This is a genomic window from Dysgonomonas sp. BGC7 (assembly GCF_001261735.1).
GTDB lineage: Bacteria > Bacteroidota > Bacteroidia > Bacteroidales > Dysgonomonadaceae > Dysgonomonas.
This window is the reverse complement of record NZ_CVRP01000020.1, coordinates 1-115,343: the sequence shown is the minus strand read 5'-3', so window position 1 is coordinate 115,343 and position 115,343 is coordinate 1. Positions and strand designations below refer to the sequence as shown.

The following is a 115,343-nucleotide window of genomic DNA, read 5'->3' as shown; positions in this document are numbered from 1 at the left end:
TCTTAAAGATTCTATGGACTATTTAGACAAACGTAGAGCAATGCAGATTCCTCAGGAAATTATCAATGCTGGTTGTCCTGCTAATCCTCGATAAAATAGTGTAACTAAAACTAATGAAAGAATAATATGAAAAAAATATTTATATTTTTACCTATATTACTATTAGCTCTATCCTTTTCTTCTTGTGGAGACGATTTGGATACAAGTTATAGTATTTTTGACGACTCAATCATTAAAGAAAAGAACGAATTTGATATATGGTTGGATAGATATTACGTAAAGCCTTACAATATAAAAGTAATATATAATTATGTTGATATTCAATCTAATTATGATTATGATCTTATACCTGCCGATTTCGAAAAATCGAAGGCTTTAACGATTGCTGCGCGATATTTGTGGATCGAACCTTATGAGGAGCATGTCGGTTCTGCATTTTTTCGTCAATATGCTCCTAGAGTTTTACACTATGTTGGTAATCCCGGTTGGAAAAGTAACGGTTCTGTAGTATTGGGTGAAGCCGAAGGAGGGTTGCGGATTTCATTCTTTAATGTAAATGCGATTACAATAGGAGACCCTACAACTCTTATGCGCTATATTAAAACAATGCACCATGAATATGCTCACATATTTCAACAAAAGAAGATTACCGACCCGGCATTTGACCAGTTGACTCCAGAAATGTATGTAAGTGATAACTGGACAAGTTCGTCGGAAATTACAGCATGGAGAGGAGGATGTATATCTACATACGCAACTAGTTCTCCAACCGAAGATTTTGTCGAAGTATATTCTATATTTGTAGTAAATACTCCGGAATGGTGGGAAAATATGTTGATAAAGGCCTCTACTGATGCGAGTGGTAATGCTGTAGAAGGCGCAAATCTAATAAAGAAAAAATTTGATATTGTATATAATTATTATAAAGAAAGTTGGGGTATAGATCTTTACAAGATGAGAGAAATTGTAGGTCGACGGAAAAAAGAAATAGAAAAAATCGATTTGAATACACTTTATAAATAATTAAATATTATGAGAGATTTTAAATATTATATATTACTTTTTGCTGGAGTACTATTCATGCAGTCATGCTTGCACGAAGAGGAAGATATTTTTGGCAAATCTGCTGCAGAAAGATTAAATGAAGCACAAAAGCTCTATGAAAACATTCTGACTAAGCCATCAAATGGATGGGTACTTGAATATATAGCAGGAGATACAGATGCAACACGTAGGGGTGCTTTCAATTTCCTTTTAAAATTTGAGAATGGTACTGTAACAGCTGCTGTTGACCAGAATGCACTGGATGACATAGACCCTTCAATGAATACTCATAAGAAAATAACCTCACTCTATAAATTAGAGCAGGATATGAGCATTACATTATCTTTTGATACTTATAATTTATTCCTTCATTACTATCATGAACAACATGGTAGTTATACAACATACAAAGGAGATTTTGAATTTACCATTATGGAGGCTTATGATGATTTGATAATCCTCAGAGGCAAAAAATATGGTAATATAATGGAAATGCATCGTTTACCGGATAACGTTACATGGGACGACTATCTTGATCAAATAAATAACATTTACAATCAAGTCAGCGAATATCCAGAATTTTCTATTCATCAATCTAACAACCAGTTATCCAGCGGATCGATACTCGAAACCAGACAATTTTCATTCTCATATGAAGGAAAGTCTTATTTAAAAAATATAGTTTATACTCCAACTGGAATGAAGCTTATACAGCCTCTAACTATCAACGGAAAAGAAGCTCAAAACTTTATTTGGAATAGTGTAAATAGCTCATTTACATGTACCGATAATGGAGCTACAGATATTGTAATTCAGATGACTATTCCTGCTGGACATGTAAGATATAGTGAATATCTGGGTACATACCTGTTTAAATATAAAGATACAGCTGGAACTGAATACAGCCGAACGGTCAATATTATTCAAAAGGTAAGGGGCAAATCTTATATTGTTGAAAATTTTGCCTATAATGTATCCGATGCTGTAGTTGTTATGCAGTATGACAAATCCAGGGGGATGCTCTGTATAGGTGCACACACAGTAAAGCCTGTAGGAATCGATGATAATTATAACTTGTACCCGATGGTTGACACAGGAAACTTCTATGCTAGCTTAGGAGAAGCTTATGGACGGTTTATGGGGAAATTAACTTCATCCAATTTAATACAACTTTCAAGAGATCCTGAAGGAAGCCTTTCTACAACTACTGTTGGCTTTAGAGTTATTCGCCGGGTTATAAGTAATGGAGTGACAAGCAACTATGATACCGGGATTCAAAATCGCTATATGGTAATGTCATTTCAAAAACAGTAATAAATCTGTTTTTACAATAACTGAATAAATACAATAGGCTATTATGAAAAAAATATTAAATATAATACTATTTATCTCTCTAGGAATCTTCCTTTCTTCGTGTGAAAAAGATACTGGTGTAGATGTTCCAGACGGAAAATTAAAAGTAATAGAGTCAAATATTCTTTTTGAGCAAGAAGGAGGAACCGGCTTTATTAAAATTGAATCTGAAGAAAACATATCTGCAACAACAGAACAAGAGTGGATAACTATTAGCGTATCAGGTAAAACTGTAAATGTATCTGTAGGAGCCAATAAGAATATTGGAGGTCGTAATGGAATTATCACCATCAAAGCAGGAAATGAAAAAGTTGATATGTCAGTAATACAATTATCATCTGTTTTCTATTTGGAAAACGTTGATGATTATTCTCTTAAATTTCCATTTGTAGGTTTAACAAAAGAGATACCATATAAAAGTTCTCTTCCTATTGTTCTTACAGCTCAGGACACATGGGTAAAAGCCATCGTTAGTAATAATGGAACTATTGATATTACTGTGGATCCTAGTGCAGGAATAGTGAGGTCATCAAAAGTTACTTTTGCAGTTACTTTTGCAGATGGATCTGAGAGTAAAAAAGAGATTATTATAAAGCAGGAAGCATCGTATCTTGATATATTAGGAGAATGGAATTTTGAATATACAAATCCAAGTCTTACTGGTCGACAAACAGACATCGTCACCATAACTGAAAAAACGACTGATGCATCTGTATTGTTAGAAGATCTTCCTGCCAACTCTACTAAAACAGTGAAAGGGAATGTACTTCTCTCTTATAATACTTCCAATAACAACCTTCTTGTTAATATGGGACAGCTTGTAGCTACAATAGATCCTTATTATATATATCTATGTGCAAGAACCTCCGGAGGAAGTCTAAGTTATACAAATACGATTCAGATGCTAGGAGAATTTTCAAACAATAATGGCACTCTGACATATACATTTAAAGATAATGGAACATGGAGTGGTCAGGTTGTCGGAGGTTGGGGACTTTATGGTTATACTACTAGCCCTCCTTCAGGAAGCCAGGTTACATATATTAGATATATGGATATAGTAATGACTAAAAGACAATAACTCATACTATGTGATATAGTTATTTAGTAAATGCAACACTACTTAAAAAATACCCTCACTAATGTGAGGGTATTTTTGCAAATTAAAGAATATTGTTTTACTAAAATTTAGAATAAATATAGAAAGTTTAGTTACATAATCAAGCATGCTACCAGTTTACTGAGATGTACTTTTCTGCTATATTTAGTGACCATTCTTCTCCTTCAATATTTTCATTAGTTTGTCTTAAACTTCAATAAGGATCTCTTTCTGTCTGAGCTTTTCCCCAATAAGGTTCCGGATCTCTGGCAATAATTTTTCCGCGTTGATAATTTACATCATATATTTTGACAAGTTCATTATTATTCGAAACCTGAATCATCATATAATCAGACCATTGTTCAGTTTGTTTATTATACACAGAAAATGTTCCGATATCACCTACCGTCTTTTGCTCAAAAGGCAATACATCTCGAATAATAACTTCATCATTATTTGATTTCTCGATTAGGACAAGCCATAAATCCTGTGTTTTTGTATTTTCCCATCTTTCAATAAAAAATTTACCTTCCCCATAACCTAATTGATTTCCACACCAAAACCCAAGCCTATCTTGCAATGCCCGCTGAGCTTTATAACCAGCCATCTTTTGTCCAATCAGCTCTTTTATTATTAAATTATCATTATTATTGGGATCTTCATTTGGGTTGGAAGAGCCTGTTTTTTTGTTCAAATAATCTGCTTTTACATAAGCTATATTCCCTTTAAAATCAATTTTTGCAAAATTATTTTCAATAGAATAAACATAAACATCTTGATTTCCTTTCAATTGACCTATCACCCTCGCTTTTGAATTTGGTTGCTCACGTACATTCAAGACTGTACTCACATTACAATAATAATTAGGTTCATATAAAACTGAGTTTAAATCTATAGTTCTATCTTTAATAATGTTTATTGGATTCAAAAAAGTAATGAACAGGACAATTGCTAGAGTAAGTAACAATGTATAAATATTATAAAAGACATATCTGATAACAAAAAAGAATATTCGCAAAGTAAACATTAGCATAAACATGCCGATGGCAGCAGCATAGTAAACAACTACCCCCCCAATAATAGCAGTTAACAACGCACTCCAAAAACTAGAACTAATCCAGAGTATTATCACCCCTATTGCCAGTCCAATCCAAACTAAAAAATAGAAAATGACAGAAATATTATTAGCAAATGCCTTTTGATTTTCATCTACCCAAGTACCAATATCAGCTATAGATTCATTTATTCTTCCCCAACTATTACGATTACGATTTCTATTTTGTCTCGATTCAAAGCTATATATAGGTTGCGCTTGAAAATTTTTATTCATTAGTTTACCATACTTCTCAAGCTCGTCAGGAAATATCATACTCCCCATAGTGTCAATCTTTACTATTATCAAACAATCCAATAAAAAAACAAACACCTATAAATACTAATGTTCCCACTCCTGCTGCTTTCAGGTTAACCCAGAAGTTACTAAACAGACCAATAAAACAAGTAATTAAATAGTAAAAATAACCTAACCCTGCAATTGCATATAATACATCGGATAAATTCTCCTCGCCTTTTAGCCAATCTTTTATTTGCAATATTATTGTAAACAATACAAACCCTCCAACGAAAAGCTTGACACTATTTACAAATGAAAAAAAGCAACCAATAATACATCCAATCGTTAAAAATATAATTGCAAAACCAATTATAGTATCATAAATATCACTATCCTCATCCTCCTTATTTAGTCCTGTCACTGATTTAATAAGCTTTTCGCCAGGAAAATGCATCTGTCCCATATTATCTTTGTATATGATGTAAAACATTCTGTAACCATGTTGTAGCAGAAGCTGTAACTCCCATACTGGCCATAGATATTGCTTGAGCAAATCCTTCTATCGACACAACAGCAAAAGAGTGTCTTCCACTGCTACAAGTCAAACTCATATCTAAAAGATGGGCTTTGTTTCCACAACGTCCACTACAATGAACCCATGCTCTCTCATCCAAAGTGAGTATCCCATTACAATCGGGACTGCCATGTCTCCAATATTCTTTTGAACAGTTGTATCTATGTTGTAAACATAGTGGACAGGCCATATAAATATCAATTCTCATTTATTATACTTTCCTATTAATTCGTTTTCTTTATATATTGATATTATCTGCCCGATAGGCATATTTTTATATTTTTCAAAATTTAAAAGTTCCTGATTATAGTCATTTTTAAGACTATTTCTAACTATATCTATCGATGTGTCAAAGTCTAATTGTTTTTCATACCCCTTATATTGTAATAGAGAATCCGGAACCTCTGTAATATCTTCACAAGTCAAAAATGAGATAATTTTTAAATGTTTATTCAATTTATTAATCTCATTTAATATTTTGTATGCAAATAAGTTTTTCTTCTCTACTTTTTCCAGATTGCTAAGTACTAAGACAGAAGGAGCGGTTTGTTTGCTTTTTGTCATTGTTTCATCTATACGTTGATATGCTTCAGACATAGAAAACGAGGATAGTGATATAAGGTCTATTTCTAATATTTCATATCCAAACTTTTGAGCAAATGCATGAATAAATGTATGTTTCCCTGAACCTTTTTTCCCTTTTAATAGAATATTTGAGAATGAAGGACGCTGTTTGAGAGAAGAATCGGTTAATACTATATTTAACTTAGTATTAATTTCTTCCAATTCTTTCTTTTGTTCATCAAGAGCTATTAATTGTGCCCAATCAACATCATTTTTTCGGATATCAGTTCCACGCAGTGATGTTGGAACAATCGATCTCATTGCAGTATAGAAATCGTCATCAAGCAGCTTTATGTCATCAACTTGCCTTAATATATTTATTTTCCCCGTTTGAGAGCTAAATTCTATATTATTTCTAATCCTATGCATAACAGCTTCTCTATATAGAAGAGAAATATCTGCTCCCGAAAAGCCATTAGTCAATTCACTCAACATGTACAATGTGTTCTCATTGACTGACTTATCGAGAAGATCCTCTTTCTCTAGTTTTATGTATTTAGACAGAATATCTTGTCTTGCTGATAAATTAGGTAAGGGAACTTCAAACTCTAAGTCGAAGCGTCCGGGTCTACGCAAAGCGGGATCTATAGCATTTAACCGATTTGTTGCACCAATAACAAATATCTTATTTGTACTTTTCATCCCATCCATTAAGTTGAGAAGAGTGGCAACTATCGACACTTGAAATTCGGCACTGGAATCACTTCTCTTCGATGCTATAGAATCTATCTCATCAATAAATATTACACAATTTCCCTTTGTTTCAGCCTCTTCAAACTTCTCTCTCAGCCTCTGTTCTCCAACCCCCACATACTTAGACATTAACTCGGGTCCTTCTATTGTGATAAAAGCAGAGCCCATAGAATGAGCTACAGCTCTAGCTACCATTGTTTTTCCATTGCCGGGAGGCCCATACATAAGCATTCCTTTAGGAGGTTTGACACCAAACTTTTCCAGATATTCAGGATGATTGATTGGAATTTGTATTATTTCGCGCAAACGATTAATTACATTTGACAATCCTCCTATCTGTGAAAAATCGATAACCTTCTGTTGTTCGGCAGGCAGTCCATTAAATATTACTTTTGTGTTACTATCAAGCCGATACAACTCGAAACGATTGTCTGATTTAGGATAAATAGCATCAATCTCTCCTATAGTAACCTTTTTGGTTCCGGGTTTTATAAAAACCATTTGCGAATCGAAAGAGACACGATTCTGAGTTACAAAATAATTCTTTGCATTATTTGCTTCATCTTCCGACCAGTTTTCAACTAATTGAGGGTTGAGATCAATTATAATCGACTCAGCAAATCTTAGTTCACCAAGATTTTCGACAAGAGAAACTTCTACTTTTGTCGATTTACCTATCAACCATGATTTATGTATAAGGTCTTTAGGTATCCAAATATGATTATCGCCCAACTCTACACGACTATTGATTATCGCAAGCTTGGCATACATAGTGAATTTACAAAGGATATCCTTACATTCAACCTTGACGAACTGAGGTTCATTCGTTTCGGTTATACCATCATACAACTTATCTTTGTCATTTTGCGTTATCCAAATATTCATATCTGCACGGGGGAAACCAATGGTATTATCTGGGCTGAATACTTTTAAATTTAATTCCATAAAGTCATGATTTATTCAATTGTCAAATTCATATTCTTTAGAAAAGTAGATAGCCATGCTATTCCTGTATATGTTACCATCTGACCTGCTGTTGATACAGCTTGGACTAATATCGGATCTGCTTTCTCCAGTTTATTTATTTCTACATCAGAATGGACCGTACAACTATATATCCATTTCGTAACATGAGCTGATTCTTGACATTTTTCACAAACAAAATAAGCATTATCACCAATATAAATACTACCGTCACATCCACATCCGTTATTAACCTCTGAATGAAGCCAATAATCTTGTGCCACCATATATCCTCTGTCAGAACAAACAGGACAACTTATATACAACTTGAAATAAGTTGTACCGTCTATTTTTAACGAATCAACATTCATAACTCATACTACCTTTTCCATATTTCTAAGAAAATTTTGCAACCATTGAATACCTGTTGCCGAAACCATTTGCCCTGCAGTAGCAACAGCCTGAGCTAATGCAACATCACTTGCTTCCAGAAATTCATATTCTGCTCCGCTTGAGTGATTTGGACAACCATATTTCCACTTCATAACATGGCTTGTTGCACTGCACTTTTCACAATAATAGAATGCATTTTCTCCCATATATATATCACCATTACAACCTCTGTCATGGTGAGACCAATAAGATTGAGGAGTCATGTTCCCCCTATCCATACAAACCGGACAGCTTATAAATAATTCGAAATAGGATACTCTATTTTTCTCTAACTTTTTCAATGCCATAATAATATATTTTTATTGTTTATTTTTTTTCTTCGAAGAAAGTATCTATAGCTTCATTTGATATTTCAGGGCATTGTTCTGCAAGTTCGGGAAGGTAGTTAGAGATAGTCAAAACCAATAGTTTCACAGGAATAGCCTCTTCATATACATTACAAAACGTCAGATATAACCGCTTATAACCATCTATTGAGTCACCACGCTTGTGAGATGTCAAAACAACATCCTCTCCAGACTCTTCAAAAGCTTTATTTGCTTCTTTAGTATTATGATCGGCAAGAACAAACGCCTTAAATCCCTCTATTACAGCCAATTCTTTTTCTTCGTCAGAATAATCTTCCAACCCTTTTATTTTTCCGACATATTTTTCAACAGCCTCCATAATATCAGCTACAGAAGTAATCTGCCGACTAAGAGACACAACTATTGGCAAAAAGAAATTTTCAACTTCATTAGGCTCTACTTGTTCACCTCTTCCCCCATACCATTCTAATAAATCATTCAAGAAATATCTTACTGTTTTTTCAAACATTTCTTTATCATCAAATTTTGTTTGAAAGTATAAGGCTGAACATTGAAGCTGCACCTCTCCAAAAAGCAATTCTCTATTAGGAGGGTTTTTCTCGTCATCGTGTAGGTCACGATCGGTTTTTATTGCAGTCTGTTCTATAATATCTTTTGCCTCTTGATTTTTCTCAATCTCAAGAAACATTTCCAGCCTCTCCAATGCAATAATTGTTCGATGAAAGACATCGTCTAAACCTTTCATCCTAACCTGAATTGTTGTTTGAATATGTGTTCCCATATTTGTAATACTTTAATAATTAATTATTTTTTTTCTGCATGTAATTCATTTTCATCCGAAGATCTTGGAGAAGCATTTAAGTACACAGTTTGTAAAGAAGACAAATAATTTATAAGCTCCTTCTTATCAACCAACTGACCAATCATCGATACAGCAAAAGAATATGACAAATCCTCAAAATTATCTTCGACAGGGTCACTCTTTACTTTCATTACATATTGAGATTCATCAACAATCCAATCTGTAATAAGAGCCTTGATTGCTTTTTTCTCACACTCTATAGTCCAATCATTAGTATCTAAAGTAAGAATGGAATCCTCTTCTCCGACATATCTCCAAGATCTTCCTTTTTTCTCAACAGAAGAAGCTAAATTATTTAGTTCTTTTGGACTAATAAATTCAAGCACAATTTCACCATTCATCCGAATTTTAGGCGTTTCATTTTCCATAGTAAATCTGACTAATTTTATTATTTTTATAATATTTAGCTTAAAAGAGTATTTAACACATATATACTTCTACAGAAAAAAGACTTTAGAGCTCTTTTTAATACTTCAGCAAGCACTTTATGTATTTCTGTCGATGTTTTTCGTGATTTTTATGTTAATTTCAGTTCTTCAAAGGTCAATAATAGAAAAACATAAAAACACCCTATATATAGGGTGTTTTTAGAAAAGTTTGTAATTTATTTTTGTCGAAGAACTATTATCTAAGCTTTATGATGGAAATTAAGAATCTTCTTATTACCGATGATCATGCTTTCATTATTGATGGCATAATTACAGGATTAAAAGAAAAGTTTATGATAGGAAACATTGCGGTTTGCTATTCTCCGCAAGAAGCTATTGATAAAGTAGAGAATCAAAAATATGACCTCTACATTTTAGACCTGGGTTTCCGTACCGAAGCCAATATTGATGTAAGACAAATAGACTATATCAGAAAAATAAGTAAGATGGATCCGAAGGCAAAGATCATTGTATTTACGATGAGAGAAGATTTTGCTATGGTCAGTCTCCTTAAAAAGCTGAAACATGTAAAAGGTATTGTATTAAAAGGACCGGAAAAGAAATACTTACAAGAAGCTGTAAAAGCAGTCTTGGAAGGAAACAATTACCTCTGCCCCAGATTTAAGGTCTTGCATAAAAGAAGTGAGGATTACAGGTCTAAAATAAAATTTAAGAACGGACTACCCACCGAAATGGAAATAACCATTCTCCGTATGGTGGCTATGGGTATGACTTCCGAAAGCATTGCAAATAAGTTGGGTTATAAAACATCTACCATAATATCATATCGTCGAGACCTAAAGGAAAAGCTAAATGTAGATACATCGAACGACATGATTGTTTTAGGACTAATACTCAATTATATTAACATCGACGATCTGGCTCTGGATTTATTGAGTAGAATAGACTAATGGTAACTGTTGTACCCTTACCTATAACCGACTCTATTTCTAAGTTTGCATTCAAGTCTGTACATCTATCTTTTATCGTACGAAGGCCAATCCCTTTACTATTTTGTTGTACATTAAATCCCTTACCATCATCTATAATCAAAATAATAAGTTTTTCTTCTTTATCTAGTGACAACCTTATCTCTGCGGTCGTTGCTTCGGCATGTTTACGTATATTACCCAAAACTTCTTGTATAATGTAATAGATTTCTTTCATTTGGCTATCCGACATTTCTTCTATAACAGAAGGAATATCTGAATCTGTAATATTTACAAAAAAGCGAGTAGGCATTGTACTATTCAATATATCCACATGATCTTCGAGCATACCTATCAAAGACATGTATTTAAACTCTGGCGGCATTAACTGATGAGAAATCTCTCTAATATGACTATAAGTATCTTTCAGCATCAAACTTACCTGTTCCTTCCTTTCTATATTCTCATGCAACATCATAATAGAGATAATATCACTAGCAACAGAATCATGCAGCTCTTTAGCCAATGCTTTTCGTTCAGACTCTCTTCCTTCCAAGTATTTTCGCAGCATATTCTGTTCAGTATTGCTAAGCAGGATTTTATACTCAGTATCTTTTTGCTCTACTCTTGCTTTCAGAACTACCGCCTCCTTTTCTTCTTTAATTCGCTTTATTCTATTATAAAGAAATGCAATAAAAAGTAAGACTATAAGCAAGCCGGCTATAGAGATCATTAGTGTAGTTTGAAATTTAGTCTTTTGCTTCTCCTCGTTCAACCGACTTATCACTAATTCTTTTTCGGCTGTTTCATATCGAGCGTAAAAATCATTGATTGTATTATTATGTTCTTCTTTATATAAAGAATCTCTTTTTTCATAAGCTAATTTTTTATAGAACAAGGCTGATTGTAGATTTTTAGGACCTAACTCATAAGACTCGGAAAGTGCATTATAAAAAATATAAGACTCAGACATTTGATTCTTAGTCGGATTATTCTGAAATTCTTTCACATAACTTTCCAATAAAGGTATTGCCTCATTATACCGACCTTTCTTATAAAGCCATGTACCTTTGTTACTATAAAATCGGACAGCAGGGAAATTCTTATTCTGAGCCAATATATCTTCTGCTTTTTGTAGATAAAATTCACAGGAATCCGATTGATTAGTATGTTCGAAAGCATTTGCAAGATAGAGGCTTACAAGATAGTTTTGATATTTACTTTCCTTGAAATAAGGAAGAGACATTCTCAACGTATCTAAGCCCTCATTATATTTATTATTCTTAAGCAAATAAAGGCCTACCGAACTTAACACTTGCCCAACTATAGGTTTCTCCAAATTATACTTTTCAGCAAAAACCAAAGCTTTTCGTCCAAGCTCCAGCGCTTTGTTAAATTTACCCCAATCATAATACAGATTCGAGATATTTAACCAAACCGTACAGAGCTTCCTTTTGTCATCTGTTAATTCATAAAGGAGTAAACTTCTTTCGTAATGCTCTAATGCTTTCTGATAATCACCTTCTCTTTTATAGATAACACCGAGTTGATTATTACCTTCAATTAATACGATTGTATCTTTAGCTATTTCTGCTGCAGAAATAGCCTGCACTATATAGTTCTTTGTTGGGGCAAGCTCCCCTTTATACAGATATGCAAATGCCATATTGATAAGAGTAACTGCTGCTTGACCTTCTTTCATCTTTTCTTTATGAATAAGGTCGAGTGCTCCTTTAAAAGCAATAATAGCTTCATCATATTTCCCTATAGTATTATATGCATAACCTATATTATTAATAGCCTCGAGTTGCAAATCAAATTCTCCGGCAGCTTCATAATACAGTGAAGCTTTTTTGTTAACTTGTACGAACTTATCCCATTCTAACTGATGCTCGTAGCTTGCAGCAAGTGTCATCAAAGCATGACCGGTCTCTTTATTATTTTTCTCTTTAACAGCTAAGTCATATGCTTTTTCGGCACAAGAATGACAAGCATCTATATCTGACTTCTCAAAATAATACGTAGCTAATGCATTCCAACTTACCGCATTATTCTTCTCTGTAGCATTTTTCTTTAACACTTCAAGACTTTGAGAAAAAATAAGAATCGGAGAAACACAAAAAAAGAGAATACTAATTATTGATTTCATGCTTTTCAAAACAGATTAAAGCTTAATAATAAGACAATTGAATAATATTTTGCATTAAAATACTTTCTGATTTTAATACTCTGATAGCATTTAACAAATATATTGATTAAAATGGTTCTTTTATACTCTTTTGGCAAAAACATTACAATTTGTACTGGTATGTATATTCTTATTTATACCAATCAATAGTACATTTTTGTTTTTAAAAAACTATTTAGACGCTTTCTGTAAAACATAATTTTAACTAAAACCTGACAAACTTGTACAAGTTTTCTTTAAATTTTTCAGATTTGTCTTCTTTTATTTTCCTCTCCACCATCAGTCTATTCATCTATATATAGATAAACTTTTGTTACTCTTACAGTGAATCTTTCTCTCGCATAAGTCAAAGTTTCAATTACTGATCTATATGATTTATAAAATTATTTGACAACATATAAAAAGCAAGATACCTACCGAGAAGAAATAACAAGACCAAAACCTCCAGTCTCGATAAAAATATCTATATTTGCCGATAGAAGAATAACACTTTGGTTGAAGCATATAGGCATGCTTTAAGTCCACATCAAAAAAACTTTAAGTCGCTAATAACAGGTGGCTTATTTTGTTTTATAGGCTTATATCTACCAAAATATTCTTCTGAACAAATTAAAATGAATGAAATTTGACAAATCATACACCGTTGCACTAATCGTAGCCATCGCATTCTTTATGCAAGGACTTGATACTACTGCGGTAAATACTGCTATACCGGCAATGGCTCGCTCTTTTGGTACAGACGTAATACACCTGAGTGCGGGAGTCACATCTTACCTGATAGCATTAGCCATATTCATACCTGTAAGCGGGTGGATTGCTGACAGATACGGAACAAAGAAAGTATTTTGTACATCTATAATTTTATTTGTTTTTGCATCGGCTCTTTGCGGCACATCTCAAACATTGAATCAGTTTGTAGCCTTTCGTATATTTCAGGGGATGGCCGGAGCTATGATGACACCCGTAGGCAGACTGGCTGCACTAAAGGCAACTCCAAAAGAAAAACTAGTAACTACAATAGCATATATCACATGGCCTGCACTTGTAGCCCCCATACTCGGCCCTTTGGTAGGAGGTTATTTGACAACATACTGGTCGTGGCATTGGATATTTTATCTTAATATACCTATTAGCATTATCTGTGTCATACTTGCATGGAAGCACATCTCTGACGATGAAAAAGGAGATGAGCTCAAGCGTAGATTCGATGCTGTAGGCTTTGTGCTCAGCGGACTTGCACTGGCAGGATTCATGTTTGGAGTAGAGTTGCTAAGTAGAAAAGAAGTTCCATATTACGTATCTCTGATTATTGTATTAATCAGTCTAGGCTTGCTAGCTTTCAATGTACGCTATTCGAAACATATTTCGAATCCACTGATCGACTACTCTGTGATGAAGATACCAACTTATAAAGTCACTATTTTTACAGGATCCCTATCCCGAATGGTTATAGGGGTAGCCCCTTATTTGGTACCGCTAATGTTTCAGGAAGGGTTTGGCTTAACTCCTTTCGAGTCGGGAAGTCTATTTTTAGCAACTATGGCAGGTAATTTGGCTATGAAACCTGCTACTATATGGGTAATGAGACACTACAATTTCCGCACAGTACTTATTGCTAACGGTTTTCTAGTAGCCTTGTTTTCTTTTCTGACTGCATTGTTATTACCTACTACACCTGTTATACTAATTATAGTGGTTATGTTTCTTTCAGGAATGTTCCGATCTATGCAGTTCAGCGCCATTACGACTTTAGCCTTCGCCGATATACCCAAGGCTCAAATGACAACAGCCAATACCCTGTACAGTACTGTTCAACAAATGTCGACAGGTATGGGTATTGCCATGGGCGCTGTTTTCCTTCGCTTTTCAAGCATGATAAACGAAACAACAGGCCGATATACTGTTGCCGATTTTCGTTTGTCCTTCATTTTCGTCGCCTTACTTGGGCTTATTTCTTTATATGGCTTTACAAAGCTAACTCCCGATGCAGGCGATGTTGTCAGGGTTAAGAAAAGAGACAGAAATGAAAAATAAAATGCCCGAAACAAAATATTGCGGGCATTATTTTACAAATAAACCTTAAGGGCTTTATTCTTTAGATGCAACCTCGACTTCCCCACTTACTATATCGGCTATATATGGCTGCAAGGTACTATACTTCACACTTTCATCAAACAACATAGCATAAGTATAACGGCTTCCGTCTTTTTCCATTACAGGCTTATAACTTCCTTTTATCTCCCCCTTTAAAGAAGGAATATATTCTAACTTGATTGTCGATTCAACATTTCCTTTATCGTTGGTTACATAATATATATATTTTACGAAAGGTTTACCGGCGGGCTCTTCGTAGCGTTCATAACCTACTATTTCCTTATCTTCTATAGTAAAATTACCGATACAAAATTTGTCCGACAAAGGAGTATTTTTTAGCAGTTCTTTTTTATAAGCATCCTGTAGCTTAGCTCTTGAGGCATCCGAGTGGCTAAAATCGCCAACAGAATTACAGCATTCTACAATTTTTTCGTGTGAATAATAATCATCAGGAAAATATTCGACCAATTCGCTATAAGCAGAATGAGCCTTCATGTAATTTTCTGAATCGTATTCCAATTTTGCTATATTGTAGAGTACAGTAACATACAGTTCCTTATCTTTTACTATTCTGGATTTTGCCACATAAAATGTATCGAGTGCATTCTTTATATTATTCATATTAGCATGTGTAGCACCAATCATGTAATAGGCCTTCTCACATGCTTTTTTCTGCTTTACAGCTTTTCGAAAATTTTCTAAAGCATCATTATAATTCTCTTGTGTAAAATATATATCTCCAAGAGCTGTATAAAATTCAGAATTAGCAGGAGATAATTCTATTGCCTTCTTCAGGTTATCCAATGCTTTCGTATTATCTTCGGATATATTATACACAAATGCTTTTGCATAATACGCCCGGCTAGATTTAGAGTCCTTCTTCATCGCCAAATCCGCATAGTAAAGAGCTTTTTCATAATCTCCCAGATGTGAATAAGCCAATGAAACATAAGACAGTTCTTCGGCAGATAAGTTTCGCTGCTGAGGAAGGTACTTATCCAGTATTTCCTGATATAATTCAGTCTGATACATTTCTCCGATTTCATCAGTAGGCTTTACAACCTGATTAAGCGCAGAGATGCCCTGAGCCGGATATAAATTGACAGTATTGCAAAAGGCCAATACCATCAGCAAGTAAAAATATTTCTTCATAGTCGCATTTAGTTTTGTGTTATATATTTTCGTCTCTTATCTTATTAAAACCACCTTTGCTTCCTCATCCACAAATAAGTACACAATGCTATCAGTCCAAGAATAACCCATGATACAAAATACCCATACTCCCATTCTATTTCGGGCATAAACTTGAAATTCATACCCCACACTCCTACCATAAAAGTAAGAGGAATGAATATGGTGGACACAATAGTAAGCCTTTTTATTATCTCATTCATCCGCAGATTATTATTGTTATAGTATAAATCCAACAGTGAGGATAAAGACTCATGAAATGAAGACAAGTTACCGAGAGTTGTACGCATACGGTCGTCAAAATCATTGAAGTACACAACATTGCCTTCTTTTATCAGATTATTCGTATTATGCAAAAGATTCACATACTCTTCACGTAAAGATATAACAGAACGCTTAATATGCATATAATCGACTCTGCATGAATGAAGAAACTGAAGCATATCGACAGTTCCATTACCCTCTATCAATTGATCTTCTATTTCGGACAGTCTTTCTTCTAAGCCCATAACCATACCGACATTAGAATAATTGACTGCATTCAGCAAAATGTATAGTAGAAAATCAGCACCTTGCCTTCTTATAGGAGCATTATTTTCTTCTATCTCTGTTTTTATTTCATCAAAAACAGGATAGGTTGCCTCCTGAAAACTTACAACAAAATTATCTCCTAAAATAAAAGCAACCTGCATATCATCAAGTCCGGTTTTGCTCTCGTCCGAATAAAAAGACGATAAAAGGATAAAGGTTACTTTTTCGTATGCAACAACCTTAACGACCTGCTGATCCGACAACATATCTTTTACGTCGAATGTGTGCAGCCCCAATTCTTGACAGATGTGGCTCACCAAAGCGACATCCGATATCCCCGTAATCTTAAACCAATTGATCCTCGTATTATCTATACTATCGCGTAACGAAAGAGATTTCAGTGAAATATTCTTTATATCCAGCCTCATGGAGTCATACTGAATCAACTCCACCGACATGGGAATATCCTTATCTCCCAAATAAGAAGCTTTTACAGATAGATAATTGTGTGGAGGAATTTTTCGTCTCAATTTCCTTTGTGTCTTTTTATTCATTATGCTCAAAATTAGCATTCAGATTCTAAATATCAAAAATAAGAATAAAATACTATATTTGTACCCTCAACTATGTTATTTATAATCCCGGATCTATCTAAAGAATAAGAACCAAACTTGTATATGAAAGAAGTATTAGAAATACTAAAGAAAAAGAAACTACAATTTTTTTTCCTGTTTTACATCCTGCTGTTGGTTCCGATATTAAGTCCTATAGCTGAGAATTTAAGTTTCATTGATAAAATTGCCGTTTTCATCGTTTGCGGACTTTTATTTGCTTCCATATGGATCTTATCCCTCTTTATTAGTTCCAAATCTGAAAAAATTATTTATTCCGTTTTACTTACTTTATCTATTATTCCGGGCTCTATATATCTAGCATACCTACTCTTTGCACATGTATTGCTCGAGCAAAACAGTGTGACCAGCCTATTTGAGACCAATCCCGAAGAAAGCAGGGAATTTGTGGCTCATTACTTAAGCGTATGGGTAATAGCCGGAGTACTTATATATGCCGCTATTCCTATTGTTATGATTTGTTCTATGAAATCATTTAAACGCCTTAAGATAAAAAATCATAGAGCATTATTTATATTAAGTATTGCAATTATACTTTCCATTGTAAGCTTCAACAGGCTATCACGATCGGTATATTTCATCAATATATATAAAACGTTCATATCTTATAAAATACGCACTACCCACGAAAAAAGTGCTATAAGAGAACGTCAGCAGATAGATTACACAGTCAACAGCCAGCAGGATTCTGTTCCCAGAACTATCGTAGTAGTGATAGGAGAATCGCTGAACAAACACCACATGGGACTATATGGCTATCAGAGACAAACAACTCCTCTCTTGTCGACGTACAAAGACAGCATAACAGTCTATAAAGATGTAGTATCACCTCAGGTGCATACGATTCCGGTAATGAGATCTCTTTTATCTATGTTGGAACGGGAACATTCCGATTATTTTACGGAGAAGCCATCCCTGTACGAGCTTTTCAACAGAGCCGGATACGAAACTTATCTCATTAGCAATCAAGAGTTCAGCGAAGAATGCAAATCGAGTTATGATATTTTATTGACTTTGGCCAAAAAGAAATATAATGTAGCTGTCTACAAACAGCATGACGATATAGTTCTACCGGTATTAGATAAGATATTAGCTGAAAACAATAAAGAAAACAGGCTGATACTCATACATCTTATCGGCAACCATATGGCATACGAATTCAGATACCCGAAAGAGTATATAAAATTTAGTCATAAAAAAGACAATCTGGTATCCAGTAAACCTTTTAGAGATGAGAAAGCAAAGAAGACAATCGACAAATACGACAATTCGGTATTATATAACGACTATGTAATAAACAATATTATTTTGTCTTTAAAGAAGCTTAAAGGACAAGATGCTGCAATGATATACTTCTCAGATCATGCAGAGGAACTATATGACTATCGCGAATTTGCCGGGCATGCCTATGAAAAAGCATCTCCTACTATGTGCGAAATACCATTTATGGTCTGGCTCTCGCCATCGTATCTAAATAAGCGCTCCGATCTTATTTTTGATGAAGAACGTCCCTACTCTACTCAGGACTTCATATATTCGCTTTCCGATCTGGCAGGAATAAATTACATAGATTACAACGATTCAAGAAGCCTGTTCTCTAAACAATTCACACCAAAAGAGCGATTTGTAGGAGATAAAAAATACTTAGATATATTAGAAAAATTCGAATAAAAAAATTGCAGTCTTAATCAGACTGCAATTTTCTATATTAAGATTTTATCAGTTAATATTATCTATCCTGTTTGAGTCTTTCGGCCATTGCACGACCAAGAGAGATACATGCATCATATGCATTGAGCCCCATGGCCTGTTTCATTTCTACAGGATCCCCCACAACTTCGAATTTTGTATCTACAGCAAACTGAGCCAATCGCTTAACAGCTGCTCCTGCCCAAGTGAACGAACCGAAATAACTGAAGTAACGATGCTTCATATCCCGTCCCTCAACTTTCGACAACAAATATTCTACCTCAGGAAAAAGCTTATTATTATAGGTAGGCGAACCTATCATCAAGCCTTTATATTTGAATATATCACGTATTATATAAGAATGAGACCTCTTAGATACATTATGTAATATGACTTCTTTTATTCCTTGCTGAGCAAGTTCATAAGCTACGGTCTCAGCCATTTGCTCTGTATTTCCATACATACTGCCATAAGCAATAACTACACCCTCATCCCCTTCGTAGCGGCTAAGCTTATCATAGATACCGATAACTTTCTTTATCTGATCGGGCATAGTCCATACCGGACCATGGGTAGAACAAATATAATTTATCTCCAATGCTCCTAGTTTCTCAAGGGCTTTTTGTACCGGAGACCCAAATTTACCCACGACGTTAGAATAATAACGTATCATCTCATCATAGTAACGCTCAGGATGTAACTGGGCATCAGTTATACCTCCATCAAGTGTTCCAAATGTACCGAAAGCATCTCCCGAAAATATGATTTTGTGAGTAGTGTCGTAAGTCATCATTGTCTCAGGCCAGTGCACCATTGGAGTAAGGTAAAAAACAAGTTTATGCTTACCCAGCGAAAGTTCTTCACCGTCATCTATAATTTTCACTCCGTCTTTGATACCGTAAAAACCCTGCACCATGTCGGCAGTACGTTTATTGCCTATAATTTCCACATTAGGAAAGCGGCTTCTCAATAGACCTAATGAACCGGAATGATCAGGTTCCATATGGTTGATTATGAGATAATCCAATGGTCTACCCTCCAAAGCTATTTCCAGTTTGTGGAAAAAGACATCGGAATAACAAACATCTACTGTATCGAACAGAGCTGTTTTATCATCTTTGATAAGATAAGAATTGTAAGATACGCCTTTGGGTAAAGGCCACAGATTTTCAAAAAGATGCTTTGTACGGTCGTTTACTCCGATATAATATACATCTTCTTTTATTGGAATTGGTCTTAACATATTATTTTTAATTGTTTCACTTATTCTTTACTTTTTCCATATCCGGCGTCGGATCCTTTTTTCTCAAAGCATTCCATACCAAATATATTCCCCAGATAACGAAAGGTAAACTCAACAACTGCCCCATATTCATACCTATAGTAGCAATCATATTCAACTCGAAGGGTTCTTGTATATTTTTTATATATTCGATACAGAACCTTGATAAGAATATACCAATCAGAGATACTCCCAGTATAAGCCCTGTTTTATTTTTTGCACTTGTTTTATAGAACAGGAACAAGCCTAGAATAAAGATAAATAAATAGATAGCAGCTTCATATATTTGTGTCGGGTGGCAAGGTAATTCTCCTGCTCCTCCCTGCGAAATAGCTTCGTGCCAATGGCGATCTCTTATAAAATTAAATCCCCAAGGTAAGTCGGTAGGGCCTCCATATATTTCCGAATTCATAAGATTACCTAAACGGATCGATGTTGCCCCTATTGCAACCCCGACAATCAGCCTGTCTAATGATTTTATCGAAGTTTCGTGAGTAGTATAAACCATCGAGATACAAACACCTATACATAGCCCCATAAAAGCTAATTCTCCGAATGTAAGGGAAGATATCCCACCCATAATAAGACCGCCAATATAGTATGCAATACCACCTAATGCAAATCCGGCAACGGCTGATATAATAAGGTGTTTCCAGTTTATTTTCTTATTTGTTATCTTCAACGAATACAAACAAATACCAATAACCATACCAATAGCCCCTCCGTGGCTGGCAAGGCCTCCTTCCCAGACCTTCAATATTTCGATAGGGTTTGAGAGATAATAGTCTTGTGCATAGAAAAGGCAATGCCCCAATCTGGCACCGATAATAAGTCCAACCAATACATACAGAAATAAAGTATCGAACCATTTTTCGGGAAGTTTTTCGTACTTATACATTTTCTGTACCACCAAAGAGGTACAAAGAACCCCGGCTGCCCATAGTATTCCGTACCAACGGATTCCTCTACCAAACAGGGAAAAGGCTTCAGGATCTACATCCCAGGTTATAAATGAAAGCATATATTTCTTTTTTCTGTTTAAATTATTACATGTAGTCAGACTTCGGACTACAAATATATAAAAATAACTTAGCAAGTAGATACTGCATTCTTTATTAAGATATATTAAAACCATGTATACAAAAGATATTAAAATATCTTTAAAAAGAAACACCTCCTATATATTTGACGTTAATAATAAAAAGATACGGCAATCTCAATACGAAAAAGTATCACTTTGCTAAAACAACCTTGCTTTATGTTAATAAACATCCTAAGGCTGAATGTTTCTTTTAACATTTTTACTATCTTTAAAAACGAAATAGAAGCAGGATAACAGCAATAGTGATTATCCTGCTTTGTATAAACAGTATAACTATCAGGAATGATATGGAGTATAATAAAACAAACACTTACTTAAAGTTTGATAAGAGCCGTATGGTAAACCTCGAATATTCGCTAAAGCGTGAAATATTGAGAACAAACCGCAGAGGAGCTTATCACTGCACTACTCTTGTAGAATGCAACACTCGCAAACAGCATGGGTTACTGGTCATGCCTGTGCCAAAATTAGACAATTCTAATCACGTACTCTTATCATCCTTTGATGAAACAGTTATCCAACATGGAGCCGAATTTAATCTGGGAATTCACAAATATGATGACAACAACTACAGCCCGATGGGGCATAAGTATATAAGGGAATTCAACTGCGAATCTTTGCCTCAGACCATATACAGAGTGGGAGGTGTAGTTTTGTCCAAAGAGAAGATGTTTTCACTAAAAGGCAACTCTATCTTTATACGATACACCCTATTAGATGCACATTCTCCGACAACTATGCGTTTTAAACCTTTTCTTGCATTCAGAGAAGTAAATCAGCTCACCGAAGAAAACTCTGTAGCAGATCATGGATATAAAGAAGTTGAAAATGGTATCAGTATGTGTATGTATAGTGGATATCCGGAACTATTTATGCAATTTAGCAAAAAAGTTGATTTCGTTTTCACTCCCAACTGGTACAAAGGGCTAGAATATGAAGAAGATCAAAGAGCAGGTTTACCATACAAAGAAGATCAATATGTTCCCGGCTATTTTGAACTACCTATAAGCAAAGGCGAATCTATTATATTTTCAGCCAGCGATGTAGAGAGAACCGAACCGGATAAATTACTCGAGTTGTTTGAAGAGGGAATAGCAGAAAGGACTCCACGTTCTTCATTCTACAACTGCCTCAAAAATTCGGGACATCAGTTTTATTTTCGCCCTACAGCAGATGAACTATATATACTGAACGGATACCCATACGGAAAGGTTACTTCCCGCGAACAATTTATGTCCCTCCCAGGTCTTACCTTAGGTATCGACCGATCCGATGCTTTCGAACAGGTTGTAGATACAGCAAGTCCTACCATCGAGAATTTTATGAAAGGACTCCCCTTGTCAGGCTTTCTGAAAGATATTGATAATGCAGATGTTCTCTTATGGCTTACAAAGGCATTAAAGAAATATGCAGACTACGATAGTACACGTTTCTATACTAAATATACAAATCTCGTAAGCAGAATAGTAGCCTTCATTATCGAAGGCAAACATCCTAAGCTTATTCCATTAACCAATGGGCTATTAAGTGTAAACAGTCATTATGGATATCCCAGCTGGATGCACAATGACGAATGTCCTAACGAAGTAAAAGCTCCCAGAACAGGATGTCTGGTAGAAATAAATGCCTTTTGGTACAACACCTTAATGTTTAACAGAGACATCGCAAGACATACGGGAGACTCTCTCTTGGAGGAACAGATGGAATCTTTAGCCGAAAAAGTAAAAGTATCGTTTCTCGATGTCTTTCTTAATGATGGAGGGTACTTGTATGATTATGCCGTGGGCAATTTTGTAGACTGGAGCGTAAGACCCAATATGCTGTTGGCTATAGCAAGCGACTACCCCCTGTTAGACAAACGTCAGAGCAAATCCGTTATAGATATCATTACGAAAGAGTTGCTTACACCAAAAGGAATACGCACACTGAGCCCCAAAAGTATAGGTTTCAGACCACGTAACGAGGGAAGCATTAACGATAGAGTATACAGCTCATACAACGGCTCTGCATGGCCATGGCTATTGTCCCCATATCTGGAGGCTTATATGAAAATATTCCAACGGAGTGGATATTCTTTTCTCGACAGATTGCTTATAGGTATAGAAGAAGAGATGTCTAACGATTGTATAGGATCTCTGTCGGCAGTATATGATGGCAGTATCCCGTATTCCGGACATGGACCTATATCATATGCTATAAATGTAGCAGGCACTATTTGTGCTTTAAATTTACAAAAGTCGATTGCTGACGAGTATTAGTCGCACTGAGCAATCACTTGTATTTATGTATTTATATAGAGATAAACAGATGAGAATAACAGATATTTCTCTTTTTATTAATGCTTAAAAAACAATAATATATGAAGGCATTAATGTTTGGATGGGAGTTTCCTCCACATATTCTGGGAGGACTAGGCACAGCCAGCTATGGTCTGACAAGAGGTATGGCCACACAACCCGATATGGACATAACTTTTGTTATACCAAAACCGTGGGGTGACGAAGATCAAAGCTTCCTTAAAATAATAGGAGCATGCAATACGCCTGTGGTATGGAAAGACGTAAACTGGGACTATGTGAGTGAAAGGCTCTCTAAATATATGGATCCTCAGGAGTATTACAACATGAGAGATCATATCTATGCAGATTTCAGACATCTATATACAAATGATTTAGGATGTATCGAATTTTCAGGAAAATACCCCGACAACCTGCTCGAAGAGATAAATAACTATTCGATTGTGGCAGGAGTGATAGCTCGTACACACGATTATGACATCATCCACTCTCACGACTGGCTGACATATCCGGCAGGCATACATGCAAAAAACATACTGGGTAAGCCATTGGTAATACATGTTCATGCAACCGACTTTGACCGTAGTCGGGGAAATGTAAACCCGCAAGTATATCAGATGGAAAAGAACGGAATGGACTATGCAGATCATATTATATGTGTCAGTAACCTTACCCGACAAACTGTAATAGAAAAATACCATCAGGATCCGGCAAAAGTAACAACAGTACACAATGCTGTAGAACCTCTAAGCCCTGAAATAGTAGCTATAAATCCCGAAAAAGGGACAAAAGACAAAGTAGTTACATTCCTTGGCAGAATAACAATGCAAAAAGGCCCTGAATATTTCGTTGAAGCTGCTGCCAGAGTCCTCGAAAGAGCAAATCACATACGCTTTGTGATGGCCGGGAGTGGTGACATGATGGAAAAAATGATCAATCTGGCTGCCAGCAAAGGCATTTCTGACCGATTCCACTTTACAGGCTTTCTCAAAGGTAAGCAAGTTTATGAAATGCTTAAACGAAGCGATGTATATGTTATGCCATCAGTTTCCGAACCATTTGGAATATCTCCATTGGAGGCAATGCAATGTAATATACCAACAATTATATCGAAGCAATCGGGCTGTGCCGAAATACTAAGCAAAGCTATCAAAACCGATTACTGGGACGTGGAAGCAATGGCCGATGCTATTTATTCCATTTGTACTTACGATGCCATGTCTGAGTTTCTCAGCAAAGAGGGAAAAGCAGAAGTGGACAATATAAAATGGGAGTACGCAGGACAAAAGGTAAGAGATATATACAATAGTTTGAGTAAATAATACAACCGATTATAATTATGAAAAATATTTGCTTTTATTTCCAGATACACCAGCCTCATAGGCTGAAACGATACAGATTCTTCAATATAGGAAGCGACCATTACTATTATGATGATTTTGCAAACGAAGATTTTATTCAACGTGTTGCAGAGGTATCATTCATTCCAGCCAACAGACTGATGCTGGAGATGATAAAAGAACACAAAGGAAAGTTTAAAATTGCTTTTTCTATTTCAGGTGCAGCACTTGACCAAATGGAAATATATGCACCGGAAGTAATAGACGGCTTTAGAGAATTGGCCGATACGGGATGTGTAGAATTTCTGTCTGAAACTCAGGGACATTCGCTAGCTTCTCTTATAGATCCCGAAGAGTTTAAGAATCAGGTAAAAACACACGATGATAAAATAGAGTCTCTATTCGGTCTAAAACCAAAAGTATTCAGAAATACCGAATTAATATTTTCTGACGACATAGCAAACATGGTGCATGAAATGGGATTTATCGGAATATTGGCACCCGGAGCTAAAAGAACGTTGGGGTGGAAAAGCCCAAACTACATATATCAGTCTGCTGCACAACCAAAACTAAAAATGCTGATGCGGAACCCAAAATTCAGTGACGACATAGCAACCCGCTTTTCTAACTACGACTGGAGTGATTATCCTTTAACAGCAGACAAATTCATCAGTTGGATAGCAGCTACTCCAAAAGAAGAGCAGGTCATAAATCTATTTATGAACTATGAAGCCTTAGGTAATTTCCAGAAAAAAAGCTCGGGAATTTTCGACTTCATAAAAGCACTGCCCCGTTTTGCAGCAGAAAAGAATATTGGCTTTGCAACTCCGACCGAGATATTGGAAACATTGAAACCAATAGACATGATTTCGTCTATGCATCCCATATCATGGGTCGGGGAAGAAAGAGATGTGTCAGCATGGCTGGGCAACACATTACAGCAAGAAGCATTCAATAAATTATATGAAATAGCCGACAGGGTAAGACTGAGCCAATCGAGACGCCTTATTCAAGACTGGGTTTATCTTCAGTCCAGCGACCACTTCTACTACATGGGAACTAAAAACGAGTTGCCATTTAGCCCATATGCATCGCCATACGAAGCATTCATTACTTATATGAATGTTTTAAGCGACTTTAAAGAAAGAGTTTACTCAGAGTTTCCAAGTTCAATCGACACAGAAGAGCTTAATTCTCTGTTGACAACAATACACAATCAGGCCGACGAGATAGAACGATTAGAGAATACAATACAAGGGCTGGAAGATAAAAAGGCTAAACCGGCATCTGCACCTAAAAAAGCTAGCCAAGCAGAAAAAAAGGCAGAAGGTAAACAGACTGTAACCAAGCCTAAAATAGAACATACTAAAGCTAAAGCGACAAGCTCACGAGGAACAAAAGGCAAAACAAGATAGAAAAGAAAAAAGAGGCTTCCGCCTCTTTTTTAATATTCTTGTACTGCCAAATAATTATAATCGCTAACTATCTTTCGTAAAAACACCTTATCGGGTCCATCATAACTATATCCGGTTATAATTTTTATCTTATCGGATAATCGTTGAATAAAATATTCATTTTCACTCATACGACGATCTTCCATTATAGAAACCACTGTTTGAATATCACGATCCGACAATCTGTCCAACACATCGGCATAAGTAACTTTATAATCATCGTGAAAGTCGAGATCAGCTACTGATAATTGTCTGTTTCGGGCATTCAGTTTTAGATCCACAACCGTGGTTCCGGCTAATAAATCCCCCAGTCGTTGATTTTTCTTTGTTACAGCAACCATTATCACACCGAGAAAACCATAAGTAAGAGAAAAGTCTACTAAACGAAACAACCACCTCATTAGATATGATCCGGTCGACGGCGCTGTACCATCTATATTAACTACTCTTATTTTCATCACCATTTTTCCTAGGCTCTGACCATTATTGAACGTCTCGAAAAGAAAATCATAAAAAAGGACGGGACCGAAAAATAGTATCCATACACAGATAGCCAATACTTGTCCACCTTCGACAGCACCATATCCTATAGGCGCAATGTAAGAGAACAACCATATCCAGCCAAAAAACCACAGAATAATAATTATATAGTCGATAAGATAAGCCAATATTCGCTGCCCTAGCCCTGCGGTTTCGTAGTCAATAGTTACATTTTGAGTAGTTTGAACTTCAATTATCATAGTTTTAAATAAGAATGACTGACAAATTTAATTTTTTTGAATGATTATAAGACTATTTTTTCATTCTTTTTACCTAAAGAGCTATATTTGTGGAAATAATAAAAATACAAACTATATCAATTAATGAGAGAAGCCGCATTTATTAAGGAAAACAGGGAGAAGTGGCAACAAATAGATAACCAAACCCAAGCTACCCATATTCCGGCTGAAACATTAGCGGACAATTTCATTGAACTTACCGACGACCTGTCTTATGCCCGCACCTTCTATCCCAAATCTCAGACTGTAAGATATTTGAATCAGCTGACAGGACGCTATTTCATCAATATATATAAATACAGGAAGAAAGAGAAAGGGCGTTTTTTCCGTTTTTGGAGAGAAGAATTACCCCTTATTATGTATCGTTATCGGAAATACATGCTCTATTCTTTCTTGTTCATGTTTGCAGGAGTATTGTTAGGTATTTTTTCTCAACAGCAGGAATCTGCTTTTGCCAACCAGATTTTAGGCTCGGGCTATGTAAACCAAACAATGGAAAATATAGAGAAAGGAGACCCTATGGCTGTGTACAAAATGGAGACAAAAGAATTTATGTTTTTCGGCATAGCAACAAATAATATAAAAGTAGCTTTTCTGGCTTTCATACTAGGCATAACCTGCTCTATAGGGACAGTATATGTATTGTTTTCGAATGGTATAATGCTCGGCGTTTTTCAGTATTTCTTTTACACTAAAGGGCTGTTATTTACTTCGGCAATATCCATATGGCTACACGGAACTCTCGAAATATCTGCCATTGTAATAGCAGGAGGGGCAGGCATGATGCTGGGCAACAGCCTTTTATTCCCCGGCACGTATAAGAGAACATACTCTTTGTTCAAAACAGGGAAAGATGCTCTAAAAGTCGTTGTGGGGTTGATCCCGGTATTTATCGTTGCCGCATTTATAGAAAGTTATCTTACCCGACTGACAGAAATGCCGATATATTTCAATTTGGCTATAATAGGCTTATCAGCATTATTTATTATATGGTATTTTTTTTATTACCCTTATTTAGTACACAAAAAAACAAATGGAAACACAACAGAAAATTAAACTAATAGCAGACAGAGACTTTGGGGGCAACTTCGATCTATCCATTAAGTTCATAAAGCAAAACTATACATCCGTATTAAAAGGGCTTGTCTATCTTATACCATTATTAATGATTGCGGCATTTTTTGTACCGAACTTGTTCGATATATACTATGATTTAGGAAGAGGCATCAATAATAGTAATAATGGAAGCTTCAGCCAAGATAACCCTTTCGAGGGTATAAGCATATTGGGTATAATTGGTGCGTATATATTATTACTTATTGTCATGTTTCTGATAATCGTTTATACAATATCGTATATGGCATTGTATCAGAAATCCGAAAATGGCACTGTTACTGTATCAGAAGTCTGGTCAAAAACATTTAAAGTAGCATTACCTCTATTGCTTGGATCTCTTTTGTTTGGGATAGCATTCTGTATTGGTTATATATTCTGCATCATACCAGGGCTGATTGTAGCTGTATATCTGGGATTCTACATATATGTATACATTAATGAGGACTTAAGTATCATTGATAGTTTTCAGCGAAGCTTTGCCTTAGTACAAAATAACTTTTGGGTGACGCTAGGTTTCGGTATGGCATTCTCCATGTTGATAGGCATGGTCAGTGTTATATTTATCTTACCTATGTATGCCGGAATGATAGCCAGTATGTTGCAAGTGGAATTTTTCGCTAACGATATAGTCTTTTATATATGTATAACTATCGTGTTTTGTATATACATACTACTCTATCCTGCATTATACATGGCTATGGGTACGCTATATTACAGTCACAGAGCAAAACTTGACGGCCCTGATATAGAATCGGAAATAGAAAATATTGGAAATTATAATTATGAGCAAGAAAGCTCCTATGAAAAATAAATATTGACAAATAAACATAAAAAAACAGATGGAAGAGCAAAAGAGAATAAATCTCGTTACGGAGAGGGATTTTAGTGAAAATTTCGATTTAGCACTCACTTTTATTAAGCAAAATTACGGTGCTATACTAAAACCTATATGTATATTTATTCCGATTTTCCTTATTGCAATATACCTAATACCTAATACACAAAACGTTTCCATGAGCAGTATGGCTGCTTATGACAACCCTATCGACATGTACAAAAGTCTCTTCCCAATAGGAGCCATTATTGCGTATTTCATCACCGGGATATCCATGTATCTTACAATACTATATACCATAACATATATGGCCACATATGCAAAATCTACAGATGGTATTGTCAAGAGTTCCGATATTTGGAATAGAGTAAAAAAGGTAATGATTCCTCTGTTTTTAGGCTCCATATTATTTAGCCTATTAGTGGGAATAGGCACCATATTCTGTATTATTCCGGGAATTATAATATATGTATATCTAGGATTCTATATGTATACATATATAAATGAAGACTTGGGTATTATTGACTCTTTCCAACGAAGCTTCAATCTGGTAAAAAATAATTGGTGGGTAACTTTCGGATTTGGTCTTATATTCGGTATTCTTTTCTTTATTGTAAGTATGATATTTTCAATACCAAGCTACATAGCAATTTTGGGGCCAACGCTAGATATAGAATTTCTAAAAAGCGACATCTACATGTATGTAGCTACCCTTATCAGCAGCTTGGGCTCATTTCTTCTCTATCCGTTATTATACATGGCAATGGGAATATTGTATTACAGTCATGTAGCAAAACTTGATGGTACAGACATGGATTCGGAGATAGAAAACATAGGAACTTATGAGAATGGAGATGACAAGCCTCGTTATTAAATAAAAGAGTAACAGATTGAAATCAGAGAAACTATATAAAATATTAGTAGGGAGTATTATGGTAATACTCTTAACTTTCGTAACTACTCCTCTATTCGGGCATAGTGATACTATATCAACTCTCTCTGAGAGCAGTGCCATCCAACTATCGGTACCACAAACTCCTGTAATTTTTAGAGTTCCCGAAAAGGAAAAGATACTAGAATACCAAAAAGACAGCAAATTCAGTTATCAAAGAGTAGAGAGAAGTCCATCCCTTTGGAATAAATTTAAATATTGGTTCTTCGATTTATTCAATGATATAGCTTCGGCTGTAATTAAGTCCGGCTTTCCGGGCATTGCGGTAGTTATAATATTTGTAATAATCATATGTCTAATTGTGCTGAAACTGTTAGGTGTGGACTATAAGACAATCTTCAGAAAGAAAAAAATAGATACACCCGAAATAGATATATACACAGAGAATGTACATGCTATGGATTTTGAAACATTGATAGCAAATGCTATGAAGAACAAAGATTACCGCTTGGCTGTACGATTCCTTTATCTTAAAAACCTGAAGCAACTATCCGACAAAGAGATTATAGACTGGAAAGCAAACAAAACAAACTATAGCTACCAGCACGAAATAAACAACATCTCCCTACGCTCTAAGTTTTTGGAAGCTACTCTTATATTTGACTATATATGGTATGGAGAATTTACCCTGGACGACAATAAGTTTTCGGAGGTATATACCCGAATGAATGAATTTAATCAAATGATAGGTAATGAAAGATAAGAAGATGATGGCATTAATAGCATTGATCGTCCTCTTACTTTTAGGATTATCATATGCTAAAACCCAATCGCCCGAAGCTGTCGATTGGACACCTAGTTTCATTAATACAAAAACGTCGCCATATGGTACATATATAACATATCATTTGTTGGATGATATTTTCGACAAGAAAAATATACGCACCACACGTGTACCGATATACAATAATCTGAAAGATGATTTGGCAAAGTATATTTCTTATCCCGAAGAAGGCTATACTTACGATGACAGCCTCTACGAGTCGGAAGATTATGATGATGAATACGAAGAATCTATAGTTTCCGATACAATCGAAATGCCCGACAGCGATACAATAGTACATATGCCATCCGTAAACCCAACCGATTGGTATCACCAGATAGAAAACATACAAGACACTACTTCTTATATTTTCATCAATACATCCTTCGTCCTCGAAAAGCTGGACTTAGAATATATGTTGGATTTTGTAGGCTTAGGTAATAACATATTCATCTCTGCCGAAAGATTCGACAACAAGCTGATGGACACATTGCGGATAAGTATGGATAGGAATTATTTCTCTTCCGATTCCATCTTTACACTCAACGATTTTGCAAAAAAAGAATATCGTTTTGGAAGTATCAACAATCAGACTAAACTGAACACCGACAGTTGCTTATTCCCTGTGAGGACATTAGCAACAAACAATAAAAACGACACTGTATTTGTAGAAGTAACATACGGAAAAGGGCATATATATTTGCATACTCTTCCTACAGCTTTTGCAAATATAAATATGTTGCAAACAAACAAATATGATTTTGGATTCCGTTCATTATCCTATCTGCCCGAAAACAGCCTTATAATATGGGACGAGTACCAAAAACAAGGAGCAATAGGAGAAGGTAGCGATTTTAGAATGATGTTGACCAATCCTCCTCTACGAATTGCACTATATATTATACTTGGTGGATTATTGTTATTCATGCTGTTCAGATCGAAGAGAACACAACGCGTAATACCCGTAATAAATCCGCCGATAAATTCATCTCTCGAGTTTCTCGATACCATAAGCAACTTATATCACAGACATAAAGACTTTAACACTATCGTAGAAAAACGACATGCGTACTTTCTCGATTTCATCAGAAAAAACTATTATCTGCAAACAGAAAATATAGATAAGGATTTCATCAATATTTTAAGTGCAAAAACTAACATAGAAAAAGAGAAACTGATACAAATATTCGAATTATATAAAGATATGGCTTCCCTTGCTTACATACCGGAAAACAGTTTTCTGAAATATAACAGCCTGCTGGAAGAATTTTACAGAAGTGTGAAAACAAATAAAACATAATATATTATGTCAGAATTAGAATTCCAATCGAGAATAGATTTCTCCGAATTGAGCCAAAGTGTTCAAAACATAAAAGAAGAAATAGGCCGTGTAATAGTAGGGCAACATCAGATGATAGAACAAATGATAGTTGCTATACTTGCTAACGGTCACGTACTGGTAGAAGGTGTTCCCGGTGTGGCTAAAACCTTATCGGCAAAATTACTGGCTAAAACTATAGATGTAGGCTTTAGCCGCATACAGTTTACTCCAGACCTTATGCCTTCCGACGTATTAGGGACGAGCGTATTTATGCCCGGAACAGGCAAGTTCGATTTCAAGAAAGGCCCTATATTCTCCAATATAGTTCTTATAGATGAAATAAACCGTTCGCCGGCAAAAACTCAGGCTGCACTATTTGAAGTAATGGAAGAGCGTCAGGTAACCAACGATGGCACTACCTATAAGATGAGTTATCCTTTTTTGGTAATGGCAACCCAGAACCCTATCGAACAGGAAGGTACATATCGTCTACCGGAGGCACAGCTAGACCGTTTCCTTTTCAAAATAGTTGTAGATTACCCAAGTATTACTGAAGAAATATCAATTCTGGAAAGACAACATAAAGGAGAACTTTCAGCCGAAGTAGGAATAAAACCAATACTTACAGCCGAAAGATTAAATGATTTGCGCCGTGCTGTAGAAAAAGTACAGGTAGAGCAACATTTACTCGAATATATAGCTCAAATTGTAGCAGCTACACGTCAGAGCCCTTGGATTACACTAGGAGCTTCACCACGCGCTTCATTGGCTATATTGAATGCCTCTAAAGCTCTTGCCGCTATAAGAGGGCGAGACTTTATCACTCCTGATGATATAAAAGAAATAGCTGTACCTGTGCTACGTCATAGGGTTTTATTAACACCGGAAAAAGAAATGGACGGTACATCTACCGACACAATTATATGCCAGCTAATAGACAAAGCGGAAGTTCCCCGATAATGCGGTTTTTTAGAAGCTTATATCTTACAAACCGTTTTTTCATCGCACTTATTTTATGTGTGCTGGGGTTCTTCGCATCCTTTATCTTCGAAGAATTTTTCTTCATAATGCAAGTTATATTCGGAGTGATTGTAGCATCTTTCCTCTTGGATATTCTCACTGCATACCGACAAAAGAAAGGTATCGTTGCCTCCCGAACATGCCCCGACAGGCTATCTAACGGAGATATAAATACAATTTCCATTTCTATTACAAACCGATATCCATACAACGTTAGAATAAGGGTAATAGAAGAAGTTCCTTTTCAGTTTCAGAAACGGGATCTTAATTTCGATATGAATCTGTCTATAAATAGCACAGAGGTTATTTACTACGACTTGCGCCCAACCGAAAGAGGACAATATCAATTTGGTGCATTAAATATCTATGCTTCGGGTATTTTTGGCTTTATCAGCCGTAGATATATTTTCGACACCAACAAAGATGTTGCTGTATATCCGTCTTTCATCGAGATGCACAAGTATGAACTACTCGCGGCATCGCACCGTCTGACTGACTATGGCATAAAAAAAATAAGAAGAATCGGACATGCCACAGAATTTGACCAGATAAAGCATTATACCGCAGGCGACGATCCGCGCACCATTAACTATAAAGCTACTGCACGTATGAACCAACTGATGGTGAACACCTATCAGGAAGAAAAATCGCAACCTGTGTATTGTCTGATAGATAAGGGACGCACAATGAAAATGCCTTTCAAAGAAATGACCTTGTTGGACTATGCGATCAATTCCTCTCTTATGGTTTGCAGTACAGCCTTAAACAAAGGAGATAAGGCTGGGCTTATAACTTTTTCGAAAAACATAGACGAAATATTGCCTGCTGATAAGCAACGACGTCAGCGAAATAAAATATTGGAAACATTATACGCTCAGAAAACAGACTTCAAAGAGTCTGACTACGAACGGCTATATGTCACAGTAAGACGGAAAATAACTCAACGAAGTCTTGTTATCTTATATACTAATTTCGAGACAGTGAACGGAATGAGAAGGCAGCTAAGGTATCTGAGCCATTTGGCAAAAGATCATCTTGTACTCGTTGCTTTCTTCCTCAACTCTGAATTTAACGAAGTGCTGGACTCTACTCCCACAAATCTTGACGAAACTTTCAGAAAAGGAATAGCCGAGAAATTATCGAACGACAAATTTCTGATTGTGAAAGAACTGAACAGATACGGCATTCATACTATATTATCGAAACCCGAGAACCTCACTATCAATTCTATAAATAAATATCTGGAATTTAAGGCAAGAGGTTTGATATAATGAATTACTCTTTTTATTTAAGATTATGAGAACAAAGCAACGAGATCATATTTCATCAAACAAAGAGACTTTGAAAAATAAAGAGCCCATTGAGAATTCTCTAAACAAGGCATCTATTTCGAACAACAAGAGATCAAAATTTCTTTTTCACAAGAGAAAATGGTTCGAGGTTTCCATATCGGCTATAATAGGATTTTGCATGCCAATTTCATATGAAGGGATAAAAACTATAAGGACAGACAAGCTAGCTCAAGAAGCCATTCAAAAATTAGATAACAAATATAATATAGAAGGTAAAAAAGGGATTAATGACTACCCTGCACTATTAAAAAACATCGAAGACAACCCTAAATACAAATCTGAATATAACTTCTTCTATGGTTATTACCTATTGCAAAGTGACTTTTATCAAAGGAGTAACGAATTAGGAGCAGACTTTTATTTTAGGGCAATATCTCCAACCTCCAAATACTATAACACATCTCTAACTCTAAGATATAATCATCTGATTGACTTGAAGAGTGAAGCACGCATCACAGAACGTAGATTCTATGCGTTACTGGAACAGATACTTATCGAATTTGAAGCAAATAACAGTTTCAGTCATAATTATTTTTACCTTTATATAGAAAGACTCATAGGAGATCCTAACAGTACAATATTAGACTTCTATGATACATACTTGCGTTTTCAACAAGAAATTAAAGTTCCTTTCAACCCGTTATATAAACGTGTTCCTAAAATAAAAGTCAAAGATAGAGATATGCAAACATTTGTCAAAGAAAATTATGCATACCTTCTCCAAGAACGGGCAATACAATATTTATTTATGCTAAATATACTAGCAGGATCTCCTAGGAATGAAGAAGAATTGAAAATACAAATAGATATGTGCCCCTATTTAGTCTTCGAAAACGAAGATGATATGAATAATCATATACAAACAGTAGAATTAGGATTAAATGCTTTCATTGGCAAGAATACGGGCGAAACTATTCTTAAGAATCTAAATGGTTTGATTAAAGAAAAATACAATCTAAAACCAGCTATTACGCTAAAAGAATATAGACCGGCGAATAACTATGTAATGAAAGTAGAGGCTATAATTCCAGTTGATGACGCCGACGAAGATAACAAACCCGTTACTCAAAAGAAATGAATCGCTTACAACTTTTATATACGCCATATACATCTATCCATTCAGCTATATATCTTTTTAACACTTATAGGCCAAAGAGTTTAATATCTCAAAGAAACCGCTTCGAAATAAAAGACTTATCTTTGAACCTGTAAATAAAAAAGTATGATGAATTGGCAAAAATTACTTTCGGCTAAACGCTTTGGAATGGAAGAATATCATGATGAAAAACACCATGACCGTTCCGATTTTCAAAGAGACTATGACCGTCTCATATTCTCCTCTCCTTTTCGCCGTCTGCAAAACAAGACACAGGTATTCCCCCTTCCGGGAAGTATATTTGTACATAATAGACTCACTCACAGCATAGAAGTATCTAGTGTCGGCCGCTCATTAGGAGTAATAATAAGCAGAGAGTTGCGAAAAAGATATTCTGAATCCTCTGCCGATTTTGAAGATATAAGTTCCATTGTAGCGGCAGGATGCCTAGCTCATGATTTAGGGAATCCTCCTTTCGGGCACTCGGGAGAGACTGCTATCAGCAGCTTTTTCTCAGAAGGTAAAGGAAAGTATCTGGAACAAAAGGTGAAGGAAGAAGGCGGACGCTGGGAAGACCTTATCAACTTTGAGGGAAATGCCAATTCTATACGGCTATTAATACACCAATTCAACGGCAGGCGCAAAGGAGGCTTTGCAATGACTTATTCTATGCTGGCTTCCATAGCTAAATACCCATACTCCTCCACTGCACCTAATCAGAAGGGGAAATTCGGATTTTTCCAATCGGAGGAAGATGATTTTAGGCGAATAGCAAACGAGTTGGGAATGCTTTGTGTTAGCGAGAATCCTCTCCAGTTCGTCCGACATCCTCTGGTATATCTTGTAGAAGCGGCCGATGACATCTGCTACAAAATAATGGACATAGAAGATGCTCACAAGCTAGGCTTATTGTCTACCGAGCAAACGATCAGTCTGTTTATGAACTTCTTTGATGAAGAAAGACAGCAGAAAATGAAAAGGACGATGGACAGAGTCAGCGACACAAATGAACAAATCGCATACTTGAGATCTAGTGTCATTGGACTGTTAGTGGATGAATGTTCGAGGGTCTTCTTAGATAACGAAGAAACTATTATGCTTGGCCAATTCGAGGGTGCACTAATAAAACATGTATCTCCCCTCCCCAACCAGGCAAATAAAGATGCTACTAAAATAAGTATTTCTAAAATATATAAAACTAAGGATGTCGTAGATATAGAGCTTGCAGGCCATCGAATCATTGGTTTTCTACTCGAAACATTTATTACAGCCGTAACAGAACACCCGACAACAAAATATTCAGAGCTTATTATTAGCCGGATACCTGAGCAGTTTGAAATACATGTAGACAGTACTTATAAGAGAATACTTGCAGTCCTTGATTTTGTTTCTGGAATGACCGATGTATATGCTCTCGACCTATACCGTAAAATAACAGGGATGAGCCTGCCTACCGTATAAAGGAATAGAGAAAAGTAAAAGGCATTAAACGAAGGAAGAAATGCACTTCTTTCATTTAAAGAAATTTTCACTCCATGCAAAAAACGTAAAATCCAGAAAGAGACTGTTCCTATGAACCTTTTTTTACCAAGAATGTTAAATTATTTATAAATTAGTTCTTATATTTTATAAATGATTACTTCTATTTTGTATTTTTAAAAAGTGTATATACTTTTGCAATATAGTTGCATAAACAATTAAATAACGGTATAAAATTAGTACTTTAATAATATGATAAGAAAAAGCATTGCAGCATTCTTTTTATTAACCTTTACATGCAGTACAATAGCTACAGCCCAACAGCATTTAAGCCTTGAACAGTGTCGACAGTTAGCAATAGAGAATAATAAGGCTCTCAAAATAGCTTCTGAGCAAGAACGAATGGCATATTACGATAAAAAGGAAGCATTAACAAAATTCTTCCCCGAAATACAGTTTATGGGAGGATATATGCGCAATCAGAAAAATCTACATCTGATATCCTCTTCCACAATAGCGGCTATTCCATCATCCATTCCACTCCCAATACCTATAGAAGGAATTACATCCATACCATTGGATAAGCTAAAAGATGGACTCACTGACTTGGGAACTGTAGATATCAAAAATGTATGGGCAGGAGGCTTTAATCTTACCCAACCAATATTTATGGGAGGAAAAATAGTTGCGTATAATGATCTGCGAGGCTATGCTCAGGAATTAGCTGCAACGATGAAAGAGACTAAAATGGCTGATGTGATTGTCGAGGTGGACAATGCCTATTGGCAAGTAGTTTCCATTTCTAATAAACAAAAACTAGCTCAAGGTTATGTCGATCTTATGAAAAAAATGGATTCCGATATATCTGCTATGGAACAAGAGGGCGTTGTAACAAAAGCAGACAGGCTCTCAGTGAATGTAAAATTGAACGAAGCAGAAATGACATTGACCAAAGCAGACAATGGACTAAGCCTTGCAAAAATGCTATTATCCCAAATTTGTGGTTTGGAGATCAGCAATGCCATTACTTTGAAAGATGAAAACATAGATGAAATAGCAACCCCGACAGAAAGCGAAACTTTACCTAATATTGACGAAGCGTTAGCTAATAGATCAGAGATCAGGAGTCTTGAGCTAGCTAGCAAAATATACGCAAAGAAAGAAAAAATTGCATTAGCAGACTTTATGCCAAATGTAGCACTTACTGCTAATTACATATGGACAAACCCTAATTTATTCGACGGATTCGAAAAGAAATTCGGAGGCATGTGGAATGTCGGTGTTGTAGTAAAAGTTCCGCTCAACTTTGCTTCAAATTCGGCAAAACTAAATTCAGCAAAAGCTGAAACGAAAATCAAACAATATGAACTGGCCGATGCAAAGGAAAAAATCACACTTCAGATAAATCAATCAGCATATAAGCTCGATGAAGCCAATAAAAAATATCTATCGACTCGCAAAAATGTTGAAAAAGCAGACGAAAACTTGCGTTATGCAAACGTCGGTTTTGAGGAAGGAGTTATTGCCGCTTCCGATGTAATGGCTGCACATACAGCATGGCTGGCTGCACATTCCGATTTTATTGATGCCCAGATAGACATCGTATTGTCAAAAATATATTTAAACAAAGCCTTGGGCCGCAAATTATAATACTAAAAATAATAAATACATCATAGAACGTATGGACACAGAAAATAAAAGATCAGGATCGAAGCTTATACCAATCCTAGCCTTTTCCACAGTTATTATCGCAGTCGGACTTTATGGTTTTTTCTTCCTCAATCAGGAAGATAATATAATACAAGGAGAGGCTGATGTTACCGAAGTACGTATATCAAGTAAAGTACCGGGGCGCATTGCAAAGTATCTTGTAGATGAAGGCAGCTTCGTCAAACAGGGAGACACTTTGGCTATTCTCAGCATTCCCGATGTAGAGGCTAAACTGGCACAGGCCAGCGCAGCAGAACAAGGTGCTGCTGCACAAAACAAAAAAGCTATAAAAGGAGCAAGAACAGAGCAAATTCAGGGAGCTTTCGAAATGTGGCAGAAAGCAAAAGTAGGAGTAGATATAGCTCAAAAATCATTTACCCGTGTGCAGAATCTTTTCGATAAAGGAGTTGTTACAGCACAGAAACGAGATGAGGTAGAAGCTCAGCTAAATGCAGCAATAGCAACCGAAAAAGCAGCTAAATCTCAATACAACATGGCTGTAAATGGGGCTGAACGAGAAGACAAAGAGGCAGCATTAGCCCTACTGGACAGAGCCAAAGGAGCTGTTGCTGAAGTAGAATCTTATATCGCTGAAAGCTATCTTATATCGCCTATAGATGGAAAAGTTTCTGAAAAATTTCCAAATGTAGGAGAGTTGGTCGGATCAGGAGCACCAATAATGAATATTGCAACCTTAGATGACAAATGGGGATCTTTTAATATCAGAGAAGACCGTCTGAAAGACTATAAAGATATAGGTAAAACGTTGAATGTATATGTTCCAGCATTGGACAAGGACGTAGAAATGGTGGTGTATTATGTAAAAGATCTTGGCTCATATGCAGCATGGAAAGCCACTAAGACAACAGGACAATACGATAGAAAGACCTTTGAAGTGAGAGCTCGCTTTAAAGATCCGAAAGAAGACGTATTACCGGGTATGTCTCTTATAATAAAAAAATAATCGGTTTTTAATAACCTAACTTGAACGTTTAAATGAATTCCGACACAGGGATAATAGCAATATTTAAGAGAGAATGGGGACGAATAGCCAAATCTAAAATTTGTATTTGGGGTATATTTGCCGCTCCGCTGCTGTCTTTAGTTATCTTAATGTGGATGATGAGTAGTGGGCTACCATCTCGCATCCCTATCGCCGTGGTCGATTTGGACAATACGACTACTACGCGGTCTTTGATCAGGCAATTGGATGCATTCGAAAAAACGAATATACAATACAAAAGTTTGTCTTTCAACGAGGCGCGTCATCAGATGGAACGGATGCAGGTATATGCAGTTCTTACCATTCCGAAAGATTTCACAAAGGACGCTATATCCGGAAATCGTCCGAAACTTATTTACTATACAAATAACGCATTTCTTATATCAGGTTCTTTACTATTTCAGGATCTAAAAACAATATCTACACTGGCATCCGCTGCTGTAGGTCTGCAAACAGCAGAAGCCAAGGGATTCACAGAAAATCAGATAATGCCCATTTTGCAACCAATTACAATAGACGCTCATCCTCTTGGTAATCCGTGGCTCAACTATTCTGTTTACCTCAACAATGTAATATTACCCGGCATCTTACAATTAGTAATTCTAATGTTTACAGTATCTAGTTTTGGAGCCGAAGTAAAATCTCATACAGGAAGGCATCTTTTAGAGATGGGCAATGGCTCAATTCTGAAAGTTATGCTAGGAAAGTTGTTGCCATACACTATTATCTACACGTCGATAGCTCTATTGTTTATGTCTGTATTATATTTTTATAACAGATTTCCATTGCATAATGGCTTCTTACCCATGTTCTTCAACTATTTCTGCCTCATATTGGCGGCTCAGGGACTTGGAGTTATATTGTTAGGTATATTCCGAAATTACAGACTATCTCTTAGTATCGGCAGCCTTATAGGTATGGTATCTTTTTCTATCACAGGATTCTCTTTCTCAGCTCTGGCTATGGATGGCAGTCTTAATGCCTTAAGCAACCTGTTTCCACTCAGGCATTTCTTTCTTATCTATGTAGATCAGGCTCTGAATGGTATCGCTGTGGGATATTCTATGTATCAGTTCGCTGCCCTACTTTGTTTTGTGTTGGTTGCATTCTTTTTCTTTGGCTCGATAAAGAAAATGCTGAAAGCTGATATTTATGAAATGTAGAGTTTAACAATCACTTTATGAAGAAATTGCTACTAGATATATATTATGTATGGATAAATGAGCTAAAGCTCGTTTTTAAGGATGGGGCTGTTGTTCTGCTCTTCTTTATTGTGCCTTTGGCTTATCCCGTATTATATAGCTTTATATACAATAACGAGACAGTACACAATGTGAAAGCAATTGTGGTAGATGATTCCAATTCTGCCTTGTCTCGTGAATTTAGGCGCAAAGTAGATGGTTCGGCCGATGTTAAGATTGTAGGATGTGCTACAGATATGGCAGAAGCAAAAGAAGCATTGAAAAGAAAAGAAGCTTATGGAATAATATATATACCTCGCGACTTTAGTGAAAGAATCAATACTCAACAACAAACACAGGTTAGTGTATATTCGGACATGAGCAGCCTATTATTTTACAAAGCTCTACTATTGAGTGCCACAGAGGTTTCTTTAGACATGGGTGCCGATATTCGTGTGGCCGAAACCGGAGGAGGCAGCCAGGAACAGGATGCCACTACACGACAAACTGTCGAAAACCAGTGGGTGACAATGTACAATACACAAAATGGATTTGCCAGTTTCCTTGTACCTGCTATTCTAATACTGATTATACAGCAGACCCTTATACTCGGTATAGCTACTATAGTAGGAACTCATAACGATAAAAAACGATTTACGGTAGCATCTCACACTGCTCAGGGAAAAAATGTAGGAGCATTAAAGCTTACTATAGGAAAAGCTTTTTGCTATGCTTCATTATACATGATAATATCCGTATGGGTTCTTCGGGTAGTGCCTTATTTATTCAAGTTTCCACAAATAGGAGACCCACTCACTATTGCGGCTTTTCTTATGCCGTTTCTGTTGGCTTCTACTTTTTTTGCAATGACAATATCCTATTTTTGTTCTCAACGTGAATTCGGTATGTTATTATTTGTTTTCACTAGCGTCCTGTTTATCTTTATATCAGGTATCTCATGGCCATGGACAGCCATTCCGGCTCCTATACAATCAATAGCTTATATTATACCATCTACTCCCGGAATACATGGCTTTATCAAAATAAATACAATGGGGGCTACCCTACCCGACGTTTGGTTCGAATATATCGCTCTATGGATACAAGCCGGAGTATATTGTATCACTGCGGTATGGATGTACAGATGGTGGATACAGAATTACGATCCGGAATATAAAGGAATGATGAGAAACTGAATAGCTACTTATACATATACTTAAATGAGAGATTATCTATATTATTATTTTAGATTATCTCTCATTTAGTTTTCGAAGTGACAGGTTTCTAGTCATTGCTATCTAAAAAGCCACCCTTCTTCAATAATTCGATTGCTCTTTGGTAATTTTCTGACATTACTTGCAAACGCACAGCATCTATTCCCCCCATAGCAATAGTCAGATATTCTCCACTTATTACACATTCTATGCCATTATCAATCAGATAAGATTTCGCTATTGCCAGATCGGCTTCGAAATTGGCTGTTTTCACTGTTTTAAGCTCATCCATAATATCACGCTTTATATTTATTTTCAAGTAAATATATAAAAAAATAATCAATCTATTAAACAGCCAACCAAACTTAGCATAAATTATTTTATAAAATAATTTTGTTTATAATATAAACTACTTTATATTTGCAAAACGATCATGATTTAAGAGTGTAGAATAATTAATAAACTAATAACAAAACCGATTATGAAAAAGCTTATTACAATTTTATTTTTACTAGCCACAATACTATTCAATCTTAAGGCTCAGAATACAGTATCAATAGATATAGCAGGAATTGAAAACAAGGCAGGAAAACTGTATGTTGCATTATTTGATTCCAAATCTACTTTTTTAAGCAACAAAGCAACAGGCAAAATAGTAGATACCACCGGAGAGACAACAAATGTATCTTTCGAAAATATTACTGCAGGAGATTATGCTGTCGCTATATTTTTTGATGAAAATAATAATGGAAAACTCGATTTAGGAGAATACGGTATACCTACCGAAAAATATGGATTCAGTAATAATGTAGACCCTGCAATCATACGACGGGTTCCTGTCTTTGATGAATGTAAATTTCCTGTAGCCGATAATACAAAAGTGACTATAAAATTAGTTTCTGCAAACAACAAGGAAAAAGGCAAAAACTAGCATTCCTGTATCTCATAAAACTTTATCTATGAACAGAATACTTCTGACAAAAGAGTAGAAAAATGACAAATAAAAAAAACGAATAAAAAGAGTACAACTTTGTCAGGTTTTAGTTAAAATTAATCTTAAAAACAGATAAAATATAGTTATGAAAAAAATATTTTTAGTTTTGCTTTTAATAATTCTATGCATGCCTTCTTCTATAAAAGCTCAATTTAATAAAGATCAAGTTGGTACCAGCTCTTGCTTTAGGAATAACGGACATATAAAAGAATTTACGATTGTGGATGAACAAGTCTCTCGATCTGATAGAAAAACAGTTTATAATTACAATTCGGAAAGACTTCTACAGAATAAAATTCTTTATCGCACAAATGAGTATTCAGAATGGATTGGCATCCAAAAGTATGAATATGAATACAATAATGGGAAATTAACAAATATAGTCTACACCAAATGGAATGAAAAAACATCAGCATGGTCGACTAAAGCCGAACATTTGGTTCATATATATGATATAGATGGGGATTTACTAGCTATAAAACATATACATATAGATAACAACTTCAATTTTATAACAGAAAAATAAACTTCATCATACACCTTTACTTAAATAACACTATTTTTGTTCGGTCTCTGCTGTAATACAGAGACCGGATTAACTCAAATCCGAAAAACAAGTTATTATGGAAAAGAATTTTACTGAGCAAGATAGTCTCAGATTGATTAATGAAATGATCAGTCAGGCAAGAAACAATGTACAAAAAGGATCTGCCGATTCTATGATACTATGGGGCTATGCAACAGCTATAGTGGCTATTGCCAATTTTGTTCTTCTATACACATTGGAGAAACCATATTATTCGTTCAACATATGGTGGGCAATGGTATTGGTAGGTATTGTTTCTAGAATAATGAATAATAGAAATGACAAGAGCTCGATAGTAAAAACTCACATAGACAAAATCATAAGCAGTGTATGGGACGGTTTTGCTATTTCAGTTATAATTTTTTTGATTATTGTTTTCACTTCATGCTTTCTCACACATTCCTATACGCAAACATGGATCATTACTCCGGTTATACTAGCTATACTCGGACTAGCGCAATATGTAACAGCAACAGCTTGCCGTCACAAACTATTTTACTATGCAGCGATCATTTTTTGGTGCGGAGCTTTAGTTTGTCTGGCTTCATTCTTTATATTTCCTCAGGCTGGTACTCAATTTATAATATTGGCAATCTGTATGATTCTCGGGCTGGCAATACCTGGGCATGTACTCAATCGTAAAGCAAAAGAAAATGTTTAAAGACTTAGACCCTCTATTACATTCGCAGTTGCGGTTGGCAATAATTTCTATATTATTATCAGTCGAGGAGGCCGATTTTGTTTTTATCCGAGAAAAGACAGGGGCTACAGCAGGTAACTTGAGTGTACAGATTGAAAAGTTAAACGAGGCTCAATATATCGAAGTCAATAAGTTTATAGACGGCAAAAGGCCTAAAACAGTTTGCAAAATAACGAAAAAAGGAATTAATGCTTTCGACAAATATGTAAAAGACCTTCAGACTTATATAAAAAAGTAAAAGCAATACAGAACAACGCATACAAAAGGTTTCAGGTCTATCCTCAACCTACTTAACTTTTCTATTTTTACATTTTACATAAAACCTTTTTTACCGATTATATGTTCTATTATTAACAGATGGATGTCTATATCCTGTAAATATAAACGATAAAACAAAACAATTATGGGTATTATTTGGTCTATTATAATTGGTATAGCAGCAGGTTTTATTGCTGGCAAAATAATGAAAGGTAGTGGGTTTGGTCTTATATTAAACCTCATAGTCGGAGTTATTGGTGGAGTATTAGGAGGATGGATATTCTCTTTGCTCGGATTAAGCATCAATAGCATAATAGGAAATTTAGTTATGTCGACAATCGGAGCAGTCGTTTTGTTATGGATAATATCATTATTTAGAAAAAAGGAATAAACACAACTTAAAATAGTATAGATTATGAAAAAGGTTTTAATTGGAGCTGCCGTAGGACTTGCAGCGGGCTATGTTTTGTATAGACTATATCAGGATGGCAAATTGGATGGCATATGCGATAGTGCAAATAAATTTGCCACTAAAGCAAAAAGAGATCTCAAAAATGCAGTAGATGTAAGTAAAAATCAAGTAGAATATCTGAAAGAAAGAGCAGAATACGGTGTCAACAAGGCCAAAGAAAAATTGGATGAGATATCGGAAACTCAAGTGAAATAAATTTTCCTTCCAAAGTGTAATGAAAATTATTCATTACACTTTGTTTTTATAGCTTAATGTCAATAAAAAAACTGAGAAGTAATAAGATATTGAGAAGGGTCACTATAGAGGCAATCCCATAAAGCAACAGCTTGGTTGACACAGCATTTGCATACTTGCCCATGACCTCTTTGGAGGATGTTAGCTTTACTTGTAGAAAAACTGTAACCGGCAATTGAATACTAAGGATAGCCTGCGATATGATGAGTCCTTTGAAAGGATCTCCAATCATGAATATAATCAAAAGGGCAACACCTAAAGAGATGAGTACCCCCATGCGGGAGTGTATATCTTTAATGTTATAGGGTTCATTATACATTCCTGCAAAAATAGATCCGGCAGCAATACCCGAAGTCATAGAAGAAGAAATACCTGCAAACAACAAGGCTACAGCAAAAATAATAACTGCATTACCCCCGAGTAATGGCTCGAGTAATGAATGGGCTTGTTGCAAATCATCCACAACTATGCCTTGCTTAAAGAACGTAGAAGCAGCAAGAAGAATCATGGCGCTATTTATAGCCCAACCAATCAACATAGAAAGAAAGGTATCGAAGAACTCATATTTCAACTGTTTCTCCATTACCTCTTCATCCTCCAGATTCCACTGCCGACTTTGTATAACCTCAGAATGTAAAAACAAGTTGTGTGGCATTACAACCGCACCCAGCACACTCATTATTATAAGCATACTTCCTTCCGGTACAGATGGAACAACCCATGCCCGGGCAGCTTCACCCCATTCTATATCTACAAGAAACAATTCATATATAAAAGACAACCCTATCAGAGAAACAAAGGCTATAATGTATCGTTCAATTTTTCTGTACGAATTAGAAAACATCATAATAAATACAAACACAGTAACCAATATAGCTCCAATTTTTATCGGGATATCAAATAGCATTTGTAAAGCTATAGCTCCTCCAAGGATCTCAGCCAAAGACGTTGAAATAGAGGCTCCTATTGCCGACCATAGTATTACACGGGAACTCCTGTTCGAAAGATATTTATTAGCTGCTTCGGAAAGGCATAATCCTGTAACAATTCCCAGATGCGCCACATTGTGTTGCAATATTATAAGCATAACTGTAGACAAGGTAACAACCCACAACAATGCATATCCAAACTCAGATCCGGCAGCAAAGTTAGAAGCCCAGTTTCCCGGGTCTATAAATCCGACTGTTACCAATAAGCCGGGTCCAATATACTTGAGTAGTTCCAATGCTCCCGACTTTTGTTTTGGGTTTACAGTATTGTACTCTGTCTTAATTTTCTTAAATAGCTTCTTCATTAATCGCTGGCTTATTTCCTCTTATTATTTCTTACCGATGATGCGTATATACCGAAAACAGAGAGTATCAGACATATAATAAATGTTATACGCATACTTATTATCAATTCTGCATGGATAGCAGGCGAAAGTTGCACGTTACCTATCATAATAGATATTGCCATTATTGCTATCCCCATACTAAAAGCCTGACCGGTAAGCCTCATTGTTCCCATTGTAGCAGAAGCCAATCCATAATGCTTTTTCTCGACAGAGCTCATTATAATATTAGTATTTGGCGATGAAAAAATACCGAATCCCAGTCCTAAAAGAAACAAAATACCTCCAAGAAAGTAATAACTGGTAGTTTCTGATATAAAGCATAGTCCGACTAAACCTAAAGCTATAATACTCATACCCAAAGTAGCCAACAATGTAGGCGAGACCTTATCTGACAACCTCCCCGACTTAAGAGAGACTATAGCTTGCACAATCGACTGAATTATCAAAATAAGTCCTGCATCACGTGGCGACAAACCTCTCACATATTGCAGGTATAAGCTTAACATAAAAGAGATGGCAAAGGTTGCTGAATAATTTATAAGAGCAGAAAGAGATGATAAACGAAACACCCTGTTCTCGAGAAATACGAGGATATTAAATACAGGAAACTCTTGCTTCTTCTCATAGAAAGTAAAGAACAAAAGAACAACAACACCTATCCCGATTGATATTATCCCTAAAATATGGGGTAGTTCTGAGAAGCCAAAGATCAAAGCCGAAAGTCCAATAGCAAAAAGTATAGAGCCCCAAAGATCAAATTTACTTTCAACGTCTTCTTTCCAGTCCTCTTTTATCAAAAAACATCCACCAACAGCAACAGTAAGGCTTAGCGCAGCCGAAACGAAGAAAATACTATGCCAGTCAAAATACTGAGTAAGTATTCCTCCAAGAAAAGGCCCTGCAGCCAATGCAAAATATACAGTAGCAGCAATTGTCCCTAAAGCCATCCCTCTCTTTTCGGGTGCAACAGAAGATGTTAATATTGCCGTACTTGTACTAAACATCATAGCACTCCCTATTCCTGAGAGGAAACGGTAAACGATCAGGCTTGCACCCGAAGTTGCAAGGCCACTTAAAACAGAAAATATAGTGAGAATTATTACCCCCAAAATAAACACTTTTCGCCGCCCTATCATATCTGCAATCCGGGCACAAGGTATTTGCAGTATAGCCGTAGACAACATATACGAAGTAGGTATCCATCCCGATGTAACAGCATCTAAAGATAAATCTTCATTTATATAAGGCAATGCCAGATTAAGAGCCGAGCCCATAAATGGAACAAGAGATGCTCCAAGACATATAATAAACAATAAGGCAGTAGTGCTGGTCTGTTGTCCTGTTTGTGTCATTATATGCCTGTCAATTTATTTAGCAAATTTGTTATCATTCGATTACATTCTGGTATATTATGGGTATTTGCTCTGATAAATTCTCTGGATTGAGCAGACTTTCCCTCGATAATATTTTCCTGACTATTATCCAAAATATCTGTACAACTCTTTTCTGTTACTTCAAGATGGAACTGTAAACCAACTACTGTTTCTTTATAGAGAAAAGCCTGATTGGCACATATTTCGCTCGATGCTAATAAATTTGCTCCATGCGGTAAGTCGAAAGTATCCCCATGCCATTGGAATACTATTGGCGATATATCCTTGCTTCCAAATAAACTTTGGGCTGCTTTATTAGCAAAAGAAATGGGCAACCAGCCTATCTCTTTCTCTTTATGAGGGTATACGCTTGCACCCAGTACATTTGCTATAATTTGAGAACCAAGGCAAATTCCAACTACTATCTTTCCAAGTGCAATTGCTTCCTGTACAAACTTTTTTTCCCTTTTCAGCCATGGATATACATCCTCCTCATAAGCACCCATCGGACCTCCCATAACTATAAGCATCTCAAAATCGGAGACAAGAGGGAGCTGCATACCTTCTTCATATATATTAGAGACAGAGAATGTGTATCCTTTATCTTTAGCCCATTTCTCTATATATCCTGCTCCTTCATATGGTACATGCTGAATACAATGTACTGAGTATACTTTTTCCATAGTCACATTCTTTTTGAACATTAAAAGTACAAAATGTTTGAACTCATAGGTATTAAAGCCCATTTTAATTTCAACTCTCTCTCAAAAAGTTTGGAATAGCACAATACTAAAATGTATCTTTGTCCTTGCTCATTTCTACATAAAGCCTATTTATGACCGAACAAAATATTCTATTTGCATTTATTCTGACTGCTATTGCCGGGTTGTCGACAGGTATAGGTAGCCTTATAGCCTTATTGGCCAAGCATACAAATACAAACTTCTTATGTGCATCTCTCGGATTCTCGGCCGGTATTATGTTATATGTCTCTTTTATGGAGATGATGCCGCAAGGCAAAGAAGAGCTGATACTGGTATATGGTGACAAATTGGGAACATTATATCTTATTCTAGCCTTTTTTGCAGGAATAGCAATTATAAACCTTATTGACTTCGCAATCCCTAAATCGTTAAATCCGCACGAGATACAAGGGGTAGAGGATATGGACAAAAAACGTTCATTGAAACGAACTGGTCTGGTTGTTGCTCTTTCTATAGCTATTCATAATTTCCCCGAGGGCATAGCCACATTCACCTCTGCTCTGGGATCTTTAGATGTTGCCATTCCGATTACAATTGCCATAGCTATTCACAATATACCGGAAGGCATAGCCGTTGCAGTGCCTATATATCATGCAACAGGAAGTAGAAAAAAAGCTTTTTGGCTATCGTTTGCATCAGGGTTGGCCGAACCATTTGGAGCACTTATAGCCTATCTGTTTCTTATGCAATTCTGGACTCCGGCTATGAATGGGCTTATCCTTGCTGCGGTCTCCGGAATTATGGTGTTTATATCTTTAGACGAACTTCTGCCTAGTGCCGAAAAATATGGGAAGCATCACTTATCAATAATGGGACTTGTTGCCGGCATGCTAGTCATGGCATTTAGTCTATATCTCTTTGTATAGACAAATATTCTGTTTAATTTCTCTTTTTAGAATAAGGATAAAGACCCCATTGTACAAAAAGCAAATATCACGGTAATTTGCTTAAGATAACCTTAATTTATACGGAATAAACTTTTATATTTGTGACTATTATACAAACACAAATTAAATAATAGGCACAAAATATACAAATATGAAGAAAGCACTCCTTTTCCTTAGTTTTTTCACCCTCTCGTGTCTCTTTATACTCAACTCGTGTAAGAGATCCGGATCACGGGATATAAATCCTGAATTTGCCAAATATATAGCGGCATTTACTTATGGACAAATTACCTCTTCCTCCGAAATTCAGATAGAATTGACACAAGACATTCCAACTGTCGAGCTTAATAAAGAAGTAGAAGAAGATCTTTTCAAGTTTTCTCCTTCTATAAAGGGGAAAGCGTACTGGACAAGTTCGCGAAGCATAAAGTTCGTACCTGAACCCGGAGAACTGAAACGAGGAAAAGAATATGAAGCAGTTTTCAAACTCAATAAGGTTCTGAAAGTAGATAGCGAATTTAAAGAATTCAACTTCAGCTTTCATGTCCCCGATCAAAATTTCAGTGTCAACTTGATGCCTTATTCGCCGATAAAGGATAATGACTTGTTGTGGAATGCCGTACAAGGAACAATTCTGTTGGCAGACGATGCTGCAATCGACGACGTAAAGAAAATGTTTACATTGTCAGGGCCCGGACATGCCAAAGAGGCAAAGATAAAAGTTACACCAACCGAAGCTAAAGGGCGTTTCAATTTACTTATCGACAGTCTGTATCGTGAACAATCTGATCTGGAATATACACTACGGATAAACGGCACCCCAATAGGTTCGAAAAAAGATGAAGAGATAAAAATCCACATACCCAAAATACAAGAGTTTTCTGTTATAGATGTTACTGCAGAATATACGCCCCAAGAGTGTATAAAAGTAACCTTCAGTGATCCGTTGTCTCTCAATCAGAATGTACAAGGCCTTATTCGTCCCGGAGAAATAGAAAACTTCTCATTCGATATTCAAAAGAATGTATTAAAGATATATTTAGATAAAACAACAAAGGGATCGAGTATAAACCTTAAGATATTTAAAGAACTTAAAAGTGCTGGAAACCGAACTTTAGCAGAAGACTATGAGGCAGCTATCAGTATTCAGAAATTTGATCCGGAAATAAAACTTGTAAATTCAGGAAATATACTACCGAACTCTGAAAATCTTATCATACCATTTCAGGCCGTAAATCTCTGGGCTGTGGATGTTAAGGTAATAAAGATTTTCGAGAACAATATACTAGGTTATCTACAGGCAAATGATTTTGGAGAAAACAACGAATTGAAACGCTTCGGACGTCTGATCCTGAAAAAGCGTCTTCGATTAGATACTGATCCTACCCTAAAAATGGATGAGTGGAACAATTTTTCTCTTGACTTATCCAAAATGATAAAGCAAGATCCGGGTGCAGTATATCGTATACAGTTTACAATAAAAAAAGAATATTCTCTTTATCCTTGCGATGGTATTATCCCTCAAATTCCGGAAGAATCTAAACTTGAAAGATTCAATGAAATAAGTGAAGAAGAAGAGGCACAATGGGATAGTCCCGGCTATTATTATTCCGAAGAATACAATTGGGACGAGTATGATTGGGACGAGCGAGACAACCCTTGCAATGCGACATTCTACATGAATAAAACATCCTCTTGTGTTGTACTCGCTTCGAATATAGGAATGACCACAAAACTAGGCAGCGAGAAGAAAATAACAGTTGCCCTGACCGACATATTAACCACTAACCCTATATCCGGCGCACCTGTAGATGTATATAACTACCAGATGCAACGAATAGGTAACGGAACCACAGATGGAGATGGTTTTGCAGAAATAGAGTACAAGGGAGGAGTTCCTTTTGTTGTTATTGCTTCACGAGACAAAGAGAAAGGTTATTTGAAAGTAACTTCTAATCTTTCGTTATCATTAAGCAACTTCGATGTAAGCGGAAAAGAAATACAAAAAGGACTTAAAGGTTATATATACGGCGAGCGTGGCGTGTGGCGTCCGGGAGATTCTATCTTTGCAACATTTATACTCGACGACAAGAATAAAACATTGCCTAAAGACCATCCTGTTTCTCTCGAATTGTACACTCCACGAGGACAAATGGCACAACGCCATGTATCCACATCAGGTAAAGATGGCTTTTACGCTTTTCGCATGGCTACCGATCCTAATGCCATTACAGGAAACTGGCAAGCAAGAGTAAAAGTAGGAGGCGTGACTTTCTATAAGACAATGAAAATAGAGACTGTAAAACCAAATAGATTAAAAATAAGACTTGATGTAGGAGATATGGTCGATGCCAGCTCCGGTGTTTTCTCAGGCTCACTCTCGTCTCAATGGCTTCATGGCGCTCCGGCAGCTAATCTGGCAGCCAAAGTGGAGATGACATTAAACAGAGCATCTACTCCATTCAAAGGGTATGAGAAATATTCATTCAACAATCCGGCATCAAATTTCTCTTCCGATACATATACCGTTTTCGATAGTAAGCTCGACGCAACAGGAAATGCTCAAGTAAGAACTAACCTTCCGCAGGCGGCAAGTGCTCCAGGAATGTTAAAAGCTAATTTCGTTTCACGTGTATTCGAGACGGGAGGTGACGCAAGTATCTACTCCCAAACTGCAATTTACTCTCCATTTTCAGTATATGTAGGAGTAAAATCTCCAGCAGAGAGTGACTATGGTTGGCTCGAAACAGACAAAGACAACATGCTCGATATAGTGACTCTTAATCAAAAGGGACAACCGATCAACCGAAGCAACCTACATGTAAAAATCTATAAAATAGAATGGTCTTGGTGGTGGAACTCAAATAACAACCTGTCATCTTATGTCAACAACACCTCTACTAAAGTAATTCTTGACGAAACAATATCTACGACAAACGGAGGTAAAGGTAAAGTAAAATTCCGTGTCGATTATCCTGAGTGGGGACGCTATTTGGTTATGATAGAAGACAATCAGGGAGGACATATTACGGGTAAAGTGCTATATGTAGATTGGCCTTCGTGGCGGGGAAGATCTGAGAAACAAGACCCGAATGGATTGACTATGTTATCGTTTACTACCGACAAACAGTCTTACAATGTAGGAGAAAAAGTAACGGTAACTATCCCTAAAAGTTCGGCAGGACGTGCACTACTCAGTATAGAAGACGGATCGAGAATCATATCGAAAGAGTGGGTGAAAACAAGTGCTAAAGAAGATACAAAATACACCTTTACCGTAACAGAAGAAATGGCTCCGAATTTCTATATCTTCGCCAATCTTCTCCAACCGCATGCACAGACAGATAACGATTTGCCTATCCGCTTGTATGGTGTATTAAATATAAACGTAGAAAACAAAGAGACTCTGCTCACCCCTGTTGTTTCCATGCCGGATGAGCTGCGCCCCGAGAAAGAGTTCTCCGTTTTCGTTTCGGAAAAGAATAAGAAAGATATGACCTATACACTGGCTATTGTAGATGAAGGATTACTTGACCTCACATCATTCAAAACACCAAACGCATGGTCTGATTTTTACTCTCGTCAAGCTCTAGGAGTACGTACTTGGGATATGTTCGATATGGTAGTAGGCACACAGACCGGAAAACTCGGACCTCTGTTAAGTATAGGGGGAGACGAAGCTTTGAAACCTGGAAATAATACAATGAGCAGGTTTAAGCCTGTAGTGAAATATTATGGTCCATACACACTTGGCGGAGGAAAAACCGATACACACAAGATAACCCTTCCTTCTTATTTTGGATCGGTCAGAGTAATGGTTGTAGCAGGAAATACTAAAGGAGCTTATGGTAGTACCGAAAAAACTGTCCCTGTACGCAATCCTTTGATGGTATTGTCTACTCTGCCTCGAGTAGCAGGACCGGACGAAGAGATCCTTCTTCCTGTAAATATCTTTGCTATGGACAAAAAGGTGAAGAATGTGACAGTAAATGTTCAGTCCGGATCTCTTTTCCAATTTACAGACGGAACATCTAAGTCTGTCTCATTTACCGAAACGGGAGATAAGATGCTATATTTTAAGGTAAAAGTAGCGAAGAAAACAGGTTTCGAAAAAGTAGTAATAAAAGCAACAGGAGGTGGAGAAACAGCCACAGAAACAATCAATATAGAGGTTCGTAATCCAAACACACCTATACTGATGACTTCTCAGTCACTTGTTGCAGCAAACGACACAGCCAACCTTGCTCTAGCTTTCGAAGCAGCAAAAGATGGAGATTGGGCAAAACTGGAAATATCTCGTATGCCGGGAATAGACTTAAGTAAAAACTTGTCATATCTGCGCGATTACCCACACGGATGTTCTGAGCAGGTTACATCCAAAGCGTTCCCGTTATTGTATGTACAGGCATTCAGAGCATATACAAATGCTGAAAAAGAGATTCTGGATCGTAATATAAAAGAAGCTATAAACATTATCTCATCACGTCAGTTGGGCGATGGAGGGATCATTTATTGGCCGGGAGATCGTTATCCGAACGAATGGGTAAGCAGTTATGCAGGACATTTCCTTGTAGAGGCACAACGTTCTGGAAGAGATGTTCCTTCATCCGTAATAAATAAATGGAAGCAGTTCCAGAAGAAAGCTGCTCAGACATGGGATAAGCGAGACATCTATAATACTTACTACAGCTACTCAATGAGTGACCTTCAACAAGCCTACCGACTATATACGTTAGCCTTGGCTGGCGAGCCGGAATTAGGTGCTATGAACCGCTTAAAAGAAATGGCAGGACTATCCGTACAGGCTCGTTGGAGACTGGCAGCGGCTTACGTACTGGCAGGAAAGAAAGATGCAGCAAATCAATTGATAAGCAATATCAGTGACCAAGTAAGTAAATATTCATTCAATAATAATACTTACGGTAGCTCTACTCGCGACATGGCGATGGTTATGGAAACATATCTGTTGTTAGGCAAAACAGAGAAGGCTTTAACCCTTTCTTACAAAGTAGCCGAGACCCTCAGTGGCAGCTATATTACAACACAAACGGCTGCTTATGGGCTGATAGCCATGTCTAAACTTGCCGAAAAAATGGGCAAAGGCATTCTATCTTATGAGTGGTCTCTAAACGGGGTAAAACAGCCGGCAGGAAACTCAGGAAACGTATTCCAGGAAATAGCAATAAAACCGCAGGAAAAGATTAATATCTCTGTTAAGAATAAAGGACAAGGACAATTATTTGTTCGTCTGATAGGACATACTCAGCCATTAGTAGACAACACTCCTGCTAAAAATAGCGGAGTCAACCTCTATGTAAAATACGTGGATGATAGTGGTAAAGAAATAGATGTGACCTCGTTGAAGCAAGGTACAGAATTTTATGCAAGTGTGATTGTACAGAATATATCTGGGCAATATCTCACCGATATGAACCTTAATCAAATATTCGCTTCTGGTTGGGAAATATTCAACAATCGTCTGTTTAATGAATCGGCATCATCCTCGGGTAGTTCTTATAATTATCAGGATATAAGAGATGATAGAGTATATACCTATTTCAACATCGGATCGGGATATTCCATGTCATTCAAGGTAAGATTGCAGGCAGCATATTGCGGTCGGTTCTATCTTCCTGCCATTCTGTGTGAAGCTATGTACAATCCCGAAGAACATAGTCGTACACAAGGCCATTGGGTAGAAGTACGACAATAAGGAAGGAGTAAATCATAGACCAATAAGAAATAGAATAGGGTATTTTCCAAATAAATACCCTATTTTTGCATTAGGTTATTCTACTATATGAGAAAGATACTGTGTACATTCGCCAACTATCCACTATCTAAAGGATTTGAGCGCTACAGAAAAGAAGCCGAAGCGTTTAATGTGTTCGATGACATTTATATGTATGATGAAAACATGTTAGACAAGAGGTTCAGAACAAAATTCGGGCGCTTTCTCTATCCATACTCACGAGGCTATGGCTACTGGGGGTGGAAACCATTTATCATAAAGCAGACTTTAGATAAGATGGAAGAAGGAGATATTCTCTTGTATACAGACCTTGGGTGTACATTCAATCAGGAAGGGAAAAAGAGACTCATCGAATACTTCAATATAGTAAACCAGTCCGAATCAGGGATACTATGTGCCAGAACACAAGATGAAGAGCATGCGGTAAGAAAAGAACTAGCCTTCTTTGAATATCAATATACTAAAGGGGATATTCTCGATTATTTCTCGGTAAGAGATAACATCGATTTTACCCAAACCAGACAGTTTGAAGCAGGGATCGTCTTCTACCGCAAAGGTCCCAAAGTAGAAGCATTTCTCAAAGAGTGGATTGAGGCAGTATATAACCATTTCGACTTTATAACAGACAAACCTTCCAGATCAGCCAATATACCAGGCTTTATAGATAACCGTCACGATCAAAGCGTATTCTCTATCTTAGCCAAGAAGTACAGAATAGCAGAATTTTCTCGTAATGAACTATGTCCCAACGAATTTGACAATCTCGACTGGGGTATTATGAAAGAATATCCTATCTGGGCTAAGAGAGAAGTCTATTACAAGAGCATGTGGCACTATCAGCATCGGTTCAGTCTAAGGAAATACTATAACATACTATGGGGAATCAAGTACTCCTTCAAGAGGATCTTACACCCACGCACCTATCATATATGAAAAGAGAAGTTTGCACATTTGGCAGTTACTACCTTACAGAAGGCTTTCCTCGTTTTAAGGCGATGGCAGAAGGGATGAATATATTCGATGAAATACATACCGTCTGCGAAAAAGATCTGGATAAAGATTTCTACAAGCGCTGGGGACGCTATTTGATCCCATACTCCCGAGGCTTTGGATATTGGTGCTGGAAACCTTATTTCATCCTGAAGTTATTAGAGAAGATGAATGAAGGCGATGTTTTACTCTACTCAGACATAGGTTGCTATTTCAATCCGCAAGGTAGAGAACGCCTTCTTGAATACTACGAAATGGTGGAGAATACGCCAACCGATATTCTAGGTGTAAAAAGCCAGACAGAATCATACAATGGCATGCCAGAAACACTCTATTACGAGTATGAGTGGACTAAAGGAGACGTGTTTGACTACTACGGTGTTTATGACAATAAAGATTATACACATACCCCTCAGTTCGAGTCTACAATTATCTTCTTTAAGAAGAGTCCGCTTGTGATGCAATTTGTCAAAGATTGGTATCAGGCATATTTGGACGATTATAGTCTGGCAACCGACTCCCCCTCACGCATCGCTAATCTTCCCGGCTTTGTAGAAAACAGACATGACCAAAGTATCTACTCTATATTGGGCAAAAAATACGGAATAGCGGAGATATCGACAAACGAGATATTTCAGCGTGATTGGTCACTGTTAGATAAATACCCGATTCAGGCACGCAGAGACAAGTTCTATCCAAGCAATCTCCATTATAAGCACCGTTTTCGTTTAAGAAAACTATATAAAAAGATTTGGGCTGTCAAATACTGGTTCAAAGATCTGATATAATAATATGTTATATTTATTAATTCGAGATTCTATATTTACCTCTATTACATAACAATAGGTGAACAATCAAACACAGCATAGCCAGAGTACCACCTGCAACGACTACACCATCCCAGCCAAACTTGCCCCAAGCCTGCCCTGCAATAAAAGTTCCAAGAGATCCTCCAACAAAATAAGATACCATATAAACAGTATTCAACCTATTCGAAGCTTCGGGATGAGATGAAAAGACAATAGTCTGATTCGTGACATGCATCCCTTGTAGCCCCATATCAAGGAATATTATCCCAATAATTAATCCGATATAGCTGCTACCCCATATACCAAAGAAAGGCCAAGCAGCTATAAGAAGCAGACACGCTATAGCTATTATTTTATTTCTATCTATTTTACCGGACACATACCCAGCCAAAGATGCAGCAAGAGCACCGACAATACCCACAATACCCAATAATCCAGCCACATCGCTTCCCTGAAAATAAGGGGCTTGTTCTAACCGGAAAGTTAATGTAGTCCAAAAAATAGAGAATGATCCAAATCCTAATGCACCACGTAACGAAGCTAACCTCAGGCTAGGCAACTCTTTTGTATATTTGAGAATAGAACTCATAAGCTGCCCATATGTCCCTTTAAATGTTGGCTGCATATTAGGTAATAGCCAAGCTATTAAAACGCCAAGTACAACCATCATAGCTGCGGCTATATAAAAAACTTCACGCCAACCCAAATACTCTCCCAGAAGCCCGCTAAAAACACGGGAAGCAAGTATTCCGACCAACAAACCACTCATAACTATGCCGACATTCTTTCCTTTTTCTTCCGGGGCAGATAACTGTGCTGCTATAGGTACAAATATCTGAGGAACAACTGAGGTTAGTCCTATAAAAAAACTAGCAACTATCATGACAGTAAGAGATTGGCTCATTGCCGACACCAATAAAGAAACTATAATAAAAACAAAGTCGATGAGAATTATCTTTTTCCGCTTAAACATGTCACCTAAGGGAATAATCAACAGAAGCCCTGCTGCATATCCTATCTGTGTAAACATGGCTACTTTGCTGGTAGCAGCCTCCGACTCTCCAAACTCCTTAGCTATCATACCCAGTAAAGGTTGATTGTAGTAGTTATTGGCAACTACAAGTCCGGCACCTATAGCCATCAACCAAAGAGTAGTCTTGGTTAAATATTGTGTATTTGATTCTTCTTTTAGTTGCATCTAATTATAATATAATAGGGAATTACCTCCTTTTAGTTTTCTATTTAAAATGAAATTTTAACTAAAACCTGACAAACTTGTATATATTCTTCTCTGTTTTTTGTAATTGTTGTTGTTTAACTCTCTTGGCTTTGCCTAGGCCTCTCTTTCGGAGAGGTTGAAGGGGCTTCTTACATTGATAAAGTTTTTGAACTCTATTAACAAGGAAACCTTGTTTAGAAAACTAATTTCAGGAGGAGAGAAAAAAACACTTATAAACTCCTTAATGCCTTTTTTACGATGTAGGCTGTCTCTTTTGTTTCACTTTCTTTACTCCATTTGTCACACAGATCTTTTACAAAAACAGGTTGGGTTTTACTCGCATCGTTCAACCAGTTTGCGACACTATCCCGCACATATTTCTCCTTATCCGACTTTAGTGGTTCTAAAATAGTGAGACCTTTTGCCGGATTGTTTTTTAGCTCATCAATATGTTTACACCACACTCCTCTCGGACGTGTAGCTTCACTTGCAAAACGCCTGACATTGGTATCTGCATCGCTTGTCCATGTAGACAAGATAGAAATTGATTCGTCCAGATTTGTTGTAATATCTGCTCTGACAGCCATCCAAGCTATTTCTCTAACACCAAAATTATCATCAGCAGCAAAAGGTTTTATTGCTTTTAGCCTATCAGGAATAGCCATATTTTCTATTCCTACAACATAGGAAGCCCAACACCGTACACTATCAGATGTATGCTTACTTAACCGATCAAACAAATCGGACTTAGAGTGAACTCCTAATCGGAATAGCGCTTCTGCTACAGCAGGAATATTCTTCATTGCTGTCGATTGTTTCAATTCGTTTATATCATCAAGACAAGCTTTTTGATATTCCTGTGGAAGGACATTCCTTATAAGAGCCTTATGATCTGTAGCTAACCATTCTGTAAGATTTACAGATGCAATCAGACCTTTGTCTAATAAGCTTTTCACTTCATCGCTTACTAAACTTAGTTTGGTTACTCCTTTTCTATTTAAGATCTCTGGAGTGATTTCCATTAGTCGATAAAGCGTTTTGTTAGATCTTCGAAGGCATCTATACGTCTGTCACGGAAAAACGGCCACCAGCGGCGAACTTGTTCCGAACGTTTCATGTCTATTTCCACGACCTTTACTTCTTCGCTGTCATTCGAAGCCTGCCATAGAATTTCACCTTGAGGGCCTGCAACAAAACTGTTTCCCCAAAAAGTAATACCATTCGTTTGCTCTGATGGATCAGGCTCATACCCGGTACGGTTTACGGAAATCACATGCAATCCGTTTGCCACAGCATGTCCCCGTTGCGAAATAGTCCATGCTCCTAACTGTCGGTTTTTTTCTTCTTGAGAATCTGTCGATTCCCAACCTATAGCTGTAGGATAGATAAGAAGGTCTGCTCCTGCCATAGCCATCAATCGGGCTGCCTCTGGATACCACTGATCCCAGCATACCAAGACTCCGAGCTTACCTAAGGACGTCTCGATAGGACGAAAACCCAAATCGCCGGGAGTAAAATAGAATTTTTCGTAATAGGCAGGATCGTCAGGAATATGCATTTTCCTATATTTTCCGGCAATAGAGCCATCTTTTTCTACAACTACTGCTGTATTGTGATATAAACCGGGAGCACGGCGCTCGAAAAGCGAAAGAACGATAACAACACCGAGCTCTTTGGCCAAAGTTCCAAATTGGTCAGTAGACGGCCCCGGAATAGTTTCTGCCAGATCGAATACAGAAGTGTCCTCTATCTGACAAAAGTATAAAGAGTTGTGCAATTCTTGTAATACAACAAGCTCTGCTCCTTGGTCTGCTGCATGTCTTATTTTCTCTTTAAGCCCTTCTATATTTTTTTGTATATCGGGAGAATTTGTCTGTTGTATCAATCCTATTTTCATATCAGTAGTAATTTTTAATAAAAAATCAATCCGGTAACTTGATTGTATCCGGAGACATTGCTATATGCTTCTCAAATTCCTCTATCCTCAACAGAATATCGGCCAGAAACTCTCGTGTACATCCTGCTTCGGTGGCGGCAATATAATATTGCTTTAACAAAGGTAAAAACAATACATCGTTGCCAGAGAATACCATTGCGGGAATATCATTTTTCAGACATCTGGATAATAATGCTTTTTGATCTTTCATAAATTTTCAAACAAAGTTTTCAGGATATTGCATTGTCACACAATGTAGAGACCCATGTTGGCGTATTAGGGAAGAACAATCTATACCGACAATTTCTCGCGTAGGGAAGGCTTTTTGTAACTGTTTCTTTGCCAGCTCATCGGTTTCTTCATCATTGTAGAATGGCAATAATACACATCCGTTTATTATCAGAAAATTTGCATACGTAGCAGGTAATCGGCTATTATCCTCATCATATACAGCCTTTGCCATTGGCAGAGTAATAAGTTTGTATGGCTTCCCGGTATAATCTACAAATGTTTTTAGCTGCTCTTCCATTTTAGCAAGAGCTTCATAATGCTCATCGTTTCTATCGGTGCATTGTACATAAGCAATTGTCTGCTCGTCACAAAATCTGGCTAAAGTATCAATATGGCTGTCTGTATCGTCTCCGACCATATAGCCATGATCTAACCAAAGAATTCTGTCCAACCCGAATATTTCTTTCAGATAATCTTCAATTTCTTCCTTGCTGAGAAATGAATTTCTATTTGGAGACAAGAGGCATTCGGATGTAGTCAACAATGTTCCTTTTCCGTCAGATTCTAAAGCTCCGCCTTCTAAAGCAAAATTCTTTTTATTATGCAGTTCTACATCACTATAAAAAGTTTGTTTGGCAAACAAACCTCTCGTGATCTGATTATCATAGTTTGCAGCAAATTTCAGCCCCCACCCATTAAAAGTGAAATCATACACTTGCTTTTCCCCTCTATTGAACACTGATATTCCACTATGATCCCGTGCCCACGTATCGTTAGTCGGCAGCTCTACTAACGTAAGGTTGCCAAGAAGATCTTTATAACCTTCCAACTGATATTTTACAAGACTAGCACTATGACAAACGATAATCAGCTTCTGTCGTTTGAGAATCTCTACAGCAATATTCACATAGCAAGCAGTGACATCTTCTATCATATAACCCCAATCGGTATTCAAATGTGGCCATGTGAGTTGCACAGCGCTTTGCTGATACCATTCGGCCGGGAAAAATATATTATTATTCATAATTACATCGATTCTATAATTGTACAAAAATACAAATATTTATCTTAAAATTCCACCTGTTAGCATACGTCCCGAGCGTATTGTTTGACGACGAGCCGAAAAAAACTGATCCGAATCGGCATATGTACACAATCCCGATGCCTCTATATTATGTGCAAATATTCCGCATTCGAGAAGGAGCTCTTTATTGGCTTGAGTAAGATCAAGATGCATCTTATTACTTACAGAGTTGCGTACGCCTATTGTATCTATACAGAATCCTGCTTTCTTGAATGACTCCACAACCTCATCTCCTACCTCAAAATATTTCTGAGATATACATGGAGCTATCCCTACCAGCAAATCTGTTGGGAAACTTCCAAATCTTACAGTCATTTCACTGATAGTCTTTTGTACTATTCTAACAACTGTACCTTTCCATCCTGAATGAACTGCCGCCAGAACTTCTTTTCGAGGATCATAGATTATAATAGGAACACAATCTGCTGTAGCAATACCTATACAAATATTCTTAACATTAGTGATTATTGCGTCTATACCATTTAAGCGGCTTTCCTTTTCCTCTATGGAAAGATTAACAAAGTCCTGATCTATGACGCATACACCATCCTCATGTGTCTGATAGGGGACATAAATATTTTCAGGTTTAATATTTAAAGCTATAGCCAATAAAGCTCTGTTTTCAGCAACATGTTCGCTATTATCTCCACAATATTGTCCCAAATTAAGCGAGCAGTAAGTATCTGAACTTGCTCCCCCTAAAATTGTCGTGGAGAAGTGGTCAAGACCTTTTATTGACAAGTTGCTGAATTTTAATATATTGATATCATCTTGTTGAATTACTCTCATCCCTTCAAATTGTTATAAAACGTTAATATATTAAACCCTCTATAAGACTTGTTGTCTAACGGATAACTATGTTTAATTAAATATTCATTATGAAAAAAACTTTACTACTACTATTTATTGGCCTTTTTTCGTTTGCCTTATCTGGTTATTCTCAATCTTACGATGTTGAAACTTATTACAAAGGAATAGAATCTTACAATGATTTGCACCTTACTTCCGAACAAATTGCTAAAATTCAAAAATTAAAGAGAGAGAAAGGTCCTCGTTTTGCAGCTATTGGTAGAGATAGATCATTATCAGGCTACGAAAAGGGAAGAAGAAAAAGAGAATTAGCTCTAAAATATAGGGAAGAAATGCATGCTATATTATCGGAAGGCCAAAGAACTGCATGGGAAAACAGATATGGTAAATTTTCGCCTGATTACAGCATGAAAGATACAATATCTGATGACTATGAAGCTAGACTAGATGCTTTGGAACGCAAATATGATGCGGACAAAGATGCCATCGAAGATAATCCAAGCCTAAGTAAAGAAGAAAGGAAAGCCAAAGAAAAAGCATTAAAAAATGCGTACAAAGCAGAAAAAGAACGATTGAAAGCTCAGAAAAAAGCAGCTAAAAATCAGTTTTAAAACTGAATACAAACTCTTAAAAAAATAAAAGGCATGCAAATTTGCATGCCTTTTATTTTTTATTCTTTATCGTCGTTTTCGAACTCCTCTCCTTCTTGGTAGTAGAAATCAGGATCAAATTCCTCATCCTCCTCTTCCCACTCCTCTTCTTCATAGTTATCCTCAGGAATATCTTCATCTTCTCCTTCAAACTCTACAGTTTTTATATCAAGATTGCGATGAGAAATATTGAAAGACTTCTTATATTCTCCATCTGCGTTTAATTCTCTCCACAAAAGATCTTTCAATGTCGTAATATTATACCCTGTTATAGAAGATATAAATATATGAGGTATTTCAGGTAAATCAGCCTCTAAAGCCTCCATTAGTTCATCATCCAACATATCAGCCTTAGAGATAGCTAATATACGCCGCTTGTCTAGTAATTCGGGATTGAACTGAGCCAATTCATTGAGCAATATCCGATATTCCTTATGTATGTCGTCAGCATCGGCCGGAACCATAAACAATAGGAGAGAATTGCGCTCTATATGCCGAAGGAATCTTATTCCTAAACCTTTACCTTCACTTGCCCCTTCTATAATACCGGGAATATCAGCCATTACGAACGACTTATAGTCGCGATAGCTGACAATTCCAATTTTAGGCTCAAGAGTAGTAAATGGATAATTTGCTATTTTGGGTTTAGCTGCCGACATTACAGATAACAATGTAGACTTACCTGCATTAGGAAAACCAACAAGTCCAACATCAGCCAAAACTTTCAATTCCAATATTACTCTACGTTCCTCATAAGGTTCTCCCGGTTGAGCATAACGAGGTGCCTGATTGGTCGGTGTCTTGAAGTAATTATTACCTTTTCCACCTCTTCCGCCTTTGAGAAGTATAACCTCCTGCCCGTCTTCTGTTACATCACAGAGGTATTCTCCCGTCTCAGCATCGTATGCTACAGTTCCACAAGGAACATCTATAATTTTAGACTCACCACTTCTTCCTGTGCTTAATCTACCTGTACCGCCTTCTCCATGATCGGCTAGTATATGGCGTTGAAATTTAAGATGAAGTAATGTCCACATATTGCGATTACCACGCAATATAACATCTCCTCCATTACCTCCGTCTCCACCGTCAGGTCCTCCCTTAGGTATATACTTTTCGCGACGAAAGTGTGTGGAGCCTCGTCCGCCTTTTCCCGAGCGGCAATATATTTTGACGTAATCTATAAAATTTGAATCTGCCATATCTGTCTGTTTTGGATAACGAATTTAATGCAAGGTGCGCAAATCTCTGCGTTAAAATCCTTTTGCGGTTATTATATTACTATTTAGATAACAAAGGAAGTTATAAGACGTTCTTATAACCTCCTTCTGTTTAATCCGTCTGTTATTTTACTTTATCTACAGCTTCCGCTATAAGAGCAAATATTTCGTCCACTGTACCCATTCCGTAAATAGGAGCAAGTTTTCCTGTCGTTTTATAATGTTCTTTAAGAGGTGATGTCTGGTTCTTATATACATCAAGGCGAGACTTTATTGTTTCCAGATTGTCATCTGAACGTCCCGATTGTTGTCCTCGTTTGATAAGGCGGTCTATTAACTCCGGCTCATCCACTTCGAGACTAACTACGATGGACACATCCTGACCTCTTTCTTTCAGCATCCTTTCAAGAGCTTCGCCTTGTGCTATAGTACGAGGAAAACCATCGAAGATAACGCCTGCTGCATCTTTTTTACTGTCTAATACATTTGCCAGCATGCCTATAACTACGTCATCGGGAACAAGTTGTCCTTTCGAGATATATCCTTCTGCAAGTTTACCCAGTTCGGTTCCTGCTTTCATCTCAGCACGAAGTACATCTCCAGTCGAAATGTGAGCCAGATTGTATTTCTTAATAAGGTTTTCGCTCTGAGTTCCCTTGCCTGAGCCCGGAGCTCCAAAAATGATAATATTTAACATGTTAATAAAATTACAAGATATAAACCGTAAGTTATTACAGTTTATAGCGTTTTAATATATTTAAGAGTTCTTTATCTTATAAATATCGGGCAGATTGCGTCCATAGCCGTCATAATCTAATCCATACCCTACTATAAAGTCGCTAGGTATTTCCATAGCCACATAGTCTAATTTCACATCTACTTTCAAGGCTTCCGGTTTCAACAGCATGGTAGAAACAAGTATCTCTTTTGGTTCGTCACACACTAGCTGTTCAAGCATCAAAGACATAGTGTAGCCGGTATCTACAATATCCTCAACTACAACTACAGTTCTTCCTTTTATATCTTCTTCAAGACCATATATTTCTTTGATTTTTCCACTCGAAGAAATTCCTTGATAAGAAGACATTTTAACAAAAGAGACTTCACAAGGAATTGATACTCTCTTCATCAACTCAGCGGCATAGATGAAAGATCCATTCAATACACAAATGAACAGAGGGTCTTTCTCTGCTAAATCCTTATTCATTTTCTCTGCAATGTCACCAATTGCTTTTTCGATTACCTCTTGCGTAAGAAATAGCTCAAATTCTTTATCCTTGACTTTCACCGTTTTCATAGATGATTTATAACTAAAATGTAATTAAACTACAAAAATATGATAAATAGCTCAATTATCTATTATCGCAGATCAACTTTAAACAACACAGCTTACATTTTTACAAAAAAGCACTATCTTTTCTACTTCGATTTTTTTTCGACCTCTATAGTTTTAACAAGGTCGCCCCCTATTCCTATGCGATAGCCTTGCGACGAATATAATATTCCACCATTTGTTGAAAGATAAATGATAAGTGGAAAATTATTAAAAAAATCTAATTGAAGTGATCCTGATACTGTATTAAGGAGTTTTCTATTATCATCTGTCATCCACAAAGATTGCTTAGCCAACCCTTTAAACAAAGAAGGATTGAAAGCATTACTAACTTTATCGTCAGGAATAACGAACAAAACGCCTCCACCCCACTCATCCAATGCCTGTGACACTAACGGTATATCTTGCAAAACGTGTTTAGACGGCTCTCTGTCAGGATCTAAAAAGCAAACGATCAAACCTTTCTTATTAGTCAGATCCTTTATCGTTTTCTTCATTCCTCCCTGAAGGTTGACAATAGTATTTGGATCTACAATCCCCTGTACCTGTATCCCTTGATCTACTTTTGGCAACTTTATCTCCAACGTTTTATTCTCTTTTTCTTTTATTGCAAAATAGCGATTATCTATAGTCACAGAACCATTATTAGCCCTACTACCTATCATTAGTCGGTAATATCCGGCTTCGACAGACACCTGTGCAGGCAGTGCTTTTATTTCATTCTCATAGTCTAATGTTTTAAACGCACCATTCTGGAAACGGGCAATAGTGAAATGGGTATAATATCCCGGCTTTACAATATTACCATTTGTATTCACAAACGTTATCCGAGCTTTAGGCTTATCCTCAGGTCTTCCGTTAAAATAAACATCAGTCCATAATCCGGTCTCAGCTTTCAGGTATTGAGGACGGCTGGTAACAGGATCGATACGGCTTAGTATATCCATTGAACGACAAAGAGCAATAAAAAAGATATCGCGGGAATGTTCGTCTGCTATCTTCATTTCATACACACCCTGAGGAGACATTGGACACTTAAAGTAGTTTTGATTATTATCAATCTTTATATTATCATTTACATAATCGACAACAAATTGTATATCCTCTCGAGACTTATTCACAAATTCAGATGAAATCTCTTTCTTAAAAAAGCTACGCCATGGACGAATAAGCTCTAATGCAATACGTGGAGAGAGTATATACTGTGCATACCTTTTATGAAAATCGGAAAGATTACCTGAAACAGAATCAGGAACACCAAGATGATCTGTGAGATATATTGCAGGAGTATCACGCAAATCTTTCTCTTTAAGAGATTCAAGAAAGGGAAATAAAAAAGCATTATTCTTATTTTCCTGTACGAAAGATTTTATTTCAGCCCAGTTCCCTTGTGCCTTAAATAAAACATCCCATGTCTTATCCTCATCTAATTTATTCTCCTTCGCAAATTTTCGGGCATCGGCCTCCATTATGAAAGTATTCATATAAGCGTTCCTTATAGAATCTTCATATTGCAAGCGTATTGCGTTTTCAGACATTAGCTCAGAAGACAGTTCTTGCACTTGCTGCTCTATCGGAACAGCCATAACAAGACTCTCTTCAAATTCCTCATATGGCTTATCACTCAATGTTATTATCAAATTCTCATCATCCGGCGAAGACTTGGAAAATCCGTACTCATCATCTTTGTTTGCCCATACAAAGACATCTCCTATACCTGTTACAATAGAAGCCTCTCCTTCTTCATTTGTAGTCATGGTGGCTATCGGATAAAACTCAGCATAGTTGTACACATTGAATTTTACAGAAGAGCCTTCTATTGACTTTCCTGCGTCATCAACAACCTTTACTTTAAGATTTCGTGTTTCAGTATAGTTTGGCAATAGGTTTATTACAGAATACAACTCGGTTTCCACGTTCTTTTGCTCCAAGCCGTTATATAAACCAAAAACATTGGTATGCACCATCATCGCTCTTTTTACAGGTGCTGAGAACCAAGCAACATCTAACTCTGCCTCAGGTTCACAAGCTCCAATATAATGCCACTTACCATCCACCCACACTTCTACCCATGCATGGTTATCATCAGTATGTACCCAACGGGGAGTATAGCACTGACGAGCCGGAATTCCTACCGCCCGCAAAGCAGTAGTAGTAAAAGTAGATTCCTCTCCACAACGCCCCCAGGAAGTCTTTGCAAGCGCCAATGGGGAGGATGTTCTGCCGTCTGTACCCCGATAAGTAACTTTCTCGTGACACCAATGATTAACTTCAAGTACAGCATCGTGCATTGAGAGGCCTTTTACCCGCTCTTTCAATTCGTCAAAGAATACTTGACGGGCAGTGTCAAGGTTTTCATTATTTACTCTATAGACAAGAACGAAATGACGAAATATATCATCAGGAATTTTCTTTCCCCAATCAAAATAGTCTCGGGCTTTAAATGCAGCATCGACCTGCCCCAAGAAGAAATCTCCATCATAATCGGCTAGATCGGACAAAGGCATATACGCATAAAAAAACTCCAGTGCCTCTCGTTGTTCTGAGGTAAGCTCCTTTTTTTCAAAAACAGAAAACAACTGTTCACTGCGCCCTTTAGCCAATTCTTTCCTCTTAAGGAATTGCGCATGCACCTTGTCTCTATATGTCTGATCTTTTAAGAAATGGTTATCAGAGAACCCACAGGCACTGAGAAAAAACAGGACAAACAAAAGAGGAGAGAGAAGAATATACTGTGTTTTCATAACTATAGATAAATTTAAGTTATGAAACGCAAGTTACAAGTTTTATTTATAACACAGAGTATTAAGTATATTTTAATTTAATCCCATTGAGGATCGTAAGAAGAAGAACGTCCTCTTTGCTCATATTTAAGATCCTGCAACAACGAAGAACTAGCACGCAAAGAGACGTAGTATGACTTATAAGGTCCCACAGGATTGAAACTGGCCGATATAGACCAACAGTGAAGATTACGGGTTATATTGCAACTCATATAAGCTATTTTCTTATAGTCAAAGTCATAAGTCGCATTAAAATTAAGATTCCAATTTTTAGTAGGTTGAATACTACCGTTGAAGCCGAATGTTTTAGTCAGACGACCTTTATATTCATTTTTCTTAAAATCAAACTCTCCGTATCCATAATTCATAGAAAAGTTTAATCCCAGATTCCATTTTATCTCATTTTTCACATAACCATCCTCATCGTACTGATTATCATCTTTCTTTCCATCAAACATGCTTTGACGGGTTTCTCCTTCACCGGAACCTTCCGCCGGATGCTCGCCATCCCCATCGGTTCCTTTTTCGTCTTTCTTTTTACTATCTTCATCCTTATCTCTCCCAAATAGCTTTTTAAAAGTATCCTGATTTAAAGAGGGTGAAATAGAATATCCTGTACTTTTCAGACGTCCAAAACCTCTGCCGTGCGTAATTCGCAGTTGATCTATTTTGCGGACACTTCCATCACTTCCATCATAAAGATAAGGGTCGAAGGTGGCTCCTACGTTAACTGTAAAGGATTTACTGAACTTCAGACGCATACTCACGTTAATATCGCTCCACTTCAAAGAGTCTGCCATCATATTGTGGCTAAAACCAACTCTTAGATTATCAATAAGGCTTATCTTTTTATAACCTGTGGAATCTTTTGCAGAAGGGACTTTCATCTCCAGATTATTATCGAAATCGAACGAGACCATACCCTGAGCACCTTCGGAAGGACGCCCAAACATACCTTGTTCGTACGGAGAATATACATATTCCATATCTCTTCCGTTCTGATCCTGATAATTGTAGCGTTCATAAAAACCCCATCGTGGACTACTAAAATCAGGAGCATAACTTAAAGTTATACTAGGGGTGAATACGTGTCGGATTGTTGTACTCTTAGAAAATAGTGGATTAAAAAATCCATATAATTTTGTCTGAAAACTTAATGCTGCATTAAAGTCGTACACACGACTAAATGAATAAGTTGTATCAGTTACCACATGAGCATTCCGTGACGGATCCCACGCTTTCTCTACCCTACTTGTATACCAACGTTCTGTATAATTGAATGAAGGAGTTATATTCAAATAATTAAAAGCACTAAAAGTCGCTGAAACAGGAATAGAGTGCTTCATTGCATTTTTCCAGTCTTTTTGAAGATTCGATTTAAAGAGAAGGTTTTCCTTTGTATCAATACTGTTTCTGAAATCTCCGGTATAACTCATCTGAATTTTCTCATACCAACGCTCTGCTCCCGCAGCCTCTTTTCGCTTGAAAGGCGCTATACGAGTCATTGTTACCGTTAGATTTGGTAGAGTAAGGGATATGGATGAATCCTGACTACGTTGAGCAACGTTCATTGACGCAGACAAACTCCATCCTGAATTTGGAATCTTCTGAGTCAGATTTACACTGGAACTTTTTGTATTCTGAGTACCAGCAGGGGTACCACGCAGGTTCAAATCGTTTCTATCATAAGAGCTTGTCGAAAAGTTAACGCTGGCAGACAATGTCCGAAATTGGTTTGCCTTAGGATCTTGTGAGTGGGTCCAGTTCAAACGCATGTCCTTAGCTACAGAATAGTCTATATCTTTTTCTCCGGTTTTTGTAACCAGATAGCCGGCATCAAATGACCCCGAGTACTTATATCTTTTACGATATGTAGAACGGGCATTAAGCCCCCACGAGCCTTTTGTATATATTTCGCCTGTTACAGCTAAATCAATATTGTCATTTATAGCAAAGTAATATCCTCCATCTCTAAGGTTGAAACCTCTCTCAAGTTCATCTCCATACGATGGCATAATAACTCCTGATGAATATTTATCTGAAAACGGAAAAAAAGCAAAAGGCAAACCAATTGGCAACGGCAACCCTTCTATTACAAGATAAGCAGGTCCTGTCACTACATTTTTTTTCGGTTTCACTTTAGCTTTTGTCAACGCCAGATAAAAATGGGGATGCTCGTGATCGTCACATGTTGTATATTTACCGCCAAGCATAAAGAATGAATTGTCAGGATTCTTCTTGGCATCATTTGCCACTACATAGCCTTCACCCTGAGTAGTCACAATATTTGTACTATAACCCTTTCTTGTCTTAAAATTATACTTCATTGTCTTCGACTCGTAGTCTGTACCTCCATCAGAAAACACAGGATATCCAAACTCTTTACCAACCGAATCAAGTCCAAATTTTGCAAAAACAAGGCTACTGTCCATGTTTACCGAAATTTGTTCTCCTTTTAGCTTAATGTTTGTGTAGGTAACCTCTGCCGATCCATATAAGAAACCCCAGTTACCTGCAGTGAGAACAATAGAGTCATTTGCCGTATAGTCGACAATAGCATCCAGCATATCTTTTTTCTTTACAGAATCGGATGGCAGGGAATCTGTTACCACATGTAAAGGTCTCGAAGGAGCTAGTAGAGAATCGCCTCCCGACTTAGCCGGAGGCAAAGTATCTTGCAGATGCGAATACATTATAGATGCTATATGCGCATATTGTGCACCCCAAAAGGGTACAGAGAACAATATACACAGAAAAATATATGTTAAGATGCGAACTTTTCTCATCCAGTAAGATCTCATGCTTATGTATTCGGATGCAAAGCTAATCAATTAAACATGAAAGCATAATATGAAAAATCAAAAAAAGTATAAAATTTCATAGCGTAACTATATTACTTCTTTGTACACAGACTGTTTTAAGATTGATTTTTCTTCCTTTTCTCTTTCTCATTTTATATCTTTGCCTTGTTTCCTTATTTTCATATTATAAACGAAGCTTTTCATGAAAAATTTTCTGCTATCATTATCTCTTTTTCTACTAGTTGCCGCGAATACGACAGCACAAATCTTCGATGAGTATTTCATAGATAAAACTTTACGTATAGATTATATCTTTTCGGGAGACAGAAGCAATCAGGCTGTTTCGCTCGACCAATTAAATCAACTTCCTCAATGGGCAGGACGCAGACATAATCTTTCTCAGCTTTTGAGAAAGGGCAATGGACAAATAAAGGTTATAGATAAAAGCAATGGCAATTGCATATATATGGAAGCTTTCTCTTCTTTATTTCAAGAGTGGCAAACAACTCCTGAAGCCGAAAGGGTAAACAAAAGCTTCGAAAATTCATTTTTAATTCCATATCCTAAAAAAGAGATAGAAGTAGAAATTCTATTACGAGAGGCTACAGGAAACTATAAAAGTGCAATAAAACATACTATCGATCCAAACGACATATTGATAAAAAAAATAGGATTGAACAACCTTCCCTCATATACTATCCTGCATCAAGGAGGACCTATAGATAGATGCGTAAATATCGCAATTTTAGCAGAAGGTTATACTACTAGCGAGATGAGCAAATTTAGAGAACATGCAGCTACTGCCTGCCAACAAATATTGGCTCACAATCCTTTTGGAAAGTTTAAAAACAAATTAAATTTATTTGCAATAGAAACAGTATCTCTATCATCAGGAGTAAGCGTACCACGCGAAAACATATGGAAGCAGACTGCATTCGGATCTCATTTCGACACATTCTATTCGGATAGATATCTGACCACAACAAATGTAAAAGATATACATAACTCGATAGCAGGAATCCCTTATGCACACATTATAATATTAGCTAATACCGATGTGTATGGAGGAGGTGGAATTTTCAATTCGTACACTCTCACCACTACCGGACACGAGGCGTTCAAGCCGGTAGTAGTACATGAGTTCGGACATAGCTTTGCCGGCTTAGCAGATGAGTATTATTATGAAAACGATACATTCAGTGACACCTATCCTTTCGATATAGAGCCTTGGGAGCCAAACATAACTACCCTTGTCAATTTCGACTCAAAATGGAAAGATCTATTACAGAAAGGAACTCCTATACCTACTAATACAGGCGACTCTGCAAGATATAAAACAGGAGTATATGAAGGTGCGGGATATTCCTCAAAGAGCATATACCGTCCTGCCGTTGATTGCCGAATGAAAACCAATACATGCAAAGATTTCTGTCCTGCATGCCAAAGAGCAATAGAACAGCTGATAAAATTCTATACCGAATAAAAAAAAAGACAGCTAAGATTTTATTTATAAGGATAAAACTCCTATTTTTGTCGCTGCTAATTTTGAATATAAAAATATTATAAAATAAGAACAATGTCTTCTAAAAAGAAACAAGCGGAATTGAACGAAGAAAAAGACTGGGAAAAGATTGATACTGCAGTACATGAATCCGAGCATTTCATCGAAAAATATCAAAAGCAAATATTTGCTGTCATCGGAGTTGTTGTTTTAGTCGTATGCGGATATCTTGCATTCAACCATTTCTATTTAACTCCAAAAAACGAAGAGGCACAAGCTGCAATATTCAAAGGAGAGCAATATTTCCGAACCGGACAAGATTCTTTAGCTATTTACGGAGACGGTAAAGGCTATGTAGGATTTGAAACCATTATTAGCGAATACGGATCTACAAGTGCCGGGAATCTGGCAAAATTCTACGCAGGGGTGTCTTATGCAAACCTTGGCAAATATGAACAGGCTCTTACTATGCTGAAAGATTACAGCGGTAAAGATAAAATTATAGCTCAGTCTGTAAATGGAACAATAGGCGACTGCCTTGATAACACAGGTAAAACAGAAGAAGCTCTTTCGTATTATCTAAAAGCAGCAAAAGGCGTAGACAATGCTGTTCAAAGTCCTATCTTCTACAAGAAAGCAGGTCTTATCTACAGAGACCAGGCTAATTACGATAAAGTAATAGAGGTCTTCTCTACTATAAAAAATCAATATATGGGCTCACCTCTGGCTATGGAGGCTGACAAATACATTGATGAAGCAAACTTGCTAAAATCAGGATCTGGTAAATAAACCAAATTTAAAAATAAAAAAAGTACGGGTGTTGCTAACGTTAGCAACACCCGTACTTTTTTTGAGACAATTCATTTTTCGTCAATTCGGTAACTCAAAGCTCCTGAGGGACAATTTGAGATCTGAGCAATCAATTCCTCTACGGTTGCATTATCGGGCTTCACCCATGGCCTTTCTTTAGGATTATATACCAAAGGCAGCATCTTCACACACACTCCGGCATGTTGACATAGCCCCGGTCTCCATACAATAGTGAGCTCACCTTTTGTATATTCTACAATCTTTTCCATACTTTATTTATTGTTTAGTTGATCCGATCTATATTACGAGATATTTATCCCACGCATTACAATGCGCCTCCATTCGGGATGCTTCTTTATATATCCTGCAATAAAAGGACACAGTGGAACAAGCCTTAAGCCTTTTCTTTCTATATCGTCTAACACTTTCTCGGCCAACTGTGAACCTATTCCCTGCCCTTCCAATGCTATAGGGACTTCGGTATGCGTTAGATAAATCTCACCATTATTTGTTTTTATATATTCTATTCGAGGCAGATATTTCCCTACATGAAATTCATATTGATTTTCAATCTCATTTTCTATCAATTCATAATTTTCCATAGTTTCTTGTTTTAGTTGTATCTTTTAAATTAAAACATATGCATGCTAATTTTGTTTACAACAATCTCTTAGACGAATACAAAAAAAAGAAAGAGACATTCTTTTCAGAACACCTCTTATCTTATATTTTTACTTTCAACGGACAATAAGAGTCGGTGTTAAGCCTCTCCCCCAAATTCCATTAAATAAGCCTTTATAAAATCATCCAAATCACCATCCATCACAGCATTCACGTTCGATGTCTGATAATTGGTACGATGATCTTTTACCCGACGATCATCAAACACATAGCTACGAATCTGAGAACCCCATTCTATCTTTTTCTTTCCGGCTTCGACCTTCGACTGTTCACGACTACGCCTCTCCAACTCCATTTCGTACAACTGAGACTTGAGCAAGCGTATAGCATTGTCTTTGTTACCAAACTGAGAACGACTTTCTGTATTTTCTATTACAATCTCCTTGTCTTCTCCGGTTTCGGGATCTTTATATTTGTAGTGCAGACGAACTCCGGTTTCTACTTTATTTACATTCTGACCTCCGGCTCCACTCGAGCGGAATGTATCCCAAGTGATGTCTGACAGATTCACGTCTATCTCGATAGTATCATCGACCAACGGTACTACGAAGACAGATGCAAATGAAGTCATCCGCTTGCCTTGCGCATTGTAAGGAGACACCCTCACCAATCGGTGCACGCCGTTTTCAGATTTCAGATAACCATACGCATAATCCCCTTCCACCTGAAGTGTGGCGGTTTTTATACCGGCCTCATCTCCATCCTGCCAGTTGGTAATCGTTGTCTTATATCCTTTCGATTCGCACCAATGCTGATACATCCTGAACAACATCGAAGCCCAGTCTTGCCCTTCTGTACCTCCTGCCCCACTATTAATCTTAAGGACTGCTCCTAGCTTATCCTCTTCGCGGCGAAGCATATTCTTTAATTCCAGATTTTCTATCAGCCCTAATGCATTCGAATAAGCACTATCAACTTCCTCTTCAGTAGTAACTCCTTCTTTCTGGAAATCGAAAGCTAACTGCAACTCATCCGCAGCATCTTTTACTTCAGCATAGCCCTCTATCCACCCTTTAAGACCTTTTATTATTTTCATCTGAACCTCTGCGACCTTAGCATCGTCCCAAAAGCCGGGAGCATGAGTTCTCAACTCCTCTTCTTCTAATTGTATTTTTTTCGCATCGACGTCAAAGATGCCTCCTCAACGCGTTCTCGCGCTCCAACACTTCTTTCAGTTGGTCTGCTGTAATCATATGTTACCTTTTAAGTTAATGAATATACATTTCAATGCGCAAATTTATAAAAAAAGGAGCAAAGTACAGCAGAGTCAACCGAACTGAAAAAAAATACTTATTTTCGCTGTTTCTAAAAACAGAAATTTACCCTATGTTCCAAGCACAGATACAAAAAACTGTATTTGCAGATTCTAAGCCTCACTACAATATCCTCGACGGATTGCGTGGAGTCGCAGCTATTACCGTTGTGTGTTTTCACATATTCGAAGCTTTTGCAACCAGTCATCTAGACCAAAATATCAATCATGGCTATTTAGCTGTCGACTTTTTCTTTATTCTATCCGGCTTCGTTGTCGGTTATGCCTACGACGACCGTTGGGGAAGAATGAAAACAAAAGATTTCATAAAGCGCAGAATTATACGCCTACACCCTATGGTTGTTATGGGTGCAATTATAGGAGCAATAATGTTTTACTTTCAAGGTTGCTCTGTATGGGATGTATCCGTAATCCCTGTCACAGCTTTACTGATTGCAACATTCCTCAATATGCTATTGATTCCGGCTACTACAGGAAACGAGATCAGGGGTGTTGGAGAAATGTTTCCACTGAATGGGCCAAGCTGGTCTTTATTCTTTGAATATATAGGTAACATCCTCTATGCCTTGTTCATTCGCAGACTATCCACTAAGGCTCTCGCAACACTTGTTTTCATTACCGGATGTGGACTAGCAGCATTTGCTACGTTAGGCCCCTTAGGAGACATATGCGTAGGATTTTCTTTGACGGGAACAGAATTTACCGGAGGATCTTTACGCTTGATGTTTTCTTTCTCTGCCGGACTACTCCTCTCTCGTATTTTCAAGCCGACTAATATAAAGGGAGCCTTTTGGATCTGTAGTATAATTATTGTAGCTTTATTAGCTGTACCACGCATAGGTGGAGCTGAGCATTTATGGATGAATGGAATTTATGATACACTATGCTGTATTTTATTTTTTCCAATTTTAGTTTATCTTGGTGCTTCAGGGAAAAGCACAGACAAATACACAACTAGAATATGTAATTTCTTAGGAGATATTTCTTACCCTCTGTATATGGTACATTATCCTTTTATCTATCTATATTACGCATGGGTAAAAAATGAAAATCTTACTTTTCAGGAATCACTGCCCGGAGCTGCAGCTGTATTAATAGGATGTATTATCCTTGCCTATATCTGCTTAAAGCTTTATGACATACCAATGAGAAAGTTTTTAACAAGAAGATTTCTAAAACAATAGAATAAAACATGATATCGATTCCATATAAGAGTCTTTTGTCAATATTTTTTAATAATATACCTTTGTGCGATTTTTTTTGAATAGTCTATATATGAATAAAGAAATAAAATGGGAAGTGAGCAAATTCGAAGAACTCACAAAAGATCAACTATACGAAATATTACACCTACGTTGCAAAATTTTTGTAGTAGAACAAAATGCTCCATATCTTGATATGGACTACAAAGACCAAAAAGCTCTACACTTACATGGATACACAGATGGCAAACTTGTGGCCTATTGCCGAATCTTCAAAGCAGGCGATTATTTCACCGAAGCTTGCATAGGTCGGGTAATAGTAGATAAAGAGTATCGCAAATACGGATATGGTCACGAAATGATGAAAAAAGCAATAGAATTAGAGTCTTCCATATTCGGAGAAACGAAAATCACTTTATCAGCTCAGTTCTATTTAAAGAAATTCTACGAATCGCATGGATTTAAACAAACAAGCGACACTTATCTGGAAGATGGACTTCCCCATATTCAAATGAAAAGAGATTAGAAAACTAAAAAAAGACTTGGATATAAAGATATTAAATCATAAATTTGCAGCCCGAAAACAGAGAGGAGGTTTAATGATCTTTTGAACGAAAATATTAGCAACAAGTTAATACAACGCTAACAAGGCGGTGTTCAGGGGATTTTTATACTAAAAAAACAAGAAACTGACGAAAACGAACAATGTACAAAAGAGCAATGCTCACAAAAAAAAGAATAAATAAAAAACAAATAAAATAAAAGTCAATTATGATTATCGTACCATTAAAAGAAGGCGAAAACATTGAGAAAGCGCTAAAAAAATTTAAAAGAAAATACGAAAAAACAGGTGTAGTAAAAGAACTAAGAAGACGTCAGGAATTCCGCAAACCGTCTGTAGTTAAGAGAGAGCAAAGACTACATGCTGTGTATGTAGAAAAAATGCATCGCACAGAAGAATAACAATACATATTGTCTTTTCGCATAAAATTATTAACTTCGTCATTCAAGAAGTGATTATAAAGAATGATGCTGTTAATAGAGAAATATATAAAGTATCTCCGTTATGAAAAGAATTACTCTTTACATACGGAGATTTCTTATTCTAACGACTTACGCCAGTTTCATGATTTTATAGGAAGTCATTTCTCTGATGTCGAAATAAAAACTATTGACAGCGACATTATACGAATGTGGATAGTCTCTTTGATGGAAGAAAAGAACTCTCCACGCTCAGTCAACCGTAAGCTTAGTACTCTCAAGTCATTCTTCAAATACCTGCTGCGCATAGGAGAAGCAACAACAAACCCTGCAAAAAAAATAGTAGGACCAAAAACCTCCAAACCAATACCGGTATTTGTAAGCGATAAAGACATAGAAAAAATACTGGATGAAGATACGCCTGACGATTTTGAGCACATCCGTAACAAGATAATTACAGAATTATTTTATACTACAGGAATAAGACGTGCAGAATTGATCGGACTAAAGAATACAGATATTGATTTTTATTCAAGAACAATATTAGTAACAGGCAAACGAAACAAACAGCGAATAATACCCCTTAGTGATAACATGATAAATTCTCTTCATACATATTTAGAGATACGGGACAAAAGCACATCCGAACAATCAGAACATCTATTCGTTAGAGAGAACGGACAACCACTATACCCTATGTTGGCACATCGTATTATTAGCGAAAAACTTGGACAAATAACAACGTTATCCAAAACTAGTCCGCATATACTACGTCACACTTTCGCAACAAGCATGCTCAATAATGGGGCAGATATAAATGCTGTAAAAGAACTGCTCGGACATTCCAGTCTTGCAGCAACAGAAATATACACACACACTTCATTTGAAGAACTAAAGAAAATTTATAACAAAGCTCATCCCAGAGCTTAACAAAAAAGGAGGATTAGATTATGAATATCGCCATTCAATCAGTGCATTTTGACGCATCAGCTCAACTAAAAGAGTTTATTGAAAAAAAAATATCAAAATTAGATAAATTCTCAGATCTTATTATAGATGCTGAAATTATCATGAAAGTCGTAAAACCCGAAGTTGCCAACAACAAGGAAGCTTCTATCAAATTGAATATAAAAAACGGAGAGCTATTTTCGAACAAAACAGCAGACACTTTCGAGGATGCTATAATGCAAAACATAGAGGCTTTAGAAAAACAAATACAAAAAGTTAAAGAAAAAGCGAAAACAAAATAAGCATACGCTTATCAACCTCTTTATGTATAAGGCAACAGAGGAGTAAACAACAAAAGCAAAACACTTGCAAAAATAAATACACAAAGTGTTGTTATTATAAAAAATAATTTCTAATTTTGTCGCCGTTTCGCCCCTAAAAAAGGCAAAGACGGCAAAATTAGAAGTTTACGCCTCTTTAGCTCAGTTGGCCAGAGCACGTGATTTGTAATCTCGGGGTCGTTGGTTCGAATCCGACAAGAGGCTCAGATATAGAGAATTCAGGCATTTTCGCAACGAAAAAAAATTGCAAAAAGCAAATGAATATCTTGTTGTTGAAGAAAAACTCAACAGAAATAGAGTTTTCTACAACAAATATCTACGCCAATGTAGCTCAGTGGTAGAGCACTTCCTTGGTAAGGAAGAGGTCACGGGTTCAAGTCCCGTCATGGGCTCAACTATAAGGGAAATATTGGTTCATAGAATTTAAATATATACATTAACTAAATAATAGGAAGATTAATTATGGCAAAAGAACATTTTAACCGGGCGAAACCGCACGTAAATATCGGGACAATCGGTCACGTTGACCACGGTAAAACTACTTTGACTGCTGCTATCACTAAAGTATTGTCAGAGAAAGGACTTTCTCAAGCTGTTGACTTCGACAAAATCGACAACGCTCCAGAAGAAAAAGAACGTGGTATAACTATCAACACTTCTCACGTAGAATACGAAACAGCTAACCGTCACTATGCTCACGTTGACTGTCCAGGTCACGCGGACTACGTAAAAAACATGGTTACTGGTGCTGCTCAGATGGACGGTGCTATCATCGTGGTTGCTGCTACTGATGGTCCAATGCCTCAAACTCGTGAACACATCCTACTTGCTCGTCAGGTAAACGTACCAAGACTAGTAGTATTCATGAATAAATGCGATATCGTTGACGACGAAGAAATGTTAGAACTTGTTGAACTAGAAATGAGAGAACTTCTTTCATTCTACGAATTCGACGGCGACAACACTCCAGTTATCCGCGGATCTGCTCTTGGAGCTCTTAATGGTGTTGAACCATGGGTTAGCCAAGTAATGGAACTTATGAATGCTGTAGATACTTGGATTCCACTTCCTGCACGTGATGTAGACAAACCATTCTTGATGCCAGTTGAAGACGTGTTCTCTATCACAGGTCGTGGTACAGTAGCAACAGGTCGTATCGAAACTGGTAAAATCAAAACTGGTGAAGAAGTACAGATTATTGGTCTTGGAGCTGAAGCTAAAAAATCAGTTGTTACAGGAGTAGAAATGTTCCGTAAGATTCTTGACGACGGACAAGCTGGTGACAATGTAGGTCTTTTGCTTCGTGGTATCGACAAAGAAGAAATCAAACGTGGTATGGTAATTACTCACCCAGGAAAGATCACTCCTCATACTAAAATCAAGGCTGAGGTTTATATCCTGAAAAAAGAAGAAGGTGGACGTCACACCCCATTCCACAACAAATATCGTCCTCAGTTCTACCTACGTACTCTTGACGTAACAGGAGAAATATCACTTCCAGAAGGAACAGACATGGTTATGCCTGGTGATAACGTAAGTATTACTGTAGAACTTATTTACCCAGTAGCTTGTAACGTAGGTCTTCGTTTCGCAATCCGTGAAGGTGGACGTACAGTAGGTGCTGGTCAGATTACAGAAATCATTGCATAAGTGCGATTATAATAAAGTCGGTTTGCAATACAGCCGACTTTAATTTACGGGCGTAGTTCAGTGGTAGAGCGTTGGTCTCCAAAACCAAATGTCGGGAGTTCGAATCTCTCCGCCCGTGCTAAAACTCAGAAGAGTAATGAAAAAAATAATTAATTATATTAAAGATTCTTACAACGAACTTGTATACAAGGTTTCTTGGCCTTCTCGTTCAGAATTGACAAACAGCGCAGTCATCGTCATGATCGCTTCCATTATTATGGCTTTGGTTGTTTGGGGTATCGATACTGCATTCGAGAATTTGGTCAAACTTTTCTACGGTCTGTTAAACTAAGAAATTTTTATCTAAAGCAATGACTGAAATCGAAAAGAAATGGTACGTTCTTCGTGCTGTTAGTGGAAAAGAAAATAAAGTCAAAGAGTATCTTGAAGCTGAGATAAAAAAAACTGACCTAGGAAAGTATATATCTCAAGTTCTTATACCTACTGAAAAGACTTATATTATGCGTAACGGAAAGAAAGTTCTGAAAGAAAGAGCTTACCTTCCCGGTTATATATTAATAGAGGCTGCTTTGGTGGGTGAAGTTATTCACGAATTGCGCAACATCAACTTTGTTGCCGGCTTCTTACCCAATACAACCAACCCTCAACCGTTGAGCCAATCTGAAGTAAACAGAATACTTGGTACAATGGACGAGTTGGACGAACAGGAGGTAGGAATGGATATTCAATACTTTGTTGGAGAAAATGTGAAAGTTACCAATGGTCCTTTCTCCGGATTTTCTGGCGTTATTGAAGAAGTGAATACTGAGAAAAAGAAACTAAAAGTAATGGTAAAGATATTTGGAAGGAAAACCCCTCTCGAATTGAATTACATGCAAGTCGAAAAAGAACAATAAAAATTGGTTACGCAATAAAGTTGTTCATCTTAAGTTTTCAAAAAACTAAAAATTAGAAACAAAAATGGCTAAAGAAATTGCTGGACAATTAAAATTACAGATTAAAGGCGGTGCAGCAAATCCATCACCTCCCGTAGGACCTGCTTTAGGTTCGAAAGGTATCAACATTATGGATTTCTGTAAGCAATTTAATGCCAGAACTCAAGACAAGGCAGGCAAAATATTGCCGGTAGTAATTACTTACTATGCTGACAAGTCTTTTGATTTTGTAGTAAAACAACCACCGGTAGCTATTCAATTACTTGAAGCAGCAAAAACTAAAAGTGGATCAGCAGAACCAAATCGTAAGAAAGTAGCAGAAATTACTTGGGATCAGGTGAAAGCTATTGCTGAAGACAAAATGGTCGACCTGAATTGTTTTTCTATCGAATCAGCCATGAAAATGGTTGCTGGTACAGCAAGAAGTATGGGTATTACTGTAAAAGGGGCTTTCCCTGAAAATAATTAATTTAAACTTCAATTGAGAAATGGGTAAACTTACAAAAAATCAAAAGTTAGCTTTCAGCAAAATTGAAGCAGGGAAATTATATACACTTACCGAGGCGGCAGCTCTTGTAAAAGAGATCACAACTACTAAATTCGACGCTTCAGTCGATTTAGATGTACGTCTTGGTGTAGACCCACGTAAAGCTAACCAGATGGTAAGAGGTGTTGTATCTCTACCTCATGGAACAGGAAAACAAGTCCGAGTTTTGGTGTTATGTTCTCCAGACGCAGAAGCTGCTGCTAAAGAAGCAGGTGCTGACTATGTAGGATTGGACGAATATATCGAAAAAATAAAAGGTGGCTGGACAGATATTGATGTTATCATCACTCAACCTGCCATCATGGGTAAAATAGGTGCTTTAGGACGTGTATTAGGTCCTCGTGGACTAATGCCAAACCCTAAGAGCGGAACTGTAACTATGGATGTTGCTAAAGCTGTAACAGAAGTAAAATCCGGTAAAATTGACTTTAAAGTAGACAAAGCAGGTATCATACATGCTTCTGTAGGTAAAGTTTCTTTCACATCGGATCAAATCAGAGATAATGCAAAGGAATTTATTGCTACGCTTATCAAACTGAAACCATCTGCAGCTAAGGGAACATATGTGAAAAGCGTTTGTCTTTCAAGTACTATGAGTCCGGGTGTAAAGATCGACCCTAAATCAGTAGAAAATTAATTAAAATTGACTGAAAATTATGAGAAAGGAAGATAAAGGCACTATCATAGAAGCTATAGCCACAACAATTAAAGGATACGATCATTTCTATCTTGCTGACATTGCAACTCTTAATTCTACTAAAACAAGTGAGTTGAGAAGAGAATGCGCTAAGCAAGAAATCAAATTGATGGTCGTAAAAAACACTTTGTTGCAAAAAGCGTTGGATACACTTGAAGGCGACTACTCAGAGCTAAGTTCAGCTTTGAAAGGAAATACAGCTATCATGTTTTCCAACTCTGCCAATGCACCGGCTAAGCTGATTGCGAAGTACAAAAAAGAAGGAATTCCTGCACTTAAAGCAGCTTACGTACAAGAAAGCTTTTATATAGGAGCAGAAAATCTGAATGCATTAGAAAACATCAAGAGCAAGAACGAACTTATCGGTGATGTTATCGGATTGCTTCAATCTCCGGCTAAGAATGTTATTTCAGCTCTTCAATCAGGAGGAAATACTATTCACGGCGTATTAGAAACATTATCGAATAGATAATTTCCAATTACAAAAAAGAATAATAACAATTTTAATTTATACAAAAATGGCAGATATAAAAGCTATTGCAGAACAACTAGTAAATTTAACAGTAAAAGAAGTTAGTGAATTAGCTGAAGTTCTTAAAACTGAATACGGTATCGAACCAGCTGCTGCTGCAGTTGCTGTTGCAGGGCCAGTAGCTGCTGCTGCTGAAGCGGTAGAAGAAAAAACATCTTTCGATGTTATCATCAAAGCAGCGGGTGCTAATAAACTTGCAGTTGTAAAAGCTGTAAAAGAACTAACAGGACTTGGTTTGAAAGAAGCTAAAGATCTAGTAGATGCTGCTCCTGGCGAATTGAAAAAAGGAGTATCAAAAGACGAAGCAGAAGCATTGAAAAAACAACTAGAAGAAGCTGGAGCTGAAATTGAACTTAAGTAAAAGAATAGTCCTGTAAAAGGATATTTTGGTTAGGAACCTTCGCCGAGAAGGTTCTTAACCTTTTTGCGTCAAAAATAATAAGTTCAATAAAATTGGTTATCCATGTCTTCAACAAATACAAATCAAAGAGTAAATTTTGCTTCAATAAAGAATCCGCTACCATATCCGGATTTCTTAGAAGTACAGTTAAAGTCATTCCGTGACTTTCTACAGCTTGATACCCCTCCCGAAAAAAGGAAAAAAGAAGGCCTATACAAAGTTTTCGCTGAAAACTTTCCTATAGCCGATACACGAAACAACTTTGTTTTAGAGTTTTTAGACTACTTTATCGATCCTCCTCGCTATACAATAGAAGAATGTATCGAAAGAGGCTTAACATATAGTGTTCCTCTTAAGGCAAAACTGAAACTCTATTGCACAGACCCTGACCACGAAGATTTTGATACAGTCATCCAAGACGTCTACTTGGGACTGATACCATATATGACAGAAAAAGGTACTTTTGTCATAAACGGTGCTGAACGTGTGGTTGTATCGCAACTCCATCGTTCACCAGGTGTATTTTTTGGACAGACAATGCATGCCAATGGAACTAAACTTTATTCGGCGCGTATCATTCCGTTCAAAGGCTCATGGATTGAGTTTGCTACAGACATAAACAATGTCATGTATGCATACATCGACCGTAAGAAAAAATTACCGGTAACGACTCTACTTCGCGCAATAGGATTTGAAAGCGACAGAAACATTCTGGAAATATTCGACCTGGCTGAAGAAATTAAAGTTACAAAACAAAATATAAAGAAAGTATTAGGACGTAAACTTGCTGCCAGAATACTAAGGACGTGGATGGAAGACTTCGTAGATGAAGACACCGGCGAAGTAACATCTATCGAACGTAATGAAGTGATTCTGGAAAGAGAGACCACTTTGGATAAAGATCATTTAGATCTTATTCTTGACTCTGGAGTATCGTCTATCCTATTACACAAAGACTCACATCATCTTTCTGATTTTGCAATTATCTATAACACATTGCAAAAAGACCCGAGTAACTCGGAGATAGATGCCGTTCGTCATATATATAGACAGCTACGTAGTGCTGAACCTGCCGACGACACAAGTGCACGTGAGGTTATCAACAACTTATTCTTTTCCGAAAAACGTTACGACTTGGGAGAAGTTGGACGTTATAGATTGAATAAGAAGTTAGGCCTTTCTACAGATACAGACATTCGAGTTTTGACTAAAGAAGATATTATTGAAATTATCAAATATCTGATAGAGCTTATAAACTCCAAAGCTATCGTAGATGATATAGACCACTTGAGCAACCGTCGTGTAAGAACTGTTGGTGAACAGCTTTTCAATCAATTCGGAGTTGGACTTAACCGTATGGCTCGTATCATTCGCGAAAGAATGAATGTACGTGACAACGAAGTATTTACTCCAATCGATTTGATTAATGCAAAAACCATATCATCTGTCGTAAATACATTCTTCGGAACAAATGCGTTGTCTCAGTTCATGGATCAAACCAATCCTTTGGCAGAGATTACGCATAAACGTCGTATGTCAGCACTCGGACCTGGTGGTCTTTCTCGCGAAAGAGCCGGATTCGAAGTACGTGACGTTCACTACACTCACTATGGCCGCCTTTGCCCAATCGAAACACCGGAAGGTCCAAATATCGGTTTGATATCTTCTCTATGCGTATATGCGAAAATAAATGATCTGGGATTCATCGAAACTCCATATCGCAAAGCTGCTGATAAGAAAGTAGACCTTTCCGACAACGGTATTGTATACCTTGCAGCCGAAGAGGAAGAAGACAAAATCATAGCACAGGGTAATGCTCCGCTAAACGATGACGGAACATTTATTCTTACACGTGTAAAATCTCGTCAAGATGCAGACTATCCTGTAGTTGGTCCGGAAGAAGTAGAATTGATGGATGTGTCTCCTACGCAGATTGCATCTATCGCAGCGTCATTGATTCCATTCTTGGAACATGACGACGCCAACCGTGCGCTCATGGGATCTAACATGATGCGTCAGGCTGTACCTTTGATGAGAACCGAAGCTCCTATCATAGGAACAGGTATTGAAGGACAGCTTATTCGCGACTCTCGCACACAAATTGTGGCAGAAGGAGCAGGAGAAGTTGTATATGTAGATGCAGATACTATAAAAGTAAAATATGACCGCACAGCAGACGAAGACTTCGTAGCATTCGACGATGCTGTTAAAGCATATAATATCCCTAAGTTCAGAAAAACGAATCAAAATACGACGATCGACCTTCGCCCTATTTGCCGCAAAGGAGACAGAGTTGTGTTAAATCAAATTCTGACAGAGGGTTACTCTACCGAAAAAGGTGAACTTGCTATAGGAAAAAATCTAAAAGTAGCCTTCATGCCTTGGAAGGGATATAACTTCGAGGATGCAATCGTACTAAACGAACGCATCGTTCGTGAAGATATTTTTACATCCGTGCATGTTGAGGAGTTTGCTCTCGAAGTACGTGATACAAAACGAGGTGTAGAGGAATTAACTTCCGATATTCCAAATGTAAGTGAAGAAGCTACTAAAGATCTGGATGAAAGAGGAATTATCCGTATTGGAGCTCGTGTTAGTCCTGGAGATATTCTAATAGGGAAAATTACTCCGAAAGGAGAATCTGATCCTTCTCCGGAAGAAAAACTTCTTCGTGCAATATTTGGAGACAAAGCCGGCGATGTAAAAGACGCCTCTCTAAAAGCATCTCCTTCTCTGAAAGGTGTAGTTGTAGGTACAAACCTATTTTCTAAAGCCTCAAAGAAAGGAAAGACTAAGCTTTCGAGCAAAGCATTGCTTCCTAAACTTGATGAAGAGTATGAAGTAAAAATGGCTAAGCTAAAAAGTGTACTTGTAGACAAACTGCTTATCATTACAGATGGAAAAACATCTCAAGGGGTAAAAGATTATCTGAATGTAGACATCATAGCTAAAGGTGCTAAGTTTACCAAAGGAGCTTTGGATAACATAGATTACGAATCGATTCAGGTAAGTAACTGGACTACAGACGAGCATAAGAATGAACTTATTAAAGATGTAGTTGTAAACTACCTTCGTAAGTACAAAGAACTTGATGCAGAATTGAAACGTAAACGCTTCGACCTCACAATTGGAGATGAGCTTCCATCTGGAATAGTACAAATAGCAAAAGTATATGTAGCTAAAAAACGTAAGGTACAAGTAGGTGATAAAATGGCCGGACGACATGGTAACAAAGGTATTGTATCCCGTATCGTACGTCAGGAAGATATGCCATTCTTACCGGATGGAACTCCTGTAGACATTGTTTTGAACCCTCTTGGTGTACCTTCACGTATGAACTTGGGACAGATATTTGAAACTGTACTAGGGTGGGCAGGAAAAGAGCTTGGTGTCAAATTTGCGACTCCGATTTTTGATGGAGCCAGCCTCGACGACATGAACTCTTGGACAGACAAAGCAGGAATACCTCGCTATGGAAAAGTTCGTCTTTTCGATGGTGGAACAGGAGATCAGTTTGACCAACATGCTACTGTAGGTATTATCTACATGCTGAAACTAGGACACATGGTAGAAGATAAAATGCACGCTCGTTCTATCGGACCATACTCTCTTATCACGCAACAGCCTCTTGGAGGTAAAGCCCAATTCGGGGGTCAGCGTTTTGGAGAAATGGAGGTTTGGGCACTTGAAGCATTCGGTGCAGCTCATATCCTAAGAGAAATTCTGACTATCAAGTCCGATGATGTTGTAGGCCGTTCCAAAGCATACGAAGCAATAGTAAAAGGAGAACCAATGCCACAACCGGGCATACCAGAATCTCTAAATGTATTGCTACACGAAATGCGTGGACTTGGACTTAGTGTCTCACTGGATTAAAATATTAATGTGCCAATGAAATGAATTTCAAAAATTTGCAAATTGGCACATTACATTATTAGTAAATATAAATTAACTCTTTATACTCATTATAAGTATTATGGCTTTTAGAAAAGAAAATAAAGTAAAGAGTAGCTTTTCAAAAATAACCGTAAGTCTTGCTTCTCCAGAAGAAATTCTCGAAGCATCGAGCGGTGAAGTTTTGAAACCCGAAACAATCAACTACCGTACTTACAAACCCGAAAGGGATGGGCTTTTCTGCGAACGCATATTTGGTCCTGTAAAAGACTATGAATGTCATTGTGGAAAATACAAAAGAATTCGCTACAAAGGTATTGTTTGCGACCGTTGCGGTGTTGAAGTTACAGAAAAGAAAGTTCGTCGCGAACGTACAGGGCATATACACCTTGTAGTTCCGGTAGCTCATATCTGGTATTTCCGTTCTCTCCCGAACAAGATGGGATATCTACTTGGTATACCAACTAAGAAACTCGATTCTATAATCTACTACGAACGCTATGTAGTAATTCAGTCAGGTATTAAGATAGAAGACGGCATAGCAGAAAAGGATCTTCTTACGGAAGAAGAATATTTGAACATTCTTGATACACTTCCAAAAGAAAATCAATTGTTAGACGACACAGATCCCAACAAATTTATAGCAAAGATGGGAGCTGAAGCTATTTTCGATTTACTGTCACGTATCAATCTTGATTCTTTGGCAAACAACCTTCGCCACAAAGCAAGTACTGATACATCTCAGCAACGCAAAAACGAAGCATTGAAGCAACTACAGGTAGTAGAAGCTTTCCGTGGATCGAGAGGTAAAAATAAGCCGGAATGGATGATTGTAAAAATCGTACCGGTAATTCCACCTGAACTTCGTCCACTTGTTCCTCTTGATGGAGGTCGATTTGCTACATCGGATTTGAACGACTTATATCGCCGTGTTATCATACGTAACAATCGTCTTAAAAGACTCATAGATATTAAAGCGCCGGAAGTTATTCTTCGTAATGAGAAACGTATGCTTCAAGAAGCTGTAGACTCATTATTTGATAACTCACGTAAATCTAGTGCAGTAAAAACGGACGCTAACCGTCCATTGAAATCCCTTTCTGATAGCTTGAAAGGAAAACAAGGACGTTTCCGTCAAAACTTGTTGGGTAAACGTGTAGACTATTCCGCACGTTCCGTAATCGTCGTTGGCCCTGAGCTTAAAATGCACGAGTGCGGTATTCCTCAGGATATGGCTGCCGAACTATATAAACCTTTTGTTATCCGCAAGCTAATAGAACGTGGTATAGTAAAAACAGTGAAGTCTGCAAAGAAAATTGTAGACCGAAAAGAGCCTGTTGTGTGGGATATTCTGGAACATGTAATGAAAGGACACCCAGTATTGCTCAACCGTGCCCCTACTCTTCACCGTTTAGGTATTCAGGCATTCCAGCCGAAAATGATCGGCGGTAAAGCAATTCAGTTACACCCTCTATCATGTACGGCTTTCAATGCCGACTTCGACGGTGACCAGATGGCTGTACACTTACCATTAGGTAACGAAGCTATACTGGAAGCTCAGATGCTGATGTTGGCTTCACACAACATTCTTAATCCTGCTAATGGCGCTCCTATTACAGTACCATCTCAGGACATGGTTCTTGGATTATATTATATTACTAAAATACGTAAAGGTGCTAAGGGAGAAGGATTAATTTTCTATGGTCCGGAAGAAGCAATTATAGCTTACAATGAGGGAAAAGTAGATATTCACGCTCTTATAAAGGTATATGTTAGTGACCTTGACGACAATGGTAATATAGCTCAGATAATGAGAGAAACTACAGTAGGACGTGTTCTTGTTAATGAGAAAACACCTATTGAAGCAGGATTCATAAATGAGGTACTTTCTAAGAAGTCTCTTCGTGATATTATCGGTAAAGTAATTAAAATATCAGGAGTTGCTAAAACAGCTCAATTCTTGGATGATATAAAAGATCTTGGTTACACGATGGCATTCCGTGGAGGTTTGTCGTTCAACCTGGAAGATGTAATCATACCTAAAGAAAAGGATACTTTGGTAAAACAAGGTTATGACGAAGTAGAGCAGATAATGAATAACTATAATATGGGATTCATTACCTACAACGAGCGTTACAATCAGGTTATCGATACTTGGACACATGTCAACTCTAAACTATCAAATATTTTGATGGATCAGTTGACAAAAGACAACCAAGGTTTCAACTCTGTATTTATGATGCTAGACTCTGGAGCTCGTGGATCTAAAGAACAGATTCGTCAGTTGTCCGGTATGCGTGGATTGATGGCCAAACCACAAAAGAGTGGAGCAGAAGGTGGTCAGATTATTGAAAATCCGATCCTTTCCAACTTTAAGGAGGGGCTATCAGTACTTGAGTACTTTATTTCTACCCACGGTGCCAGAAAAGGTCTTGCGGATACGGCTCTGAAAACAGCTGATGCAGGTTACCTAACACGTCGTCTGGTTGACGTATCACAAGATGTGATCATCAATGAAGAAGATTGTGGAACCTTACGTGGATTAGTTTGTACTGAACTGAAGAATAACGAAGAAGTTGTTGCCTCTCTATATGAACGAATATTAGGACGTGTATCCGTTCACGATGTTCAACATCCTACTACAGGCGAAATAATAGTAAAATCCGGAGAGGAAATTACAGAAGATAAAGCTACTATAATCCAAAACTCACCTATCGAAAGTGTAGAAATAAGATCAGTATTGACTTGTGAATCTAAGAAAGGTGTTTGTGGAAAATGTTATGGACGTAATCTGGCAACAGGGCGTATGGTTCAACGAGGAGAGGCAGTAGGCGTTATCGCTGCACAGTCTATTGGAGAGCCAGGTACACAGTTGACGCTTCGTACATTCCACGTTGGGGGTATTGCTTCTAATATCGCTGCCGAAAGTAGAGTGATTGCCAAGTATGAAGGAGTACTCGAAATAGACGATCTACGTACAGTGGAAGCTTTGGACGAATCCGGCAAAAAGACTTCAATTGTAGTAAGCCGATTAGTAGAGCTTCGCTTAGTTGATCCTAATACAAAAATTGTACTTCTCACTCATAATATACCTTATGGTTCCAAGCTGTATTTCAAAGATGGAGCCAAAGTAAAAAAAGATGATCTGATCTGCGAATGGGATCCATTTAATGCAGTAATTATATCAGAGGCTACAGGGCGTATCAAATTCGACAACGTTATAGAAGGTGTTACGTATAAAGTAGAATCAGATGAGCAAACAGGTTTGAGAGAAAAGATCATTATCGAATCTCGCGACAAAACAAAAGCTCCGGAAGCTCATATTTTGGACGAACAAGGAAAAGCTATAAAAATGTATAGCTTACCTTTAGGAGCCCATATTATAAAAGACGACAACGATACTATCAAAGCCGGAGATGTCTTAGTGAAAATACCACGCGCTGTAGGTAAAGCCGGAGATATTACGGGAGGTCTTCCTCGTGTTACTGAATTGTTCGAGGCTCGTAACCCTTCCAATCCTGCTGTTGTTTCGGAAATAGATGGAGAAATCTCATTTGGTAAGATCAAACGCGGTAACAGAGAAGTTATCGTTACATCGAAACTAGGAGAAGTGAAAAAGTATCTGGTTCCTCTATCTAAGCAAATCCTAGTACAGGAAAATGACTTTGTTAGAGCGGGTATGCCATTGTCTGATGGAGCCACAACTCCTTCCGACATTCTTGCTATCATGGGGCCAACTGCTGTTCAGGAGTACATCGTTAATGAAGTTCAGGATGTATATCGCCTGCAAGGGGTGAAGATCAATGACAAGCACTTTGAAGTAATCGTTCGTCAGATGATGCGCAAAGTGGAAGTTATCGATCCGGGAGATACCCGCTTCTTGGAACAACAGGTGATCGACAAGTATGATGTAATGGAAGAAAATGACAGAATATGGGGCAAAAAAGTTGTCTTAGATGCCGGAGATTCTGCTACATTCGAGCCAGGCCAGATAGTAACCGCACGCAAACTCAGAGATGAGAACTCTATGCTTAAACGTAGAGATCTTCGTCCGGTAGAAGTTAGAGATGCTATACCTGCTACAGCAAACCAGATACTTCAAGGTATTACACGTGCTGCCCTTCAAACACAAAGCTTCATGTCTGCTGCTTCGTTCCAGGAAACAACAAAGGTACTGAACGATGCTGCTATCAATGCGAAAGTAGACAGACTGGAAGGTCTGAAAGAAAATGTTATCTGCGGACACTTACTTCCTGCAGGTACAGGTCAGCGTGAGTTTGAGAAACTTGTTGTAGGAACTAAAGAAGATTTCGATAGAATAGCCGCTACAAGAAAAACAGTTGTAGATTTTGACGCCGTAGAATAATTAATTATTCTTTTATATAGTTGAAAAGAGGAGTTGCATTAGCAACTCCTCTTTTTTAGTAAACTATTCATCTCCTGAATTTGTTAAAACACAAATAAGAATAGTTAACAATAGAAAAGTATAGTATAGAGATAAAAATTCTTACATTTGCTCACAATATGAAGAAATTTGCTCAGATATTAATATTGGTAATACTATCCGTTACTGTGTTCTTCACAGGAGCAGGTGTTACAATCATTAATTACTGCTGTTCATCATGCAGTGAGCAAACTTTATTTGTCACACAACATCACGTATGTTGCTTACAAGACTCTTCTACCAACGATGAAGATAGTTGTTGTGATGAGTCCTATAAAGAAACTGTGAATAAAAGTTGTGAACATGGACAATCATATGAAAAGATAGACCATTGTACTGCTTCCAGATTGGCAATTGATATAGATTCGGCTTCATTTAGGCCTCATGTAATTGCCCCTTTCTTTTGGATATCAGATGTACAACTTATCCAATCAATATTGCTCTTATCTAATAAGATAGAAGTATCTGACAATTATGCACTCTTCGATAGACCTCCAGAAATACCTCCGAGGGAATACCTGTCGATGATTAGAGTACTCATTATTTGATTAGTAATACATTAAGTTTTGTTGCATGTCCACATTGAGATGCAACTGATATTCTATTGTATTAATTAACAAATAATTGATATTCACATGAAAACAATCAAAACACTTATACTATTACTATTATTGCCCGCAATAGTCTTTGGCAAAGACATACTAAAAGGCTATGTCCTTGATGTACAAAAACAGCCACTTATAGGAGCTTCGGTCCGTTGGGAGAATGCTAAAACCGGAGTAATAACCAACGAAAAAGGCTATTTTGAAATACCGGGAACTCCCCATAAAGATCATATGCTAGCCATATCTTATGTTGGGTTTAAAGACAAAGTAACTCATATACACGACTTTTTTCAGGAGCAGAATATAACTCTCGAAGAAAGTAACGAACTGGGAGAAGTCATCATAGAAAAGACCCCTCCGGGAACTATAAAGTCACGCAAAGAGATATTACAAACAGAAAAGATCACAGTTAAAGAGCTTCACCGTGCAGCATGCTGTAATCTATCGGAAAGCTTCGAGACCAATCCTTCTGTCGACATTTCTTTCAGCGATGCTGTTACAGGAGCAAAACAGATACAGCTACTTGGTCTATCAGGCACATACGTACAAACATTGACAGAGAACTATCCCAATTTCAGAGGAACCGCTTCCATATACGGGCTAGATTATGTACCGGGCCCATGGATGGAAAGTATACAAATATCTAAAGGTGCAGCTTCAGTGAAAAATGGGTACGAATCCATCACAGGACAAATGAATGTAGAGTACAAAAAGCCAAACAATGCAGACCCTCTGAGCCTAAACGTATTTGCCAGTGATGCCGGACGGTACGAAGGTAATGCCGATGCTGCTTTTATACTGAACGATAAGTTAAACACAGGAGTGTTTTTACACTACTCCAACGAGTCTGCATCCCATGACGACAACGACGACAGTTTTCTCGATATGCCCAAAAAGCATCAGTTCAACTTTATGAACAGATGGCACTACATGTCGGGTAAATATGCATCGCAGGTAGGTATCCGTTTTTTGCAGGACTATCGTACCAGCGGTCAAACAATGCACACGTTAAACTCAGCTTCATTGAATATAGACAATCCTTATGAGATATCTGTAAATGCAAACAGAGGAGAATTCTACACTAAGAATTCATACATCTTGGATGAGAGCAGAAATGGTAACATAGCTTTGATCTTTACAGGCTCATACCACGATCAGAAATCGAAGTATGCCACTCAAAAATACAATGTATATGGCAACAACCTCTACGCTTCGTTAATGTACGAAACCGATCTGGGCAAAGGCCATCAGGTTAGCACCGGGCTGAGCATGAACTGGGACAAATACAATCAGGCTCTGGCTCTTTCTCAACCTATATTCAACCAGCCTGACGAAGAAACTACCACAGGGGGGTATGTACAATACACTTTCAACAAGGATGACAAGTTTGTCGCCCTGGCCGGTCTGCGTACAGACTACAGCACCCTGCATAAGAAAGCCTTTGTAACACCTCGTCTACATCTGAAATATATGCCGGTAGAATGGTTAAACCTCAGAGCTTCGGCAGGAAAAGGATACCGCACAGTATTTGTTATGCCTGAAAACAGCTTCTATCTTGCAAGCAGCCGTAAAATAGACATAGCAAGCAACCTGAAGCAAGAGGCGGCATGGAACTACGGAACCAGTGTATCATTCCATATACCGATAAACAATGAAGAGCTTACTCTGTCGGGAGAATGGTATCGTACCGACTTCGACAATCAGGTTGTTACCGATGTAGACAGCGATCCGCATGCAGTTATGTTTTACAACCTGAAAGGCAAATCTTATGCCAATAGCTTCCAAATAGAAGCCTCTTATCCATTGTTTCCCGGATTCAATATCTTAGGAGCATACCGCTGGACAAATGCAAAAACTGAATATGGAGGTAAATTGATGAAAAAACCTCTGATCAGCGACTACAAAGCAATGGTGACAACATCATACGAAACCCGCCTAAAAAAATGGGTCTTCGATCTCACTGCTCAATTCAATGGCGGAGGCCGCATGCCTACACCTGATACCACTACCCCTCTGTGGAAAACCTCTTTCGATCCGTTTACAATACTGAACGGACAAATCACAAAGAACTTCCGCACATGGAGTATTTATGTCGGTGCCGAAAATATTACGGACTTCAAGCAGAAGAATCCTATAGTATCGCCCGAAAATCCTTTTGGCAATGACTTCGATGCAACAATGGTATGGGGACCAACCCAAGGACGTAAGTTCTACATAGGATTAAGATATGCAATAGGCAAATAATAATCCACTCTATAAGGACAATAGCTTCTTCTGAATTAAGGAAGGAGCTATTGCTTTTTCATTCGTTTCTTTGCTTTATATACAAACTTAAGAATAACGATCAGAACTGTAGAGGCGACAGCCAAAAGCAGTGAAATCAGTGCAGCCATTGCCGCATTATCTCCAACATCGGCAGCAAATAAAATAAAAAACAATGCCGACAAAAGAAAAACATATGAAGCATATGCTAGGCAAATTACAGTCAAAGAGGATTTTCTCTTCGATCTGAAATGGCTCAATAGAACATAAGTTGGGATAAGAATTATAATCCCTACCAAGAAAAGAGAAAGATAATATAGTCCCATAAAAACGCCTACTTTAAATCACTTCTCGAAGTAATACTCGAATTCGAAAGCAATACTATTATATGCTTCTTGTTTTATCGGGTCAGGGTCCTCTTTATAAATAGAAAGCTTATCTACAATATAATCACTCTCGTCTTTAGACTGCCGCCCGATATGTTTCAGGACTGATAATGCAGCATTACGAAGAAATGTATTATTTGAAATTACATCACCCAAAACATAATCCAATGAATGAGAAGTAACCTTATCCGCCTTCTTTGTCAAAAACAGGCGCACTAATAACCAATAGCCTGTAGTCCGTACATTCTCATCCAAATTGTCAGCCCATTCTAAAGCTATTCTTCCCGCATAAGGTAAATTCTGGTAAAGATTGACACAAATCTGCTCTCTCATCTCCTGATTAGAGATCTCTTTTAACCACCTGTTTGCAACCCTTTCCGAAAAATCGGACAAAGGATACAGCAATGTTGCCAATATCTTCAACTCGCGTGTATCTTCTTTCCACAGAAGTTCAGCCAATTCGACACTTGGCTCGTAATTGGCAGCCATATCTTTTATCTGCTGAATCATCAATCCGAAGTTTACCTTATAGACCAAACCTCTTTGGCGCATACTGGTAGATGCGATGCCATTCATAGCCAAACGGCAACGTGTACGTATATCTTTAATTATATCTTGCATATCTTAAGCCTCGTAATCCACCGCTTTTCTATCAGTCACCACTTCCCTTACAAAAGGCAGAATAGCCTGATGTAATGGATGATTCTGATATACATCGAGAGTATCTTTACTTTGTAGTTCGGAATAGAGTACAACATCGAAATTTCCTCCGCCAAGGAAGTCAATCCCCACTTCAATTTTCAGCAGCCCATCAATCTTTCCTCTAAGCGACTCCAGTTTTTCTTTTATCAATGCGGCATTTACAGCCTTACTATTTCCCTGAGCTTCATCCTTAAGCTTCCACATCACAATATGCTTTATCATAATCTCTTCCTTTTAAATATGTATTTTAACTAAAACCTGACAAACTTGTACAACTTCTTCATTGTTTTTTCATTGTCATATTTCCTTCTTTGTTAACTGCTAACTGATCACTGTTGACTGACCAATGTATAGATAAAAACTATCTCTTTTACTTGTATTCTTCAGGTGAAACTTTTATTTCTGCAAACAACGTTCCATCCAGTTTGTAATAAGAGTATATCAATGTCATTTTATCCTTCTTGAACATATCTATTTCAGGATCTTTCATCGTTTGCAACCCTAGAGTTAAAGCAGGCTTAGAGCTACGAACAAACTCTTCGGCCGAAACTACCGGTTCTTGAGTGAAAGTATAGTAATACTTCAACTCATTCTTAGATACGGCTTCCAACTTATCCATTCTCAGACCACCCGGTACAACCATTGGCATTTTTGCATTAGCTTCTTTTGCCATTTTAACATATTTATCTCTTGCCGGTTCCGAGCTGTTCTTAGCTGCAATTTCTGTTCCCGCTGCATTATCTGTTTTCGACTTAGATCCGCAACCAACTAGCATCGCAGCACATATAACACTGACGATGAATAAGCTTACATATTTCTTCATGCTATTTATTTTAATAAATCGAGAGATAAAGATAAGCATAAAACATTACCTCCAAAAGTCTTCTGCAATCATATTTCCAATGCTTCTACTCAAGACAATCCGTATTAAATAAAATTACAAAAAGGTTACATCCAATTGTTATAATGATTACCTTTGCGAATATATTTTCACCTCAAAAAAAACATTTCTACTTATGAAAAGAGACAGTGCTATTTTTGATATTATCGAAAGGGAATATCAACGCCAACTGAAAGGTATTGAGTTAATCGCATCCGAAAATTTTGTTAGCCAACAGGTGATGGATGCAATGGGTTCATGTTTAACCAATAAGTATGCAGAAGGATATCCTGGGAAAAGATATTATGGGGGGTGCGAAATAGTAGACCTTAGCGAACAATTGGCGATAGACCGCCTTAAAGAGATATTCGGTGCCGAATGGGCAAATGTACAGCCACACTCGGGAGCACAAGCTAATGCTGCGGTATTTTTGGCTTGTCTGCAAGCAGGAGATAAGTTTCTTGGACTAAATCTTTCTCATGGAGGACACCTTTCTCATGGTTCGCCCGTAAACTTTTCGGGACTTATGTTCCATGCTTTAGAATATAATGTACGTCAGGATACAGAACAAGTAGACTACGAACAAATGGAACAGGTTGCCCGTCAGGAAAAGCCAAAATTAATCATAGCCGGAGCATCGGCATACTCACGCGATTGGGATTATGCCCGCATTCGCAAAATAGCAGATGAAATAGGAGCTATCTTTATGGTAGACATGGCACATCCTGCAGGATTGGTAGCTGCCGGGCTACTGAACAATCCGCTACCACATGCACACATTGTGACAACGACTACTCACAAAACACTTCGTGGACCACGTGGTGGTGTAATCATGCTGGGTAAAGATTTCGAAAACCCTTGGGGTAAAAAAACGCCAAAAGGAGAAATAAGAATGATGTCGGCATTGCTCGATTCGGCTGTATTTCCAGGCATACAAGGAGGACCACTTGAGCACGTAATAGCAGCTAAAGCTGTTTCTTTTGCAGAAGCACTTGACCCATCTTACAAAGTATATCAGGAGCAAGTAAAGAAAAATGCGAAAGTAATGGCACAAGCATTTATGGACAAAGGATATAAAGTAGTTTCGGGGGGTACAGACAATCACTCCATGCTTATCGATCTGCGTCCTAAATTCCCTGAACTGACAGGAAAGCTGGCAGAAAAAGTGCTTGTAGCAGCAGACATCACCACAAATAAAAACATGGTACCATTCGATAGCCGCAGTCCATTCCTTACATCAGGACTTCGCTTCGGAACGCCTGCAATAACAACACGTGGAGCAAAAGAGCCTTTGATGGGAGAAATTGTAGAAATGATAGATACAGTTCTTTCTAATCCGGAAGACGACAAGACTATAAAATCTGTTCACGAAAAGGTAAACTCTATAATGAAGGATTATCCTTTATTTGCATGGTAAATAATCTCAATTTAAACATATTAAAGAAAAAGGGTTGTATGCACAACCCTTTTCTGCCTTAACAAAGAATACATCCGACTTTACATTATGAAGAAACCATTGGCCGTAATTCGATACCTCTTATCCATCCACATCACTGTCCTTTTTATTCTAGCGTTTTTTCGTCTTATACTATATTTCATAAATGTACCTCAAGCAGGAGATATAACAAACAAATCCGTTCTTTTATTTTCCGCCATGCTAAAAGGGCTACAATTCGACAATCTGATGAGTTGTTATATAATAGCTATACCCACAGTGATATTACTCATTTTTGCTCTGTTTAATAAAATACCGAACATATTAGTCACGATTTTTAATATTTTCTTTATTGTAGCATATACAATCATTTTGGCTGTTTCGGCTGCCGATATTCCTTATTTCTCTTATTTCTTTACACATTTGGGAGGTTCTATACTGAACTGGTTAGCTTTCGAAGGCACAGCAGGAATGATATTGCAAGAATCGTCTTATTATATCTATTTTCTGTTGTTCATTATCACCTCTACCTTATTCGGAATTGCTGTATTTGGCTTTGGCCGAAAACTAAAAAGAACAAATACAACCGACCTGAAAGGCAAAAGCTACGCTTATTACATACCTCTTACGATTATTATATTCGGGCTCTGCTTTATGGGCATACGAGGACGATTCGGCAGATATCCTCTTCGAGTAAGTGGAGCTTATTTTTGCAGCAATTCTTTCTTCAATCAGCTAGGTGTCAATCCTGCATTCTTCTTATTAAAGAGCACAAGCAGTTATCTAAAACAAAAGGATAAGCTCGAAGGTATTATGAGTACAGAGGAAGCAATTGATTATGTAAAAAAGAGTCTCAAAATAGAAGTATCTACAGATGAGCAACACCCGATAAGCAGATATGTAGCAGAAACAGGGGTAGTTAAGAATACAAATATAGTGATTGTACTTATGGAATCTATGTCTTCCGAATTTCTAAATATGGAATATAAAGGGAAAACACTGACTCCTTATCTGCACAGCCTGATAGACAAGTCGTATTATTTCGAAAACTTTTATTCGGCAGGTATACACACAAACAATGGAATTGCTGCCAGTCTCTATGGATTCCCTCCTATATTTGAACGAACAATGATGACTCCCGATCCAGACTATTATACGGGGCTACCTATAAATTTGAAACAACAGGGGTATCAAACTTTATTTTTTGTAACATCAGACCCTCAATATGATAATATGTATTCTTTTCTGAACGAAAACGGATTTGATCATATATATTCACAATACGACTATCCAAGCGAAAAAGTAGTAAATAACTTTGGCGTACAGGATGATTACTTGTTCGAATATGGCATAAATAAGTTAAACGAAGCTGCCGAAAAGGATAAGCCTTTTCTCGCCACATTTATGACCGTAAGCAACCATCCGCCGTTTGTTGTTCCTCAACGTTTTGCCAACTCAGGTAATGACGATCAGGAGAAAATTATAGCTTTTGCTGACACCAGCTTGAAAGAATTTATGGAAGAAGCTGAAAAACAAGAATGGTACAAAAATACTATATTTATACTACTAGGCGATCATGGACGTGTTCTAGGAAAGCAAGCATACGAGATGCCTCTTACATACAATCACATACCTTTCATCATCTATTCGCCACTATTTGAGGATGTACCAAAGCGATTTACACAACCGGCAGGACAAATAGATATTTTCCCTACAGTAATGGGTATGCTAAACCAATCGTATATCAACAATTCTCTTGGTATAGACTTATTCAGAGAACATCGTCCATACACAGTTTTCGTTTCAGACAACCATTTGGGCTGTATAGATGAAAAATACCTTTACATATACGACCCAACCGAAAAAACAGATCGCCTCTATGAATATAAAACAAAGAATCCTGATAATTTACGAGACATTTACACAGCAAAGGCTGATAGTATGAAGCATTACTCTGTTTCTACCATCACTACGGCAGACTACCTCGTAAAAAGTAAAAAAACAGGACCAACAGAGTTAACAAGATAGATTAAGGTTCAAGATGAAAAAAATTAAAACCTGCATTTCATACGTCATATCAGTACACGTCCTTGCTCTGATATTTATGACATTACAAAGATTAGTACTACTCACTACTAATTTGCAACATATTGCCGATGTAGATTCCAAATTCAGTTGGATATCATCAGCTCTCCTCAGAGGTATCTGGTTCGACAATGTCATAGCTTGTTACATATCCATTTTACCTTTGGTTGCCTTATCCATTGTCGGGCTGTGCAATATCGCCAAAAAGGCTGTATTCAATGGATTTAACATATACTACATCGTAATATACACTCTCGTTTTCGCTATTGGAATAGCCGATATCCCTTATTTCAACTATTTCTTCAAACATCTCAATTCCTCTATTTTCAACTGGAATGAGGAGGGCGGTACAACTGCCAGAATGATACTCGAAGAGGCTTCTTACTATATCTACATGGTCTTATTTGTGATTGCCATTATTTCTTTTGGATATCTGGTATTTATGATAAGTAAAAAGCTGCTGCGAAAAGAACAACAGAATCTAAAGTCAAAACAATATCTGATATACGTACCTACATGCCTTATACTTATAACACTATGTATATTTGGAATCAGAGGGCGGTTTGGGTATAATCCCATTAAAACCAGCCAGGCTTATTTTTGCGACAACTCGTTTCTCAATCAGCTCGGTATCAATCCATCGTTTTACTTTATGCGCGATGTTATAGAGTCTTCCAAGTCTCACTATAATGTCGATAGCCTTATAACGGAAAGCGAAGCCATCACAATAGTACAAAAAGCTTTGAATGCACCTCACAACGGTGAAGGAGAATCTCCCATTGTAAGAGAAGTTGTTGCCGAAGGAGAAGCGAAGAAGATGAATGTAGTAGTCATACTGATGGAGTCGATGTCTTACGATCTATTAAAGATTCGTGAAAACGGAAAAGAAATTACCCCGTACTTAAACAGCCTGTTAGAAAAATCATACTTCTTCGAAAACTTCTATTCTGCCGGCACACACACTAATCATGGAATATTAGCTACTCTATACGGCTTACCTGCTCTTTTCGACCGAAACATGATGAAAAATGTTGATATCCCTCTATGCGAAGGACTACCATACATCCTACAACAGCAAAATTACAGAACTATGTTTTTTATGACGCACGAAGCTCAATATGACAATATGAATGCTTTTCTGCTCGAAAACGGTATTGAAGAAATATACTCACAAGAGAATTACCCTCGAGAGAAACGACGCAATAGTTTTGGTGTTGCCGACGATTACCTATTCGAATACGGACTGGATAAAATCAATGAAAAATCGAAGGACAAAAAGCCTTTTTTTGCCACACTTCTCACAGTAAGTAATCATCCGCCATATATTGTTCCTGACGAATTCAAGGCGACAAGCAACGATCCTCAATATCAGATTGTAGCTTTTGCTGACAATGCTATTCGTCAGTTTATGGAAAAAGCTGAGAAGGAAGAATGGTTTGCCAACACAGTCTTTGTGCTACTTGGCGATCATGGTAAGATAGTCGGATCTCAAACATACGAAATGCCACTATCATACAATCACATTCCTTGCATTATCTATTCTCCGGCATTCGATAATGCCCCTCAACGATTACACCAACTAGGAGGGCAGGTAGATGTATTACCTACACTGTTAGGGCTGCTAAATCATTCGTACGAAAATAATACCTTCGGAGTAGATCTATTTAAGACGAACAGACCTTATATGTTCTTTTCTTCCGATGATGCTTTGGGCTGTATCAGTCCCCAATATTTTTATACATACAACTTCAAAGCGAAGGTGGAGGGCTTATATAAATATGCTGAAAACAGTGCTGAAAATATGGCCTCGGCCCACAGACAGGAAGCCGACAGTATGCGCACGTACTCCGCTGCAATGTTTCAGACAGCAAGTTATATGTTTAAAAATAAGCTAACCCGCACCGATAAGTAAAAAAACTCCGCTACAAAAGATGTAGCGGAGTTTTTATTATATAGAACAAATCAATTATTCGACATACAATACCAATCCTTTCAAATATTCCCCTTCGGGATGATATATATTTACTGGATGGTCTGCCGGTTGGCTTAGCTGATGCAGAATTCTGACTTTACGTCCCGACATAGCAGCCGCACTAAACACTGCTAAACGGAAGGCCTCTTTTGTTATCACCTGCGAACAAGAGAACGTAAATATAATTCCTCCGGATGCTATCTTGTCAAAAGCAACTGCATTCAGTCGTTTATATCCTTGCAACGCGTTTCTGATAGCTCCTCGATGTTTAGCAAAGGCAGGAGGATCGAGAACGATAAGATCATAATCTCCTTTGTTTATTTTACCCAAAAACTTAAAAGCGTCTTCAGCATAAGCTTCGTGTCGTTTATCGTCAGGAAAGTTTATCTCAACATTCTTATTGGTCAGCATAATAGCTTTCGACGAACTATCTACCGAATGCACAAGTTTTGCATAACCTCGCATAGCATAAAAAGAGAATCCACCAGTATAGCAAAACATATTGAGCACAGAGCGTCCGTTTGCATATTTCTCCAACAAAGCCCGATTGTCGCGCTGATCGACAAAGAAACCCGTCTTCTGTCCTTTTACCCAGTCGGGATAAAATTTCAGTCCGTTCTCGACAGCAACTTCCGTTACATCTTTACCCCCGTACAGATATTCGTTTTCAGCACCTAAATCGGCCTTATATGGTAACGTAGTCTCCGATTTGTAATAAATATTCTTCAGAGAATCACCCATCACCACTTTCAAGGCTTCACTTATAACGAGACGATCCTCGTGCATCCCGACAGAATGAGATTGAAAAACAGCCGTCTCCGCATAAATATCGATGATGAGCCCGGGCAAGCTATCTCCTTCGCCATGAACAAGGCGGTAAGAGTTATTATCGGAAGACACAAGACCGATAGACTTTCTAAGATCAAAAGCAGAACGCAATCGTCTTTCCCAAAAAGACTGATCGATGTCTTCTTCCTCAAAAGACAAAACACGTACTTCTATGCTGCCTATCTGATAATGGCCTATGGCTATAAAATCGCCTGCAGTTGTATATACAGTAACAACCTCACCTTCGGTCAGGTCATTATCTTTTTCCTGTACTGCCCCTGAAAATATCCAAGGATGAAAACGCCTCAAGGAATCTTCCTTTTTAGGCTTTAATTTTATCTTTTTGTAATTCATACTTTTAAAGCTGAAAGCTCAGAAAGGCAAAATTACAATTTTATTTTCAAAGAAGCTCCCCAGCGCATTGGTTTTCCTTTCTGCACATAATAATTACTCATTGACTCGAACAGAAAGGCATTGTAATCACGGTCTAAGATATTCTTACCCCAGAACTCTAATTCGAAAATATTTTTCTCTAAAGACAGGCTTGCGTTTAATGTACCATAAAAACCTTGAGACATCTCATTATTCTCAGCCCAGAATACTCGTCCTATACCTGCATAATTGGTATCGAATGTAAAACGGTCTATTATCAATTTTTTTTTGAAGTTTGCAGATATACTTCCTCCTACACTAAATGTAGACTCAGGAGCAAAAGGAATATGATTATTGGTATAGTTTACCGCATCTTTATCATTTGTTGCCGACGTTTGATAGTCTTTGAAACGGGCATCAGCATAACCATAATTAGCATAGAGATAAAACCCACTACAAGGGCGGGCTTTTAACCCTAACTCGAACCCCTTACTCACAGCTTTACCCGCATTGCTTATCATTCTGCCGCCACGCGTATTCACAAACTGAGTAATCTGCACATCGCGCACATCTATATAATAGATAGCTATATCAGCAGACAATGTATTTTTTATAGGTTCAAATTTTCCACCGAGTTCATAATTCCAGCTATATTCCGGCTGATAGGCAATTCTATCATTTGTTTGCTCTTCGGTAGGAACAGCTTGTCTCATAAGTCCATTTACCAGAGCCTCCTGCAATAGGTCAGCAAATACCTGAATATTATTTCCTCCGGTCTTATATCCTCGAGAAGCAGACACATACATATAAGAAGCAGGATCAAGTTGATACTTAATCACCATCTTTGGCAACAGTTCTAAAAAATCATCAGAAGACGAGCCTATCAATTTTGTCTCAGTCACTTGCGGCATAGCAACAGGTGAGCCCGGAGGCTTTAGCATATAGTTTACTGTTGCATCGGAATTATATTCCAGCTTGGTTCTCTCGTAATCGAGACGCAAACCAAAAGTCACAGATAATCCCGGCGTTTGCAGAATATTATTGAATGTAGACTGATGAAAGGCTGCAATACCATATATCGGGCGTTTGAAACTACTATTCAGATCTATTACATCATCCGTGAAATTATATTCGGGTATATATTGAGGATTAGAAGCATGTAAGCCATCCATTGTCTTTTGCATATAAAGATCAATAGCATCTTTCATCATATAGACAGGTGATGTTGTATGCAAATAGTCATAAAAGCCATACCCACCAAACGACCATTGATAATCAGCTTTTGTCGTCGATTTTATTGTCATTTCCTGACTCAGCGAATTCTGATTTTGTTTTTGATTGATCTGAAAAAAAGATTTGGGTGTATAGTCCTGATCCATATTCATTTTGTCGTTCAAGTACTGATATCCGGTAGTGGAATTTATCTCATAACTGTCACCTTTATAACGTAAAGCAATACCATTTGTAATCAAATTTCGTTTATAGTAACTATCCGAATTATAATTTATTTCATTCGTTGCTATATTAGCATAAGGAAAAGCTCCCTGATCGACAAAATCGTAACTGAGAGAAGCGGTTGCCGATAATCGGGAAGATATATCCCATACAAATTTAGCTCGTCCACCTGCATTCTTCATATCATCAACCTTCTCTCCATTATATTCATTTGTGAAGTATCCATCATCCTGTTTATAATAGGCACCTACAGAAAAGCCCATTTTATTATTCAGACGTTGGTAATGAGACGCATTAGCAGAAAACTGCCCATAATTCCCGCCTCCTACTTTAAGGGTAGTGCCCTGATAAGAGAGAGGAGAATATGTATATATATTCAGAATCCCTCCCATAGCATTTCGCCCGTAGAGTGTGCCTTGTGTGCCTCGTAGCACTTCAACTCGCTGAATATCGAACATTTCCACATCAAATGAAGTAGTATTAAAGGACGGAACATTGTCTATATACAGGCTCACTGTCTGATCGCCCGATCTGGCTCCGATCCCTCTTATATAAACAGGAGAAGTCATTTTTGACCCATAATCGGCTGCAAAATAATTCGGAACTATTGCTGTCAGATCTTTTAGCGAATGTACCTGCAACTGCTCCAGATTTTTAGGAGAAAATACAGATACTGCCGCAGGAAGAGATTTCAAACTATTAGTTTCCTTCGTTGAGGAAAGTATTACAATATCATTTTTTAACTGAGTGTATAGAGTATCTTTTGGTATATTACCCTCTGAGAACACACATAATGAGACAAGAAAAAAAGACAGAATAAGAGATAGGCTGTTTATATAAAATTTCAAATTCATAGATTTAGTTTATTAGAAAATACAAAGAAAAAAGAATCTGACCTCTTTATCAATCACTACTTCTAGTGATTTGATAAAAAATATTTGCTTACTTTTGTTTCTTAGGATGGGAACAATACATTATACCAAAAACGAAGAAATAGCCAACGCCCTATCACATGCGGCAGGCATAGTGTTAGGCATAGTTGCCGGATATATACTTCTGGAAAAAGCAGGAAGAAGTGGAAGCTATTGGGAAACAGGAAGCGTAATAGCATATCTGTTTGGTATGTTGGCATCCTATATCACATCTACTTTCTACCACTCATGCAAGCCTGACAATAAGAAAAGAAGAGAGATGCTCAGAAAATCGGATCACGCAGCTATTTATCTTCACATAGCCGGCACATATATCCCTTTCACACTTATTGTTCTACGCAATGAGGGACTGTGGGGATGGACACTTTTTGCTTTTATTTGTACAGCAGCACTAGCGGGATTGATAGTTAGCTTTGCCAAGCTAAAAACACACAGCAATCTGGAAACTATTTGTTTCGTTCTCATGGGTTCTTCCATTCTCGTTGCATTCAAACCCCTATATGATGTTCTGTCCTTGAATGGACAAGTCGCTTCTCTCTATTGGCTTATAGCAGGAGGTATTTCTTATATCGCAGGAGCTTTCTTTTATTCGTGGACAAAAAAGGAATATATGCATACCGTATTTCATTTCTTTGTTCTGGGAGGTAGCATATGTCATATAATAGCCATCTACATTATTCTATAATACGGAGTTGCGTCGGGTATAATGTAAATGATTCATTACCGACCTTATGTCGGCATAAGTATATTTGTCGGGTAAGTTAGCTTTTAATGCTGTAAGAGAAAGATCTTTATCCATTTTTTCTATTTCGGAGAGTAGAAACTTTACTTTATCCTCTTCCATCAAGTCATAGATACTTAATTCTCCAGTCAGAATAAACCCTGAAAGATGACCTTCTACTGTAGTTGCAGACAAGTTTCTTTCTTTAGCTATTTCTGTGATAGACTCTCCTTCTCTAAACAAAGACAAGGACAATCGTTGACTCTCCCCTTTCTCAGCTTTCCTTTTCTTTTCGGGAACATCTATCGTCTCTTTTTTTTCAGGTATAAGACGATCAAAAACCAATCCTTCTGTTAGGTTTACATCTCCATAATAGACAGACTCGAGTCGATCTAACAAGCGTAATAAGGTTGTATGTATCTCTTTTGCTTTTTTCAGGTATTGTTTCACCTTAGAAGCATTCTTAAGACTATCGAGATGTTCCTCGACAGGAAGCATTATATACTGCTGAACATCGCGATGAAAGTAGATCACCCCTTTTTGTACTCGCTCGCGGAGATAATTTATGTTTATCGGGTGCACAGCGAGAATACGCTCTATTTCTTTTATAAAGTTATAGGCAATCTCCTGCTGTTCTATGGCCCTACTACAAAGATGAGCCATCATTGTACGGGTTTCTTCCTGCCGTGGTATTTTTTTCTCTGTTGCCAATTCGTTCAACGAGTGAAGGCTTCGTATGAAGGGAGACCAATCGAAATATTTTTTTAGTTGCTGAGCACAGAAATAGGGCTTCTCCTTACTCAGTACTTCTCGCAAATAAGACGGATCTTGTTCGTTTGCAGAGAATTCAATTGCATATCTGTCGGTACTTATACTCTGGGGAGATATTCGCGAGAACAAAACAATACCGTTAAGGCTCGTACAGCGGCTCAATGCTACATAGACCTGCCCGGGAGCAAAAGCCTGCCCGGCATCTATAACCACTCTTTCAAAGGTTAAGCCCTGACTTTTGTGTATGGTAACAGCCCAAGCCAAACGGATGGGATATTGGCTAAAGGAGCCTAGTTCTTCCTCTTCTATCTCTCCCGACTCCTGATTCAAGACATAACGAACATTACGCCATGTTTCGGGCTCCAGTTCCATGAGATGCCCATTTTCGAAACAGACTTCTATTTTATCTGCTTTCAGACGGCTTATTGTTGCAAGTTTTCCATTATAATAACGCCTGCTCTCTCCGGCATCGTTTTTTATAAACATAACCTGAGCCCCTTCTTTCAGGACTAGATCTTGTTCAGTAGGTAAAGAGTTTTCTGCAAAGTCGCCTCTTACCTCCCCTCTGTATATAAACTCCCGAGTTTTTAATTTCGTCAGTTCTTCACTATTGATTCGCTCCGCTTTATAGTTGTGAGTGCAAAGAACTATGTATTTTTCCTTTTCGGGCAAAACAAAAGCCGGATTGTAGTTTTGATTCAGAACCGATAAATCCTGAGAAGTAGGGCAATTGTTGCGAACACGGTTCAATATATCTATAAACGTTTGATCTTGTTGCCGATATATCTTTTTCAACTCGACATACAATAAAGGGAAATCAGCCAGCACCTGCGCATGAAAGAAGAACGGTGACGGATAGTAATGTTTCAACTCTCCCCACTCCGAAGTTTGCACCACAGGAGGAAGCTGAAACATATCGCCAATGAAAAGCATCTGAACTCCACCAAAAGGTCTGGGGTCGTTTCTGTAGCGGCGCAACAAATAGTCTATAGCATCGAGCATATCGGCTCTCAACATACTCACTTCGTCTATTATCAGCAGATCGAGCTCTCTCAACATATCTATCTTAGACTTTCGCAGTTTGAAATGGTAATCAAGCTTTTTCTTTCCTTCAAAGTTTGGAATAAAAGGTTCGAATGGGAGCTGTAGCAGCGAATGCAGTGTTATTCCTCCTGCATTGATGGCTGCAACTCCCGTAGGGGCAGCAACGACAATGTTCTTATCTGTATGATTTTTTATATGATGCAAGAATGTAGTTTTCCCTGTACCGGCTTTTCCTGTAAGAAAAACACTTTGCGAAGTGTATTTTACTATATCAGAGGCCAGACCAAACATATCATTCACAAGCTGTTCCATTATTTAAGTGTTTAGTATTGCAAATATAAGTCTTATTTTTGTACATTTAGGGTATTAAAAACGGGCTACAATGAGAAAATTGTCTTTTATTTTTATTGGAATAATATTAAGTTCGTGTGTTTCTACCAAATTTATAACATTGGAAGTTCGTGAACCCGCTGCTGTTTCTTTCCCACCAGAGGTGACTAATGTACTTATTGTGGATAACAGTTCTTCATATACCGAAAATGAGGATGAAAGCACCAAAGGCTCTGGGATCCTAGAATTGGACAGTGCAAGAACCATACTGCTGAATTCATTGGCTCTGTTTATGAATGAGGAAAATTATTTTAGCAAAGTTGAACTTTATCCTCACAAAACAAACAATAGTGAGACAAGTATTCCTTTAAGCAAAAGCAAAATACAATCTCTCTGCAAAGAAAAACAAGCAAACTCCATAATTTCGCTCGACATGTTTGCCATATCCGCTCAGGTAGAATCCGAAAACACTGCATATTTTACCAATTACAGTATTTTAGGAGCAAAGTTGGGAGCATTTATCAACGTATACTCTGCTGAAGGAGCTCTATATTCAACTCCGATAGGATATATTGACAGTCTATTCAGAGCCGAAGAACGAGACTGGAGCCGAAGAATAAAAAGCAATATAGCCGAAGTAAACGACCTTATAACAGAGATTTCTGTAGTAGGTGCAGATAAGCTTACAGGAAAGTTTATTCCTTCATGGAAAACTCAGGACAGATTCTATTATTCCGACAACTCCGGTAAAATGAAAGAGGCTGCTCAATGTGTTGATGCCGGTAAATGGGCGGAAGCAGCCGAAATTTGGAGCGATTTATATGACACGGAAACCAATCCCAAGAAAATGATCAGGCTTGCTCTTAACTTGGCGCTAGCAAATGAAGCTATAGACGAAACGGAAAATGCTTTCTCCTGGATCAATACTGCATTCGGCTTACTTCCCAGCAACAATAGGAAATCTCAACTAGCTACTGAAGTCACATTATATAAAGAAATTCTGAGAAATAGGCTAGAAAATAAGCCCAAGCTGTATGAACAACTCGGGCTTGAAGATATTGAGGAAGAAAAATAATTACATTCTGTCAGGAACATCAATTCCAAGCAACGACATTCCACTCTTTACTACTTTGGCTACTTCTTCGGAAAGAACAAGCCTGAAATCTCTCAAAGACTGATCTTCTTCTTTCAGAATAGTATAGTCATGATAGAACTGATTGTATTCTTTAACCAGATCATAAATATAATTAGCTATCAGTGCAGGATTATATTCATCACCAGCCTGTTTTACGACAACCGCATAGTCAGCTACCAATTGTATAAGATTTTCTTCTTTTGTAGTCAACGCAATATCGGCAGACAAAACCGCAGGTACACTTAAGCCTAAATCGGTAGCTTTACGAATCACCGAACAAATACGGGCATGCGTATATTGTATAAACGGCCCTGTATTTCCGTTAAAGTCGATAGATTCTTTAGGGTTGAAGGTCATATTCTTTTTAGGATCTACTTTCAGAATAAAGTATTTCAAAGCCCCCAGACCTACCGTACGTGATATTTTATCTGCTTCTTCCGTACTTATTCCATCTAGTTTTCCAAGCTCCTGAGAAGTTTCTTTTGCTGTAGCGACCATCTCGTCAACAAGATCATCAGCATCTACAACAGTTCCTTCTCTCGACTTCATTCTGCCTTCAGGAAGCTCAACCATACCGTAAGAGAAGTGGACAAGCCCTTTCCCAAAATCGAAGCCTAATTTATCTAACAAAATAGACAATACCTGAAAATGGTAGTTTTGCTCGTTTCCCACAACATATACCATTGTGTTGATAGGGTAATCATCGAAACGAAGCTTAGCCGTACCAATATCCTGTGTCATATACACAGAAGTACCATCGCCACGCAGAAGCAACTTGTGATCCAAGCCCTCTGCTGTAAGATCTGCCCAAACAGACCCGTCTTCTTTCTTATAGAAAATCCCCTTTTTCAGACCATCCAGCACTGTGTCTTTTCCGTCCAGATAGGTTTGAGATTCATAATATATTTTATCGAAGTCCACTCCGAGTTTTTTATAGGTTTCGTCAAAACCCGCATAAACCCATGAATTCATTTTTTCCCATAAGGAAACCACCTCTATATCACCAGCCTCCCATTTGCGAAGCATTTCTCTGGCCTCTGCCATTATCAGAGACTGAGCTTCCGAAGCTTCTTTTGTTAAGCCTTTCGACTGTAATTCTGCTATCTCTGCTTTATAATGCTTATCGAATAATACATAATAATCGCCGACCAAATGATCGCCTTTTTTCCCGGAAGACTCTGGTGTTTCTCCATTGCCCCACTTCTGCCAAGCAAGCATAGACTTGCATATATGGATACCTCGGTCGTTTACTATATTTGTTTTTACTACTTGCTTTCCATTAGCTTTCAGCACTTCTGACAGAGCAAAACCAAGAAGGTTGTTACGGACATGTCCCAAATGAAGAGGTTTGTTCGTATTGGGAGAAGAGTATTCGATCATCACCAACGGAGAATCTGCTGTAGCCTTGCAAACACCGTAGCTCTCGACAGAACGAATATCATTCAACAGCTCAAGCCAGCATGAAGTCGCAACAGATAGGTTTAAAAAACCTTTTATTACATTAAAGCTTGAGATCTCTTCAGCATTAGCTTGTAGCCACTCGCCTATCTCTTGTGCCGTTTGTTCCGGATTTTTTTTAGAAATTTTCAAAAACGGGAAAACAACTAATGTAAGATGCCCTTCGAATTCTTTTTTTGTTTTTTGCAGCGAAATCTGATTAAGATCTACAGTTTGTCCATAAAGCGAAAAGATCGCTTTTACAACTGCTTCTTGTAATCTACTTTCTATTTTCATATATTATTTCTATTATTTTCTATTGTCGGACTGCAAAATTAAAAAAAAAGCAGTTATGAGCCTTATTATTAGAATCAATAAGTTACAATTTTAGGCAAATAAAAAAGCAGAAGCTTTTATTCTTCTGCTTTTTTATTAATTTATTCTATTGCTAAATTATAGAGAAGCTAAATCTGCACCAGCTTTGAATTTAACAGTCTTTTTAGCAGGGATGTTTATAACAGCTTTTGTTCTAGGATTGATACCTTTTCTTGCAGCTTTTTGAGTTACTGAGAAAGTTCCAAAGCCAACTAGGGCAACTTTACCTCCATTCTTAACTTCACCTGTTACTGATTCGATAAATGCTTCTAAAGCCTTTTTAGAATCAACTTTGCTTAAGCCTGATTTTTCAGCAATAGCATTGATAAGTTCTGTCTTGTTCATAATAAAAATTGTAATGATTAATTAAACATTATATAACTGAGATATTTGTTCTTCTTTTCCAGTTCTAAGTCTCAAATATAAGTGTTTTATTTAATAATCATAAAAAAAAATGCAAAAAACTGATTCTAAATAAGAAAATATATAAAAGTGGGTATAAATTGACCTCAGAAAAGAGAAAAAAGCATTACTTTTGGGCTTTGATAAAAGAAAACAAAGGAAATAAAATGAATCAAGGCAACAATGGCTTTTTGGGTAATATACCATTAGTTACAAGGAATATTCTTATCATAAACGCTCTAATATATTTAGCCCAATATCTACTGCATAAGAATGGATTATATATTATCGAAGAATATGGTGCTCTTTTCCCTATCGGATCAGACTATTTCATGCCACATCAGATTATTACCTATATGTTTTTACATGGAAGCCTCGGGCATGTCTTCTTTAATATGTTCGCCGTATTTATGTTCGGACGTACACTAGAAATGGTATGGGGACCCAAGAAGTTTCTAGTCTACTATATGCTTACCGGAATAGGTGCCGGTCTTACTCAACTATTGGTATGTTACTTAACTGGATCAGAGTACCCTACTCTCGGCGCCTCTGGTGCAGTATTCGGTGTATTAGTTGCTTTTGGGATGCTATTTCCAAATTCGGAGTTGTTTATTATTCCGTTCCCTTTTCCTATAAAAGCTAAATGGTTGGTTATTGGATATGGAGCTATCGAACTGTATTTGGGTGTCGCTGACAGAGCAGGAGACAATGTGGCACACTTTGCTCACTTAGGAGGGCTTGTCGTAGGTTTCCTTATATTACTTTACTGGCGCAAAAAAGGTTTTTTCACCAATGGGAATATACTCAAATAATATAAAACCAATACTTCTTCGCAAAGATATATTGATACGTCTTATCGTTATCAATGTCTGCGTGTTTCTTCTTTTAGCACTTCTGAATATTGCTAAACTATTTGATATCGATATTACTGATACAGCCGTGAGATATATCGCTGTGCCGGCACAGATAGATATACTATTGTCTCGTTTCTGGACTGTTTTCACATATATGTTCGTGCATGAAAACTTTTTGCATATACTGTTCAATATGTTGATGCTATATTGGTTCGGGCGAATATTTCTATCATACTTTTCTGCCAAGAACCTTAGCAGTTTATATATCCTCGGAGGATTGGCAGGTGCAGCACTTTACATTTTGTCTTTCAATACTATCCCTGCACTTATCAGGATGAATGATGCTCCTATGATCGGGGCTTCCGCTTCGGTTATGGCAATAATATTTGCTGTTGCATTTTACAAACCCAATTTAGAGATCGGATTACTTTTATTGGGTAGAATAAAAATAATATATGTTGCTATCGCCCTCTTTGCTCTCGATTTTATAGGGCTTGGTAGTTTGTCGAATCCGGGAGGTCATATCGCACATATCGGGGGTGCCATACTCGGATATATATATGCAAAACAATATCTTCGAGGAAAAGACATTACTAAATGGCTCAACAAAATCATAGATCTGATTGTTAATTTACTCAAGCCTTCGCTCAAAAAGCCAATGAAGGTAAAGTACAAAAAGAGAGAAACCGACTACGAGTATAATCAGCGAACAAAGAGTGAGTCTGAGGAGATAGATAGAATCTTAGATAAAATAAAAGCATCAGGTTATACAAGCTTGAGTTCGGATGAAAAAAAGCGACTTTTCGATGCCAGTAAAAAATAAACTTACAGAATTTAGATTTGGCAGATATATTAAGTATATCATATTCGCCACCAATATAATAGCTATTGTATTACTATTACTATCCATCTTCTCATGGACAGTACTCCCCTCTAAGATAACAATCATTGCCTATCTCGGACTAATATTTCCTATAACGCTATTTATCAACATCGTATATCTTATTCTGTGGACAGCTACATGGAGATGGAAATATGCATTGGTACAGCTTATTGTCATAGCTTGTTGCTGGCAACCTATATCTACATGCTTTCCTGTACATATGAGGCAGGACAAAATGCCTGAAAACAGGTTTAAGGTACTTACTTACAATGTACGATCATTTAATTGGCTAAGAGGAGATTCGGCCCGTAAAAACCCTATATTCGACTATGTATTGGAAAGCAATGCCGATATTGTATGCTTTCAGGAATTTTCAGTGGCTACTAAAAAAGATAAGCGCAGCATAATTTCCGAACAGGAATTAAATAACATAATGAAAGACTATCCACATCGGTCTATAATAAGATTTGGTAAGTCTACAAAAAAAACATCTTCTCATATCTATGGCATCGCTGTTTATTCTAAATTCCCCATCGAAGAATCAGCCAAAGTTCCTCTAGAAAGTATATATAACGGATCGGTAATGCACACACTTACTATACAAGGAAAGAAAGTTAATCTTGTAGTGAATCATCTCGAATCGAACAGGCTTACCACAGAAGATAAGAAACTATATAAAGACTTTTTGAAGAGTAGAGATAGGGAATCGTTCGACGAAATGGCACTAAACCTACAAGAAAAGCTTGGAACGGCGTACAAGATCAGAGAGGAGCAGGTCAATGTTATTCGCAAGCTGATGGAACAGAAAAAGAGTGATGCAACTATTATTTGTGGCGACTTTAACGACACTCCTTTATCGTATGCTTATCACACAATGAAGAAGGATCTTGTAGACTCGTATGCTAATACAGGATTTGGACAAGGCATTACCTACCATGAAAATTATTTTTGGGTACGTATAGATTATATAATGCACTCTTTGGGTATTCAATCGTATAATTGCACTGTAGACAAAGTGAAATATTCGGATCATTATCCGGTATGGACATATCTGGCTTTCAAATAAAATTACACTTTGATATAAATAAAAGAGGGCGCTTCCATCAGGAAGCGCCCTATTTTGTAAATATTATAT

101 protein-coding genes and 3 tRNA genes (1 of these 104 running past the window's edge) are annotated in these 115,343 nt (G+C 37.4%); 63 read left to right on the top strand and 41 right to left on the bottom strand.

All coding sequences use genetic code 11. From position 1 onward, the window contains the following. The 4 genes in view from BGC7_RS16285 to BGC7_RS16270 are tightly spaced (at most 43 nt apart) and all read left to right on the top strand, a layout consistent with a single transcriptional unit that may run on beyond the window. On the top strand, positions 1-94 hold the final stretch of the coding sequence (locus BGC7_RS16285; protein WP_050702661.1) for a RagB/SusD family nutrient uptake outer membrane protein. 1,505 nt of this gene lie to the left of the window's left edge; only the last 94 of its 1,599 coding nucleotides appear in the window; its start codon lies off the left edge, out of view; the stop codon is at positions 92-94. A gap of 32 nt (positions 95-126) precedes the next feature. Continuing rightward, positions 127-1,023: a zinc-binding metallopeptidase gene (locus tag BGC7_RS16280; protein ID WP_050702660.1), complete on the top strand. Its 897-nt coding sequence runs from the start codon at positions 127-129 to the stop codon at positions 1,021-1,023. A 9-nt stretch (positions 1,024-1,032) separates the two neighbouring features. Next, positions 1,033-2,358, top strand: coding sequence for a DUF4302 domain-containing protein (locus tag BGC7_RS16275; RefSeq protein WP_050702659.1), 1,326 nt, complete (start codon positions 1,033-1,035; stop codon positions 2,356-2,358). 43 nt (positions 2,359-2,401) lie between these two features. After that, the gene (locus BGC7_RS16270) at positions 2,402-3,478 is read left to right on the top strand and encodes a BACON domain-containing protein (RefSeq protein ID WP_050702658.1); all 1,077 of its coding nucleotides are present in this window, start codon (positions 2,402-2,404) and stop codon (positions 3,476-3,478) included. 232 nt (positions 3,479-3,710) lie between these two features. Here BGC7_RS16270 and BGC7_RS16265 read toward each other — a convergent pair whose 3' ends face one another. The 8 genes from BGC7_RS16265 to BGC7_RS16235 are packed head-to-tail and all read right to left on the bottom strand — an operon-like array spanning position 3,711 to position 9,674. Beyond that, positions 3,711-4,874 (bottom strand): SH3 domain-containing protein, encoded by a 1,164-nt coding sequence (locus BGC7_RS16265; protein ID WP_157258761.1) that lies wholly within the window; start codon positions 4,872-4,874, stop codon positions 3,711-3,713. 4 nt (positions 4,875-4,878) lie between these two features. Then, positions 4,879-5,292, bottom strand: a complete 414-nt coding sequence (locus BGC7_RS16260; RefSeq protein WP_050702656.1) for a hypothetical protein — start codon at positions 5,290-5,292, stop codon at positions 4,879-4,881. Between the two features lies 1 nt (position 5,293). Next, positions 5,294-5,611, bottom strand: a complete 318-nt coding sequence (locus BGC7_RS17980) for a hypothetical protein (RefSeq protein WP_157258760.1) — start codon at positions 5,609-5,611, stop codon at positions 5,294-5,296. Continuing rightward, on the bottom strand, positions 5,608-7,665 hold the full coding sequence (locus BGC7_RS16255; protein WP_050702655.1) for an AAA family ATPase: 2,058 nt from the start codon (positions 7,663-7,665) through the stop codon (positions 5,608-5,610). Before BGC7_RS16255 ends, BGC7_RS17980 begins: the two co-directional genes overlap by 4 nt. A gap of 11 nt (positions 7,666-7,676) precedes the next feature. After that, complete coding sequence (locus BGC7_RS16250) at positions 7,677-8,054, bottom strand: hypothetical protein (protein ID WP_050702654.1); 378 nt, start codon at positions 8,052-8,054, stop codon at positions 7,677-7,679. A gap of 3 nt (positions 8,055-8,057) precedes the next feature. After that, entirely contained in the window at positions 8,058-8,423 is a 366-nt protein-coding gene (locus BGC7_RS16245) for a hypothetical protein (RefSeq protein WP_050702653.1), read from the bottom strand. Between the two features lie 19 nt (positions 8,424-8,442). Then, positions 8,443-9,225 carry a hypothetical protein gene (locus tag BGC7_RS16240; RefSeq protein WP_050702652.1) on the bottom strand — a complete coding sequence of 261 codons (783 nt, stop codon included), beginning with the start codon at positions 9,223-9,225 and terminating at the stop codon, positions 8,443-8,445. Positions 9,226-9,248: 23 nt separating this feature from the next. Further along, positions 9,249-9,674 carry a hypothetical protein gene (locus tag BGC7_RS16235; protein WP_050702651.1) on the bottom strand — a complete coding sequence of 142 codons (426 nt, stop codon included), beginning with the start codon at positions 9,672-9,674 and terminating at the stop codon, positions 9,249-9,251. Between the two features lie 269 nt (positions 9,675-9,943). Here BGC7_RS16235 and BGC7_RS16230 point away from each other — a divergent pair, with 269 nt between their 5' ends. Next, entirely contained in the window at positions 9,944-10,645 is a 702-nt protein-coding gene (locus tag BGC7_RS16230; protein WP_050702650.1) for a response regulator, read from the top strand. On the opposite strand, the gene BGC7_RS16225 is transcribed toward BGC7_RS16230, so the two are convergent. Then, positions 10,599-12,812 (bottom strand): tetratricopeptide repeat protein, encoded by a 2,214-nt coding sequence (locus tag BGC7_RS16225; RefSeq protein ID WP_050702649.1) that lies wholly within the window; start codon positions 12,810-12,812, stop codon positions 10,599-10,601. The genes BGC7_RS16230 and BGC7_RS16225 overlap by 47 nt on opposite strands. Before the next feature lie 657 nt (positions 12,813-13,469). On the opposite strand from BGC7_RS16225, the gene BGC7_RS16220 reads away from it, so the two are divergent. Beyond that, the gene (locus BGC7_RS16220; RefSeq protein WP_050702648.1) at positions 13,470-14,885 is read left to right on the top strand and encodes a DHA2 family efflux MFS transporter permease subunit; all 1,416 of its coding nucleotides are present in this window, start codon (positions 13,470-13,472) and stop codon (positions 14,883-14,885) included. 54 nt (positions 14,886-14,939) lie between these two features. Here BGC7_RS16220 and BGC7_RS16215 read toward each other — a convergent pair whose 3' ends face one another. Further along, complete coding sequence (locus BGC7_RS16215) at positions 14,940-16,097, bottom strand: tetratricopeptide repeat protein (protein ID WP_082206811.1); 1,158 nt, start codon at positions 16,095-16,097, stop codon at positions 14,940-14,942. A 44-nt stretch (positions 16,098-16,141) separates the two neighbouring features. After that, complete coding sequence (gene corA / locus BGC7_RS16210; RefSeq protein WP_050702646.1) at positions 16,142-17,221, bottom strand: magnesium/cobalt transporter CorA; 1,080 nt, start codon at positions 17,219-17,221, stop codon at positions 16,142-16,144. A 123-nt stretch (positions 17,222-17,344) separates the two neighbouring features. Between corA and BGC7_RS16205 the strand changes: the two genes are divergently transcribed. Further along, a complete protein-coding gene (locus BGC7_RS16205) occupies positions 17,345-18,970 on the top strand; it encodes a sulfatase-like hydrolase/transferase (RefSeq protein ID WP_050702645.1) in 1,626 nt (541 codons plus the stop codon). Between the two features lie 58 nt (positions 18,971-19,028). Here BGC7_RS16205 and BGC7_RS16200 read toward each other — a convergent pair whose 3' ends face one another. Both BGC7_RS16200 and BGC7_RS16195 read right to left on the bottom strand, forming a co-directional pair. Continuing rightward, positions 19,029-20,231: an FprA family A-type flavoprotein gene (locus BGC7_RS16200; RefSeq protein WP_050702644.1), complete on the bottom strand. Its 1,203-nt coding sequence runs from the start codon at positions 20,229-20,231 to the stop codon at positions 19,029-19,031. A gap of 16 nt (positions 20,232-20,247) precedes the next feature. Then, entirely contained in the window at positions 20,248-21,291 is a 1,044-nt protein-coding gene (locus tag BGC7_RS16195) for a prolipoprotein diacylglyceryl transferase (protein WP_050702680.1), read from the bottom strand. 368 nt (positions 21,292-21,659) lie between these two features. Between BGC7_RS16195 and BGC7_RS16190 the strand changes: the two genes are divergently transcribed. The 3 genes from BGC7_RS16190 to BGC7_RS16180 all read left to right on the top strand — a co-directional run bounded on the left by BGC7_RS16190 (position 21,660) and on the right by BGC7_RS16180 (position 26,424). Beyond that, positions 21,660-23,630 carry a glycogen debranching enzyme N-terminal domain-containing protein gene (locus BGC7_RS16190; protein WP_050702643.1) on the top strand — a complete coding sequence of 657 codons (1,971 nt, stop codon included), beginning with the start codon at positions 21,660-21,662 and terminating at the stop codon, positions 23,628-23,630. Positions 23,631-23,731: 101 nt separating this feature from the next. Beyond that, positions 23,732-24,991, top strand: a complete 1,260-nt coding sequence (locus BGC7_RS16185; RefSeq protein ID WP_050702642.1) for a glycosyltransferase family 4 protein — start codon at positions 23,732-23,734, stop codon at positions 24,989-24,991. Between the two features lie 17 nt (positions 24,992-25,008). Next, on the top strand, positions 25,009-26,424 hold the full coding sequence (locus tag BGC7_RS16180) for a glycoside hydrolase family 57 protein (protein WP_050702641.1): 1,416 nt from the start codon (positions 25,009-25,011) through the stop codon (positions 26,422-26,424). A 29-nt stretch (positions 26,425-26,453) separates the two neighbouring features. On the opposite strand, the gene BGC7_RS16175 is transcribed toward BGC7_RS16180, so the two are convergent. After that, positions 26,454-27,203 (bottom strand): RDD family protein, encoded by a 750-nt coding sequence (locus BGC7_RS16175; protein WP_050702640.1) that lies wholly within the window; start codon positions 27,201-27,203, stop codon positions 26,454-26,456. 123 nt (positions 27,204-27,326) lie between these two features. On the opposite strand from BGC7_RS16175, the gene BGC7_RS16170 reads away from it, so the two are divergent. The 13 genes from BGC7_RS16170 to BGC7_RS16110 all read left to right on the top strand — a co-directional run bounded on the left by BGC7_RS16170 (position 27,327) and on the right by BGC7_RS16110 (position 42,266). Next, positions 27,327-28,298, top strand: a complete 972-nt coding sequence (locus BGC7_RS16170) for a stage II sporulation protein M (protein ID WP_050702639.1) — start codon at positions 27,327-27,329, stop codon at positions 28,296-28,298. Then, complete coding sequence (locus BGC7_RS16165; RefSeq protein WP_050702638.1) at positions 28,276-29,169, top strand: hypothetical protein; 894 nt, start codon at positions 28,276-28,278, stop codon at positions 29,167-29,169. The genes BGC7_RS16170 and BGC7_RS16165 overlap by 23 nt, the downstream gene beginning before the upstream one ends. A gap of 28 nt (positions 29,170-29,197) precedes the next feature. After that, positions 29,198-30,067 (top strand): DUF7847 domain-containing protein, encoded by an 870-nt coding sequence (locus tag BGC7_RS16160; protein WP_050702637.1) that lies wholly within the window; start codon positions 29,198-29,200, stop codon positions 30,065-30,067. Positions 30,068-30,125: 58 nt separating this feature from the next. Next, positions 30,126-30,848 carry a hypothetical protein gene (locus BGC7_RS16155; protein WP_050702636.1) on the top strand — a complete coding sequence of 241 codons (723 nt, stop codon included), beginning with the start codon at positions 30,126-30,128 and terminating at the stop codon, positions 30,846-30,848. Continuing rightward, a complete protein-coding gene (locus tag BGC7_RS16150; RefSeq protein ID WP_050702635.1) occupies positions 30,838-32,208 on the top strand; it encodes a DUF4350 domain-containing protein in 1,371 nt (456 codons plus the stop codon). Before BGC7_RS16155 ends, BGC7_RS16150 begins: the two co-directional genes overlap by 11 nt. Before the next feature lie 6 nt (positions 32,209-32,214). Further along, entirely contained in the window at positions 32,215-33,189 is a 975-nt protein-coding gene (locus BGC7_RS16145) for an AAA family ATPase (protein WP_050702634.1), read from the top strand. Between the two features lie 107 nt (positions 33,190-33,296). Beyond that, positions 33,297-34,520: a DUF58 domain-containing protein gene (locus BGC7_RS16140; RefSeq protein ID WP_242034356.1), complete on the top strand. Its 1,224-nt coding sequence runs from the start codon at positions 33,297-33,299 to the stop codon at positions 34,518-34,520. Between the two features lie 25 nt (positions 34,521-34,545). Beyond that, the gene (locus BGC7_RS16135; RefSeq protein ID WP_050702632.1) at positions 34,546-35,679 is read left to right on the top strand and encodes a hypothetical protein; all 1,134 of its coding nucleotides are present in this window, start codon (positions 34,546-34,548) and stop codon (positions 35,677-35,679) included. Between the two features lie 147 nt (positions 35,680-35,826). After that, a complete protein-coding gene (locus BGC7_RS16130) occupies positions 35,827-37,158 on the top strand; it encodes a deoxyguanosinetriphosphate triphosphohydrolase (protein ID WP_050702679.1) in 1,332 nt (443 codons plus the stop codon). Between the two features lie 270 nt (positions 37,159-37,428). After that, positions 37,429-38,826 (top strand): TolC family protein, encoded by a 1,398-nt coding sequence (locus BGC7_RS16125; RefSeq protein WP_050702631.1) that lies wholly within the window; start codon positions 37,429-37,431, stop codon positions 38,824-38,826. 31 nt (positions 38,827-38,857) lie between these two features. Then, positions 38,858-39,850, top strand: coding sequence for an HlyD family secretion protein (locus BGC7_RS16120; RefSeq protein WP_050702630.1), 993 nt, complete (start codon positions 38,858-38,860; stop codon positions 39,848-39,850). A 32-nt stretch (positions 39,851-39,882) separates the two neighbouring features. Continuing rightward, complete coding sequence (locus BGC7_RS16115) at positions 39,883-41,052, top strand: ABC transporter permease (RefSeq protein WP_050702629.1); 1,170 nt, start codon at positions 39,883-39,885, stop codon at positions 41,050-41,052. A gap of 17 nt (positions 41,053-41,069) precedes the next feature. Beyond that, the gene (locus BGC7_RS16110; protein WP_050702628.1) at positions 41,070-42,266 is read left to right on the top strand and encodes an ABC transporter permease; all 1,197 of its coding nucleotides are present in this window, start codon (positions 41,070-41,072) and stop codon (positions 42,264-42,266) included. Positions 42,267-42,354: 88 nt separating this feature from the next. Here the strand turns inward: BGC7_RS16110 and BGC7_RS16105 are convergent, their stop codons facing one another. Beyond that, a complete protein-coding gene (locus tag BGC7_RS16105; protein ID WP_050702627.1) occupies positions 42,355-42,576 on the bottom strand; it encodes a putative signal transducing protein in 222 nt (73 codons plus the stop codon). A gap of 189 nt (positions 42,577-42,765) precedes the next feature. Here BGC7_RS16105 and BGC7_RS16100 point away from each other — a divergent pair, with 189 nt between their 5' ends. From BGC7_RS16100 to BGC7_RS16075, 6 genes are all read left to right on the top strand, one after another. Next, the gene (locus BGC7_RS16100; RefSeq protein ID WP_050702626.1) at positions 42,766-43,215 is read left to right on the top strand and encodes a DUF2141 domain-containing protein; all 450 of its coding nucleotides are present in this window, start codon (positions 42,766-42,768) and stop codon (positions 43,213-43,215) included. Positions 43,216-43,405: 190 nt separating this feature from the next. Then, positions 43,406-43,804, top strand: a complete 399-nt coding sequence (locus BGC7_RS16095) for a hypothetical protein (RefSeq protein WP_050702625.1) — start codon at positions 43,406-43,408, stop codon at positions 43,802-43,804. A 97-nt stretch (positions 43,805-43,901) separates the two neighbouring features. Further along, on the top strand, positions 43,902-44,525 hold the full coding sequence (locus BGC7_RS16090; protein ID WP_050702624.1) for an MFS transporter: 624 nt from the start codon (positions 43,902-43,904) through the stop codon (positions 44,523-44,525). Beyond that, the gene (locus BGC7_RS16085) at positions 44,518-44,802 is read left to right on the top strand and encodes a winged helix-turn-helix domain-containing protein (RefSeq protein WP_050702678.1); all 285 of its coding nucleotides are present in this window, start codon (positions 44,518-44,520) and stop codon (positions 44,800-44,802) included. The genes BGC7_RS16090 and BGC7_RS16085 overlap by 8 nt, the downstream gene beginning before the upstream one ends. Positions 44,803-44,967: 165 nt before the next feature. Continuing rightward, a complete protein-coding gene (locus BGC7_RS16080) occupies positions 44,968-45,213 on the top strand; it encodes a GlsB/YeaQ/YmgE family stress response membrane protein (RefSeq protein ID WP_050702623.1) in 246 nt (81 codons plus the stop codon). 24 nt (positions 45,214-45,237) lie between these two features. Next, positions 45,238-45,489, top strand: a complete 252-nt coding sequence (locus BGC7_RS16075) for a hypothetical protein (protein ID WP_050702622.1) — start codon at positions 45,238-45,240, stop codon at positions 45,487-45,489. A gap of 46 nt (positions 45,490-45,535) precedes the next feature. Here the strand turns inward: BGC7_RS16075 and BGC7_RS16070 are convergent, their stop codons facing one another. The 3 genes from BGC7_RS16070 to BGC7_RS16060 are packed head-to-tail and all read right to left on the bottom strand — an operon-like array spanning position 45,536 to position 48,920. After that, positions 45,536-46,822 carry an Nramp family divalent metal transporter gene (locus BGC7_RS16070; protein ID WP_050702621.1) on the bottom strand — a complete coding sequence of 429 codons (1,287 nt, stop codon included), beginning with the start codon at positions 46,820-46,822 and terminating at the stop codon, positions 45,536-45,538. Between the two features lie 11 nt (positions 46,823-46,833). After that, complete coding sequence (locus BGC7_RS16065) at positions 46,834-48,216, bottom strand: MFS transporter (RefSeq protein WP_050702620.1); 1,383 nt, start codon at positions 48,214-48,216, stop codon at positions 46,834-46,836. Beyond that, complete coding sequence (locus BGC7_RS16060) at positions 48,216-48,920, bottom strand: type 1 glutamine amidotransferase (protein WP_050702677.1); 705 nt, start codon at positions 48,918-48,920, stop codon at positions 48,216-48,218. The genes BGC7_RS16065 and BGC7_RS16060 overlap by 1 nt, the downstream gene beginning before the upstream one ends. A gap of 152 nt (positions 48,921-49,072) precedes the next feature. On the opposite strand from BGC7_RS16060, the gene zupT reads away from it, so the two are divergent. The 4 genes from zupT (at position 49,073) to BGC7_RS16040 (ending at position 57,418) form a co-directional block, all read left to right on the top strand. After that, positions 49,073-49,867, top strand: coding sequence for a zinc transporter ZupT (gene zupT / locus BGC7_RS16055; RefSeq protein WP_050702619.1), 795 nt, complete (start codon positions 49,073-49,075; stop codon positions 49,865-49,867). A 172-nt stretch (positions 49,868-50,039) separates the two neighbouring features. Further along, positions 50,040-55,601, top strand: coding sequence for an alpha-2-macroglobulin family protein (locus tag BGC7_RS16050; RefSeq protein WP_050702618.1), 5,562 nt, complete (start codon positions 50,040-50,042; stop codon positions 55,599-55,601). A gap of 87 nt (positions 55,602-55,688) precedes the next feature. Continuing rightward, positions 55,689-56,573 (top strand): hypothetical protein, encoded by an 885-nt coding sequence (locus tag BGC7_RS16045; RefSeq protein WP_050702617.1) that lies wholly within the window; start codon positions 55,689-55,691, stop codon positions 56,571-56,573. Next, positions 56,570-57,418, top strand: coding sequence for a hypothetical protein (locus BGC7_RS16040; protein ID WP_050702616.1), 849 nt, complete (start codon positions 56,570-56,572; stop codon positions 57,416-57,418). The genes BGC7_RS16045 and BGC7_RS16040 overlap by 4 nt, the downstream gene beginning before the upstream one ends. Positions 57,419-57,434: 16 nt before the next feature. Here the strand turns inward: BGC7_RS16040 and BGC7_RS16035 are convergent, their stop codons facing one another. From BGC7_RS16035 to pgeF, 6 genes are all read right to left on the bottom strand, one after another. Next, positions 57,435-58,637 carry an MFS transporter gene (locus tag BGC7_RS16035; RefSeq protein WP_050702615.1) on the bottom strand — a complete coding sequence of 401 codons (1,203 nt, stop codon included), beginning with the start codon at positions 58,635-58,637 and terminating at the stop codon, positions 57,435-57,437. Between the two features lie 251 nt (positions 58,638-58,888). After that, complete coding sequence (locus BGC7_RS18220; RefSeq protein WP_050702614.1) at positions 58,889-59,680, bottom strand: DNA alkylation repair protein; 792 nt, start codon at positions 59,678-59,680, stop codon at positions 58,889-58,891. Then, positions 59,680-60,555, bottom strand: coding sequence for a carbon-nitrogen hydrolase (locus tag BGC7_RS16025; protein WP_050702613.1), 876 nt, complete (start codon positions 60,553-60,555; stop codon positions 59,680-59,682). Before BGC7_RS16025 ends, BGC7_RS18220 begins: the two co-directional genes overlap by 1 nt. 25 nt (positions 60,556-60,580) lie before the next feature. Beyond that, positions 60,581-60,805 (bottom strand): hypothetical protein, encoded by a 225-nt coding sequence (locus tag BGC7_RS16020; protein WP_050702612.1) that lies wholly within the window; start codon positions 60,803-60,805, stop codon positions 60,581-60,583. A 6-nt stretch (positions 60,806-60,811) separates the two neighbouring features. Continuing rightward, positions 60,812-61,849, bottom strand: coding sequence for an agmatine deiminase family protein (locus tag BGC7_RS16015; protein ID WP_050702611.1), 1,038 nt, complete (start codon positions 61,847-61,849; stop codon positions 60,812-60,814). A gap of 39 nt (positions 61,850-61,888) precedes the next feature. Next, entirely contained in the window at positions 61,889-62,698 is an 810-nt protein-coding gene (gene pgeF, locus BGC7_RS16010; RefSeq protein ID WP_050702610.1) for a peptidoglycan editing factor PgeF, read from the bottom strand. An 89-nt stretch (positions 62,699-62,787) separates the two neighbouring features. Between pgeF and BGC7_RS16005 the strand changes: the two genes are divergently transcribed. Then, a complete protein-coding gene (locus tag BGC7_RS16005) occupies positions 62,788-63,330 on the top strand; it encodes a hypothetical protein (protein ID WP_199318944.1) in 543 nt (180 codons plus the stop codon). A gap of 59 nt (positions 63,331-63,389) precedes the next feature. Here BGC7_RS16005 and obgE read toward each other — a convergent pair whose 3' ends face one another. The 5 genes from obgE to BGC7_RS15980 all read right to left on the bottom strand — a co-directional run bounded on the left by obgE (position 63,390) and on the right by BGC7_RS15980 (position 71,398). Further along, positions 63,390-64,571: a GTPase ObgE gene (obgE, locus tag BGC7_RS16000; RefSeq protein ID WP_050702608.1), complete on the bottom strand. Its 1,182-nt coding sequence runs from the start codon at positions 64,569-64,571 to the stop codon at positions 63,390-63,392. Between the two features lie 142 nt (positions 64,572-64,713). After that, entirely contained in the window at positions 64,714-65,286 is a 573-nt protein-coding gene (locus BGC7_RS15995; protein ID WP_050702607.1) for an adenylate kinase, read from the bottom strand. A gap of 60 nt (positions 65,287-65,346) precedes the next feature. Next, a complete protein-coding gene (hpt, locus tag BGC7_RS15990; protein WP_050702606.1) occupies positions 65,347-65,886 on the bottom strand; it encodes a hypoxanthine phosphoribosyltransferase in 540 nt (179 codons plus the stop codon). Between the two features lie 122 nt (positions 65,887-66,008). Then, the gene (locus BGC7_RS15985) at positions 66,009-68,666 is read right to left on the bottom strand and encodes a transglutaminase-like domain-containing protein (RefSeq protein WP_050702605.1); all 2,658 of its coding nucleotides are present in this window, start codon (positions 68,664-68,666) and stop codon (positions 66,009-66,011) included. A gap of 77 nt (positions 68,667-68,743) precedes the next feature. Further along, positions 68,744-71,398: a putative LPS assembly protein LptD gene (locus BGC7_RS15980; protein WP_369799104.1), complete on the bottom strand. Its 2,655-nt coding sequence runs from the start codon at positions 71,396-71,398 to the stop codon at positions 68,744-68,746. Between the two features lie 310 nt (positions 71,399-71,708). On the opposite strand from BGC7_RS15980, the gene BGC7_RS15975 reads away from it, so the two are divergent. Both BGC7_RS15975 and BGC7_RS15970 read left to right on the top strand, forming a co-directional pair. After that, positions 71,709-72,989, top strand: coding sequence for a M64 family metallopeptidase (locus BGC7_RS15975; protein ID WP_050702603.1), 1,281 nt, complete (start codon positions 71,709-71,711; stop codon positions 72,987-72,989). A gap of 93 nt (positions 72,990-73,082) precedes the next feature. Then, complete coding sequence (locus BGC7_RS15970; protein ID WP_050702602.1) at positions 73,083-73,796, top strand: tetratricopeptide repeat protein; 714 nt, start codon at positions 73,083-73,085, stop codon at positions 73,794-73,796. 71 nt (positions 73,797-73,867) lie between these two features. Here BGC7_RS15970 and BGC7_RS15965 read toward each other — a convergent pair whose 3' ends face one another. From BGC7_RS15965 to prfB, 3 genes are all read right to left on the bottom strand, one after another. Next, positions 73,868-74,086, bottom strand: coding sequence for a (4Fe-4S)-binding protein (locus tag BGC7_RS15965; RefSeq protein WP_050702601.1), 219 nt, complete (start codon positions 74,084-74,086; stop codon positions 73,868-73,870). A 33-nt stretch (positions 74,087-74,119) separates the two neighbouring features. After that, the gene (locus BGC7_RS15960; protein ID WP_050702600.1) at positions 74,120-74,419 is read right to left on the bottom strand and encodes a GNAT family N-acetyltransferase; all 300 of its coding nucleotides are present in this window, start codon (positions 74,417-74,419) and stop codon (positions 74,120-74,122) included. 158 nt (positions 74,420-74,577) lie between these two features. Then, a protein-coding gene (gene prfB, locus BGC7_RS15955; protein WP_157258759.1) for a peptide chain release factor 2 occupies positions 74,578-75,691 on the bottom strand; the annotation gives its coding sequence in 2 pieces (ribosomal slippage) (positions 74,578-75,627 and positions 75,629-75,691; 1,113 coding nt in all). A gap of 133 nt (positions 75,692-75,824) precedes the next feature. On the opposite strand from prfB, the gene BGC7_RS15950 reads away from it, so the two are divergent. The 19 genes from BGC7_RS15950 to BGC7_RS15860 all read left to right on the top strand — a co-directional run bounded on the left by BGC7_RS15950 (position 75,825) and on the right by BGC7_RS15860 (position 95,191). Continuing rightward, on the top strand, positions 75,825-76,955 hold the full coding sequence (locus BGC7_RS15950) for an acyltransferase family protein (protein WP_050702675.1): 1,131 nt from the start codon (positions 75,825-75,827) through the stop codon (positions 76,953-76,955). A gap of 91 nt (positions 76,956-77,046) precedes the next feature. Next, positions 77,047-77,499: a GNAT family N-acetyltransferase gene (locus tag BGC7_RS15945; protein WP_050702599.1), complete on the top strand. Its 453-nt coding sequence runs from the start codon at positions 77,047-77,049 to the stop codon at positions 77,497-77,499. Between the two features lie 245 nt (positions 77,500-77,744). Then, on the top strand, positions 77,745-77,936 hold the full coding sequence (rpsU, locus tag BGC7_RS15940) for a 30S ribosomal protein S21 (RefSeq protein ID WP_050702598.1): 192 nt from the start codon (positions 77,745-77,747) through the stop codon (positions 77,934-77,936). Between the two features lie 63 nt (positions 77,937-77,999). Continuing rightward, positions 78,000-78,884: a tyrosine-type recombinase/integrase gene (locus BGC7_RS15935; protein WP_050702597.1), complete on the top strand. Its 885-nt coding sequence runs from the start codon at positions 78,000-78,002 to the stop codon at positions 78,882-78,884. Between the two features lie 20 nt (positions 78,885-78,904). Continuing rightward, complete coding sequence (gene hpf / locus BGC7_RS15930) at positions 78,905-79,204, top strand: ribosome hibernation-promoting factor, HPF/YfiA family (protein WP_050702596.1); 300 nt, start codon at positions 78,905-78,907, stop codon at positions 79,202-79,204. Between the two features lie 169 nt (positions 79,205-79,373). Next, positions 79,374-79,447 (top strand) — tRNA-Thr (locus BGC7_RS15925). Between the two features lie 116 nt (positions 79,448-79,563). Then, a tRNA-Thr gene (locus BGC7_RS15920) sits at positions 79,564-79,635 on the top strand. Between the two features lie 70 nt (positions 79,636-79,705). Continuing rightward, complete coding sequence (gene tuf, locus BGC7_RS15915; protein WP_050702595.1) at positions 79,706-80,893, top strand: elongation factor Tu; 1,188 nt, start codon at positions 79,706-79,708, stop codon at positions 80,891-80,893. 46 nt (positions 80,894-80,939) lie between these two features. Then, positions 80,940-81,011, top strand: a tRNA-Trp gene (locus BGC7_RS15910). An 18-nt stretch (positions 81,012-81,029) separates the two neighbouring features. Next, a complete protein-coding gene (gene secE, locus BGC7_RS15905; RefSeq protein ID WP_050702674.1) occupies positions 81,030-81,224 on the top strand; it encodes a preprotein translocase subunit SecE in 195 nt (64 codons plus the stop codon). A 19-nt stretch (positions 81,225-81,243) separates the two neighbouring features. Then, complete coding sequence (nusG, locus tag BGC7_RS15900; protein ID WP_050702594.1) at positions 81,244-81,789, top strand: transcription termination/antitermination protein NusG; 546 nt, start codon at positions 81,244-81,246, stop codon at positions 81,787-81,789. A gap of 64 nt (positions 81,790-81,853) precedes the next feature. Then, complete coding sequence (rplK, locus tag BGC7_RS15895) at positions 81,854-82,297, top strand: 50S ribosomal protein L11 (RefSeq protein WP_050702593.1); 444 nt, start codon at positions 81,854-81,856, stop codon at positions 82,295-82,297. 19 nt (positions 82,298-82,316) lie between these two features. Further along, positions 82,317-83,012, top strand: coding sequence for a 50S ribosomal protein L1 (gene rplA, locus BGC7_RS15890; RefSeq protein WP_050702592.1), 696 nt, complete (start codon positions 82,317-82,319; stop codon positions 83,010-83,012). Positions 83,013-83,031: 19 nt separating this feature from the next. Then, on the top strand, positions 83,032-83,544 hold the full coding sequence (gene rplJ, locus BGC7_RS15885; RefSeq protein WP_050702591.1) for a 50S ribosomal protein L10: 513 nt from the start codon (positions 83,032-83,034) through the stop codon (positions 83,542-83,544). A gap of 46 nt (positions 83,545-83,590) precedes the next feature. Beyond that, positions 83,591-83,965, top strand: coding sequence for a 50S ribosomal protein L7/L12 (rplL, locus tag BGC7_RS15880; protein ID WP_050702590.1), 375 nt, complete (start codon positions 83,591-83,593; stop codon positions 83,963-83,965). 102 nt (positions 83,966-84,067) lie between these two features. Further along, positions 84,068-87,880, top strand: a complete 3,813-nt coding sequence (gene rpoB, locus BGC7_RS15875) for a DNA-directed RNA polymerase subunit beta (protein WP_050702589.1) — start codon at positions 84,068-84,070, stop codon at positions 87,878-87,880. Between the two features lie 100 nt (positions 87,881-87,980). Further along, positions 87,981-92,264: a DNA-directed RNA polymerase subunit beta' gene (rpoC, locus tag BGC7_RS15870; protein WP_050702588.1), complete on the top strand. Its 4,284-nt coding sequence runs from the start codon at positions 87,981-87,983 to the stop codon at positions 92,262-92,264. A gap of 158 nt (positions 92,265-92,422) precedes the next feature. Then, positions 92,423-92,890, top strand: coding sequence for a hypothetical protein (locus tag BGC7_RS15865; protein WP_050702587.1), 468 nt, complete (start codon positions 92,423-92,425; stop codon positions 92,888-92,890). Positions 92,891-92,977: 87 nt separating this feature from the next. Then, a complete protein-coding gene (locus BGC7_RS15860; protein WP_050702586.1) occupies positions 92,978-95,191 on the top strand; it encodes a TonB-dependent receptor in 2,214 nt (737 codons plus the stop codon). A 47-nt stretch (positions 95,192-95,238) separates the two neighbouring features. Here the strand turns inward: BGC7_RS15860 and BGC7_RS15855 are convergent, their stop codons facing one another. The 4 genes from BGC7_RS15855 to BGC7_RS15840 all read right to left on the bottom strand — a co-directional run bounded on the left by BGC7_RS15855 (position 95,239) and on the right by BGC7_RS15840 (position 97,120). Then, positions 95,239-95,535: a hypothetical protein gene (locus BGC7_RS15855; RefSeq protein WP_050702585.1), complete on the bottom strand. Its 297-nt coding sequence runs from the start codon at positions 95,533-95,535 to the stop codon at positions 95,239-95,241. 18 nt (positions 95,536-95,553) lie between these two features. Next, on the bottom strand, positions 95,554-96,216 hold the full coding sequence (locus BGC7_RS15850; protein ID WP_050702584.1) for a DNA alkylation repair protein: 663 nt from the start codon (positions 96,214-96,216) through the stop codon (positions 95,554-95,556). Between the two features lie 3 nt (positions 96,217-96,219). After that, positions 96,220-96,519 carry a Dabb family protein gene (locus tag BGC7_RS15845; protein WP_050702583.1) on the bottom strand — a complete coding sequence of 100 codons (300 nt, stop codon included), beginning with the start codon at positions 96,517-96,519 and terminating at the stop codon, positions 96,220-96,222. 148 nt (positions 96,520-96,667) lie between these two features. Continuing rightward, on the bottom strand, positions 96,668-97,120 hold the full coding sequence (locus BGC7_RS15840; RefSeq protein WP_050702582.1) for a hypothetical protein: 453 nt from the start codon (positions 97,118-97,120) through the stop codon (positions 96,668-96,670). Between the two features lie 193 nt (positions 97,121-97,313). On the opposite strand from BGC7_RS15840, the gene glyA reads away from it, so the two are divergent. The 3 genes from glyA to BGC7_RS15825 all read left to right on the top strand — a co-directional run bounded on the left by glyA (position 97,314) and on the right by BGC7_RS15825 (position 102,609). After that, entirely contained in the window at positions 97,314-98,594 is a 1,281-nt protein-coding gene (glyA, locus tag BGC7_RS15835) for a serine hydroxymethyltransferase (RefSeq protein ID WP_050702581.1), read from the top strand. Between the two features lie 87 nt (positions 98,595-98,681). Then, positions 98,682-100,640 (top strand): LTA synthase family protein, encoded by a 1,959-nt coding sequence (locus BGC7_RS15830; protein ID WP_082206809.1) that lies wholly within the window; start codon positions 98,682-98,684, stop codon positions 100,638-100,640. Between the two features lie 13 nt (positions 100,641-100,653). Further along, a complete protein-coding gene (locus BGC7_RS15825) occupies positions 100,654-102,609 on the top strand; it encodes an LTA synthase family protein (RefSeq protein ID WP_050702579.1) in 1,956 nt (651 codons plus the stop codon). Between the two features lie 54 nt (positions 102,610-102,663). Here BGC7_RS15825 and BGC7_RS15820 read toward each other — a convergent pair whose 3' ends face one another. Together BGC7_RS15820 and BGC7_RS15815 are read right to left on the bottom strand one after the other, a co-directional pair. After that, positions 102,664-103,851 carry a class I SAM-dependent rRNA methyltransferase gene (locus BGC7_RS15820; RefSeq protein WP_050702578.1) on the bottom strand — a complete coding sequence of 396 codons (1,188 nt, stop codon included), beginning with the start codon at positions 103,849-103,851 and terminating at the stop codon, positions 102,664-102,666. A 32-nt stretch (positions 103,852-103,883) separates the two neighbouring features. After that, positions 103,884-106,178 carry a TonB-dependent receptor gene (locus BGC7_RS15815; protein WP_087880086.1) on the bottom strand — a complete coding sequence of 765 codons (2,295 nt, stop codon included), beginning with the start codon at positions 106,176-106,178 and terminating at the stop codon, positions 103,884-103,886. Positions 106,179-106,284: 106 nt separating this feature from the next. Between BGC7_RS15815 and BGC7_RS15810 the strand changes: the two genes are divergently transcribed. Next, complete coding sequence (locus tag BGC7_RS15810) at positions 106,285-106,941, top strand: PAQR family membrane homeostasis protein TrhA (RefSeq protein WP_050702577.1); 657 nt, start codon at positions 106,285-106,287, stop codon at positions 106,939-106,941. Here BGC7_RS15810 and BGC7_RS15805 read toward each other — a convergent pair. After that, positions 106,936-109,104, bottom strand: coding sequence for a helix-turn-helix domain-containing protein (locus BGC7_RS15805; RefSeq protein ID WP_050702576.1), 2,169 nt, complete (start codon positions 109,102-109,104; stop codon positions 106,936-106,938). The two genes, BGC7_RS15810 and BGC7_RS15805, sit on opposite strands and share 6 nt — an antisense overlap. A gap of 70 nt (positions 109,105-109,174) precedes the next feature. On the opposite strand from BGC7_RS15805, the gene BGC7_RS15800 reads away from it, so the two are divergent. Beyond that, a complete protein-coding gene (locus tag BGC7_RS15800; protein WP_050702575.1) occupies positions 109,175-110,197 on the top strand; it encodes a DUF6340 family protein in 1,023 nt (340 codons plus the stop codon). Here the strand turns inward: BGC7_RS15800 and argS are convergent, their stop codons facing one another. Further along, positions 110,198-111,991: an arginine--tRNA ligase gene (gene argS, locus BGC7_RS15795; protein WP_050702574.1), complete on the bottom strand. Its 1,794-nt coding sequence runs from the start codon at positions 111,989-111,991 to the stop codon at positions 110,198-110,200. A 156-nt stretch (positions 111,992-112,147) separates the two neighbouring features. After that, complete coding sequence (locus tag BGC7_RS15790; RefSeq protein ID WP_050702573.1) at positions 112,148-112,414, bottom strand: HU family DNA-binding protein; 267 nt, start codon at positions 112,412-112,414, stop codon at positions 112,148-112,150. A 224-nt stretch (positions 112,415-112,638) separates the two neighbouring features. Here BGC7_RS15790 and BGC7_RS15785 point away from each other — a divergent pair, with 224 nt between their 5' ends. Genes BGC7_RS15785 through BGC7_RS15775 form a run of 3 tightly spaced genes read left to right on the top strand, consistent with a single transcriptional unit; the run spans position 112,639 to position 115,274 of the window. Beyond that, positions 112,639-113,283: a rhomboid family intramembrane serine protease gene (locus BGC7_RS15785; RefSeq protein WP_082206807.1), complete on the top strand. Its 645-nt coding sequence runs from the start codon at positions 112,639-112,641 to the stop codon at positions 113,281-113,283. Then, a complete protein-coding gene (locus BGC7_RS15780) occupies positions 113,264-114,148 on the top strand; it encodes a rhomboid family intramembrane serine protease (RefSeq protein WP_050702572.1) in 885 nt (294 codons plus the stop codon). The genes BGC7_RS15785 and BGC7_RS15780 overlap by 20 nt, the downstream gene beginning before the upstream one ends. After that, positions 114,132-115,274, top strand: a complete 1,143-nt coding sequence (locus BGC7_RS15775) for an endonuclease/exonuclease/phosphatase family protein (protein ID WP_050702571.1) — start codon at positions 114,132-114,134, stop codon at positions 115,272-115,274. The genes BGC7_RS15780 and BGC7_RS15775 overlap by 17 nt, the downstream gene beginning before the upstream one ends. The last annotated feature ends 69 nt before the right edge of the window (positions 115,275-115,343 follow it).

Excerpts from the sequence above, each read along its gene's own strand:
- BGC7_RS16015 (WP_050702611.1), bottom strand. The coding sequence starts at position 61,849 with ATGAATAATAATATATTTTTCCCGGCCGAATGGTATCAGCAAAGCGCT.
- BGC7_RS16220 (WP_050702648.1), top strand. The coding sequence starts at position 13,470 with ATGAAATTTGACAAATCATACACCGTTGCACTAATCGTAGCCATCGCA.
- BGC7_RS16170 (WP_050702639.1), top strand. The coding sequence starts at position 27,327 with ATGAGAGAAGCCGCATTTATTAAGGAAAACAGGGAGAAGTGGCAACAA.
- BGC7_RS16020 (WP_050702612.1), bottom strand. The coding sequence starts at position 60,805 with ATGAAAGATCAAAAAGCATTATTATCCAGATGTCTGAAAAATGATATT.
- BGC7_RS16130 (WP_050702679.1), top strand. The coding sequence starts at position 35,827 with ATGAATTGGCAAAAATTACTTTCGGCTAAACGCTTTGGAATGGAAGAA.
- BGC7_RS16205 (WP_050702645.1), top strand. The coding sequence starts at position 17,345 with ATGAAAGAAGTATTAGAAATACTAAAGAAAAAGAAACTACAATTTTTT.
- BGC7_RS15825 (WP_050702579.1), top strand. The coding sequence starts at position 100,654 with ATGAAAAAAATTAAAACCTGCATTTCATACGTCATATCAGTACACGTC.
- BGC7_RS15790 (WP_050702573.1), bottom strand. The coding sequence starts at position 112,414 with ATGAACAAGACAGAACTTATCAATGCTATTGCTGAAAAATCAGGCTTA.
- BGC7_RS16165 (WP_050702638.1), top strand. The coding sequence starts at position 28,276 with ATGGAAACACAACAGAAAATTAAACTAATAGCAGACAGAGACTTTGGG.
- BGC7_RS15820 (WP_050702578.1), bottom strand. The coding sequence starts at position 103,851 with ATGAATTACAAAAAGATAAAATTAAAGCCTAAAAAGGAAGATTCCTTG.
- BGC7_RS17980 (WP_157258760.1), bottom strand. The coding sequence starts at position 5,611 with ATGAGAATTGATATTTATATGGCCTGTCCACTATGTTTACAACATAGA.
- BGC7_RS16115 (WP_050702629.1), top strand. The coding sequence starts at position 39,883 with ATGAATTCCGACACAGGGATAATAGCAATATTTAAGAGAGAATGGGGA.
- BGC7_RS15855 (WP_050702585.1), bottom strand. The coding sequence starts at position 95,535 with ATGGGACTATATTATCTTTCTCTTTTCTTGGTAGGGATTATAATTCTT.
- pgeF (WP_050702610.1), bottom strand. The coding sequence starts at position 62,698 with ATGAGAGTAATTCAACAAGATGATATCAATATATTAAAATTCAGCAAC.
- BGC7_RS16110 (WP_050702628.1), top strand. The coding sequence starts at position 41,070 with ATGAAGAAATTGCTACTAGATATATATTATGTATGGATAAATGAGCTA.
- BGC7_RS16195 (WP_050702680.1), bottom strand. The coding sequence starts at position 21,291 with ATGCTTTCATTTATAACCTGGGATGTAGATCCTGAAGCCTTTTCCCTG.
- corA (WP_050702646.1), bottom strand. The coding sequence starts at position 17,221 with ATGAATAAAAAGACACAAAGGAAATTGAGACGAAAAATTCCTCCACAC.
- BGC7_RS15970 (WP_050702602.1), top strand. The coding sequence starts at position 73,083 with ATGTCTTCTAAAAAGAAACAAGCGGAATTGAACGAAGAAAAAGACTGG.
- rplA (WP_050702592.1), top strand. The coding sequence starts at position 82,317 with ATGGGTAAACTTACAAAAAATCAAAAGTTAGCTTTCAGCAAAATTGAA.
- BGC7_RS16100 (WP_050702626.1), top strand. The coding sequence starts at position 42,766 with ATGAAAAAGCTTATTACAATTTTATTTTTACTAGCCACAATACTATTC.
- BGC7_RS16120 (WP_050702630.1), top strand. The coding sequence starts at position 38,858 with ATGGACACAGAAAATAAAAGATCAGGATCGAAGCTTATACCAATCCTA.
- BGC7_RS16025 (WP_050702613.1), bottom strand. The coding sequence starts at position 60,555 with ATGAAAATAGGATTGATACAACAGACAAATTCTCCCGATATACAAAAA.
- BGC7_RS15830 (WP_082206809.1), top strand. The coding sequence starts at position 98,682 with ATGAAGAAACCATTGGCCGTAATTCGATACCTCTTATCCATCCACATC.
- BGC7_RS15985 (WP_050702605.1), bottom strand. The coding sequence starts at position 68,666 with ATGAAAACACAGTATATTCTTCTCTCTCCTCTTTTGTTTGTCCTGTTT.
- BGC7_RS16050 (WP_050702618.1), top strand. The coding sequence starts at position 50,040 with ATGAAGAAAGCACTCCTTTTCCTTAGTTTTTTCACCCTCTCGTGTCTC.
- BGC7_RS15805 (WP_050702576.1), bottom strand. The coding sequence starts at position 109,104 with ATGGAACAGCTTGTGAATGATATGTTTGGTCTGGCCTCTGATATAGTA.
- BGC7_RS16185 (WP_050702642.1), top strand. The coding sequence starts at position 23,732 with ATGAAGGCATTAATGTTTGGATGGGAGTTTCCTCCACATATTCTGGGA.
- BGC7_RS16250 (WP_050702654.1), bottom strand. The coding sequence starts at position 8,054 with ATGAATGTTGATTCGTTAAAAATAGACGGTACAACTTATTTCAAGTTG.
- BGC7_RS16035 (WP_050702615.1), bottom strand. The coding sequence starts at position 58,637 with ATGCAACTAAAAGAAGAATCAAATACACAATATTTAACCAAGACTACT.
- glyA (WP_050702581.1), top strand. The coding sequence starts at position 97,314 with ATGAAAAGAGACAGTGCTATTTTTGATATTATCGAAAGGGAATATCAA.
- rpoB (WP_050702589.1), top strand. The coding sequence starts at position 84,068 with ATGTCTTCAACAAATACAAATCAAAGAGTAAATTTTGCTTCAATAAAG.
- BGC7_RS16135 (WP_050702632.1), top strand. The coding sequence starts at position 34,546 with ATGAGAACAAAGCAACGAGATCATATTTCATCAAACAAAGAGACTTTG.
- zupT (WP_050702619.1), top strand. The coding sequence starts at position 49,073 with ATGACCGAACAAAATATTCTATTTGCATTTATTCTGACTGCTATTGCC.
- BGC7_RS15860 (WP_050702586.1), top strand. The coding sequence starts at position 92,978 with ATGAAAACAATCAAAACACTTATACTATTACTATTATTGCCCGCAATA.
- BGC7_RS15935 (WP_050702597.1), top strand. The coding sequence starts at position 78,000 with ATGATGCTGTTAATAGAGAAATATATAAAGTATCTCCGTTATGAAAAG.
- BGC7_RS16145 (WP_050702634.1), top strand. The coding sequence starts at position 32,215 with ATGTCAGAATTAGAATTCCAATCGAGAATAGATTTCTCCGAATTGAGC.
- BGC7_RS18220 (WP_050702614.1), bottom strand. The coding sequence starts at position 59,680 with ATGGAAATCACTCCAGAGATCTTAAATAGAAAAGGAGTAACCAAACTA.
- rpoC (WP_050702588.1), top strand. The coding sequence starts at position 87,981 with ATGGCTTTTAGAAAAGAAAATAAAGTAAAGAGTAGCTTTTCAAAAATA.
- BGC7_RS15850 (WP_050702584.1), bottom strand. The coding sequence starts at position 96,216 with ATGCAAGATATAATTAAAGATATACGTACACGTTGCCGTTTGGCTATG.
- BGC7_RS15780 (WP_050702572.1), top strand. The coding sequence starts at position 113,264 with ATGGGAATATACTCAAATAATATAAAACCAATACTTCTTCGCAAAGAT.
- BGC7_RS15845 (WP_050702583.1), bottom strand. The coding sequence starts at position 96,519 with ATGATAAAGCATATTGTGATGTGGAAGCTTAAGGATGAAGCTCAGGGA.
- BGC7_RS16255 (WP_050702655.1), bottom strand. The coding sequence starts at position 7,665 with ATGGAATTAAATTTAAAAGTATTCAGCCCAGATAATACCATTGGTTTC.
- BGC7_RS16260 (WP_050702656.1), bottom strand. The coding sequence starts at position 5,292 with ATGGGACAGATGCATTTTCCTGGCGAAAAGCTTATTAAATCAGTGACA.
- BGC7_RS16230 (WP_050702650.1), top strand. The coding sequence starts at position 9,944 with ATGATGGAAATTAAGAATCTTCTTATTACCGATGATCATGCTTTCATT.
- tuf (WP_050702595.1), top strand. The coding sequence starts at position 79,706 with ATGGCAAAAGAACATTTTAACCGGGCGAAACCGCACGTAAATATCGGG.
- BGC7_RS16005 (WP_199318944.1), top strand. The coding sequence starts at position 62,788 with ATGAAAAAAACTTTACTACTACTATTTATTGGCCTTTTTTCGTTTGCC.
- BGC7_RS16160 (WP_050702637.1), top strand. The coding sequence starts at position 29,198 with ATGGAAGAGCAAAAGAGAATAAATCTCGTTACGGAGAGGGATTTTAGT.
- BGC7_RS15950 (WP_050702675.1), top strand. The coding sequence starts at position 75,825 with ATGTTCCAAGCACAGATACAAAAAACTGTATTTGCAGATTCTAAGCCT.
- BGC7_RS16085 (WP_050702678.1), top strand. The coding sequence starts at position 44,518 with ATGTTTAAAGACTTAGACCCTCTATTACATTCGCAGTTGCGGTTGGCA.
- BGC7_RS15945 (WP_050702599.1), top strand. The coding sequence starts at position 77,047 with ATGAATAAAGAAATAAAATGGGAAGTGAGCAAATTCGAAGAACTCACA.
- rplK (WP_050702593.1), top strand. The coding sequence starts at position 81,854 with ATGGCTAAAGAAATTGCTGGACAATTAAAATTACAGATTAAAGGCGGT.
- BGC7_RS15840 (WP_050702582.1), bottom strand. The coding sequence starts at position 97,120 with ATGAAGAAATATGTAAGCTTATTCATCGTCAGTGTTATATGTGCTGCG.
- rplL (WP_050702590.1), top strand. The coding sequence starts at position 83,591 with ATGGCAGATATAAAAGCTATTGCAGAACAACTAGTAAATTTAACAGTA.
- BGC7_RS16270 (WP_050702658.1), top strand. The coding sequence starts at position 2,402 with ATGAAAAAAATATTAAATATAATACTATTTATCTCTCTAGGAATCTTC.
- BGC7_RS16245 (WP_050702653.1), bottom strand. The coding sequence starts at position 8,423 with ATGGCATTGAAAAAGTTAGAGAAAAATAGAGTATCCTATTTCGAATTA.
- BGC7_RS16125 (WP_050702631.1), top strand. The coding sequence starts at position 37,429 with ATGATAAGAAAAAGCATTGCAGCATTCTTTTTATTAACCTTTACATGC.
- BGC7_RS15800 (WP_050702575.1), top strand. The coding sequence starts at position 109,175 with ATGAGAAAATTGTCTTTTATTTTTATTGGAATAATATTAAGTTCGTGT.
- BGC7_RS16225 (WP_050702649.1), bottom strand. The coding sequence starts at position 12,812 with ATGAAATCAATAATTAGTATTCTCTTTTTTTGTGTTTCTCCGATTCTT.
- BGC7_RS16060 (WP_050702677.1), bottom strand. The coding sequence starts at position 48,920 with ATGGAAAAAGTATACTCAGTACATTGTATTCAGCATGTACCATATGAA.
- rpsU (WP_050702598.1), top strand. The coding sequence starts at position 77,745 with ATGATTATCGTACCATTAAAAGAAGGCGAAAACATTGAGAAAGCGCTA.
- BGC7_RS16150 (WP_050702635.1), top strand. The coding sequence starts at position 30,838 with ATGAAAGATAAGAAGATGATGGCATTAATAGCATTGATCGTCCTCTTA.
- hpt (WP_050702606.1), bottom strand. The coding sequence starts at position 65,886 with ATGAAAACGGTGAAAGTCAAGGATAAAGAATTTGAGCTATTTCTTACG.
- BGC7_RS16200 (WP_050702644.1), bottom strand. The coding sequence starts at position 20,231 with ATGTTAAGACCAATTCCAATAAAAGAAGATGTATATTATATCGGAGTA.
- secE (WP_050702674.1), top strand. The coding sequence starts at position 81,030 with ATGAAAAAAATAATTAATTATATTAAAGATTCTTACAACGAACTTGTA.
- BGC7_RS16180 (WP_050702641.1), top strand. The coding sequence starts at position 25,009 with ATGAAAAATATTTGCTTTTATTTCCAGATACACCAGCCTCATAGGCTG.
- BGC7_RS15785 (WP_082206807.1), top strand. The coding sequence starts at position 112,639 with ATGAATCAAGGCAACAATGGCTTTTTGGGTAATATACCATTAGTTACA.
- BGC7_RS16075 (WP_050702622.1), top strand. The coding sequence starts at position 45,238 with ATGAAAAAGGTTTTAATTGGAGCTGCCGTAGGACTTGCAGCGGGCTAT.
- BGC7_RS15975 (WP_050702603.1), top strand. The coding sequence starts at position 71,709 with ATGAAAAATTTTCTGCTATCATTATCTCTTTTTCTACTAGTTGCCGCG.
- BGC7_RS16040 (WP_050702616.1), top strand. The coding sequence starts at position 56,570 with ATGAAAAGAGAAGTTTGCACATTTGGCAGTTACTACCTTACAGAAGGC.
- BGC7_RS16105 (WP_050702627.1), bottom strand. The coding sequence starts at position 42,576 with ATGGATGAGCTTAAAACAGTGAAAACAGCCAATTTCGAAGCCGATCTG.
- BGC7_RS16090 (WP_050702624.1), top strand. The coding sequence starts at position 43,902 with ATGGAAAAGAATTTTACTGAGCAAGATAGTCTCAGATTGATTAATGAA.
- BGC7_RS16140 (WP_242034356.1), top strand. The coding sequence starts at position 33,297 with ATGCAAGTTATATTCGGAGTGATTGTAGCATCTTTCCTCTTGGATATT.
- BGC7_RS16215 (WP_082206811.1), bottom strand. The coding sequence starts at position 16,097 with ATGAAGAAATATTTTTACTTGCTGATGGTATTGGCCTTTTGCAATACT.
- BGC7_RS16240 (WP_050702652.1), bottom strand. The coding sequence starts at position 9,225 with ATGGGAACACATATTCAAACAACAATTCAGGTTAGGATGAAAGGTTTA.
- BGC7_RS16190 (WP_050702643.1), top strand. The coding sequence starts at position 21,660 with ATGGAGTATAATAAAACAAACACTTACTTAAAGTTTGATAAGAGCCGT.
- BGC7_RS16080 (WP_050702623.1), top strand. The coding sequence starts at position 44,968 with ATGGGTATTATTTGGTCTATTATAATTGGTATAGCAGCAGGTTTTATT.
- BGC7_RS15980 (WP_369799104.1), bottom strand. The coding sequence starts at position 71,398 with ATGTATTCGCATCTGCAAGATACTTTGCCTCCGGCTAAGTCGGGAGGC.
- BGC7_RS16235 (WP_050702651.1), bottom strand. The coding sequence starts at position 9,674 with ATGGAAAATGAAACGCCTAAAATTCGGATGAATGGTGAAATTGTGCTT.
- BGC7_RS15775 (WP_050702571.1), top strand. The coding sequence starts at position 114,132 with ATGCCAGTAAAAAATAAACTTACAGAATTTAGATTTGGCAGATATATT.
- BGC7_RS15865 (WP_050702587.1), top strand. The coding sequence starts at position 92,423 with ATGAAGAAATTTGCTCAGATATTAATATTGGTAATACTATCCGTTACT.
- BGC7_RS16175 (WP_050702640.1), bottom strand. The coding sequence starts at position 27,203 with ATGATAATTGAAGTTCAAACTACTCAAAATGTAACTATTGACTACGAA.
- BGC7_RS15815 (WP_087880086.1), bottom strand. The coding sequence starts at position 106,178 with ATGAATTTGAAATTTTATATAAACAGCCTATCTCTTATTCTGTCTTTT.
- BGC7_RS16070 (WP_050702621.1), bottom strand. The coding sequence starts at position 46,822 with ATGAAGAAGCTATTTAAGAAAATTAAGACAGAGTACAATACTGTAAAC.
- BGC7_RS16045 (WP_050702617.1), top strand. The coding sequence starts at position 55,689 with ATGAGAAAGATACTGTGTACATTCGCCAACTATCCACTATCTAAAGGA.
- BGC7_RS15995 (WP_050702607.1), bottom strand. The coding sequence starts at position 65,286 with ATGTTAAATATTATCATTTTTGGAGCTCCGGGCTCAGGCAAGGGAACT.
- BGC7_RS15965 (WP_050702601.1), bottom strand. The coding sequence starts at position 74,086 with ATGGAAAAGATTGTAGAATATACAAAAGGTGAGCTCACTATTGTATGG.
- BGC7_RS16155 (WP_050702636.1), top strand. The coding sequence starts at position 30,126 with ATGGTAATACTCTTAACTTTCGTAACTACTCCTCTATTCGGGCATAGT.
- hpf (WP_050702596.1), top strand. The coding sequence starts at position 78,905 with ATGAATATCGCCATTCAATCAGTGCATTTTGACGCATCAGCTCAACTA.
- BGC7_RS16275 (WP_050702659.1), top strand. The coding sequence starts at position 1,033 with ATGAGAGATTTTAAATATTATATATTACTTTTTGCTGGAGTACTATTC.
- BGC7_RS16280 (WP_050702660.1), top strand. The coding sequence starts at position 127 with ATGAAAAAAATATTTATATTTTTACCTATATTACTATTAGCTCTATCC.
- BGC7_RS15810 (WP_050702577.1), top strand. The coding sequence starts at position 106,285 with ATGGGAACAATACATTATACCAAAAACGAAGAAATAGCCAACGCCCTA.
- BGC7_RS15960 (WP_050702600.1), bottom strand. The coding sequence starts at position 74,419 with ATGGAAAATTATGAATTGATAGAAAATGAGATTGAAAATCAATATGAA.
- rplJ (WP_050702591.1), top strand. The coding sequence starts at position 83,032 with ATGAGAAAGGAAGATAAAGGCACTATCATAGAAGCTATAGCCACAACA.
- obgE (WP_050702608.1), bottom strand. The coding sequence starts at position 64,571 with ATGGCAGATTCAAATTTTATAGATTACGTCAAAATATATTGCCGCTCG.
- BGC7_RS16065 (WP_050702620.1), bottom strand. The coding sequence starts at position 48,216 with ATGACACAAACAGGACAACAGACCAGCACTACTGCCTTATTGTTTATT.
- BGC7_RS16265 (WP_157258761.1), bottom strand. The coding sequence starts at position 4,874 with ATGGGGAGTATGATATTTCCTGACGAGCTTGAGAAGTATGGTAAACTA.
- argS (WP_050702574.1), bottom strand. The coding sequence starts at position 111,991 with ATGAAAATAGAAAGTAGATTACAAGAAGCAGTTGTAAAAGCGATCTTT.
- BGC7_RS16095 (WP_050702625.1), top strand. The coding sequence starts at position 43,406 with ATGCCTTCTTCTATAAAAGCTCAATTTAATAAAGATCAAGTTGGTACC.
- nusG (WP_050702594.1), top strand. The coding sequence starts at position 81,244 with ATGACTGAAATCGAAAAGAAATGGTACGTTCTTCGTGCTGTTAGTGGA.